Here is a 114475-nt window from a genome sequence, read left to right on the forward strand (position 1 = left end):
GTTGCTACTGGAAGACCCATACATGGCGATAACTCTGTAGCAAATTTTTTTATTGGCGCTCAGTTTGGACAGCTTCGGCGCATTCCAGCACAATCAGACGCAACCGAACCGTAAAGCGAAGCGGAAACTGGAGGCGACTGAGATTCCATGGAAGTGTTTGATAATAAGCGTGTCTACGACGACAGTGACGAAGAGCTGGATCTGATTGCTCCTAAAGCAAAGCGCGCTCAATGGCGCCACCGAAGGGTTGGACCTGCATGGATCAAATTCGGACGTCGAGTCAAATATCTCGGCAGTGATCTGAACGCATACGTCGAAGATAATCGCGTTTCTCCAGGCGACGTGGCCTAGGGAAGAAAAGCAAAACCCCGCACCGGGCGGAGCCTTGCTTGGATTTCTTGCGCACCTGAAGTCTAAGTACAAGCCGCCCCATAATTCAACCCATACCTGATGCCGTCCTCGGCATTTTCAGCCACGTATTGCGGGCTGTGGGGAGAGGCTTGCCTAATGAGAAACAAGAACGAGCACGACAGCACCATTCCAAAGGCTGACCACGCCGAAAGCGCGATGCCGTGTCCTGGTGGAACGTCATGAGTTGGAAAGTGGCAAACCTCTGCGCCGAGAGGAAGTTCGGCAGCCCCGTGCGTAAGCAGATCATCATGTTCCTGGCCGACAAGGCGAGCGACGATGGATCGGGCATCTGGTGTTCGAAAGGCACGGTCCAGCGCCACACCGAGTTGGGCGAGTCCACAGTCAAACGGACCATCACCGAATTCCTGCGCGAGGGCATTCTGGTCGAGACCGGACGGCGCCCCTGCAAGAACGGCTACACGGTGATCTATCGGATCGTTCTGGGTGTGGTGAACGGCCTGGAAACGATCTCCGAACCGGACGACGAGCCCGAGTTTTCGACGGGGTCCACAGCGGACGGGGTTCCGCATGGCCCCGGAACGGGGTCCGCCCTGGACGGGGTACCGGGTCCAGAGCGGACCCCAAACCATCCTAAAACCATCCAGAAACCACCTACGCGCGCGAGCGCGCGCGAGGCGGAGGACCAGGATTTCGAGAAAGCATGGAGCGCGTACCCAGAGGATCGGCGCCGGAACAAGGATACCTGCCGCCAGCACTTCGAGCGGGCCATCGAGGACGGCACGACTGCCGAGGAATTTATCAACGCGGTCCGAGCCTATGCGACCGAGACCGAAGGCTACACCCGCTCTAAGGTTTGTTTCTCGGACAACTGGTTCCGGGAGAGCCGTTGGCAGCGATTTGTCGAGGAGGCCCGCGAAGCGCAAATCGGCGCCGCCGAACTTGAGGGAAAGCACTTTCGACAACTCGCCGGGTGGGTCAGGGAGCGGCACGGCTTGTGCAAGCATATCTCCCGCGCCCAAGCCGGTGAACTGCTATCGCTTGGGCTGGTCTCCGAGCCAGAGCTTCGCCGTGCGGAGGTGGCATGGTGACCTCGAACATCAAGCAGTCTGAGCAAAGAGCAAGGCGACCCGGTTCTAGGTCTTCGACCGTCGAACCGGGGCCTTGCGAGGGGCGGCACGCCTCCCCTTCGAACCCCAACCGGACCGCGCGGGGCGCGGTCCCCTCGGAGAAGCAGGAAGCCGTGTTCTTCTACTGCTCCTCCAAGGAAAAGGCGCTGATCCGGCAGGCCGCTGCGGATCGCGGGCTGTCCATGTCCGCCATGCTTCGGCAACTCGCCACCGGCGCGGCTCCGAAGCGGCGCAAGCCTGCGCCCCGTGTCGATCCCGCGCTTGTTCTGGCTGTGTCCCGCTACGGCGGGAACCTCAACCAGATTGCGCGGTGGCTCAACACGGCGACCCGCACGGGCCGGGCCAGCGAGGTCGAGGCCCTGCGCGTGGCGGCGGCGCTGGTCGGCATCGAGCGGCGGCTGGCGGAGATCGTCGCCCAGCACCGGAGACCGACCGGATGCTGATCAAGTTCTTCCCCAACGGCAAGGGCGGCGGCGCGGGGCCGGTCGAGTATCTGACCGCCCGCACCGTGCTCGCCTATGACGACAACCGCGATCTGATCCGCGATGCCTCCTGCCAGCCCATGACCGTGACGCGCGAACCGCTGCCGGAGGTCGTGCGCGGCGACCCCCAGGGCATGATCGACCTGATCGACGCTTGCCCGCACCAATGGACCTACCGTGCCGGTGTCGTCAGCTTCGCCCGCGAGGACGCACCGACCGAGGACCAGCAGCAGGAGGTGATCGACCGTTTCGAGGAGATCGCCTTCGCCGGTCTCGATGCGGACCGCTACGCCTGTCTCTGGGTACGCCACACCCATGAGGATCGTGTCGAGCTGCATTTCTGCACGCCGCGCATGGAGTTGAACAGCGGGCGCAGCCTCAACATCGCCCCGCCCGGCTATGGGCGCGCCTTCGACAGCCTGCGCGACCTGATGAACAAGACCCACGGCTGGGCCGATCCCATGGACGTGGAGCGCGCGGCCGAGGTCAAGCCGGTCTCGGAAGCCCCGGACCGAGCCGCCGGGCGCGACGGGCTCCATGCCTGGATTGGTGATCAGATTTCCATGGGGCTGATTGAGGATCGCGCCGGGATGGTCGCTGCGCTGACCGATGCGGGCTTCGAGGTGCCCCGCGCGGGCAAGAATTACCTGACCGTCAAAGACCCCGAGACCGAAGAGCGGTTTCGCCTGAAAGGAGAGATTTTTCATGAAGACTGGAGAGCCGAAGCAACGGCTGAGCGAGAAACTGAACGCGGACATGGAGCGGATCAGGGCGGAGAATGCCGCCTCGATCGACGCACAGTTGCAGAGCTTCAGGACCGATTTGAAGACCATTGCCGAAAACGCGCTGGCTACAATCAAGACCGATACGGAAGGCTACCTGCTGCGCGTGAGGAAGCACCTCATACGGCAGAGCGCGAACGCAGCGCGGCCGGAATGGAAGGCGCTGATGTGGCCGACACTGGTGGCCTGCGGCCTGATGATCAGCGCCGGGTTTTCGACCTGGACGGTCATGACCTGGCTGACGCCCAACCTGAACACGATGGGGCTCAGGGTGATCGAGCGGCCGGAGGCGACGTTTCTGATCCCGCGGAGCGGCCGGGCGACGCTGACCCGCTGTTCGCTGGCGGGCGAACCCGTGGACTGCCTGATGATCCCGAAGGAGTGAGCGATGGAAGGTCTGACGCCGCTCGAACGCGAATTGCTGGGCTACGTCGAGCAGTTGACGGAAGCCTCGAAGGCATCCGCACAGGAATTGACCGCCTCCGGGCAGGACAGGCGGGCGGAACTGGATGGGTTGCGCGGCTCCATGATCGCGTTGCTCAGGTCGCAGCTCTCATTGGTCGAAGCCTTGAACGGCTGGATGCAGGATGGCCTCGGCACCACGCAGGCCCCCTCGAAGCTGAAGGACAGCCTGTCGCTCGCGCTGGAGGCGCAGAAGCGCCTCGGGACGCGGTGACCGACGAGATCGGGGAGAACGTGCATGGCCTGCGCCATTGATCCGCGAATTCCGCGCTCCACCGGACACGCAACACTGAACAAGCAACAAACGACACTGAACAGGGGACAGGCAACACCGGACACTGAACACGCGACACTGAACACGCGACACGCGACACGCGACACGCGACACGCGACACGCGACACGCGACCGTGGGCACTCATCACCGGACAGTCAACACGCAACAGGCGACGCCGGACACGCAACAGGCAACACCGAACAAGCAACACTGAACACCGAACAAGCGACGGGAGTAACCGTATGATTTATCGAGCTATCTTGTTTCTCACCTTGACCGCCGCTCCGGCAAAGGCGGATCAGATCGAGTTGAGCAATTCCATCCAGCCCGCAGAGACCGACCGCTACGGCTGCACAATCCGTCCGCGACCTGAGCACCTGACCTTTTCCTCCTTCCGCGATAGTTGGCGCTCCGTCGCGGCCGACAAGTTCTACAGCCTGCGCCGCTACCAACAGGTGCTGGACACCGGCAGCTGCGATTGCGCGGTGCTTCAGCCGGAATGGTCAATCATCGAGGACGAGTACCAGAGCCTCGGCTTCACGGACGGACCGTCCTCCACCTACGACGACTGGGCGGATGCAGCCTATTTTCCGGTGATTTCAGGACTTCGGGATGCCGTTCGGGATCTTTGTGAGGGGGCGGAATAATGGGTATCGTGAGTTTTCTCGTAGAAGCGGCGGACGAGGGCCTGGAAACCGTCGCGGAATCCCAGTTCGCGGCGATCACCTCGGGAATGGGGGCCGCGGTGATGCTGGCGGCCACGCTGGCAATCATCCTACTGTTCGTAAACATGGCCTATCAGTTCAAACCTATGGATATGAACGATCTTATCCCGCTCCTGATCAAGATCGGCCTGATCAACGCCTTCGCCTTCAACTGGGTGAACTTCAACGTGGTCAGCAGCTTCATCACTGACGGCCTCGACAACCTCGCCGGCACGATCCTCGGCTCGATCACCGGCGATACCGGCGCCGGAGCGGCCTATTTCGCGGGCCGGTTCGACCAGGTACTCGACGATCTGGCCGATCACGCCAACGCCATCGGGGACAGCCTGCCGTGGATGGCGGGGGCATTGCTGAGCGTCTTCTTCACCGCCTTGCTGGCGTTGGTCGGCGGAGTTGCAGGCGTTATCCTGGTGCTGGCCAAGGCGATGGTGGCCTTTCTCATCGGCCTTGCGCCGGTGATGATCGCCATGTCGTTGTTCCGCGCGACACAGGATTATTTCCAACGCTGGCTGGCGGCTATCATCAGCTGGTCGTTCTATCCTGTGGTGATCGCCGGAACGATGTCCGTCATCTTCGGGCTTTTCAGCGTGCTCCAGAGCCGGGTCGGCGGTGTCGAGAATCTCGGTCGCATTGGTGCGGCGTTGCCCTTCCTGGCTGTCGTCATGGTCTCCCTGGGCATGGTCCTTGCCATTCCCGTAATCGTGCGGACGTTGACCGGCGATATCAATTCGGGATGGGCAGCCTCGGCCGTGGGGGCAGGCATCCGCAAGATGACGCAGCCGCAGAGGCCACAGCAAAGGAACCAGTCCCCCACGAACACGACAAGCGACACGAGCCGAAGGTTGAATGCCGGGCCGGACGCAGCCCGTTCTCCATCCTCCGCAACAGATTCCCGCCCTTCGACCGGCACGGGGGCCAAGATGCAACGCATGATGGACCGTGCGGAGCGCCTCAGTGCGGACGAAAAGAAGAAATGATGATGGTTCGACGTCTGACAATCAAGTTGCGGCAAAGGGTTGTGTCCTTTGCCGCACGGCTGCTCTCACTGCGCTCCGGCGTCGTGTTGGCAGAAGAATACGATCCGGACGAGCTGATCGCCGGCATCACCGTGGTAAATTCGCACGACGCCGTTGATTTCGGGCCGCCTGTCGGGCGGGAAAGACTGAATTCCTAAGGGCAAGCCATGTGTTTGGGAGCTGCTTTTCTAAAGTATCAGGTTGGGCTTTTCGCAACTTAAGCTGAGCGTACAGACTCAGGGTTTTCAATCTCATCTTCTGTCGCATCGATGGCATGTTCTTTCCATGCCTGCAGCAGCCAATGCGGTAGTTGATCGTGTCTCTGCACCGCAACACGCGCATTTCCGAAAGGCATTACTGGCTTCAACACCGTTCGCACAAGAAGGCTTCCCGGATTCACTTGAATCGGAGCAATAAGGTCAGGTGCTAGAGTAATGTCTTCGCGGCTGCTAAGATACAGAGGGACGACATAGCTCATCTGGCCGAAGTACCAGTAGGGCAGATGTAAGTTACGATTTAGTGACCATTGAATAGCCCCGGAAACTGCACACATCTGCGCCACTCTTGGCGTTTCCGCGAAGAACGGCACCCGGTCAGAGTTGTCGTCGAGTATATGGTCGTGCATCATGACGATCTCCACGCCGCTCGGAATAGCGTTGGGCGCGGGAATCTCGGGCGGAACTGGTAGCCTGGGTGCTGACATATTTGCTTCAACAGCGACCAGATAGAATGGTTCTCGGTCAGGATTTCTGTTTCGTGCGAATGCCAAGTAGATTGGCGTCCCGTAACGTGTTTGAAGGTGGCCAGCCGTCACATAAAACTGGCCGTCGCCTTCAGTGTACTGTCTCTGCTCAATGCTCCAAGCAATCTGGACCGCAAGGTACTTTTTAAGAACATGATTATTCCGCCCCCAGTTTTCCGGCAAAGCCGTCTCTGCAAGTTTCTCAAGCAGTTCATTCGGGATAAAGGCGAAACGATGTAGCCTATCGACAACCCGGCTGGTCTGAGGTTCCCCCCATGCGGCTACAAGTTCATCGTGGTCAAAAGTCACTCCACACTCCCCAAGAGTTGTCAAAACGTAAGGCGACCAGTATCTAAGTGAAAGTTACCAGCCTCTAATTGCTTTGCAATGATCGATGCGGGTGTCCACTTCGGCCGAGCTACCGTCTTTGGCCTCGGCAATGTTAGCGGTGCCTTTGTCACGTGCACCGCTCCCTTACCTTGGACCGCCGGAAGATGGATTTTCCCGGCTGTTGCACTGTTCCAGTTCACTCTGTGCGCAGCGAATGGCCGCGATACCTTATGTGTTCTCACTTTTTCCCGACCGAAGTCCGCTTTTCATCTTCCCCCAAGTATCTACCGTGGACCCTCGGTCAACATCTTCGCGCTACGATAGCAAGGGCATTGAGCGTGTAGACCTCAAATATCGGAACGCTCAATGCCCTTGCGGATTCGGTGAGGCAGCCGCTCGTCCAAAAACGCGGCGAAAGCTGACTCAGAGCCCTTTTCGCAAAATTCTGCCGTTACTATGAGAGGCACCTCCCGTCGGGGGCCTGACGGACCTGCTGGCGGGGTTTGCGGGTGAGTTTGGCGCATTTTGCCAGTGAGCGCCTTTGGTCCCTGAGCTATGATGATAAGGCGGCACCCTGTTCGATGCGGCAATGTAGCGAAGGCCGGAATGGTGACGCCGGGGATTTTGGAGAGAACCAATCATGAGACAGCTTCCCCCCGACAAGTTCAAGGTCCAGCGGGTTTTTTGGCGGGGGCTTGAAACCATCGGGCTGCCGCCTGCGCAAGTGCTCCGCCTGGCCCGGTTGCCGGCGACCCTGCATCTTGACCCGAACAGCCAGGTCACGACGGCACAGTATTTCGCGCTTCTGCGCGCGGCGGAAGAGTTGTGCGGCGACCCCGCCTCCGGGTTCAAGACGGTGGCGCAGGGCGATCCGTCGCTGCTGCCGCCCTCGCTTCTGATCGCCAACTACGCCCGCAATTATCGCGACGGGTTGGCACGGACGGCGCGGTTCAAACCGCTCTTCGCGCCGGAGCGACTGCATGTCTCCGAGGATGGCGGCGACTGGAGCCTTTGGGCCGAATGGCACCATGCCCCGGATCAGGAACCGCCGCTGGTCGCCGATATCACCTTTGCCGCACTGCTCGAACTGGGCCGCCGGAACACGCGTGTGCGGATCGTGCCACGACGGGTCGAACTGTCCCGTCCGGATGACGGCGGCGGCGCACATGAGCATTATTACGGCTGCCCGGTCCCCTTTGGCGCCGCGCGGAACATCCTGGTGCTGAAAGCCGAAGATCTGGATCGCCCGTTCCGGGGTCACAATCCCGAAATGTTAGAAATACTCGGCCCCGCGCTCTCCGAGGCGTTGGCGGAGCTGACGGCGCAGGGGTCGGTCAGCGCCCAGGTCAAGGCGGTGATGAAGAAAATGCTGCCCAGCGGTCGGCCCGAGCTGCGCGAGGTGGCCAGGGAGCTTGGGGTCGGTGAGCGCACCCTGCAACGGCGCATCGCGGAAGAAGGCGGCAACCTGCGGCAACTGTTAACCGAGGCGCGGCGCGATCTCGGGCGACAATTGTTGCTGGAGCCCTCGATGGAGATCGGTGAAGTGGCCATTCTGCTGGGTTTTGAGGATTCAAACTCCTTCTACCGTGCCTTCCGGTCCTGGGAAGGGACGACCCCGGCCCGCTGGCGCGAATTGCAGGCGTGACGCGTCGTCTTCTGCGTGCCAGCGCCTGAATTTCCCGTGCTACTGTGCCGCCAGATAGGCGATGATGTCGCGGCGGTGCGCGTCGTTCGGCACCCGCACGGCCATCCTGGTGCCGCGCACCAGTGCCCCGGGATTGGCGAGATAGGCATCAAGTGCCTCCTCGGTCCAGGTGATGCCGGACTCTTGCAGGGCCGAAGAATAGGTAAACCCCTCGGCGCTACCTGCCACCCGGCCCATCAGCCCTTGCAATGTTGGCCCAGCACTGTTGCGCGGCTCATCCACAGCGTGGCAACTGGTGCATTGCCGCTGGAACAGGTTCTGGCCGCGTTCGGCGTCGCCCTCAACCTCTTGTGCCAGTGCCGGGGCGGTTAGGATCAGTAGGGCCACACTTGCCAAGCGCATCACAGCGTCTCCTCAAGTTCGGTTTTCGACAGCGGCAGGCTGCGGATGCGCTGCCCGGTCAGCGCCGCGACGGCGTTGACCACGGCGGGCGGGGTGCCGGGCACGCCGGGTTCACCGATGCCGCCAATGGGTGCACCGCTTTCGACGATGCCAACGTGAACGCGGGGCATCTGATAGCGCGCTAGGAAAGGGTAGCCATCGAAGTTGCGGGCCTGCGGCATGCCGTTTTCATAGGTCTGTTCTTCGACCAGTGCCGAGGACAGGCCCGTCGCCACCGAGGACTCGACTTGCGCCCTGATGATGGCCGGGTTGACGATCTTGCCCGGATCGACCGCGACCCAGATGTCGTGCACCTTGGCCTCGCCATATTCGATGGAGACTTCGGCAAGGGTCGCCAATTCACTGCCAAAGGCCGAGGCCATGGCCACACCTCGGGCGCGGCGGCTGCCGTCTTCGGCCGTATAAGGCCCCCGTTTCCAGCCACCAGAGAGTTCGCTCACGGTATCAAGCAGCGTCAGGTGGCGCGGGCTGTCCGACAGCAGGTGTTGGCGCAGGGTGAAGGGATCTTGCCCGCCGGCATCGGCAATCTCGTCAAGGAACCCCTCGTAGAAGAATCCGTTCATCGAATGGCCGACCGAGCGCCAGAAGCCCAAGGTGACCGGATAGGGATGCACCACCTGGGCGATGCGGCGGTTGGCGATGGCATAGGGTTTTTCGCGCAGCCCCTCCACCACCGAGGTCTTGGCAACGCCTTCGGGCTGGCCAACGCTGGGGCCGTCGCCCACGGTCTCGATCTCCAGCGCCACCGGCAGGCCCTTGTCGTCAAGCCCGGCGCGCATCCGCGCCACGAATTGCGGCCGCATGGAATCACGCAGGAATTCCTCCTCGCGGCTCCAGATCAGCTTGACCGGGCGCCCGGCGGCGCGGGCCAGGAAAGCGGCCTGCAGGAAAGGATGACCGGCGTTGTACAGGAAATGCCGTCCGAAGAACCCGCCCAGCAGCGGCGAATGGATATGGATCTGCTCCGGTGCGAGGCCCAGCACCTGGGCGGCGACATTGCGGAACACATCCGGCGCCTGGTTCGGCAGCCAGAGGTCCAGCGTGCCGTCCGCGTTCCAGCGTGCCAGGGTCGACGGCGGTTCAAGCTGCCCGTGAACCAGCAGGGGTGCGTCATAGGTGGCTTCCACCACCTGCGCCGCAGCGGCCAGGGCGCTGGCGGTATCGCCGTGGTTCTCGGCGTCAATGCCCGGCCCCGGCGCTGCGATCTGCGCTGCGCGCAGGGCGGTGGTTGAGAAATCGGCGGGCATGGTGTTCGGCGTGCCCGGTTCGGGCTCGGTCCAGGTGACTTGGAGCGCCTCGACGGCTTGGCGTGCGTGCCACCAGTAATCGGCGATCACCGCCACCGCCCCCTGCAGTCGCTGGATCGACTGAACGCCTGTCATTGCCGCCACTACGGCCTCATTGGCAATCCGACCGGGTTCTCCACCCAGACGCGGCGCATGCTGAATGGCGGCATGCGCCATGCCCTCGACCTGCACGTCAATCGTATAGGTGGCCTTGCCGGTGGATTTGTCGCGGATGTCGAGCCGTTTCAGCGGCTGGCGAATCCAGCGGAAATCGGCTTCGTCGCGCAGCGTGACATCGTCGGGCACAGGCAGGGCAGCGGCCTCACCGGCCAATTCACCATAGCTCAGGCTCCGGCCCGAAGCGGCGTGGATCACCTTGCCCGGCTCTGTGCTCAACTGACCAACCGGCACGTCCAGACGGGCGACCCCAGCCGCAAGCAACATCTGCCGGGCGGCAGCGCCCAAGCGGCGCATCGGCTCATAGCTTGCCTGCACGGAATGGCTGCCGCCGGTAATGCGGAAACCGCCAAGCTGATAATCTGGGCCCGGCGGAGCGTTCTCGACGATGAAATCGGCAGGATCAGAATCAAGCTCCTCGCCGACCAGCTGCGCCAGCGCGGTAAAAATTCCCTGGCCGCCCTCGATGAAGGGGCTTTGCAGGCGCACGCGCCCGTCGGCGCCAATCTCGATGAAGGCACCGACACGGGTGCCGGGCACGATCTCGGCGGTCTCTTGCGCGCGGGCCGACCGGCCGGGCAGGGCGACGGCCAGCACCAGGCTGCCGAGCGAGGCACCAAGGAAGCCCCGGCGCGACAGGTTGACGGTTGCGGGGCGGGCGGGGGTCTGGTCGATGACATTCATGACTCTGGCCTCCTCAGCTTTGCGCCGCATCGCGCACGGCGGCGGCGATGGCGTTGTAGGTGCCGCAGCGACACAGGTTGCTCATCGCGTCCGCAATGTCTGCATCGCTCGGCGCGGCATTGTCTTTCAGCAGCGCCGTCGCCGCCATCACCTGGCCGGACTGGCAATAGCCGCATTGCGGCACCTGATTGGTCACCCAGGCCTCGACTACGCGCCGCCCGACGGCGTCTTCCTCGATGGCTTCGATCGTGGTGATCGACTGCCCCTCGACTGCCTCCACCGGCAGGGAGCAGGACCGCGTCGGCACCCCGTCGACCAGCACCGTGCATGCGCCGCACATGCCGATGCCGCAGCCGTATTTGGTGCCGGTCATGCCCAGAATATCGCGGATCGCCCACAAAAGCGGCATGCCCTCGTCGGCCTCGATCTCATGTTCGGTGTCGTTGATGGTAATCCTCGTCATGACCTGCCTTCCGTATGGTGGGGTTCGCATCGCGCCTTTGCGCATAATATGAGGCCCGGCGCGGCGGTTGTAACTGGCGGATTATGCCAAACCGACTTGCACACCCCGCCAATTCCTGTCGCCGGACGGATACGTGCCGGTTCGCCCGCAGCCTAGGCAAGGGGCAGGCCGAAAACGCGACGTTGGATCGAGCGTGGTACGGCTATTGCGAACTTCTCATCTGATCGAATTGGGATCGCTTGATCTCGAAATCTGACATCGGCGATGGCGCGGCAAATGGCAGTGTTGTCCGCATCTTTCCAATTCGTAGACGTGGCAGCGAAGGTCTGCAATCGTCATGCAGGCAAAGGCCGTCGCGCCGGTTCTCCCGTCTTCAGGACAGCGTTCATTATGACGATCAGCTTGCGCATGATGGCTGTGATTGCGACCTTGGCAGGCTTGCCACGCTCACGCAATCGGCGTGCAAATGATTGCATTGCCGGATCGTATCGCAGCGTTGAAAGAGCAGCCATGTAGAGGCTCGCCCTGACTTCTCGTCTTCCGCCTGAAATGCGGCAGTGGCCCTTCATTGCCCCGGAATCCTGGGCGTGCGGCGCAAGACCAACGATGGCCGCTGCCTCGCCTTTTGTCAGTGAGCCGAGTTCCGGCACATAGGCAAGGCAGGCCGCAGCAGTCTTGGGGCCGACGCCAATCACCGATGTCAGAAGATCCGACTTCCGCCGAAACTCTGGTGTCGCAGCGACCAGCTTGGCGATCTGGGTATCCAGTTCATTCATTTCCTTGGTCATAGCCCGAACATGGCGCTTCAATGATCGCTCTACCGCTTTGATTTGCGGATGTTCCAGTCTGTTTTGTTCAGTACGGATCATCTGGGCAAGATCATCGCGCCGACGCCGCAAGCCGCGAAGCTCGACTGTTTCTTTGCTAGGTGGTTGCCATAAACGCAGGTCATCCGACTTTGCTGCAAAGAGTGCCAGCATCCTTGCGTCCACTGAATCTGTTTTGGCCGATAGACCTAGATACTTCGCAAAGTTCCGGGTTCGCGTGCCATGCGCGCGACGGACAGGCAAACCCTGTTCGACACAGCATTCAAGAACTATGCGCTCATACCCGCCGGACGCCTCACAGACGATGAAGGGCAACCGGTCCTTGCTTGCGGCCTTGAGCAACCGTTTGACCGCTGCCGCGCTGTTTGGGATCGTCATCTGCCGATCATCTGGCAAACTGTGAACCGTCAGGCTGGCTTTGGAAACTTCGAATGCAATGATGTTGGTGCGATCTACCTCGCTCGAAATACTGCTCATATCTTTGTCGTTATCCCTGATTATGCTCGGCCGCGAAAGCCCTTCTACCGTTCGGATGGCCGGACAGATGTGACGGGTGGCAAGATACTTTGCGACCGCAGATCGGGTCATTCCTCGGGGAGGCCCGCCCGCCACCAGCTCCCGGATGGCCATCCGAGAAACCGACCGCCTTCATTCTCTCAGAGAAGAAAATAGAGGCAATGTCTTACGCATAATCCTCGGGGGAGTGCCGCCAGGCACGGGGGCAGACAGCCCCTAGGATGGACATCAACCTCCGGATGTGCCGGGAGTCAGAAGTCGCGGGTCGTAATCCGCTGAAACCAAAACGAATTTCCGATCTTCCGAATCCTTGAGATAAACGGCCTCTCTATCTGCAATCGCCAGAACATCGTCTGTATGGCGCCTCAGAAAGCCGGTGGAGATCGGATCCTCCTCCGAAGACGGGTTGCAGCCGACCTTCAAGGTGATGGTCTGGCGGGCCAGCGTTTCAGCGGAAACCCCATCGTCCCGCGCCAGTTCACAAAGCCGCCCATAGAGGTCGTATGACAGGTTAAGGATCAAATCGGGCATCTTGCCATCCGTATGGTTTCAATGGGCTATTCCATTGTGGCCAGCAGATACCGCTCGTGCAAGCAGCAACTCCTTACATCCGCACTGATAGACAGAAGGGGCGCGGCCAGCCGCGCCACACCCATCCCTTGAAGGGGAAGGAGTTTCGGCTTCCTTCCCCCTGAAGCGAAATAGACAGGGCCGTGTCCTCGGCTGCGCCTGCGGGCCGCACCACCCCTGTCGATTTTGCTTCACCCCCATCCTCTCACGCTCGCCGCTCGGCAGGGGTAAGCGGGCGCTTACCCCCCTTCAATGATGAAGAAGGCGCGGGAACGGGGCGCTCCGTGGATCAGTGAAACGGAGTGAAGACCATGCCGAGACAGGAAAGATTGGAAGCGAAGGCAATCAAACGCATCCTCGATGCTAGGACGCGCGAGGTCGTCGGATGGCTCTACGAATGGAACACCGGAGAACAGGTGCCCCGCTGGAAGGGCGGGCGCAGGAAGAATATCATCTACGAGCAAGATCCCGATTCCTCGCGCTCGACCGATAACCTTTAGAAACAACACCGCCGCCCGATCCGGGATGCGTCGATGTTGTTCCCAATCCCTGGTGGTGTTTTCGCCCAACTCGTAGCGGGCGGAAAAGGCAGCTCAGGAACATCCCTGCCGCCTTTGGATCGCGGCCACGTCAACGGTTTCGGGCACATGGACGGCGGCAGGCTTCGCCTTGCCCCGAGCGATTTCCAGTGCCTTCGATCAAAATCGTGCGCGCCGCCGTCCTGACCAACGCCTTGTCTGCATCCTCGCGGCTGCATTCTGGCGGGCCATGTAAGTTGTAACGCCCTTGGCGAGACCCTCATGGTTTAGGTTCAGCTTGCCTGACAGAGCATCCCTGAGAAGTGCATTTCTGCCACAAAGGGCAATCATGGCGTACCCGGCTACCCTACCGGGGAAAAGACACCAAAGATTGGTGCCGCCCGGTGTTGTGCGCGCAACGAAATTGTCGCCAGCGGTGAAATCAAACATCACTGGAACCTTGCAGCCCGTCCAGTTTTTCGGCAGGGTCTTGCCCACAAAAGGTGTGAGGAACAGCAGGCTGTTTCCCACCCGGTGCCAGAAACGGAAACTCTCGACCAACCGCGGTCGATCCCTTTTAAGCCGCGATCCGTCTACCACCCAGATCATTCGATCATAGAATGCTTCCCGGGCGCGGCGCTCGTCCGGCTGCAAATGCGAATGCTGAAACTCGATGACCAGGCCATGGGGCGTCTTCACATCGGCGATATGTTTCTCCCCGTCAGGAGCAACGTGGATCACCTCCTGGCATTCCTGCGGGAACAGGCTTTTCCAGCCGCGGTGCCACTCGGTCTCATTTTCATGCCATGGATCGCAATGCTTCCGGCCTTTGTGGGCCCAATGCCAGACCCTCTGCTCGCCACATTTTGCGGTTACCGGTGCCCCGCATCCTGGGCATTCAGCGACGACACCTAGCTGTGGGATGTCGCGCTCACCATTCACCAGTGCAAATTCCATATCGTTTCCCTTCATGTCGTGGGGGCGCGCGCACGGGAATCCGGCGAGCGTTTTCGAAGTCGGAAAAGTTGGTGCGCAGCTCTGCCGGTAGGTGTCCGGTGCTGGTTCTTGGTTCTCTTCGGTGCGCGGGCTTTTTCGCCATTCACCGGTTATTGGGGCGGCTCAACGCGATGCCTGGCGCCACCTTTTTCTCGAAGCATGACCAGAGCATATCTCAAATATTCTTGGTGTCAAAGATGAGCCGCATTGGTTGCCCGAGCCCCACCCCGCGAACGGGCCTTCTCGCTGATCCGCCTTTGGACCTGACACATTTCGATGTCGCTCCGAGTTCGCAGCTACGCGGATTGAGCCTCGCAGGTCGTCTATCGTGCAGGCCGATAGCCAACGATGTCGGTTTGAATGATCACCAGCGCCGACTGGCTCAATGAATGGAACACCGGCGAGCAAGTGCCGCGCTGGAATGACGGGCGCAGCGAGAATGTCATCTAACAAGCGGGCCCAGTAGACGGGGGTGCGTAACCGGGGGGCTTCGGCGTTTCCCGCCGCCCTCCTAACGATCAGGCGCAGCCTTGAGGCCATCCTCAAACCGCTCCGCCGCTGCCACGGCCTCATTCATCAGCGAGTCGAAATTGTCTGGAGGGTTTCCACCGTCCAACATGCCTCTGAAGGTCGCATAGGCATCCGTCTTGCTTCCATAAGCCCTCAAGGTCTTCTCGTCGTTCACCCAGGCGAGCACGATGACCTTCGCGTCGCTATTGAATCGGTAAAAAAGTCGATACTGCTGGAAGAACTTCGCTCGAAACCAGTGCTTTCGGTCATCACCGAGCGTGTCGCCTTGCCGAAACGCCGAAGCACCCGGGTCAACCGGTATTGCTTCAGTCACCAGCTTGAAGATTGCCGCCAGTCGTTTCGTACAGTTCTTCTTGCGCCACGTTTTGGGGTCGCGCCGCTTGCGCTGTTCGACCTCCTCGGTCAGCCCTTCGAGTTGATCAAGAAAGATCGGGTGCGCGTAAATCGACCACCCGTTGACGACAAGCGCCGCCTCGGTGGGCTTGGTGCCGCCCGTCATTCGTCCTCGGGCGACAGCGGCGCGTCGAGATCAAGGTCAATGTCTCCGACAAGTGCCGCGAGGCGGTCACGCAAGGCACCTTCAAACGCCCGGATGTGTTCCGGGTGCGCCTTGATATCGGCTTCGACAAAATCGAGGAACGCACCGAGCGCGGCATCGCCTTCCTCAGCGCGCACGGGCTCGATATAGACGCGGCCGCTCGGCTCAATGCAATAACGAATCTGATCACCTTTGCCGAGTTTCAGTTGCTTGCGCACGCCGCTTGGAACCGTGGTCTGATAGCGATCGGTGAGCTTCGAAACATCCTGAGCGAGCGCGGTCATAGCAGCCTCCTAAGAGAATGGCATTTGGAACACATGATAGGTAATGCATTTGCATTGCCGTGTCAAGCGAAGTGGTAAGGTGTGCCTTGTTAAGGCGGGGCGCGGACGCGCCCATACCGGAACTGCAGCCTTGGCCCAATGCTGCATCGCAGCTGCCCCAGACCGACCGTTCGATACGTGGTGCATTAACGACGCCAGCTCAGAGGTACGTACCCCGGGACAAGTGAACCCCACTAGTCGCGCGCACAACGCAAAAAGAGAGCCCTTTCATTGCCTAGGTCCGTCCGGAACTTTTATCGTTCACTTGCCCCGCGAGACCGTCCGCACTCGCCACTCCGATATCACGTCACTTGCCGATCCGGACAGAACTACCCCTGCGATGGTAAGTATTTTTCGGCCCGCAAGGCGAGCGCAACATACTGCGGCAAGGATGCGTTCTCGAACACTCGGCACTCTATCAGTTTGTGCGATATCATGAAGTTCACCAGCGAGCTCCCAAAGGACGTTGACGGCTTCACGAAATAAACTAATACGTTCACCGTAATCTTCCACACGCGTCAAGTATTCTAAGGCATACTCACGCCGCACGCGGAAATGAAGCTGCTCAATACTCCTGCTCATCGGGTGATGGACCCCCATTTCTGGAGAATACCCAAGGGAAAAGCCTGCCTTCGTCGCGCGACTACTCCAGTCTCGCTCCTCACTTCGATTTATTCCCGAAAAGCCGCCAACCTTGTCGAAAACGTGCTTACGAACGGCTAGATTCCCTGTTCCGACGAAGCCATTACGAATGTTCAAATCATTTCGATGCGCAAATACCTTCTGATATGCGACTACGGAGGCATCAGAAAAATTGTCCGATATATAGCTATGCACTTGACCTGCGACAATGCTCACCGACTCATCTTGGAATGCATCGGAAACAGCTCTGGCCCATCCTGGCATGGGGCTACAGTCCTGATCGAGGAAGGCAATCACGTCAAAGTTAGCGACAGCAGCTCCAGCGTTCCGCGCTGGCCCTGGCCCCGGTTCGGGTTCATGAATAATCCTGACACGGTCAAATTCCCTAGCCACGGGCCCGAGCACATGCTCTTCTCCGTTGTCAACGACAATGATTTCTCCAGGATGCAATTCACAAGCAATCAATTTCCTCAAGAACTCTCGGAGTGCGGTCGGCGGCCCTAGGAATGGGGTAATCAACGAGAATTTAGCGTGCGGTGGAGCGGTCGTCGACGTCACCAGCCCCCTATCACAGGCCTTCGGTTTGTGTGTGATCCTGCTATCGGCTTGGTTCGTGTCTGGTCTGGAATCCATCTCGTAGCTAAGCAAAGTTATATGCGTCTACCACTTCGACCGCGTCGACAATACCTTTATTGATTGTCGACTTAACAATGGCTACAAATTCGCGATCACCTACTCGCTTGGCAAGGTCGCGGACAAGATCCGGGTCGCTCACAATACGAGTGCTGCCCGAAGTGCCAAATCCATGGCAACCTGCGAATAGGAAAAGAAACTTTCCCGAGTTTCGACGCATCTTGACCACCAATGAGTAGTCAACACTCAGCAACCCGTCCGCATCCTCTTTGGGCTCGTATGTCGCGTTTGCGGAACTGATGCTTTGTGTCTCTAATGAGATCGCGTAGGGAACTCGCTTTTCCACCTCGGGCCAAAAGTGCTTTGCAACATTGTTTGCTATTGGGCCTCCAAGTAGAATAATGGATTCTTGACTCAATGTCGAACTCTCAATCGTACTCTCAAGAAGATCGAAGCGCACTCCGATTCTAGCTGAGATATGCTCAATGTTTTGGAAAGCCCGAACTTCCGCCAGGCTGACTCGCGGAGTGCTCGAAACCTTTGGTCCCGATCTTGTCGTAAGGACCACTTTCGCACTTGGAGAGGATACATATGGGTGCCAGATTTTCCTAAAATGCCGGGTAGCCCAGTACGTTCGCCCCTTCTCGAAAAAGTAGCCGATCGCCAGCAGCAGAACGCTTGCGATGATCCCTGAAACTACCGAGCCGACGGTTAGGCCTTCCACCCCAATACCTCCCAGGTGATGGCAATAATAGTCGGGGCGTGAGTTATCTCTCCCTCTGCAATCATTTGCATAGCACGTTTGAGCGACACAGATACCGTCTCGAACCGGCCGTCCTCACAGCCTTCTTCGACGGCGTGAAACTTCACGACATGTGTAACGTGAGCTGAGGCTGAAAAATCCAGGTCCACCGATGCTATCAGTTCTGGCCTCGTTCCACGCACTCCGGCTTCTTCTAGCAGTTCGCGTGCGGCGTTCTCTATTTCACTCTCATTGCCTTCCTGCCTACCACCTGGGATTTCAAGAGTTTCGCGCTGGTGCAGTTGACGAAACTGGCGCACAAGAAGTAAATGACCGTCATCCGACACGCATACTGCAACTGCCGAATTCGGAAACCGCAGAATTCCTTCTTCTTCGATGTAATCGACGCCGTTGCTAAGCTTCAAACGCATCGTGCCTTTCGATTCATGCCGCGTGCTCAGCCCAGAGCGAGCGACGCTGGTGGCTGAGTAGTGTGTATCATGTTCCGCTTTAAGGGGAAGGTGCAAATGTTAGTGCGGTTGAAGGATCGTGCCGGATCGATCGGCTGCTCCAGCGGAAGCCGCAAGCAATGCACCGGTTGCGGGACCGCCTGGCGACTATTGGCAACTTGCCCGCCATAAGTGCGGCTGATCTACTCGTTACCTTCCAATGGCGGCAACAGGCGCCCCATACCTTTGCCGACGAGCGCTGCTACTTCGCTTGGACGGTAGGATGCGGCCAGCAGAAGGTTCTCGTCCTCAGTCAAACCGTTTTCGAAGCCGTCCCACTTCGCAGCCGCGACAGTTTCTTCGATCCGCTCAAGGCCATTGAGAAGCCGTTCGTCTGGCGCAGGCGCATCGTGCGCCGAAGGAAACCATTCCGCGTAGTTGGGACGCAATTTTCGAATGACATCCAGTGCCGCGCCGCCAAATCCTCCGGCCAAATAGAGCGGCTGCCTGCGCTCCAGAGCAAACATCACCTCTTCAAAGATACCCGGCATAACCCCTTGGAACCCGGCGCGTTTGCCTCCGATGACTATGCGCGCACTGGTGTTGGTCGTCATGTAGGTCCGCAAACCCGTTAGAGAGCGGGCGCGCTCTTCGGCTGGAAAATCATCGATCACGGGTTCATCAACCGGAACGTCGAGCCTATCCCCTTCAGGCGAGAGAAAGTGTATCTCGCCGAAAAGCCCAAGCAGGTCTTTTTGTTCGGCTAACTGCTCCGGCGTCATCCCCCGATGAACCGTCCAGGCTAGGCAGACTTTGAGCGGACGGTCGCGCCGCCCGTAGCGGTGCAACTCTTCGATCAGGAAATTCGTGATGCCGCCGGGTTGCAGATGCCCGCCATAACAAAGCGAGCCGCCCGCGATGATCACCGTGCGGGCCAACTCTCCGAGCGTCATCCGAAAATGCGTATCCAGTAGTCCGAGTCGGTCAAGATTGGGACTGTCGGATACGGACAAGCCAAGCTGTTTGCCATGCAACGCGTCCGCCGGGAGCAGGCCGGTCCTTTGTTTTTCTGCGGCCATTGCTACCCCCCCCTCGTGGCAAGCTGGCGCGGGGTCATGATATCGATCTCCCGTCCAAGGCGGGTTGTTCGCGCATAGTTCATCAACACATCCCGCTCTTCGGGACCCAGCGGCGGATCGGGATGCAGAATCCGGACAGTGTCGTCACTTTGGTCGTCGCCGCTTTGCGCCAGATAGGTATCTATCCAGCGAGACAAGGTTAGCGGTTCGGGCGCATGCGGTGCCCACCATGCAACATCGAGTTCAGGGCGCTCGTGAGCAAGATCTTTCTGGTGCATCCAGAGCGCGCGTTTCAGACATTCATCGACCAGGAGATTGAGGGCGCGATAGACGTCCTGCCGTTGCCAGCGCCCATCCGCTTTCCGAACGGCGATCCGGGGCACATGGTCCATCAGGAACGAGCCACGTTCTTCACCGATGCCGATGGCGTCCATCATGATCACCGGCATGCCATGCGTCTTGGCGATAACCACCTCGCGCTGACACCATTCCCGGCTGGAATACAGGTCCGTGCGCAGCGCGAGCATCGCACTTGTACCGGATTTGTCGCGCAGCTCCTGATCCCAATCGGTGCCCGGTTGCAGGTCATTGGCATCGAAAAACTCGTTCAGGCGCGTAGTGCTGATAACTTCCCTCACCAGATCAACCAGGGTATCGACATCTTCGCCTTCTCCCTGGCTGTGCCGCTTTGTGTGGCTGATGAACGCCGTCAATCGATCCATTTCATCGGGCGATACCAACTGCGCGAGCCCTTGTGTCAGGTCACGACAGACCATGCTCTCGACGCCTTCACCGTTTCTGTCGGGATTGCCCGCCGCAACGAATTGGAAGTTGCCCAGAATATTCTGAAGCTTTGTACCCTGCGTAGCGCCTGCATCCAATGCGTAGGGGAACACGCCGACGCGTTCGGGGGATGCCTGATGCAAGTCCTGGATCGCATTCACATATGCATGCCAGTGTGTGTTCTCGTCCTCGACGCATGCGGCCATTTCGGTGCCGAGCAAGGGGACGATAGCCACGAAGTGTGCCGGCCGGATACCGTTCGGCGCGGCCTGGCCTTCGGCATAGATGGGTCTGGGCACGGTGCCCGGACCTTCCCATCCCGTGCTTCTCAAGGAGACCTGCACGCCACCACCGATCACACCGGAGAAGGTCACCCCCTTCATGAAGTGATCGAAGATAGTCTCGGCGAACTTTCCGCCTTTTTGGTCGTCCGGGTGCCAGAGCACGAAGATTTCAAGGATGGGCGGTAGCATCTTACCCCTTTCGGTTGCAGGATGATCCAGGCTCGCACTTTGCACATATTTGGTGTAATCTGCAAGGCAAGACACCGTATATGGTCACGCTGAAAGGATAACGCCGATGAGCAACAAGACCAAAAATGTATTCATCAGCCACGTCCATAAGGACGATGATGGCCTGACCGACCTTAAAAATCTTCTCAAGAACAAGGGCATGGACGTGCGAGACAGTTCGATCAATTCGGATCGTCCGAACAATGCGACATCGCCAGACTATATCAAATCTCAAATACTTGCGCCCCGCATCGATTGGGCCAGCACAATGATCGTCTATATCTCTCCGGAAACCAAGAACAGTGAGTGGGTGAATTGGGAGATCGAGCGCGCTCACAAGCAGGACAAAACCATTGTTGGCGTGTGGGAGCGTGGAGCCGACGGATGTGAGGTTCCCGAAGCGCTCGACGAATACGGGCATGCGCTTGTTGGATGGAACGCAGATAAGATTATTGACGCTGTAAATGGGGATTATGAGCAATTTGAGGCGCCGGACGGCACAACGTGCGAGCCCCGGTCTATTCGCCGACATCCGTGCTAGTGGGGGCTAGATTGCCAAAAATGTATAGTTACGTTGTTGCCTATGACAGCGGATTTGCACCGAATCCGTTCAATGGGTTCTGCACATTGGCCACTTGTAAGCCAAAGATCAGGAAGCACGCTTCTATCGGAGATTGGATTATCGGCACCGGCAGCAATAGGAAGGGAATCCGTCGCGGTGGCTTCTTGGTTCACGCTATGTGTGTCGAAGAAGCGCTGACCTTCTCGGAGTACTGGCACGATCCACGATTCTCCAAGAAAAGGCCTAATCTCTTTGGAAGCTATCGCATGGCTTGTGGTGACAATATCTACTGCCCAAATGGTGAAAATTGGATTCAGCTAGATTCCTACCATAGCAACCGAGATGGAACCCAGCGTGCAGACCACACTAAGAAAGACACCTCAGTTGACCGCGTTCTTGTGTCGCAGACATTTAGTTACTTTGGTGCAGAAGGTCCCGAGCTTCCGGGCCAGTTGAAATCAGCTGGCCTCATTCACTCAGGTATTGGAGAACATAAAGTGACCGACGTCGCAACGATAGAGATGTTCGAGACCTGGTTTAATGAGTTGGGGGTCCGGGGATACCAAGGCAGGCCGTTCGACATGGTGGAAGCCGCGAGAAAGCGGGCAGCACAATGAGCGGATCACCAGCCAGCACACATGTCCTACTGTCCGAGTACGAGCAAGCCATTGCGCCCACGGACCGCTTTGAAGATTCGGAAGTCACGCCGATCCTGCTGGGTCTGTTTGGCGAAGTCGGCAGCGTGATGAGTACATCGAAGAAGCTTCACCGGGAGAAGGCCGCGTTCACGGGATTTCGGCGAGATGTCGAGGAAGAACTCGGCGATACGCTCTGGTATGTTGCCGCGCTGTGCAGGCGTCTGGATCTGAAGCTCTCGGATATGTTTGCGCAGGTGCTGGGCGGGAACAGCTACGCGGTCAGCATTGCGGCCAACGCAGATCCCACGCATCCGTTTGCCCAGGTGATGACCGCTAATGACATCGCACCGCTGGATGCTGTCCTATTGCGGTTGGGCGAACAGGCGGCCAATCTTCTGAGCCTCGACATCACGGCTGATACGGCCAAGGAACAGGTGCTGAGCTTTGTCCGGGTCTACATTGATGCCGTACATGCCGCCGATGTATCGTTTTCTGCCGTTTTGAGCAGCAACATGGCCAAAGCATGCGGTCGCTTCATTGCACCGAATGCCCATGATCTGCCAGATTTTGATGCCCACTTTCCTGCAGAAGAACAGCTGCCGCGTCACTTCGAGATCGAGATTTCGCAACGGGCCAATGGCCTAAGCTATCTGCGGTGGAACGGCGTCTTTATCGGCGATCCGCTATCGGACAAAATTGCCGATGAGGATGGGTATCGTTTTCATGATGTCTTCCATTTTGCTAACGCCGCCATCCTGCATTGGTCGCCGACGTTCAGAGCGCTGATCAAGCATAAGCGAAGAAGCATGAGAAGCGTCGCTGAGGCCCAGGACAGCGGACGGGCCATTGTCATCGATGAGGGGCTATCAGCCTATATCTTTTCCTATGCGAAATTTGTGAACTTCTTCGAAGACCAGAAGACGGTTTCCTTCGATTTGCTCAAAGCCGTGTGCAATTTTGTGCGTGGCTATGAAGTCGAGACCTGCCCCCTTTACCAATGGGAGCACGCGATCTTGCAGGGGTACGAGGTATTTCGTGAAGTGCGAAAGAATAATGGCGGCGTCATCGTCGGAAATCGCGATGAACGCACACTCCGCTACAAATCCGCCGGAAAGCAAGCATGACGAGTACACAAGAAATTTTCAGGACGCTGGAAGACATCCAATTCGAGAATACCTTTAACCCATATTTCGAGCGGTGCCCCGTCTACGATGCGCAGGACGCACCGGAATTGCGACGGCGCTACCTGGCAGAAATGCTGGACCGTGCTGCCGACGCAGAACTGGATGCGATCTGGGTCGGGCGCGACCTCGGATATCGCGGGGGACGACGAACCGGTCTGGCCCTGACGGATGACGTGCACTTTGCCGATCATTTGGAGCGTTGGGGCCTGGACGCGCAGCGTCCAACCTTCGGCAAGCCAATCGCCGAAAGGACAGCCGCTGCAATCTGGGACGTCTTGCTGCGCGTCAACGTGCCGGTCTTTCTCTGGAATGTCTTTCCCCTTCATCCCTTCATCGAGGGCGATCCATTCTCGAACCGCGCCCACAACGCGAAGGAGCGCAGGGTTGGAGTTGAACTTTTGATTAAGATGGTGAACTATCTGCAGCCGAAGAGGATCATCGCAATCGGCAATGATGCCTACAATGTGCTGTCCGGTGTCTTCACCGAGGACTTCATCTACAAGGCGCGGCACCCAAGCTATGGGGGGAAAAATGAGTTTCTGTCTGCCATGCAGTCACTCTATGCTACGCAAATGGCTGAGCGTGAACCGTGTTTATTTGGCCAAATGCCTGAAGCAGACAGCAGCTCACGTTAGCCTTTACCGCGGACGTTCGCATGCGCATTCGAGGCCCGATGTAGGTTCATGCGCGGCGAACTGCCGCTCACCTGAAGTTATGAGCGCTCGTTTTCAGTTGGAGAAGTGACAATCCATGGTGGCGAGGGAATGGCCGCTTTCGCAATGCAGGCCTGTGACCTTGCATGTGCGGCGAATTCACACTTCCCGCCCGTAGTTTACGTTTTCACAACAACGACTTCCTGTGCAATTGTACTCTTGGGGCTGCACTGGCCCAGTTGGGAGATGAGGTTGATGAAACCGAGAACGCACCCGGACAGCCACGAACTGCATGACTGGCCCATATATGGCCCCAGGGATCCGGAGATCGCCAATCTTGTTGACCGGCTCGCATATGGCCATGGACTTCGTGTTCGGGAGATCGAGATAGTCATTTTGCGGGCGTTGCGGGATCGTGTGAAGGCCGAGGAAGCGCGAAGTAGCTGACAAGCCCTCAACATAATGCCGCGTGGTGCAAAATGTGGTATGCTCTTTTTATTTGAAAAATTTTACTATTATTATCATCTTGTTAGGTGAAATATAGTGCCCCCTTCGTCTCCGCCAGAAACCCCAACTAAAACAAAGCGATATGCCAGATCTCGCAAGCCGGGGCGGCGTTCCTGTTTTGCTGCCACATCCCAGAACATCACAGGAACTCGCAGGGCTTTGGGCAAGAAATTGGCAAAACGGATTCTGCTCGATCACACCCTTGCGGGTTTCACGTGACTTTGCGTGCGGGACGGGTCAACCGCCTGCCCGTCAAAGCGGCTATCCCGCGCCGACAAGGCCCGATACAGCGCGTCGTGGTCTGGCAGGTCAAAGAACATCCGGCGCATCTCGCAAATTGGAACAGGTGATATTCGATCCACGTGGTTACTCGGGTCCTGTCCGTTGGAAAGCGGGCGTATATTCAAAAACTACCTCGCAGATATCTCCACCGACATGTCCGGTCCAAGCGCCCGCAAGAAGTCAGCGGCATTGAAGGTGGCTGCCGGCGGCGTTACGCCCGAAGCGCGGGTTTTGTCCGACAGGATACGATGGACCGCCTCGCATATGATCGGGGCCGAGATGGCGTAGATGTCTCGTCCCTGGGCGACGATCTTGCGGAGCGCGGCACCCTGCGTGATGACCACCTCAACAGCGAAACGTTGCGCCGAACGTCCGGACTTATCAACCGACTGAGGCGGAGGTGTCGAGGGATCACGGATATCTCGCAGGGCGGCTGTGTTGAGAAAGGTGCTCAATTCTGTGGTTCGGACGTGTCGGGAGATCAGTGGCACTTCCGAAAAAGGGAGTTCAACGAACGTCTGTTCGCCAAACGGAGCGGGCAATGTGAAAACTCTTTCGACGGGGGAGTGATGTACCAGCTGCAGTTGCCCGCCGCTGATCGTTAAGCGCTGCGCCGTGTTTCTCTTTCCCGTCAGGCGTGTGCCACCCGTTGGATGCCAACTGTCGAGCGCAACGCGAATTTCGATCGTGTCAGCGTGCTCCCACTCATTCATCGCTGCTGTCACGAGCAGATCGGACAAACCGCCAAAAAAGCCCATTGCCGGGATGACAGTTACGTCCGCATTCTGGGCCGCAGCGCTGTGCTGTTCGAATGTGGCCAGCACACTCGACTGCTCAGCCGTTACGTCGAGATAGTGTATCCCGGCTCGCAACGCGGCACGCACCACAGTGTCAGCAGTATCGATGAACGGCCCGGCACAGTTAATAACCGCTGCTGCGCCAGCGAGTGCTCTGTCCAACGCCTTGTCATCTTCGAGCGCCGCCACGCGGCATTCTACGCCGCGTTCGCTAAAACCTGATGCGGCCAATCGCTCGACACTTCTTCCGATGGCGATTGGTTGGAAGCCTCGCCGCAATAGCTCGGCTACAACGAATCCCCCAGTATGGCCACTGGCTCCCACAACCGCGACAGCATGGGGTGTGTTCGTGATGTCATTTAATAAGGTGTTCATGTTTAAGGTTCCGATACATACAGGTCTGTAGCGATTTAGAGCATACAGATCTGTAGCGTGTCAATCCCTTTGGTGCTATGCTGGCGGAATTGGAGGTATTTGAATGTCAAACGGCTCTAAGAACTCCCGGGCGTCCGGCCGCAACGAGGTGCGGGAACGGATTCTCGAGACAGCGTCAGAACTATTTTACCAGCGCGGCGTGCGCGCCGTCGGGGTTGATCTGATTGTGGAGCAATCCGGTGTAGCTAAAACTAGCCTCTATCGCCATTTTGGCACAAAGGATGACCTCGTTGCCGCCTTTTTGCAGCAGGAAGACCTGGACTTCTGGAGTACTTGGGACCGCGTTGCGAAACAGTATTCGAATGATGCCAAGGCGGAGCTTGATGCACATATTGAATGGATCGGCGAGCGGGTCGCGCGGGAAAATTACCGGGGCTGTCCGCAAATCAATACCGCGGCCGAGTTTCCAGAAGCGGATCATCCTGCCCGCAAGGTCATCGAGAGACACATGCATGAGATGCGCCGCCGCTTGAAAACCATCGCCGAGGGGATGGCAGTTGCCGCGCCAGATAAGCTCGCCGGTCAACTCGCGGTCCTGATCAACGGGGCCTTTGTCAGTATGCAGTTGTTAGAACCCGGAGAGGCTACCGGATTGCTCCGTGATGCAGCGCATGCACTGATCTGCGCCAGCCGCCGCCACGAAAACCAGACCTAGTGCTGCACCGATGTTCCCCGGTTGCTTGAGCCAAACAGGAAACGAATCGGCATTGTCAGGTTGCAGAAGTCAGGTTGATTTCACCCGGGATGCCGACGCTCAAGTGGTCAGTTCGGCGGCTGAACCGGCCCGTGAACTTCTCGCGCCCGCGGGTATGCCGGTGAGAGGGCTCGCTTCGGTGGTTCACCCCCTGGCGCTGGCGATGTTCGACCCGGGTGAGACCTCCGCCGTCGTCGCGCAGTAGGATCGGAGTTTGTCCGTAACGATCACTTGGGGCTGGTTTCAAGAGGTTCCGCAGGAAACGCAGCGCTGCAGCCTTGTTGCGTTTTGATTGGACCCGGATGTCGAGCACATCGGCCTCGACAGCCCGCCAAAGCCGCCCTTCCCTCACCGCCTGACCTGCCCGGTCAGCCAGTTACGAAAGCTCAAGACCGGGGCTTCCCGCCCTTCGGGAACGACAACGTAATACGCCCGGTCGGTGGAATGAGGTATGTCGAGTACGACTTTCAACTCGCCCCGCGCGATTTCTGCCTCGATCAGGTAGAGCGGCAACAGAGCATATCCCAATCCTCCCTTGACCGCCTCGATCGTCAGCGAAAATTGTTCAAACCAATGTCCTGCAGAGGCATCGGGCAAATCAAGACCCACGCCCCGGAACCAATCGGGCCAGAGATGGGGTCGCTCCGTCAGATGCACCTTCGGTGCCTCCGCCAGTTCCTCGGCATCGGCAAGCGGACGGTTGCGCAAGGCACCGCCTGCAACGGGAACCACAACCTCGCCGCACAGATAGGTGCATGTTGCGCCGGGCCAGATCGGCTGGCCGTAGTGAATCGCCAAAGCGCATTGCGCCTGCCCGAAATCGAAGACGTCACGCCGCGTGGAAACGTCGATCCGTACCTCGGGATGAGATGAAAGGAAATCCGGCAAGCGCGGCACAAGCCAACGCGCGGCGAAGGTCGGCAAGGCATTTATCGCCAGCACGCTTTCGCCTCTGGCCCCAGCCGAGGCATGACGCATCGTGGAATTCGCCATTTGCAGCAGCCGGGACACCTCGGGGAGGAACGCTTCGCCGGCCAGGGTAAGAACCACCCGCCCCCGCACCCGCTCGAACAGCTTTTTTCCGAGTTGCTCCTCGAGTTCGCGAACCTGCCGACTGACGGCGCTCTGCGTCAGCGAAAGCTCATTCCCGGCACGTGTGAAATTGCAATGACGCGCCGCGCTTTCGAATGTCTGAAGAACGCGCATATCCGGAAGATCGCGGCGTGGCTGGATCATCAAGCAGTCTCCGTTGGCTAGGTTCCGACTTCTCCCATCATACCTTTTCCGCATTGAGGTTCGCAATATCCATGCGAAATAGGAATAGGGTCAGTCGAAACGGTTATTGGCCAACAAGAACGTGCCCGCGTTAAGCTGAGGCCAATACCAAATCACCGAAGGCCCTGACATGAGCGACGCATCTGCCTGCACAGGCCGGATTGAACTCGCCTTTTCCCCGGCCTTGTCGGGGACTTTCTGCACGGAATGGCCTGTCCCCGGCGGGCTCTGCTCTGGCTCAGGGCCAAGCACCCCGAACATGTGCCGGGTGCCGCTCCGCGCCACCAATACAAACTCATAAGGAAAGGCTCCTCCATGCCGACAACACCGCTCAAGACCATGGTCTCAGAAACGATGAAAAACTGCGGCGCAGCCGCAAAGCTCGACGATGAAGGCGGTTTGGCCGTCATTTCGCCAGTCACGGGTGAAACCGTCGCACAGCTTCCCGAACACAGCGTTGCCGAGACCCACGCCGCCATCGCCAGGGCAAACGAGGCATTCCGCAAATGGCGCCTGATCCCTGCCCCCCGCCGCGGCGAACTGGTGCGCCTCTTCGCCGAAGAGCTGCGCAAATCGAAGGAAAACCTGGGCCGCATAGTCTCGATCGAGGCAGGCAAATCGCCCTCCGAAGGCCAAGGCGAAGTACAGGAAATGATCGACATCTGCGATTTCGCCGTTGGCCTCTCGCGACAGCTTTACGGCTTGACCATCGCCACCGAACGCCCGGGCCACCGCATGATGGAAACATGGCACCCGTTGGGCGTGGTGGGCATCATCACCGCGTTCAACTTCCCCTGCGCACCCTGGTGCTGGAACGCGGCGCTGGCGCTGGTCTGCGGCGACCCGGTGATCTGGAAGCCGTCGGAGAAAACCCCGCTGACCGCGCTGGCCTGCCAAGCCGTGTTCGAGCGTGCACTCGCCCGTTTTGGCGACGACGCGCCGGACGGGCTGTCTCAGGTTTTGGTTGGCGGCCCCTCTGTTGGGGAAGCGCTGGTCGAGAGTGAAAAGGTCGCGCTGATCTCGGCAACGGGTTCCACCCGGATGGGCCGCATCGTGGGGCCCAAGGTCGCGGCCCGCTTCGGCAAGTGCATTCTGGAACTTGGCGGAAACAACGCCGGCATCGTCTGCCCTTCCGCCGATATGGATATGGCTCTTCGCGCCATCGCCTTCGGCGCCATGGGCACCGCCGGACAACGCTGCACCACCATGCGCCGCCTTTTCGTGCACGAATCCGTCTATGATCAGATCGTGCCCGCGTTGAAGAAGGCCTATGCTTCCGTTTCCGTGGGCAATCCGCTGGAAACCCAGGCGCTGGTTGGCCCCCTGATCGACAAGACCGCCTATGACTCCATGGTCACGGCCCTCGCCGAGGCCGCGGATCTGGGCGGTGTCGTCCACGGTGGTGAGCGCGAACAAATTGGCCCCGACAGCGCGTATTACGTGCGGCCTGCGATCGTCGAGATGCCCGCACAGACGGGCCCGGTAACGCGCGAAACCTTTGCTCCCATCCTCTATGTGATGAAATATTCCGATCTCGACGACGCGCTCGAACAGCACAATGATGTCGGCGGCGGCCTGTCTTCGGCGATCTTCACAACCGACCTGCGTGAGATGGAAATCTTCCTCTCCGCCAAAGGCTCGGATTGCGGTATCACAAACGTCAATATAGGCACATCCGGCGCCGAGATCGGAGGCGCATTCGGAGGCGAAAAGGAAACCGGCGGCGGTCGTGAATCCGGCTCCGACGCCTGGCGCGCCTATATGCGACGCGCGACCAACACGATCAACTATTCGACAGAGCTACCCCTCGCGCAGGGCGTAACCTTCGATATCGACTGATGATGAAGGATCTATCCGGTACCTTCCGGCCCGCCGAGCGGATTGCGTCCCTCGGCGTGTCGGAAATCCTCCAGATCGGGGCCCGGGCGTCTGCACGTAAAGCCGCCGGTCACGATGTCATAACCCTCGGGGCGGGCGAGCCGGATTTCGACACGCCCGACCATGTCAAACAGGCCGCATGGGATGCCATGCAGGCCGGCGAGACGAAGTATACCGCGCTGACGGGCACGACCGCCCTGAAGGATGCCATTGCCCGCAAGTTCAGCCGCGAAAACGGTATCTCCTATGCGTCGGACGAGATCATCGCCTGCACCGGCGCAAAACAGGTCATCTACAACGCGATGATGGCCACCCTTGATCCGGGCGACGAGGTCATCATTCCCACGCCTTATTGGGTGACGTATTCCGACATCGTCGAGCTTTGTGGCGGCATCCCTGTCTTGGTTCGCTGCGAGGCAGATCAGGGCTTTCGCCTGACCGCCGACCAATTGCGACGCGCAATCACCGACAAGACCCGCTGGCTTATGTTGAATTCGCCGTCCAACCCCTCTGGCGCGGCCTACGCGGCCCCGGATTTGTGCCCGTTGATCGACGTCCTGCTCGAAAACCCGCAGGTGTGGCTAATGGTCGACGACATGTATGAGCACATTCTCTACGACGATTTCCGCCATGTGACCCCAGCTGCACTCTGTCCGAGCATCGCGCCCCGCACGCTCACGATCAACGGTGTTTCCAAGGCATTTGCCATGACCGGCTGGCGGCTCGGTTATGCTGGTGGGCCTGCGGACCTTATCTCGGCCATGGCCATCATCCAGAGCCAATCAACCTCCTGCCCGTCCTCCATCACTCAGGCCGCGGCGATCGCGGCGCTGGATGGGCCACAGGATTTCCTGGCAGACCGCCGAGACAGTTTTTGCCAGCGCCGCGACCTCGTGGTGAATCGATTGAACGACACGCCCGGACTGTCCTGCCGACGTCCCGAGGGAGCGTTCTACGCCTTTGCCGAATGCAACGACCTGCTTGGGGTGCAAACGCCAGAGGGCGGCGTGCTGACCACGGACAGGGCGCTGTGCAACTGGTTGCTGGAAACCGCTGACGTCGCTGTCATTCCCGGTAGCGCCTTCGGGTTGCCGGGTTATTTCCGGATTTCCTATGCTGCAAGCATCGAGACACTCGAAACGGCCCTGACCCGGATCGAGCAGGCCTGCCGCCAATTGTCAGGCATCTGACGTTCATTACGGCCCATGTGTCTCGGGAAATCACGCAGGTGATTCCCGGCAATCTTCCAAGGTGGCGCTGACCGATCCGACCCGAAAACAGGCTTGGCCCTCTCGTTCAGACGCACCTTGGCTTGGCGATGATGCGAAACAGAGACTTCCACGAAATACAGGGGACCACACAATCGCGCGGGCCTCGGCACCAACCCGCAAGACGCTTCATACCTCGCGCAAGAGCCTGGCAAGCCTGAACCGATCGGGTTCTGCGCCTCGTTCCAGTTCATCGGCCACGGCCGCACGATTGGCCGCGCTGCGGGTTTGTTCGAGCTTCGAAACCCCGGATATACGTTCGATATGCAAGCGGAACCCGATGATCCGCCGCATCATTCGATCCACATCGCTGCGCGGGATGCGCGACAATTCCCAACCGCCACCTATCCGCGTTTCGGACTGCGAGATGATATTCTCCATCAGGGCCAGCATCTCTGCCCCCTCGGGAACGGGCTCGATCCGCCCGCGCACATGCACCGATTGATAAATCCACGTCGGAACATCTTCATCCTCAACATACCAACGCGGCGAAACATAGGCCGAGGGGCCGCTAAACACGGCAAGCGCAGATCCAGGCTGCGTCAAGCTTGCCGCCTGTGAATTGACCCGGGCAATATGGCCGATAAGGCATGAGCATTCGGGGGATCCGTCTGCGAAATAGAGCGGCGTATGCGTGGCCTCGAAAAGATCACCGGCCCCCGGCGACACGATCAGCGCAAAGGGCGATTGCCAGATCATGCGGCGGGCGGCATCCTCCGAAGCGCGATAGGGCGCAGGGGCATAGGGGCGTTGCTTCTTGTCTTGCATCGTTATCGTTTTCCAGATGCTTCAGGTGGATGCGCGCAGTGCAATACGATGCCCATCGCCAAGATCGACCAGCCGATAAAGCGCATCGGCTTCCGTCGCGTCGAAAAACACATGCCCGGTATCCGGGGCGTCGGGCAGATCACTGGCCGCCAGATGAAGGCCCTGCTCACCGCGCTCGAGACGAGGCGACGCCGAAAGCAGTCGGCGGGTATATGGATGACTGGGCGCACCGAACAACGCTTCGGTTGTCGCCTCTTCCATGATCCTGCCATTGTTGAGGACATAAAGCCGCGCGCAAAGCTGTTCGACAATATGCAGATCGTGGCTGATGAAGAGACACGCAAAACCATACTCGCCCTGAAGTTTCTTGAACAATTCAAGAATTTGCGCCTGAATCGTGACATCCAGCGCCGAAACCGGCTCATCAGCGATGATCAGATCGGGCTTTGCGATCAGCGCCCGGGCGATGGCAACACGCTGGCGCTGGCCGCCCGACAAGGCATGCGGAAAGCGTTCGGCCATGTCGCGCTCCAGCCCCACGGATTCGAGCATCTCTCCCACGGCCTCGGTGCGCTCCGCCTCCGAAAGGCTTTTGTCATGGCGCAACCCCTCTCGCACAATCCGCCCGATCCGCATGCGCGGGTTGAGCGATGAAAACGGGTCTTGAAACACCACCCTGATCCGCCGGCGCAGGCGTTGTTCTGCCTGGGCAGAGCACTCGGCGAGATCAGTGCCCTCGTAAATCACCCGCCCGCCGGCCTTTGGTGTCAGGTTGCAGATGGCGCGGCCAATCGTGCTCTTGCCGCTGCCGGATTCACCCACGAGCCCAACGGCCTCGCCGCGCCCGATGGTGAGAGAAACTCCGCGCACCGCATGATGTGTTGTTCCACCGAACAACCCGAGGAAGCCTTTCTCGATAAAATCGACATGCAGGTTCTCGACTGCCAGCAACGGCTCGCCCGCCTGCCCGGCAATCGGATTGGGCGTGCCAAGCTGGGCAGCTGCGAGCAGTTTGCGCGTATAGTCATGCTGCGGCGCAGCCAGAACATCACGGGTTGGCCCGGTTTCGACAAGGTCGCCCTTTTCCATAACCGCCACACGTTCGGCATAGCGCGCCACCACTGCAAGGTCGTGCGAAATCAGCAAGACCGAAGTGCCGTTGGCCCGCGCGAGATCTTCCATGATGTCGAGCACTTCGCGTTGCACCACAGCATCAAGCGCGGTCGTCGGTTCATCGGCGATCAACAGGCGGGGTTTCAGCATCATCACCGAAGCGATCATGATCCTTTGCCGCATACCGCCCGAGAATTCATGCGGATAGCGGTTCAACAGTGCCTCGGGCCGGTCGAGCCGCACCTGGCGTAGCATATCGAGCGCCCGCTCGCGGATCTCGGTTTCCGACAGGTCGGTATGAAGACGCATGGCCTCGAACATCTGCTCGCCGATTTTCATCGTCGGGTTCAACGAAGAGAGCGGCTCCTGAAAAATCAGCCCGATCGAGCTGCCGCGCAAGAGCCGCAGTTCCTCGGCCGATGTCGGGGCGGTGATCTCATGGCCTGCAAAGCATATCCGGCCCTGGCTCGCCCGACCGCCTTCCGGCAGCAAGCCAAGGATTGCTCGTCCGATCATGCTCTTGCCGCTGCCGGATTCCCCGACCAATGCAAGAATCTCTCCCTGCCGGAGTTCGAGATCGACATCCCTCACCACCGCGTGACCGCCGAAAGAGATTTCCAGCCTTTCGATTGTCAGGATCGGATCGCCGACTGCCTTGAGGGATTGTTTCGCCGCTTCCATCTCAGAGAGTCTCCTTCGAACTGGCGGTTGCCGATTTCGGGTCCAATTCATCGCGCAGGGCATCCCCCAGCAAATTGACCCCGAGCAGCGCGATCGAGATACAGACCCCGGGCAAGAGGCCCAGCATCGGATAGCGCATCAGGTGCGCCTTGGCTTCCGACAGGATATTGCCCCAGCTCGGCTCTGGCGGCGGCACCCCGAGCCCGAGAAAGCTGAGCGCGCTTTCCGCCAGCAGAACCCAGCCGAACATCATGGTGGTGAGCACGATCAGTGGCGCCAGACAATTCGGCAGGATATGAACGATCAGAGTGTAAAGCCGGGAGTTCCCCATCGCGCGCGAGGCTTCAACGAATTCGCTTTGGCTGATCGACAAGACCGAACCGCGCACCACCCGCGTGACAGCCGGCAGATAGGCAAAGGAGAGCGCCAGGATCACGCCATAGCGGTTGGCGCCAATCACAGCCATGAGGCCAAGCGCGATCAGCAGGCCGGGGAAGGCCATCAACGCATCGAGCACCATCATGAGAAGGCGATCAAACCAGCCCCGGAAATACCCGGCGGCAGAGCCCAGCAGGGTGCCAAGAACGACCGGCAGAACCAGGGTTGCCAAGCCGATGGACACCGAGACCCAGGCACCGCGCATCAGCCGGGACAGGATATCGCGACCGAACATGTCGGTGCCAAACGGATGGGCGGCGCTGGCGCTCGAAAACCGGTTCATCAGATCGGATTTCAGCGGGTCGTGCGGCGTCCAGACCGATCCGAGAACTGCGGTCAGCAGAACCACCGCCAGCATGGCAAAGCCAATCGAGCCGTTGGCCTTTTTCAAAATACGGGAAAGAAGTTTCACGACAGGCGCACCTTGGGATCAAAGAAGGAATAAGCGATATCGACCAGCAGATTGGTCAGCACATAGACAGCAGCGATAAAAAGCAGCGCGCCCTGAAGAACCGGATAATCGCGGCCATAGATTGAATCGACGAGCAGCTTGCCAAGTCCGGGAAGGGTAAACACCGTTTCTGTCACGGCCGCTCCCGCCAACAACCCGGCCAGCGCGATCCCAACCATAGTCAGCGTCGGCGCAAAGGCGTTGGGAAAGACATGGCGCCAGAGCACCCGCCGCTCGGGCAAACCCTTGGCCCGGGCATGGGTTACGTAGTCCCGGCTGAGGATCTCCAGGCTTCCGGCACGCATCATGCGCGTCATGATTGCGATCTCCGAAAGCGCGAGCGACGTAACAGGCAGGATCAGGTAAGTCACGCCGAGCCCGAAATCCTGCGACATCGACACGAAACCGACGGTCGGGAGCCAGCCGAGGATCGCGCCGAACAGCACAAGCAGCATCAGCCCGACCCAAAAGCTCGGCATCGAAAGCTTGAGGATGGTCAACACGACAATCGCGTAATCCGTCGCCGTGTTGTGCCGGTGCGCGGCGATGAGCCCGGCGGGAATCGCCACCACAAGCGCAGACACCATCGCCAGCAAAACCACCGTCGCAGTTACGCTGAACCGGTCCAGCAAAAGCGCTCCCACATCCTGCCCGGTGAGGATCGACACCCCGAGATTGCCCGAGAACACCTCGCGCAGCCAGGCAAGGAACTGGATCGGAAGGGGCTGGTCGAGCCCGAGTTGACGGCGCATCATCTCGAGCGTCGACTCATCGTCGATATTTCCGCCCAGCATCATCAGCGCCGGATCGCCCGGAAGAGCCCGGATGAGCGTGAAAATGATGACGGCCACGATTGCGAAGGTCGGAATTGCCATCACAATCCGTCGCAGCACGAAGAAAAACATGGCCGCCTCCTTTTTGGTTTGCGTCAGCTATCGAGTTTCAGCATCCAGCCGCGAAGCAGCCCGGCGCCCCATCCCTTGAAGCCATCGACCTTGTCCGACATGCCGGTGAACAGCATGCGATGGCCAAGCCCGATCGCGGGAACTTCCTCGTTGAAGCGGCGCTGCAGGTCGTCGATGATCTCTTGCAGGCGATCCTTGTCATTGGTCTGCAGCGCCTCGTAGACCAGCGCAACGGCCTCCGGGTCTTGCCATGCCTTGCGCACGGCTTCGCCGGTGAACATCTCAAAGCTTAGCCCGGCATGAAGCCTTGGCGAAAAGCTGAAGGATTGCATCGTATAGCCATCGCCCGAACGATAGGCTTCAAGCTGCGTGCCCCATTCGACAACTTCGAGCTTGGCATTGAAGCCGGCATCCATCAGCATTGCCTGCGCCATGAGCGCGCGTTCGTAATAGGCACCACTGCGGCGGGTCGCGAGAATCGTGATCTCTTCGCCACCATAGCCTGCTTCAGCCATCAGTTCCTTGGCCTTGGCGACATCATACTCGTTATACTGCGCCTGCACCTCGGTGAAGTTCTTCGACATCGGCGGCACCGGCGAGGGCGAGGCCTTGCCGAACCCCTCGGTGATCGCTGCCATGATCTGTTCGGGGTCGATCGCATGCGCCATCGCCTTGCGGATGCGCACATCCTTCAAGAGCGGCGAAGCTGGGCTCAGAAGATAGGTATCCCACACAGCGGATTGCGTCGCGTCGATCTTGAAACCCGGCTCGTCCTTCAATTCGGCCGCCGCGGTCGCGTCGATCTGCACCAGATCCAGATCTCCCGCCTGCAGGGCCGTTTTGGCAACTGCGCCCTCGCCCACGATGGTGAAGCGAAGCGTGTCGACCGAGGCGTGCTTGCCACCGCCATAACCATTGGCCGGCTCATCGCGGCTCGCGTAATCCGCGAAGCGTTTCAACTCGACATAGCGCCCCGGCTCATGGTCACCCAGCATATAGGGTCCGGTGCCGATCGGCGTGTTCCAGCTTCCATCTGCATTGACGGAGTCGGGGTGCAAGACTCCCATCGAACCACAGTCAAACCGTGCCATCGTGGCAAGGAAGACAGCAAACGGCTTGTCCAGCGTGAGTTTGAACGTGTAGGGATCGACCGCTTCGGCCGAAACGACCTTCAGGCCATTCTTGCCGTTGAAGTAGTTTTTGCAGTGGCTTTCCGATTCTTCCCCTGCCAGCCGGTTCCACGACCAGAGCACATCCTCAGACGTCATCTCCTCGCCATTGTGAAACAGCACGCCCTTGCGCAGATGGAAGGTATAGGTCAGCCCATCGTCGGACAATTCGAAACTGTCCGCGAGCATCGGGATGATATCGAAATTGTCGGCATAGGTGACAAGGCCTTCAACGATATGCCCATGGATCACGTCGGTATTGCCATCGCGCGTGACACCGGGATTGGTGCCGCGAATATCGGCGTTGAGTGCCATGCGGATCGTGCTTTCGGCCACGGCGGGCGCCCCCGAGCCAAGGCCAAGCATGGCCGCGACGATGGCGGTGCCAAAGAGTCTCTTTCCTAACTTCATTGTCTTCTCCCTGTTCTGGTCGGTCGTCGTTATGATGGAAATGCCGCCTTAGTAGAGCGAATAGCGGCTTGTCGTTGAGGATGCGTATGGCAACTGGCGCACCCGCAATTCGCCGGCGCCCGCATCCATCAGAACCGTGGCGACAGTGGCCGAAAGATAGGCGCTGGCCTCGCCCTCGTTGCCTTTCGGAGTGCGGATGATGCCACGGGGCGAGCCAAATCTGTCATCCAGCGCCTCCGCCAGCGTGTCGAGCGTATGCGCCCTTCCGCCAGCTTCGATCAGATGGCGCAGACGACGGTCGCGGAACAGCGTGTCAGCACCGCGTGCGATGCCCAGATCGGTTTCGCGTGCCCGCGCGGCGGGGATGACGAAATGGTTGGCATGGGTCAGGCAGGAGCCTTCGGGGGCTTGCCAGTAGATCTGCGCCGGGGTGGTCTCGAAATTCAGGCAATCGCCGCTTTTGGCACAACTGATCGTCATGTTGTTCGAAACCGTGCGCGGCAAGCCGTGAAGCTCGGTCAGTGCCTGCGAATATCCTCCGGCTTCGAGCACCCGGCGCCGGATCACCGAAAGCGGCACGCCGAACGGCGCCTTGCCGTCCTGGGCGCAAATCAGATTGTTCCCGGTGATCGAAACCCCTTCGGAATTGAACCCCGCCCGCGCCAGCCCGCCGGCTTCCACGAACGTCAGGATCGAGGGGCCGGTTTCGGGATGAATCTTGAGCACGACGGTGCTATCGGCGCATTCGGGCAACCAATCCCAGTTCTGCACATGCAAAAGCCGCCGACTTTCGGTCATCTCCGGCAAGACAACAGCAGAGGTGCAGCCATCATCAACCTTCGAGATGTCCTTCGGACGCTGGGCATGCAGGTTGATGATTTCGCTGCGCCCGTTGAGCACCAGCACCTCTTCGACCAAGACACCCGCACCTTCGGCAATACCGGTCAGCTCATTCATCGCTTCAGGCACGGAAACCGAAAGCGTGTCCCGCAATTCGCGGGCATAATCGAGGACACCATCCCAGCTCATGCCGTGTTTCTCGAACAGCGCACGGTATACACCCAGCCCGTGACGTAGCTGCGTATCGGCTGCGCGACCATAGGCCAACCCGCGCGCGCGAGCAGAGCCTTCGAGTTCGATAAGTTTCGGTTGCGGAACCATCAACGCGCCCCCGGCGCCGGCAAGCGACCTTTCAGGACATCCGTGAAAAACCGCTCGACATAGGGGAAAACGCCGCGCGCGTCATGCGCCACACCGGGCACCGTATCATGCCAAACATCCACGCCGCGCGTCTCCATCGTTTCGCGAAGGCGGTGAAGCCGGTCGTTCCGGTTTTTGCCCGCGCTGTTGGCACCGGGAATGTATTTCGGGGAATCCTCGGGGAACGTAATCTCCCAGTCCTCGGTGTCCAGCGCGCCGACCGACATGTGAACCTTCACCTGTTTCAGCGCCTCGAAATCGATTCCACGGCCGAACACTTCGGAGAAGTTTCGAATACCGGGCCACCAGTCCATGGTCTCGTCAAGGAGCGTGACCGACCCGGGCGCGCCAATCGACACGGCCTTGAGCCTGTCGGGGTGGAGATAGAGGAAACGGTGGGTGAAATGCCCGCCCCCGGAAAACCCGAAGACCATGAACTTCTCGAAACTGCGCCCGATCAGGTCACCGGCTTCCCTGACCATCGCCAACAGGACTTCATCATACCGGATCTCGCCTTCAACCATGTATTTGTAACCGCCGGCCTCCATATCGCCGCGCACGCCAACGGGGAAAAGCGGCGCGAGGATCATGCAGTTGTTGAAACGGCCAAAGCCCGAAAACGCATCGCGGTAAAGCGATTGCAGGCGCATCGTGCCATGAACTGAAACCAGAAGGTCAAGCTCCTGATCCGGCTCATCCCAGGCGCTTTCCGGAATGTAAAGCGTGTAGCAAAACCGAGGATCGGCCTTGCAGGCGATGATCGTCGTTTCTCCGGTCAGGTACAATGAGCGCAAGCGCTCCTTGGGGCCATCCCCTACTCTCGGCAGCATGTTTCGCGGTCTCCAGATGTCTCGTTTCGAACGAGCCTAGGGCGGGATACTCGTGGCGTCAAAATATTTTTCCATATTGGCGCCAATTTTGAAGAAAATCTTGATCCCCGCTTGTCCGATGCGTATCCTCACACCAAACGAAACAGGTAAAAACCGCCATGGCAGCAACAAGATCCTTATCTTCCGAGACAAAACTGACGACTGACGAGATTTCCCAACAGATCGTGACCGATATCAACAAGGGCGTTCTGGGGCCCGGAGAATGGCTCAAACAGATCGATCTCGAGCGGCGCTACGCCTGTACCCGGGTCAAGGTCCGCGATGCTCTGACCAACCTGCACTCCAAGCGCCTTGTCGAACATATCCCGAATCGCGGCTATCGCGTTCCGATGCTCGATTCGGATCGTATCCGGCAGGTGGGCGAAGTGCGTGCGCTGCTGGAAACCCATGCCGCCATTGATGTGATCAACTGTGCGACGGACGCGGATATCTCCGAATTGCGCACCCTTGCCGAAGCGTTCCGCGACGCCGCCTATCATGGTTCTTCTTTCGCGCAGATCGAAGCCAACTATGCCTTTCACTCCAAGCTTTATGGCCTGTGCCAGAATGAAATCCTGCGCGAAATGATGCTCGACCTGCGTCAGCGCGGCCCGGCAGCGCCGGTCGGTCAGTGGCAAACAATGGCACAGCTGCAACGCGCGACACAGGACCATTTTGATCTGGTGGATGCCATCGAGAAACGCGATCTGAACCTGCTTCAGAGTCGCATCGCCAATCATATCAGGGGCAAATCCGCCCCGCCCGAGGAATAAGACCCACATGACAATGCATCCCGATCTCACCCGGATGATGGAAAGCAATCGCGCCACAGGGGGTCCGGCCTTGCAGGACATGGCCATAAAGGACGCCCGTGCCGCGATGCGCGACATGTTCCTTGCCAATGGCTACCCCATTCGCCACGAGGCGCATGTGACGCACCATACCCCGGCCGAAACTGGCGCCAAATTCGCGGCAAGCCTCTATCGCCCGCTGCATTCTGAAGGGGCGCTGCCTGCGCTTGTCTATTTTCATGGCGGCGGCTTTGTTCTGGGCGATGCTGCGACCTATGATATCCATTCTCGGGCGCTGGCACATCTGCTGGGCGTCACGGTTGTCTTCATCGAATATCGCCTTGCCCCGGAAAGCCCGTTCCCGGCGGCCGTCGAAGACGCCTGCGCGGCGATGGACTGGCTCGGTCGCGAGGCCCCGGCACTCGAGATCGACCCGGCCCGCATAGCTGTCATGGGAGAAAGCGCCGGCGGCAATCTTGCGGTGAACGCGGTAATCCATGCCAGGAAATCCGCTGCACTCGACATCCGCGGAGCTACGCTGATCTATCCGGTGACGGATGCCCGGCCATTCGCCGATGACAGCCGCGTGGCCGCCTATCCCTCGATCTCCGCCTACGCGACCGGAACCAATCTCGACCATGCCGAGATGCAGTGGTTCTTCGATACCTATCTGACCGATCCCGCCGACGCGGCCCGCCCGGAGAACGCTCTCTTCGAGCACCCCGAACTGGCGCTGATGCCGACCACGCGAATCTTTACCGCCGAATGCGATCCGCTGCGCGATATGGGGATGAGCTTTGCCCCACGCCTGATCGAAGCAGGGGTGTCCGCGCGGGCGGAATGCCTGCCCGGAATGCTGCACAGCTTCATGTGCCATGGCGGCATTTCCGGCCAGGCCCTGCGGCATTTCTTTCGAATCGTCGAGGCCATCTCCGAGGATTTCGACAGCTAAGAGCCGTTCCGGTTCTGGCCGAAAGCACAGCCAGGGCATTGTCAGGTTGCTGCCCTCGCCACGGCAGAATAGTTCGCCGTCATGCTGAACATCGACGATTTATCCCGGATCAACGGGGTCCGATGTCCTCGGAGCGTGACCGGGTGAACCGTTTTGGGCACCAGGTTCACCGCCAAGATCCGCCGGGACAGTGGAGGGCTCGTGCTTCTAGGGAAGAGCGGCGACGGCTGGGCCGCCGCCGGGTTGGGTTCAATAGCCGACGGTGAACCGCTGGCGGGTATGCTTGGGGTTTTCGATCTCGTCCACCATAGCGATGGCATAATCCTCGAAGGAAATGCGCGACCCGTTCTCGTTGCTCAAGAGTTCATCCTTGCCGAGGCGAAACGTACCCGTCCGCTCGCCGGGCTCGAACATCGCGGAGGGCGAGAGGAAGGTCCAGTCGAGCCCGTCGAGGTCGCGCAGATAGTCCAGCGTCGCCGCGCCATGGGTGGCCTCTTCCTTGTAGGCCTCGGGGAAATCGGGTTGGTCGAGCAGGCGCTGGCCCGGGGCGACCTCGAGGCTGGCGGCGCCGCCGACCACGAGGTAGCGGCTGACCCCCGCCTCGCGCAGGGCATCGGTGATGATCGAAAAATCGGTGCCGGTGAACCGGGTCGAGCTGACGACCGCGTCATGGCCCCGGAGCAGCCCGGCCAGCGCCGCACCGTCCTGCGCATCGCCCTTGAGTGCCGTCACACCGGGTAGCTGTGCGATCTTTTCGGGCGAACGGGCGATCGCGGTCACCTCGTGGCCACGATCCGAGAGTTCCTTGAGAATGCGCGACCCGGCATTGCCGGAGGCGCCGATGAGTGCGACTTTTGCCATTGTTCCGTCCTTACGTTCAAATTTGCGATCAAGTCTATGTTCTAGACCTTCGCTATCATTTATCGTATCAGGAGTGCGCCGCAAGACGTCATCGTCCGGTGATCAGGTCAGCCCGGCGTGACCGCCCTGCCCCAAGACCAAGGAGTGCCCCAATTGAACCAGGACAACCTCATTCCGATTCCTTTCGTGTTCGAACAACCCTGTCCGATCCGGGATGTTCTCGACAGGATCGGTGACCAATGGAGCCTGCTCATCCTTCAGGTGCTCGAGCACGGGACCATGCGCTTCAGCGCGATCAACCGCGCGATCGGCGACATCTCCAAGCAGATGCTTTCCAAGACCCTGCGCCGCCTCGAGGAAGATGGCTTCATCCGGCGCACGCTCTATCCCGAGGTTCCCCCGCGCGTCGAATACGAGCTGACGGATCTCGGTCGTTCCTTCCTGGTGCCGATGAAAGGACTCGTCGCCTGGGCCGACGACCACCACCGCGCGATCTGCGAGGCGCGCGCGGACTATGCCGCCCGGGCCGCATCGTGAGCCTCCGGCGGTCCCGTCAGCCTGCTTCGCTGACCCGGTACTCCGCCCGGTCCAGCCAGTCGGGGCAGAGCTCCACCCCCCATCCCGGCGCGTCCGTCACCGTTACATGGCCCTCGGACACCTCGTAGGGATCATTGCGGAAAAGTCCTTCCTGCCACGGGTAATAATCCGGCCCCTCGATCGAGAATTCGAGGTACTTCCCGGCATTCGGCAAGGCGCGCATAAGGTGCATCGTGAACAGCGTGACAAGCGTCAGGTTGGCGGCATGCGGCGTCACCGGCATCTTCGCGGCCTCCGCCATCCGCGCCACCCGCAATGTCCGCGCAATACCACCAAGATAAAGCACATCGGGCTGCAGAACATCGACGATTCGCCCGTCGATCATCCCTTGCCAATTCGCCATCATGCAATCCTGTTCCCCGCCACAGACGTCGATCGACAATGCGTCGGTCACCTGCTTCGTCTGCGCGAATTCCCAGTAGGGACAAGGCTCTTCGTAATGCGAAATGCCGCTATCCTCTAGCATCTTGCCCACCTCGATGGCCTTCGCGGGCGAATAGCAGGAATTGGCATCCACCAGCAACGCCGCGTCATCCCCCATCGCCTTGCGGATCGTCGGCACGATCTCCTCGGTCCGGCCCTCCCATTCATCCTTGTCCCGGCCGACCTCGGCCCCGATGCGGAACTTGAAAGCGTCGAATCCGTGCGCGTCGCGCAACCGTTGAAACCGCTCCGCCTCGTCCGCCGGCGTAACATCACGTTTCATCGACGAGGCATAGGCCCGCACCCGGCCAGGCGTTCCCCCGATAAGCGCGCAGACCGGTTTGCCCTCGCGCTTGCCCCGCATGTCCCAGATCGCCGTGTCGACCCCGCCCATCGCGCGCCGCAGGTAGGAACCGGGAAACTTGTGCTCGCGGTCGCGCACCATGTCGAGCATCGCGTCGATGTCGCCGCAATCCATCCCCAACGCATGGGGCGCCACCTGCCTGTGCAGCACCTGCGCAGTGATATCCGCGCAATAAGGGGCGACCTGCCCCCACCCCTGCGCGCCATCCTCGGCGGTGGCCCGCACGAAACAGACGAAGCTGTCGGTGAAAGATTCGAGTTTTTTCAGTTTCATCGGGACCAGACCGGGGGGCTCGCAATTGGGTATCATGTTGCAGGCTGGATAAAAATTGGCATATCCGGTATATCCATTTCGGCAAGCTTGTCAGACCAATTGGCGCGGAGAACCCATGAAGCATGCCGCCGGGGCGCTGTTATCGTCCATAAAGATAGACCGCAATTCGCGCAAAACGGTCAGCGTGCAGCTCTACATGGCGCTTCGCGACATCCTGCTTTCCGGTGGCCTGCCCCCGGGCGAACGGCTCCCCGCGACCCGCACGCTGGCGAAAGAAACGGGTGTGTCGCGCACCACCGTGATCGACGCCATCGACCGGCTGGTCTCCGAAGGCATGCTCGTCTCCCGCGTGGGCGCCGGCACCTTCGTCAGCGAAACACTGGAAAACCAGCGCCCCGTCGCCACCCAGCCCGACGCGCCCCATAGCAGCCCCAACCCGCGTCTCTCCTACGCGATCAGCCATGCCGAAAAGGATTACGCCACCCGCACCTGGCTACCACATGAACCCCGCGCCTTCGTCACCGCGCTGCCGGCGCTCGACGCCTTTCCCGTCGCCCACTGGTCGCGCCTCTCCGCGCGCCACCTGCGCGGCGCGCGCAGCGACGTGATGGGCTACGGCCAACCCAAGGGGCTCGAGGCGCTGCGCCGCGCCATCGCCACCCATCTGAGCGCGCTCAAGGGCATCCGCTGCCACCACGAGCAGATCTTCATCACCTGCGGCGCGCAGCACGCCTTCTCGCTGATCGGGCGACTGCTGCTCAACCCGGGCGACCGGGTCTGGATGGAAAATCCCGGCGCCTCCGGCGCCCGCAACGCGCTTCTGTCGGAAGGTGCCGAACTCGTCCCGGTCGACGTCGACGAACAGGGGCTGGCCGTCTCGGACGGGCTCGCCAAGGCTCCGCATTTCCGCCTCGCCTTCGTGACCCCCTCGCACCAGCAGCCCCTCGGCCACGTCATGTCGCTCAGCCGCCGGTTCGAGCTCCTTCAGGCCGCCGAAGAGGCGCAGGCCCTCATCATCGAAGACGATTACGACGGCGAATTCTATTACGGCAGCGCCGCCCAGCCCGCCCTGCGTGGCACCGACAATGCCGGCCGGGTGCTCTATGTCGGCACCTTCTCCAAATCGCTCTTCCCGTCGCTCCGGCTGGGCTTCGTGCTGGTGCCGGAACGCATGACCGACATATTCGACCGCATGTTCCAGTTCTGGGCCAGCGGCCCGCCCACCGCCACGCAGGCGATCGTCGCCGACTTCATGGACGAGGGCCATTTCGCCACCCATATCCGCCTGATGCGCCGGCTCTACAAGGCCCGGTACGACGCGCTGGTCGAGGCCTCCCGGTTGCTGCCCGACTGCGTTGCGCTGCAGGAAACCGCAAGCGGCTTCCACACCCCCGCCTTCATATCCGGCAATGTCGACGAACAGGCCCTCGTCTCGCAGGCCGCGGAAAAGGGCGTCACGCTCGCGCCGCTGTCGCGATACTGCCTTGACCCGATCGGCAAATCCGGGCTTGTCTTGGGCTTCGGCAGCGTTGCCCCGGAAGAAATTCACCGGGGCATCGAGGCGATCCGCGACCTGCCTGCATGGCGCGGGAAATTGGTCTGATCATTTTGTCAAATTGGATATGAAGTAAGGGCCAATCGTCACCTAGCGTTTATCACTGATAACCCGCGCAAGGCGGCGCACGCCATATCCTTGCGCGTCCGGAGGAACCAGATGGTCGCCAAGACCCCGAACGCACAGCATCATCAATGCTACTGGCTCGACGATGTCGGCCCGGCCCCGGAATTTTCCGGCGCGCTGCCCAAATCCGCCGATGTCGTGGTCGTGGGCTCGGGCTATACCGGGCTGAACGCGGCCATCGAAACGGCGCGCGGCGGGCGCTCCACGCTGGTGCTCGACGCCGAAGACCCGGGCTACGGATGCAGCACCCGCAATGGCGGCCAGATCAGCACCAGCATCAAGCCGACTGTCGAGAAACTCGCGGCGAAATTCGGCCAGCAGAAGGCCCGCGCCATCCGCGGCGAGGGGGCTTCGGCCCTCGCATGGATCGGCGATTTCATCCGCGCCGAGGGACTCGACTGCGATTTCCGCAATGTCGGTCGCTTCCACGCCGCACACACGCCCGACAGCTACGAAACCCTCGCCCGCGATGCCGAGAAGCTGCGCGCCGACGAAAACATTGAAAGCTTCGCCGTCCCCCGTTCCGAGCAGAAGAAGGAACTGGGCACCGACACCTATCACGGCGGCGTCGTCTATCCGCAACACTGCTCGCTGCACCCGGCCAAATACCATCGCGGCCTGCTTCGGCTGGCTTCGAAGGCGGGCGCGCAAATCCTCGGGCACTGCACCGTCACCGCCATCGAGAGAACGGCCAAGGGCTTCCGCGTCACGACGGCGAAGGGCCACGTGGATGCGCGCGACGTCGTGGTCGCCACCAACGGCTACACCACCGGCCTGACGCCGTGGCTGCAACGCCGCGTCATCCCCATCGGAAGCTACATCATCGCCACCGAGGAATTGCCCGAAACACTGGTCGACGAGCTCTTCCCCACCGACCGGATCGCCAGCGACACCTTCAAGGTTCTCTACTACTACCGCGCCTCGCCCGACCGGAAACGCATCCTGTTCGGCGGCCGCGTCTCGGCGGCCGAGACCGACCCAGAGATAAGCGGCCCCCGCCTCCGTGAAAGCATGTGCCGCATCTTCCCCCAGTTGGCAGACCGCCAGATCACCCATTCCTGGGCCGGCACCGTCGCCTACACTTTCGACGAACTGGCCCATACCGGCTGCCATGACGGCGTCCATTACGCGATGGGCTACTGCGGCTCCGGCGTGTCGATGGCGAGCTATCTCGGCATGCGCACCGGGCAGAAGGTTCTCGGCCAGGCCCAGGGCGCCACCGCCTTCGACGACCTGCCTTTCCCGACACGCCCCCTCTACACCGGCAAGCCATGGTTCCTGCCCGCGGTGGTCGCCTGGTACCGGTGGATGGACACCCGGCAATACCGGAGGGCCGCCCACGGTTAGCAAGAAATTTTCGCGGGTGCGCGCCGAGCCCGCAAAAGACAAGAACAACCGGCAAAGGCCGCACCGCACGCGGCATATCCAACTCTGACAGGAGGACCACGACATGAAACGTATACTCGCCGCGCCCCTTGCGGTCGCCCTGCTGGCATCGACCAGCGCGCACGCCCAGGACAAGGAAATTACCGTCGCATCCTGGGGCGGCTCCTATCAGGAGGCGCAGAGCAAGGCGCTTTTCGAGCCCGCCTCCGAGGCGATGGGCATCACCGTGAAGCAGGAAACCTATGGCGGCATGGCCGACGTGCGCCTTCAGGTCTCCACCGGTCAGGTCACCTACGACATCGTCGCCAGCGGCTCCGGCTCCGCCGCCCGCGCCGGGGCCGAAGGGCTGCTTGAAAAGCTCGATTACGACGTGATCGACGTCTCGGATTTCTACGAGTCGCTCTATTCCGACTATTGCATCGGCGGCGACGTGTTCTCGGTCGTGGCGGCATGGAACACCAACACCTATGGCGAGGACGGCCCGCAGAACTGGGCGGATTTCTTCGATACCGAGAAATTCCCCGGAAGCCGCGCCTACCGCAACACGGTCTCCGGCGCGCTTGAACCCGCGCTCATGGCCGATGGCGTCGCGCCCGAAGATGTCTACGACGTGCTCGATTCCGAGGAAGGCATCGAACGCGCCCTCGACAAGATCCGCGAACTGCGCCCCAACATCGCCGTCTACTGGTCGTCGGGTGCCCAGCACGCCCAGTTGATGAAGGATGGCGAAGTCGACATGACCACCGGCTGGAACGGCCGGTTCGACAACGCCGCCAAGGATGGCGGCAAGGTCTCCTACACCTTCAACCAGGCGCTGCTCGATTACGACTGTTTCGCAATCCCCAAAGGCGCGCCGAACAAGGATCTCGCGATGGCGTTCCTCGCCGAGATATCCAAGGCGGAATACCAGGACGATCTGCCGAAATACATCACCTATGGCCCGACCAACAAGAGCGCCTACGACACCGGCGAGATCTCCGCGGAGGTCGCGGCCGGCCTCCCGTCTTCCCCAGAGAACGCCGCCAAACAGCTGCCGATCTCGCTCGAGTGGTACACCAAATGGGAACAGACCGCCGCCGAGATGTATCAGGACATGCTGACCGAGTAAGCTGTCCCTGAGACCTGAAACGGGCGGGTGCCGTAAAAGGCGCCCGTCCCAGCACGACAAGCCACATCCCGAGGGGGAACCGACTTGACAACCAGAGCCACGGAAGCACTGCCGATTTCGGTGCGCAACGTCACCAAGACCTACGGGCCGGTCAACGCGCTCGACGATGTGTCGCTCGAGGTGAAAAGTGGCGAGTTCCTCACGCTTCTGGGGCCGTCCGGGTCGGGCAAGACGACGCTGCTGATGGTTTTGGCGGGCTTCACGCGGCCCGATTGCGGCAGCCTGAAATTCGGCGATGACGAGGTGATCCGCAAACCGCCGCACCTGCGCGAGGTGGGCATGACGTTCCAAAGCTACGCGCTGTTTCCGCACATGACCGTTGCGGGCAATGTCGGTTACCCGCTCCGCCTGCGCAAACGGCCCAAATCCGAGATCGCCGAGCGCGTCGAACGCGCGCTCGAGACCGTGCAGCTCGGCGGCTATGGCGAGCGGCGCATCGACCAGCTTTCGGGCGGCCAGAAACAGCGCGTCGCCGTTGCCCGCGCCATCGTTTTCGAACCGCGCATCCTGCTGATGGACGAACCGCTTTCGGCCCTCGACAAGAAGCTGCGCGACCAGATGCAGATTGAACTGCGCCACCTGCACGAACAGCTGGGAATGACCACGGTCTACGTCACCCACGACCAACGCGAGGCGCTGACCATGTCCGACCGCATCGCCGTGGTGAACCACGGCCGGATCATGCAGCTCTCCACCCCGCGCGATCTCTACGAACGCCCTGCCAACCGCTTCGTGGCCGATTTCATCGGCGAGTCCACCTTCCTGCCGGTCCGCCGCACCGACTCCGATGTGTTCTACGGCGACACCCCCCTGCACTACAGCGGCGATCTCCCCGAAACGCCCGACCTCCTCCTGATGATCCGCCCCGAACGTGTCGTCCTCTCTGCGAACGGCCCCGTCGAAGGCGCCAACAACTTCACCGCCACCGCCAGCAACGTGGTCTATCAGGGCGACAGCTTCCTGCTCCATGCCTGGCTTCAGGACGGCCAGCAGGTCGTCATGCGCGGCGCGGTGCGCGGCAACAGCGCCACCGCACTCCCGGTCGTGGGCGATCAGGTCACCCTGACCATGTCCCCCGAAGACACGGTCCTGATCGACGGGCGCGAGGCATAGGCATGTCCATGACAACCGCCACCCTGCGCCCCAACGAAACCGGCCTGCGCACCGACGGGCGGCTCGAACGGCTCCGGCTCTTCGGCCTCAGCTCGCCCGCGATGCTGCTCATCCTCGTGATCCTTGTCATCCCGGTGGGATGGCTCTTCTACGTCTCCTTCATCGGCGCGAACGGAGAATTCTCGCTGGAAAACTACGAGCGGATGATCAAACGCCGCTCCTACATCCGCATCTTCATCACCACCTTCCAGGTCAGCGTGCTGACCACCGGCCTGTGCATCCTCATCGGCTACCCGCTCGCCTATTTCATGGCGCAGTTGCCCAACCGGCTGGCCAACCTCTGCCTCATCACCGTCCTCCTGCCATTCTGGACATCGCTTCTCGTGCGCACCTACGCCTGGCTGGTGCTGCTCCAGAAACAGGGGCTGGTGAACCAATGGGCCATGTCGCTGGGCCTCTGGGACGAACCGCTCAAGATCGTGCACAACATGACCGGCACCCTGATCGGCATGGTGCATATCATGCTGCCCTTCCTGATCCTTCCGGTCTACGGCGCCATGAAGGCCATCGACCGTGACTACCTCATGGCCGCCTCCAACCTCGGTGCGACACCCCGCAAGGCGTTCTGGACCGTGTTCTTCCCGCTGACCACGCCGGGCCTCTTCGCGGGCGCGCTCATGGTCTTCATCCTCTGCCTCGGCTTCTTCGTCACCCCGGCAGTGCTGGGCGGCGGCAAGGTCATCATGGTGTCGATGAAGATCGTCTCGAACATCGAGCTTTTCGTGAACTGGGGCGCGGCCAGCGCAATGGGTGTGGTCCTGCTGATCATGACCCTCGTGATCCTGTGGATCGCCTCCCGGTTCCTGAGGCTCGACCAGATCACGTCAGGAGGGCGCTGATGGCAAACTGGCTCAAATCCCCGGCCTCCGAAACCCAGGTCACCCACGGCCAGCGCCTCTGGCTCTACGTCTTCGCGGTGATCACCATGATCCTGCTGGTGACACCGACGCTGATCGTGATCCCGATGTCCTTCTCCGACAGCCAGTATCTCGAATTCCCGCCCGACAAGTGGTCAACCCGCTGGTACGACAATTTCTTCGGCTCCGACGAATGGATGCAGGCGGCACGCACCTCGATCCAGACGGCGATCCTGACCATGCTTGTCGCCACCCCGGTGGGCGTGGCCTCGGCCTATGGGCTGCACACCTCGAACGTGCCCTTCGTGCGCATGGCCTTCGTGATGATGATCACGCCGATGATGGTGCCGCTCGTGCTGGTCGCCATCGGCGCATTCTACGCCTATGTGCAGCTCAACATCCTCTACACCGTCACCGGCCTCGTGCTGGCCCACACCGTGCTCGCCTTGCCGCTGGTGATCATCGTCACCGGCTCGGCGCTCAAGGGCTACGACATGAGCCAGGAACAGGCTGCGCGCAGCCTCGGCGCCCCGCGCTGGAAGGCGTTCTTCACCGTCACCCTGCCGCAGATCCGCTTTGCGGTGGTGACAAGCGCGCTTCTGGCCTTCCTGACCTCCTTCGACGAGGTGGTCGTCGCCATGTTCATCTCCGGCGGCGACAACCCGACGCTCACCCGCAACATGTTCAACGCGCTGCGCGATCAGATCGACCCGACCATCGCCGCGATCTCGACCCTGATGATCTTCGTCACCACCGTGATGATGATCCTGGCCCAGATCTTCGGCCAGCAGAACAAGCCCTGAGCGCGCGGTACAGCCCCTTGCCATGCCTGATGACCGGAGGACCGGATGATCGACCTCAAGACCTTTGAAAACCTCGCCGACACCCCGCTTGCCGATTTCGCCGCCAAGCCCACCACCTTGACCGAAGGGCAAGTGGAAGCCTCCAACCTGCTCTGGACCTCGGCCGACGGGCGCACCAGGATCGGTGTGTGGGAATGCACGCCCGGTCATTTCACCGCTGATCGGACGGCGGCGGGCGAGTATTGTCACATCATTTCGGGCCGGGCCACGGTCAGCGGATCGGCCGGTCAGGGCGCTCGTGATGTCGGTCCGGGCGACCTGCTCATCCTGCCGCAGGGCTGGACCGGGGAATGGATCATTCACGAACGCATGCGCAAGCTCTTCGTGATCAGCGCCTCGCCCGACATCTGAGGCCGGGGCCTGTCATGTCCGAGTTTGACTTCATCATCGTCGGCGCCGGATCGGCCGGCTGCGTTCTGGCCAACCGCCTGAGCGAGAACGGAAAATACAGCATCCTTCTGCTCGAGGCGGGCGGCAGCGATCTGAACCTCTGGATCTGGATGCCGATCGGCTACGGCAAGACCTTCTATCGCAAAAGCGTCAACTGGATGTACCAGACCGAGCCCGACCCCGGTATCGGCGGCCGCGTCTCCTACTGGCCGCGCGGCAAGGTGATGGGCGGATCGAGCTCGATCAACGCCATGGTCTACGTGCGCGGCCAGCCCGAGGATTTCGACGAATGGCGCGACATGGGCAACCCCGGCTGGGGCTGGGATGACGTGCTGCCCTATTTCCGTAAATGCGAAACCAACGACCGCGGCGCCGACACGTGGCGCGGCGGCGACGGCCCGCTCCATGTCTGCACGGTGGACCGCGACCTGCACCCGCTCTGCGCCGATTTCATTCAGGCCGGGCAGGAATTGCAGTTCCCCCGCAACCCCGATTTCAACGGCGCCACGCAGGAAGGCGTCGGCACCTACCAGAACACCGCCCGCGACGGCATGCGCATGTCCACCGCCCGCGCCTATATCCGCCCGGCGCGGAAACGCCCCAACCTCCGGGTCGAAACCCACGCCCACGCCACGCGTCTTCTTTTCGACGGCCAGCGCGCCACCGGCGTCACCTACAGCCAGCGCGGCAGGCTCAAGGAAGCCCGCGCCCGGCGCGAGGTCATCCTCTCCGCGGGCGCGATCAACTCGCCCCAGATCCTGCAACTCTCCGGCATCGGCCCCGGCGACGCTTTGCGCGCCCACGGCATCGAGGTGGTCAAGGACATCCCCGGTGTCGGACAGCACCTGCAGGACCATCTCGGCATCGACTATCTCTTCCGCGCCCGCGTCCCCACGCTCAACCAGCAGCTTCGCCCATGGTATGGCAAGCTCTGGCATGGCCTGCGCTACGTGCTCGCCCGGCGTGGCCCGCTCTCGCTCGGCGTCAACCAGGCCGGCGGCTTCGTCCGCACACGGCCGGGGCTGGAACGACCCAACATGCAGCTTTTCTTCTCGCCCGTCAGCTACACCAAGGCACCGCCTGGAAAACGCCCCCTGATGAACCCCGACGCGTTTCCGGGCTTCCTCCTTGGCGCCCAGCCCACGCGCCCCACGAGCCGCGGCCAAATCGCCCTGCGCTCACCCGACCCGTTCGACGCGCCGCGGATTCATCCGCGCTACCTTTCCACCGAGACCGACATGCAGGACATGCTCGAAGGCTCGAAACTCATGCGCCGCTTCGCCGAAACCCCGGCCTTGGCGCGGTTGATCGAGGCAGAAATCGCACCGGGCCCCGAGGTCCAGACCGACGAGGCGTTCATCGCCGACATCCGCCGCCGCGCCGGTACGGTCTTTCACCCGGTCGGCACCTGCCGGATGGGGCCGGAGTCGCGCAAAGACGTCGTCGACGCCCGGCTCCGGGTGCACGGTGTCGACGGTCTACGCGTCGTCGATGCGTCGGTTTTCCCGACCCTCACCTCGGGCAACACCAACGCGCCGGTCATCATGCTGGGGGAAAAGGCCGCCGACCTGATCCTTGGGGATCACGCCGGCGCGACCGGATAAACGCCTGTTTCCATGCGCAAGTCGCGAAAGCGGCCCGGACCTGGCCGGAAGGCTTTGGGGGATGATCAGCACCCGCAACCCGATCGCGTCGGTGCTGCATCCCGGGTTTCGCCATCTCGGTTTTCGGCGTGGGCACGGCAGTTTTCCATAGCCTAATCAACGTGTTGCACAAGATTCACAAGGTAGAACCGCAACGCTCTCGTTGATCTGAGCTACCGGCGTGCCCTTATCTGTCGATCCGATCCGCGTCACAGGCCCCTCCCGTCAGCGCAGCGCGCCGCTCTTAACAAGGTCGCTCAACGCATTGAGAATCTGCGCCAAATGCCCCCTGAGACGCTCCGCCATGGCCGAATCCCACCGCCACGGCGCGGTCTCTTCCATGTAGGTCGACTGCGCCAATTCCATCTGAATCGCGTGAATCCCCGTCTCGGGGGCACCATAATGGCGCGTCGTCCAGCCCCCCCGGAACCGCCCGTTGGTCACGCTCGTATATCCCTCGGCCGCAGCACAGATCTTTTCCACGGTTTTTTCCACAACAGGCGCACAGCTTGTGGATAAATTCGTGCCAATGTTGAAATCCGGCAAGCGACCGTCGAAGAGCCTGGGGATAACTGACCGGATCGAGTGGCAATCGTAAAGGATCGCAACCCCATGTTTCTCCTTCACCCGCGCCAGTTCTGTGGATAACCCGGCGTGATAGGGGGCGTGAAAGACCGCGCGCCGCCGCTCGATCTCCTCCGCATCGGGTTCCGCGCCCGGGCGATGGATCGGCAGCCCGTCAAAATCGCTCAGCGGGCACAGTCCAGTCGTGTTCTGCCCGGGATAGAGGCTTTCACCGTCCGGCGGGCGGTTCACGTCGATGACATAGCGATGCTCGACTTGACGCACCAACGTAACATCGTCTCGCAAACCACTGTAAAGGCGATCAATATGCCAATCCGTATCGGCCAACGCCAAACCCGTTTCGTTCAACCCTGCGCGAATGTCGTCCGGCAGCTCCGTTCCCGTATGCGGCAGGCCCAGCACGATCGGCCCATCGCCGCGCGTCACCTCGATCATGACCGCCCCCCATCCAGAAACGCGCCCGCGCGCACCATCTCCGCGACCGTCTCGATCTCGCCCGCCATGAAGCGATCCGCGCCCAGCGGCGGCACCTTCTCTCGCAGCGTGGCAATCACCCGTTGCAACGGCACCGACGTCTCCAACGGCGCGCGTGCCTCGATCCCCTGCGCCGCGCAAAGCGCCTCGACCGCGTGGATCACACCGAGGTTCTCGACCATCCGGCCCAGCCGATAGGCGCCATGCGCCGCCATGCTCACATGATCCTCTTGGTTGGCCGAAGTCGGCGTCGAATCCGTCACGCAGGGATTGGCCAGGTGCTTGTTCTCGCTCATCAATGCCGCCGTCGTCACCTCGGCGATCATGAAGCCCGAGTTCAGCCCCGGATCGGGCGTGAGGAACGGCGGCAGGTCGTAACTCAACGTCGGATCGACCATCAACGCCACCCGCCGCTGCGCGATCGCCCCCATCTCCGACAGGGCCAGCGCGATCATGTCCGCGGCCATGCCCACCGGCTCGGCGTGGAAATTCCCGCCCGACACGATCCGCCCCTCTCCGGCCAGCACCAGCGGGTTGTCGGTCACCGCGTTGGCCTCGATCTCAAGCACCCGCGCCGCCATTTCAAGCACATCCCACGCCGCGCCCACCACCTGCGGCTGACAGCGGATGCAATAGGGGTCCTGCACCCGTGTATCGTTCTCGCGATGGCTCTCGCGGATCTCGCTCCCCTCCAGAAGCGCGCGCATCCGCGCGGCCACCTCGATCTGCCCGGGCTGACCGCGCAGCGTGTGAATCTCCGCCAGCAAAGGCGCGGTCGACCCCATGATCGCATCGGTCGACAGCGACGCGATCACGATGGAATTTTCCGCCATCCGCCGCGCCCCGAAAAGGCCCGTCAGCGCGCAGGCAGTGGAAAACTGCGTCCCGTTGATCAGCGCCAGCCCCTCCTTGGGGCCCAGCACGATAGGCACCAGCCCCGCCTTTTCAAGCGCCGCACCACCCGGCATCCGCGCACCCTCGAAAAACGCCTCGCCCTCGCCGATCATCACCGCCGCCATATGCGCCAGCGGCGCAAGGTCGCCCGAGGCCCCCACCGATCCCTGGTGCGGCACCACCGGAATGACACCCTGGGCGAGCATCCCCTCGATCAACTCGATCACCGCCCAGCGCACCCCCGAGGCCCCCCGCCCCAGCGACATCAGTTTCAACACCATCATCAGCCGCACCCGCGCCGCATCGAGCGGCTCGCCCACGCCACAGCAATGCGACAGGATCAGGTTGCGTTGCAGCGTCTCGGTATCCTCGGGCGCGATCTTGCGGCTGGCCAGTTTACCAAAACCGGTGTTCACGCCGTAAACCGGCGCCTCGGCGCGTGCCGCCTCGGCCACCATCGCCGCCGCCGCCTCGACGCCCGGGCGCGCGCCCGCATCAAGTGTCACGGGCAATTCCCCGCGCCAGACCTCTTCGATCTGCGCCAATGTCACGGAACCGGGTGTCAGGATCATCGTTTTCCTCCGAAGATACGGGCATGAAGCGGGTTGAACCCGATGCGATAGGCAAGCTCGGCTGGCGTCTCCACATCCCAGATCGCCAGATCGGCGCGCAATCCGGGCGCAATCCGCCCCCGATCAGAAAGGCCGAGCGCCCGCGCCGCATGCGCCGTCACCCCTAAAAGCGCCTCTTCCGGGGTGAGGCGAAACAGCGTGCAGCCCATGTTGAGCGTGAGCAAAAGCGACGCGAGCGGCGACGAACCCGGGTTGCAATCCGTGGCCAGCGCCATCGGCACGCCATGGGCACGGAACGCCTCTATCGGGGGCGCCTGAGTTTCACGGATGGTATAGAACGCCCCGGGCAACAGCACCGCCACCGTGCCCGATTCCGCCAGCGCCGCGGCATCATCCTCGGTCGCATATTCCACGTGATCCGCCGACAACGCCCCGTAACGCGCGGCAAGCTGTGCCCCGCCCATGTTGGACAACTGCTCGGCATGGAGTTTCACCGGCAAATCCAGTTCATGCGCCACATCAAAGACACGCGCGATCTGTTTGGTATCAAAGGCTATTCCCTCGCAGAACCCATCCACCGCATCGACCAGCCCCTCGGCCTTGGCCGCGCGCAGTGCCGGAATGCAAACCTCGTCGATATATGCATCGGCCTCACCCCCCGCGGGCACCGCATGCGCGCCCAGGAACGAGGTGCAAACCTCAACCGCGCGCCGCGCCGCCAGCGCCCGCGCCGTGCGCAGCATCCGCAACTCGGTCTCGTGATCCAGCCCATAGCCTGACTTCACCTCGACCGTCGTCACCCCTTCGGAAATCAACGCATCAAGCCGCGTTAGCGCGCCCTCGATCAGCGCCGCGTCACTCGCCTCCCGCGTCGCCGCCACGGTCGAGACGATCCCACCGCCCTCGCGCGCGATCTGCTCATAACTCGCCCCTTCAAGGCGCAGCTCGAACTCCCGCGCCCGGTGGCCGCCGAACACGATATGGGTGTGACAGTCGATCAGGCCCGGCGTCACCAGCCGCCCGCCGGCGCTCACCCGCTCCCATCCGTCATATTCGGGCGGCACGCTCCCCGCGCCGACCCAGGCGATCCGCTCACCCTCGATCACCACCGATCCGCCCTCGATCAGGCCATATCCGCCCGCCATCGTGGCAATCCGCGCATCGCTCAGCACCCAGCCTGACATATCTGTTGATTCCCATTCTTGTCTCGCTTAATGACGTTATGTATAGACATAATACTCCCGTCAAGAGGCCCGACAATGACCCGACTCACTGCACGCCGCGCACTCCTGCCCACGGGATGGGCCGAAAACGTGGCCGTGACGCTGGCCACCGATGGCCGTATCGAGGCGGTGGAAACCGGCGTTCCGGGCGGTGCGGGCCTCTTGCTGCCCGCCCCCGGCAACCTGCACAGCCACGCGTTTCAGCGCGCCATGGCGGGCCTCACCGAAGCGCGCGGCCCCGACGGGCGCGACAGTTTCTGGACATGGCGCAGGCTGATGTTTCGCTTTCTCGACCGCCTCACCCCCGACCATGTCGAGGCGATCGCGGCGCAGGTCCAGATGGAAATGCTCGAAGCGGGGTATGCGTCACTGGCCGAGTTTCACTATCTCCATCACCGCCCCGATGGCACCGCCTATGACAACCCCGCCGAGATGTCGGACCGCATCGCCGCCGCCGCGCAGGAGACCGGCATCGGCCTCACCCTCCTGCCCGTACTCTACCAAACGGGCGGCTGCGACGGGCGCCCGCTTGGCGATGGCCAGCGCCGTTTCGGCACCGCGACCGATGATTTCGCCACGCTGATGGCGCGCGCCGCGACGGCCCTCGCCCCCCTGCCCGACGCCAATCTCGGCATGGCCCCCCATTCGCTGCGCGCCGTGCCGCGCGACGCGCTGGCCCTCGTGCCGCAAATGACCGACGGCCCGCTGCATATGCACTTGGCCGAACAACAGGCCGAGGTGGACGAGGTGCAATCGGCCTATGGCGCGCGGCCCGTGGAATGGGCGCTCGACAACATGGCGCTCGGGCCACGCTGGTGCCTCATCCACCTCACCCAGATGACCGGGGATGAAACCGCCCGCCTTGCCCCCACCGGCGCCGTGGCCGGGCTCTGCCCGATCACCGAGGCCAACCTCGGCGACGGTATCTTCAACGCCACCGGATGGCGAGCACAGGGCGGCGCGTTCGGCATGGGCAGCGATTCCAACGTGCTGATTTCCCTCACGGAAGAGCTGCGCCAGTTGGAATACTCCCAACGCCTGCGCGACCGCGCCCGCGCCGTTCTGGCCGAGGACAACCGCTCCACCGGCCGCGTGCTTTTCGAAGAGGCCACCCGGGGCGCGGCCCGCGCCCTTGGCCGCGACGCGGGCGAAATCGCCCCCGGCAAATGGGCCGACCTCGTGCGGCTCGACGACAGCACCCCCGACATGGCCGGACGCCCCGGCGACACGATGCTCGATGCGTGGATCTTCGCGCGCGCAAGCGGCGTGCGCGATCTCTGGTCCGCCGGCCGCCACGTGGTTCGCGACGGGCGCCACATCGCCCGCGAAACCATCGCCGCCCGCTACGCCGACACCATGCATCAGTTGAGGGACGCGCTATGAGCCGCGCCGCGCCCACCGGCTGGCAGGCCGTCCATGACGAGGCTCTGCGCCGCATCCAGACCCGCGAATGGCCCCCCGGCGCGCTGATCCCGGGCGAAGAGGATCTGGCCGCCGAACTGGGCTGCGCCCGCGCCACGGTGAACCGCGCGTTGCGCGAACTGGCCGAGGCGGGCCTCTTGGAGCGCCGTCGCAAGGCCGGCACCCGCGTCACCGAAGTGCCCAGCCGCCGCGCACAGATGTCCATTTCCCGCATCGCCGAAGAGATCGAAACCCGCGGCGCGCGCCCCGGATACGCACTCATCGCCGCCGATGACACGCCGATGCCCCCGGCGCGCCGCCACGCGCTCGGGATCGGCCCCGACACGCCCACCCGCCATGTCGAAGCACTCCACCTCGCCGACGGGGCGCCCTACGTGCATGAAAACCGCTGGATCAGCCTTGCGGCCATGCCCGCCGCCGCCAGTGCCGATTTCACGACGATGAGCGCCAATGAATGGCTGTTGCGCCACGCCCCCTTCTCGCATGGCACGCTCGACTATTCCGCCGCCGCCGCGGGCGAGGCCGCATCGCATCTCGGCTGCGACGCGCAAACCCCGGTGATGGTGCTCGACCGCGCCACCTTCGGCCCCGAGACGCCCATCACATGGGTCCGGCTCACCTATGCGCCGGGCTTTCACCTGCATATGAAAATCTGACCCAACCCCGACACAGGAGACCCCAAGGATGCACCCGCTTTTGACCCAACAGCAGATCGACGACTATCAACGCGGCGGCGTGACCGTCATCCGCGGGCTTTTCGCCGATCACGTCGACACGCTCCGCGCCGGAGTCGAGGCGAACATGGCCGCCCCCGGCCCCTATGCCTCTGAGAATGAAAAACAGGGCGAAAGCGGCCGTTTCTTCGACGATTACTGCAACTGGCAACGCATCCCCGAATTCGAACAGGTGATCCGCCACAGCCCCGCCGCCGAAGTCGCCGCCGAACTGATGGGCTCGAACAGCGTGCAGCTTTTCCACGATCACGTGCTGGTCAAGGAACCGGGCACCTCGCTGTCGACCCCGTGGCACACCGACGGCCCCTATTACTTCGTCGAAGGCCAGCAAACCGTCAGCTTCTGGGCCCCGCTCGACCCGGTGAAAGAGGCCACGCTCAGGATGGTCCCCGGCTCGCATCAATGGGAAAAGCCGGTGCTGCCGATGCGCTGGGTCAAGGAAGAGGCCTATTTCCCCAATATCGAGGATTACATGCCCGTCCCCGACCCCGAGGCCGAAGGCATGGAAATCGCCGAATGGGAAATGGAGCCGGGCGATGCGGTGGCCTTCAACTATGGCATCCTGCACGGCGCGCGCGGCAATACGTCACCGACCCGCCGCCGGGCCTTCTCGCTCAGGCTCGTGGGCGACGATGCACGCTATGTCGAACGCCCGGGGCGCACCTCGCCGCCCTTCCCCGATCACGGCATGCAACCGGGGCAGAAACTGCGCGAAGACTGGTTCCCGATGATATTCCCGCGATGACCCGAGAGCGGGCAGGCTGCTTCGAAAATCCCTGCCCGCTCACACCTTCCGCTTGAGCAGTTGAACCGCGTAATAGGACGACACCACCTCGTCCTTCTGGTTCAGGATCTCGTAGAAAAACGTGGTCCGCCCCCGGTCGGGCCGCGATTTCGAGGCTTCCGATTTCATCACCGTCATCTTCACCCGCAACCTGTCGCCCGGCCGCACCGGCAGGTGCCAGCGCAGCTCGTCCAGCCCCGAAGACCCCATCGAGGCATCACGCCACACCCCCGAATTCAGCACGAGGTCAAACGCCACGATCAATGTCTGAAACCCGCTGGCGATGATCCCGCCATAGATCGACTCCGCCGCCGCCTCCCTGTCGATGTGAAAGGGCTGCGGGTCGTATTGCCGGGCAAACGCGATGATCTCCTCTTCGCTCAAGCTCTGGCTGCCCGTCTCATGGGTGAACCCCACCGGCAAGTCATCGAAATACATCGCGCACCCTCCTCTTCCTCACCCCGAGCTTTGCCCAAGCCCCGGCCCGGCTCAAGCCCCGGCCAATAAGCCGTTGCGTCACTTCCACCCCATGGGTAAGTAAACCCGACGCTTGGAAAAAAGGGGCAGGGTCATGCCGGTGATCACCAATATCGACGACCTCAAGGCGCTCTATCGCCGCCGCACCCCGAAAATGTTCTACGACTATTGCGAAAGCGGAAGCTGGACCGAACAGACCTTCCGCGAGAACTCGTCGGATTTCGACGACATCTACCTGCGCCAGCGCGTTGCCGTCGATATGTCGAACCGCTCCACCGCCACGCAGATGATCGGTCAGGACGTGGCGATGCCCGTGGCCCTCGCCCCGGTCGGCCTCACCGGCATGCAGCACGCCGACGGCGAGATCAAGGCCGCCCGCGCCGCCGAGGCCTTCGGCGTGCCCTTCACCCTCTCCACCATGTCGATCAACTCGATCGAGGACGTGGCCGCCGCCACCACCAAACCCTTCTGGTTTCAGCTTTACACCATGAAGGACCAGGGCTTCGTTTCCTCCCTCATCCAGCGGGCAAAGGATGCCAACTGCTCGGCGCTCGTCATCACGCTCGATCTGCAGGTGCTCGGCCAGCGTCACAAGGACATCAAGAACGGCCTTTCGGCCCCGCCCAAGCCGACGCTCGCCAACATGATCAACCTCGCCACGAAATGGCGCTGGGGCATGGGCATGATGAAGGCCAGCCGCCGCGAATTCGGCAATATCGTGGGCCATGTCGAAGGCGTGTCCGACGCCGCCGATCTCGGCGCATGGACGGCCGAGCAGTTCGACCCCACGCTCGACTGGAACAAGGTCGCGAAGATCAAGGAGGAATGGGGCGGCAAGGTCATCCTCAAGGGCATCATCGACCCCGAAGACGCGAAAATGGCGCTTGAGGTCGGCGCCGATGCGATCGTGGTGTCGAACCACGGCGGGCGCCAACTCGACGGCGCGCTTTCCTCGATCCGCGCGCTTCCGGGCATCATGGATGCGGTGGGCGACGCCACCGAGGTGCATCTCGACAGCGGCATCCGCTCCGGGCAGGACGTGCTAAAGGCCGTCGCGATGGGCGCCAAGGGCACCTATATCGGCCGCGCCTTCGTCTATGGCCTCGGCGCGATGGGGCAAGAGGGGGTGACCCGCGCGCTCGACGTCATCCACCGCGAGATGGATGTCTCCATGGCGCTCTGCGGGCGTCGCCGGATCGACGAGGTCGACCGCGACATCCTCTTGGTGCCCGAAGGCTTCGAAGGCCGCTGGCAATAAGCGATGCAGGTTTTCTTCAAGGAGAACCTCGCCTTCCTCGCCGTGCCCAAAACCGGCACCACCGCCTATGAAATGGCGCTGAGACGCCACGCCGACATCATGTTTTCGGGCCACGGAAAACACGCCAACGCGGCGTTTTTCCACCGCAAGATCGCGCCCTTCCTCGACGATGCCTATGGCCTCACCCCCGAGCGCATGGCGGTCATCCGCGACCCGCTCGATCAGGCACGTTCGTGGTATCGCTACCGCCAGCGCGACGAGATCGGGAACTCGAAACGCTCGACCCGTGGCGTGAGCTTCGATGACTTCATCCGCGCCACCATCCGCGACGATCCGCCCGCCTTCGCCAATGTCGGCTCGCAGGGCGCGTTCCTCACGCTCAAGACCAGCCGCGAAATGCCGCTCCACCACCTCTTCGCCTACGAGGCGCAGGACGTCTTGCGCGGGTTTCTCGAAGAGCGGTTCGGCAGGACGATCAAGCTCAAGTCCTACAACGTCTCGCCGCAGCTCGACGCCGATCTCTCACCCGAAACCGAAGCCGCCTTCCGCACCGCCCGCGCGCTCGATTACGAATTGCACAGCCGGGTGATGGACGCAGGCGGCCACCTGCGCCAGTTGCTCGACACCTGAACCGCCCTACCCCCGCGCGAACGCGGCCCTGATCCGCGCCCAGTAAAGCTCGACCAGCACACAGCCCGTCACCAGCACGATCGCCACCACCTGCAGGCCCGTGGGCCACGAGCCAAGGATCACGATCGCCAGCGCCGCCGCGATGATCGGCTTGAGGAAAAAGAGATAGGACGCCCGCGTGATATCCGGCGCCGCCGTCAGCCCGCCAAACCACAGCGCCTGGGTGATCGTCGTGTTCCACAGCGCCAGCACGATCAGCGACCACGCCGCCAGCGCCGGTTTCTCGACGATGCTCGCCGGGTTGACCCAGACACCCCAGGCCGCCCCCACCAGGAGCCACAGACCGATACCGCCAATCATCATCGTCAACGCGATGATCTTCAGTCCCCCATGCCGCACCATCACCGGCTTGACCAGCACCGCGTAGAACGACCCGAGCGCCGCACAGCCCATCGCCAGCAACACCCCGGGCAGCGTCCCCGCCTCCCCCGCCAGCGCCATCAGCGCCCCGTCGGTCAACAGCACCGCGATGCCCAGCACCGCCAGCCCCCCGGTCACCACCTTCACCGCCCCCGGATGCACCCCGTTCACCACCCAGTTGGCCAGCCCCACGAATATCGGGATCGTCGTCGTCACCGTCGCCACCTGGATGACCGTCGCGTAATCCAGCGCCCAGTGGAAGAAGAGGTATGTCACCGTCACCCCCATCAGCGACAACCCCACAAGGCGCACCCCCTCCTCGCGCAGGGGCGTGATGAGATCGCGGCTGTTGCGGTCCATCAGCGCCCAGAGGATCAGCCCGAACCCGCCCAGAAGATAGCGCCACACGCTCGTCTCCGGCCCCGCCACGCCGCCGAGCTTGGCAAAGAACTCCGAACTCGCATGCCCCGCCACCCCGATCAGGACCGCGGGATAGGCCCATTTCTCGGGTATGTTCATGCCTCGATCTCCGCCCCGAACGCCGCCAGCGCCCGGGTCAGGCGCGCGGGCGCCTCCTGCGGCAAAAGATGCCCCGCCTCCTCCCAATCCTCGCGCCGCGCATCGGGCAGCTGCGCATAAAGCCGGTCAACCACCTCGCGGTCGAGAAACACCCGGTCCTGCAATCCCGTGATCACCAGCACCGGCAGGGCAAGCGCGCCATAATCGATCCCCCAATCCGTCGCCGCCGCGTTGCGCATCAGGTTCATGTGCCCATGCGCGGGCGGCAGCGGCGCGTAATCGCCGCGCAGGAAATTGCCCCGCGCCCTCTTGGCAAACTCACCGCTCACCAGCAGCGGGAACAGCGCATCGAGGAACAGCCCCACGCCGCCATGCGCCACGATCTGCGCCATCGCGTGGTTGACCCAGTCGATCCGCGGCCCGATCTCGCGCAGCGTGTTGAGCAGGACAAGCCCCTTGGCCTCCGCCCCATTCAGCACCGCCCGCGCCGCGTAAAGCCCCCCGATCGACAGGCCGACAAGGACCGGCGCCTCGGGCTTCACCTCGGCCAATACCCGCTCGAGGTCCGACACGATCACCGCGTCGGTCAGCTCAAGGTCGGGCGAAAACGCCGACTCCGCCTGCCCCCGGAAATTCCAGCTCAACGTGCCGAACCCGGCCGCCCGCAGCCCCGGCGCAACCTCGGCCTCCCACGCGTCGGTCGACCCGGTCAGCGCATTGACGAACACGAATGTCGGCGCCCCCGCCCGGGTCGGCGCATGATGGATATGATAAAGCGTATCGGCCTCGCCAATGGTCAGATGCATGTCTCTCTCCCTCGCGTTATGCAAAGGCTAGGCCGCAACCGGATGCCACGCAAGCGACCTCACGCGGCGGGCCATCCGGTCGGCGGTTGAGCGGCCGTCGGGGGCTGGGTTGGGGCATTCGGATGCTGCGGGTGCGGTTGGCTGGGGTCCGAACCATTTTTGCCGTTCCCCTCGATCTCGGTTTTGCTTCTGGTGATGCGCACGAAGGGCGGGCGGCGGTCCTTCGCCGCGCTTGCTTAGGTTGCTAGGACCGACGCACGCATCAACCGCATCATTGCAATGGTCAGGGCCAAGGCCGAGCACCCCTTCAGTGTCATCAAGCGTCAGTTCGGTGACGTGAAGGCCCACTACCGCAACCTCGCCACGAACCGGGCCCAGCTCATCACGCTGTTCGCGCTCGGTAACCTGTTTCTGGTCCCAAGATGGCTAATGGATTGAGGATGAATCTACCCGAAACTCGCCCCCCCAAACAACGGGGCTGAAGCAGTAAAACCGAACCCTAGAAGCCCGACGCGCACGCATCGACGCGATTACCTTGCCATCCCGGCGCAGCGGCGGGCGTTGACGGACACTCCCATACATGTAGAACTGAAAACAACTAAGAGCATCAGGAGGAAACATGGCCATGGGAGGCAATTCGGGCCAAAGGTCAGAGGATCATAATTGCATTCCAGCTTCCATTTCAGAACTGAGCCAGTCGTGGCAACAGGTTTGGAATTTGTATTTACGATGGTTCTCGTGGCACACAGGTCTTCACTTTTTCGCCTTTTATTTTATTTTCTCTGTGGATGTTATTCGGGAGAACTATATGGTTTTTGCGAGTGCGATGATGTCTATTTTTGCCTTCACAGGTTTTTGTGCTTCGGTTTCCATGGTTGTTTATGATGGCTACGTTCGTAGTTTGTTAAAGTTGATGCTGGCCGGGAATGCGCAAGCTGGACCGCAGTTGGTGCTCGATCCGACGAAATCACTCCGCGCTCGCTTGCGTCGTAGGGCCAATTTAATATGTTACTGGTTTCAACGGCAGCGGGATCCACATTTAAAAAGCCTGTGGCGTCGACGTAGGTATCGTTCTTCTCTACTTAGATTCTATATATTCGATGGTTGTAGATATCCTCTTTTCGGGCCGACAATCAGCCACGCCGGAAAAATTGGGGCGATGGCAATGTCATTTTGGATCTTGTTTATATGGCTTGTAATTTTAGTTGCCGCTTTTTGTGGTGGATTCGTGGTGGATTAGTGGTGGATTAGTGGTGGATTAGTGGTGGATTCGACTCCTAGATGTCCTTAAATTGTTATTGGGCCAAGATACGCTGAGGCGCCGGTGCTCGGTTCATCCGGGGTCGTAGCCCGAACTTCGCAAACCCCTCGCCCGCACACACCCACCACTCAAACCAACCCGCCCTACAGCCACGTCAACCGACCGGCGCATCCGCCAAGCCCCCATCGCGCCAACGGGCAGCGGTCGACATTGCGGGGCTCCATCGTCATCCGGTGGCACCTCTCCGGGTCGGTGGCGGGCGGTGGGGTGGCGCCTGTCCCCGGCCTCGCACCGGTCCGCGCCCCCGCATGGCCCCTTGCCGGGGGCGCGGACGCTCGAATGACGGGGCAGCGCGCGGTGCGTTTACGTTTTCCCGGCCCGTGAATGCCGCGTTGCGGCGGTGTACGGATAACAGCCGGGCAACAGCCGGGAATCACCCCCCGGATTTGCGGCCCCGGCGGGCGTTAACCCCGGTGTACGGTGGTCAGGGGCCGCGCAGCAGGCCGGGGCGATCCCCGGCCCACGCATGGCACCGATCCTACTTTTGCAGGTCGGTCCAGATGCGGGTGTAAAGCGCCTGGGTCTCGGGCGCGCAGGTCGGGATGAACACGCCCTTGTCCTTGAGTTCCTCGGGAATGAGGATCTCGCGCGCGGTTTTCATCTCGTCGGGCATGAACTCGTCCGAACCGAGTATCCCATTGGCATAGCGGGCAAATTCGGAGATCAGCGCGGCGTTTTCCGGCTCCATGATGAAGTTCTGGAAGGTTTTGGCCTCTTCCATGTTCTGCGCGTCCTTGAGCACCGCGACCGAATCCATCCAGACGACATAACCCTCTTTCGGATAGCCATACTGGATGTTCTCGTTGGCCAGCCGCATCCGGAAGGTCGACCCGTTCCAGTTCACCCCGGCCCACATGTCCTCCTTGGCGAATTTCTCGATATTGCCGTAATCCATCCCCAGCCAATGCTGCTTCGCCTCCACCAGCGTATCACGCACCTTGCGCAAAAGCTCACGGTCGTCATCGCAGGGCATGCCACCATGATACATGATGGCAAGGCCCATCACGTCGCCCATTTCCGGCACGACGTTGATCTTGCCTTTCAACTCATCCGGCGGATCGAGGAAAATGGCCGACGTGTCGATATCGCCATCGTAATACTTGGTGTTCACGACAACCCCGGTGGTGCCCCATTGCCATGGCACGGTATAGTGACGGCCCGGGTCCCAATCGACGTCGATCCACACCGGATCGAGGTTCTTCGCATTCTCCATCTGGTCGGGGCGGGTTTCGGCCAGAAGCCCCTCGCCGATCCAGATCGGCACGTAGGAGGCCGAAGGCACGACGATGTCAAAGCCATGACCGCCCGCCTTCACCTTGGCCAGCGCGGTGTCGTTGCTGTCGTAATCCGTGATCGTGACCTTGATGCCGGTTTCGGCCTCGAATTTCTCGATCAGCTTGGGGTTGGTGTAGTTGCCCCAGTTATAGATGTTGAGTTCCTGCGCGAAAGCGCCCGAGGCCGCGAGGGCCAGGGCGGACGCGGTGATTGCAAGTGTCTTCATGGGTCTTCACTCCTTGTTGGGTTCGGTTTCAATTCATCCCCGCTCTGGCGGCGGGTTGGACCTGTCAGCGGCGGCGGCTGGTCAGGCGGAAGAAAAGCGCGACGAGGATCACGCCGGCCATCAGGATCACGGTTGAAATGGCGTTGACCTCGGGGGTCACGACGCGCCGCAACTGGCCCAGCATATAGGTGGGAATGGTCTCCTGTCCCGCGGATTTCACGAATTCGGTGATCACCACGTCATCGAGCGAGATCACGAAGGCCAGCATCAGCCCGGCCACGATCCCCGGCCACATCAGCGGCAGCGTCACCCGGCGAAAGGTCAGCCAGCGCGAGGCATAGAGATCCTGCGCCGCGGTTTCGAGTGTATTGTCCATGGTCTCAAGCCGCGCGCGGATCGGAAGATAGGCGAACGGCACGCAAAACGCGGTATGCGCGGCGATGAGATAGATCATCGAGGTATGCCCGGTCCACACCTTGATCGCGGCAAAGACGATGAGAAGCGCCACGGCGGTCACGATCTCGGGGATCATCAGCGGCTGGTTGATCAACGCATAGATCATCGTCTTGCCCGGAAAGCGCCTTGTGCGGGTGGTGGCAAGGGCCGCCATGGTGGCCGCGACGGTGGCGATGGTGGCCGCGCAGAAGGCAAGATAGAGCGAGCGGATCGCGGCATCCTGAACCGCTTCGTTCGCGGCCGCCTGATAATACCAGCGCAGCGAGAACCCTTCCCATATCGCCAGCGAGGTGCCGGCGTTGAAGGAATAGGTGACAAGGATCAGGATCGGCGCGTAAAGCGCGAAAAAGGTGAAGATCGCGATCACCGCAAAGCCCGGCAGGCTGCGCACCGAATACCCCCGGGGTTCGCGGCGTGGCGCGGTCAGCGCGGGGGCGGCGGTCTCGGTCGGGGTGGGGGTCGTTGTCTCAGCCATCGGCCTTCTCCCGCGAGGTGATGCGGACATAGAAGATGAGCGCCACCATCACCGCCGCCATCAGCATCAGCGACAGCGCCGCCCCGAGCGGCCAGTTTCGGCCCGCCCCGAATTGCAGTTCAATGAGGTTGCCAAACATCAGGTTCTTGCCCCCGCCCAGCACGCGCGGCGTGACATAGGCACCAAGACAGGGCACGAAGACGAGGATCGACCCGGCGATGATGCCGGGCTTGATCAGCGGCAGGATCACCCGGCGAAAGGCGGTCCAGCGGCTGGCATAAAGGTCATGCGCGGCCTCGACGAGCCGGAAATCGAGCTTGTCCACGGCGGCATAGACCGGCAACACCATCAGCGGCAGGTAAACATAGGTCATGCCAAAGCCGATGGCGAAATCGGTGAACATCATCTGCAGTGGCTCGTCGATGATCCCGATCTTCAACAGCACGAGGTTGATCACCCCTTCGCTGCGGATCAGTTCCTGGATCGCGATGGTGCGCACCAGAAGATTGGTCCAGAACGGCACGGTGACCAGAAACAGCCAGAATTCGCGCCGCCCCGGCGGCTGGGTGGCGACGAACCATGCGGTCGGCACCCCGATGATCAGCGTCAGGATCGTGGTGATCAGCGAAAGCGAAAATGACCGCCAGAAGATCGACAGATGCGCGTCGGCCCAGATCAGCGTGTCATCGAAAATGTCGCGCTGCACGATGGTGTTCATCCAGCCTTCGAGCGAGAATTCCCATTTGACATTGCCGTAATCGCCCGGCGTCAGAAAGGAATAGATCACCATCACCAGAAGCGGCCCGGCGGCGGCACAGACGATGATCGCGATCGCCGGAAGCGACAGCAGCCAGCGGCGTCGCGTGTCGGCAGTCTCAGCCTCGCGTTCAAGGGCACCGGGCGGGAACGGGGTCTCGGCTTGTGCGCTCATGGGCTCAGTCCTTCAGAACCGTGACCGCGCCGGGCGCGATGCGGATCGCCGCCGCGCCGCCGGTCTGTGGCGGGGCCTCGCCGCCCTGTGGCGCGTTGGCAAGGCGGATCTTCATCGCCTCGCCGGTGGCAAGGCGCAGATGCACCACCGTCGCTTCGCCGGAATAGACCACGTTCTCGACGGTGGCACCGGTCTCGCCTTCCGCGGCCTCGCCGGAGCGCACGCTGGCGTGTTCGGGGCGGACCAGAACACTGACCGCGCCATCGCGCACGCCCTCGGGCACCCGCACGTCAAACCGGCCACCGGCGGCCAGTTCCACCGTGCCCCCCGACAGCGTGGCATCAAGGAAATTCGATTCACCGATGAAATTGGCGACGAATCGTTCGGCCGGGCGTTCATAGATGTCGCGGGGGCGGCCGACCTGAAGGATCTTGCCCGCGCTCATCACCGCGACCCGGTCGGACATGGTAAGCGCCTCTTCCTGGTCGTGGGTGACGAAGATGAAGGTGATGCCGGTCTCGTGCTGAAGCCGCTTCAACTCGATCTGCATGTCCTTGCGCAGCTTGAGATCAAGCGCCGAAAGCGGCTCGTCGAGCAGCAGAACCTCGGGATGCGGGGCCAGCGCCCGGGCCAGCGCCACGCGCTGTTGCTGCCCGCCCGAGATTTCGCTGGTGCGGCGGTTCTTCAACTCTTCCATCCGCACAAGGCGCAGCATCTCGTCCACCGTGCGCTGCACTTCGGCCTTGGGTTTGCCCAGCATTTCAAGGCCAAAGGCGATGTTCTGCGCCACCGACATATGCGGAAACAGGGCATAGTTCTGGAACACCGTGTTGATCGGGCGCTGGTTCGGCGGCAGGCGGGAAATGTCGCGTGTGCCCAGCCGGATCGCCCCCATGGTGGGCGGCTCGAACCCGGCGATCAGGCGCAAAAGCGTGGTCTTGCCACAGCCTGAGGGGCCCAGAAGGGTGAAAAACTCGTTCTTGCGGATACCCACCGACACATCGTCGAGCGCGCGCACCTCGGTTTCGCCGCGAAATATCTTGGAGACGCGATCGACATCCACGGCAATTGCGGTCGTGTCGGCGATGGCGGCCTCGGCTGGCTCAGCATGAGCGGTCTGGCTGGTCATTCATGTCGTCCCTGTTGGCCGGTGGCTGCATCCGGCATCGTCTTTTTGATCAGGATAGGGGCAGGCATCCGATTTCGGCAAGAAAGACTTGCGATACTGTCCATCCGCGTCCTCTTCCCCGTGCTCGTCCTGCCGTTTCCCATCTCGTCTGGCTCAATTCGTATTGACAAAAATATTTTAGTCAATAAAAAATTTTATACCAACAGATCAAACGGGGCACGCCGTGGGCGACATTGCACAAGATGAAGGCGCCAAAGCCACGCCCCCCGGCCTGCGCGGGCGAAAAAAGGCTCAGCGGCGTGAAACCATACTTGCCCGCTCAAGCGAGCTGTTCGCGCAAAAGGGGATCGACGCCACCACCATGGCCGAGATCGCCGACGCGGTCGGGGTCTCGACGCCCACGATCTTCAACTATTTCGGCAACAAGGACGGCATCCTGATCGCGCTCATTACCGAGGGCGCGCAAAAGGCCCGCGCCGAGGGTCTGGCCCCGGTCATGCAGAAGGACAGCGATTTCGGCACGATGTTGGCGGATCTGTTCACGCTGTTCGCGACCCGCACGCTTGCCATCGCGAACAAGCGCATCTGGCGCTATGCCGAGGCGGCCACGATACGCCACCCCGGAACCGAGCTGGCCCGCAATTACGTGACCGTGGACGAGGAACTGGTGCGCGTGATCGTGCGCTTTCTCGATGGTTACGACATCCGCCTGCGCAGCGGTGCCTCACCGGACCCGCAGTTCCTTGGCCAACTGTTCTATGACGTCTGGAACCCGTCATTCTTCAACCTGATCAAGAGCGACGAGATAACGCTCGACCAGCATCGCGACGACCTGCTCCAGCGGTTCGTGCCACTGGCCGGGATGCTGTTCGACGATGCATTCCTGACCAATCCCACCCTCAAACCCGGAAAGCCCTGACCATGACCAAAGCCGATATCGTGATCGAAAATGCCCGCGTTCTGACCATGAACCCCGAAGCGCCGCGCGCCGGGGCCGTGGCCATCGCGGGCGCGCGCATCCTTGCGGTCGGGGGGCATGACGAGATGACGGCGTTGAAAGGGCCGGACACTCGCGTGATCGACGCGGGCGGCGCGACGGTGATGCCGGGCATGGTCGAGGCGCATCTGCATCTGTTCGCCGGGGCCTTCGGGATGCGGCTTTTGCAACTCGACGGCGTGCATGGCCTGCCTGCGCTGCGCGACCGGGTGCGCGCCTATGCCGATGACAACCCGGACGAGGCGCTGCTGATCTGCAAGGCGACGGATTACAATCTTTTCGGCAACGGGGTGCAGACCACGCGGCAGATGCTCGACGAGGTGCTGGCGGATCGCCCGGTGCTCTACATTGCCGGGGATCATCACACCGCTTGGGCCAACACCATCGCGCTCGACAAGGCGGGCCTCCTGCATGGGCGCGAGATGCCAACCGGCAACGAAGTGGTGATGGCCGACGATGGCACCGCGGCGGGCGAGTTGCGCGAACATGCCGCCTATGACCCGGTGATGGCGCTGCGCTCATCGGGCGGGCGCGAGGGGCTGGGCCTCGCCGGGATCGAGCCCGAGCACGTCACGCCCGAACAGCGCGAAGAGGATATCGCGGTGCTCAAAGAGGGGCTGGCCTATTGCGCCTCCTTCGGTTTCACCAAGCTGCACAACATGGACGGCAACCGCTATCAGCTCGATCTCCTGCGCGAGATCGAGGCGCGGGGCGAGTTGATCTGCCGGGTCGAGGTGCCGTTTCACCTGACCCCGGACAAACCCGTGGACTCGCTCGAAGAGGCCAGCGCGCTGGCCGATGATTTCGACGGCGACAAGCTGAGTGCGCGGCGGGTCAAGATGTTCATGGACGGGGTGGTGGACAGTTCCACCGCCGTCATGGTCGAGGATTACGCCGACCGCCCCGGCTGGCGCGGCGAGCCGCTGCATGATGCCGAGCGTTTCGCGGCCGCCTGTATCGAGGCCGACAAGCGCGGGCTTCAGATCAGCGTTCACGCCATCGGCGACGGGGCGGTGCGCCGTGTGCTCGACGGCTACGAGGCGGCACAAAAGGCCAATGGCAAGCGCGACAGCCGCCACCGGATCGAACATATCGAGGTGCTGCACCCCGACGACCTGCCGCGCTTTGCCGAGTTGGGCGTGGTCGCCTCGATGCAGCCACCGCACCCCCCCGCCGCGATGGATTTCCCGCTCGAACCCTGGATCTCGCGCGTGGGCGAGGCGCGCTGGCCCTGGGCCTTCCCGGTGCAATACCTGCGCGATGCGGGCGTGCCCATCGCCTTCGCCTCGGACTGGCCGGTATCGGATGTGAACCCGATGCGCGGCGTCAAGGCGGCGATCACACGCAAACCATGGAAAGACGGTCATCCAGGCCATGCCTCGACCCTGATGGAGGCGCTGCATGACTATAGCACGGGCGGCGCCTATGCCGGGTTCGACGAGGGACGGTTCGGGATGCTGAAAGACGGGATGCTGGCCGATATCGTGATCATGGACCGCGATCTCGAATCCGCCCCGGTGGACACCCTCGACGAGGCGCGCGCGGCGCTGACTCTTTGTGGCGGCGCCGTGACCTGGGAGGGGTAAGCGGAGCGCCCATGCGGCGGGACTGCCGGAAAAGACCGACAGCCCCACCGCAAAGCATCACCGCAACGGCGCCAGCGTTTGCCAGTCCGAAGCGCGTTCCATCTGCGCGGCCAACCTGAGCACAAGCGCGTCTTCGGCAAAGCGCCCCACCAATTGCACCCCGATCGGCAATCCTTCGGGGGTCTGGTGCACCGGCAAGACCATCGCCGGCTGGCCCGAGGCGTTGAACGCCGCGGTGAACGGGCTGATCTCGAACAGCTTTTCAAGAAACCCGTCAAGATCGTCGTGATCCATCCGCAGCACCCCGTGAACCGGCGCCGGGCCGTTGCTGGCCGGGGTCAATAGAATGTCGAACCGCTCGAAATATCCGGCCAACTGGCGGACATGCCGGTTGATCTCCGCCGCGCGAGACAGATGCTCGCCCAGCGAGGTACGCTGCGAGAACCAGATCGCTTCACGGGTCATCGGCTCGAACCCGTGCAGATTGGCGTCGCTCCCCATCGGCATCCCCGCGAAGAGCCCCGCAAGCGACCCCATCAGCAGTCGGATCATCGCCTTGGTCAGCGCCTCGCTGTCGAAATCGGGGCGTTGCTCCTGCACGTCATGGCCAAGATCGGCCAGAAGCCGCGCCGTGCGCTCGACCGCGGCGCGGCTTTCGGGATGCACGGCACCGCCGTCGAACCGGGTGGTGACAAACCCGATCCGCAACCCCTCGGGCGGGCGCTCGATCAATGTCTCGAACGGCGTCTCCGGGCGCGGTGTGAAATAGGGGCACCCGGCATCCGGCCCGGCGGTGATATCGAGAATCGCGGCTGTGTCGCGCACCGTGCGCGTGACCGCGTTCTCGTGGCTCAGCCCGTTGTTGGGATCGCCGCGATGCGGGCCGAACGCATTCAATCCGCGCGTCGGCTTCAGCCCCACCAACCCGTTGAAAGCCGCCGGAATCCGGATCGACCCGGCGCTGTCGGTGGCATGGGCCGCGGGCAGCATCCCCGACGCCACCGCCGCCCCCGCCCCACCGCTCGACCCGCCGGCCCCGTGATCGGGGTTCCACGGGTTGCGGGTGATGCCGTAGGCCGCGCTTTCCGTCGCCACCGACAGGCCGAATTCCGGCGAGGCCGTGCGCCCCAGCAGACCGAACCCCGCCGCCCGCAACCGGGCAACCGTGGTTGAATCGAAATCGAACACCGTGCCCTTGAACCGCTCCGACCCGTTCGAAAGCGGCATGCCGCGAACCGGCGCGTGCAGATCCTTGATCAGGTAGGGCATCCCGGCAAACCGCTCCGTGGCACTGTCATCCAGCGCGTCCAGCGCCTCCTCGAACCGGGTCAGGATGACCGCGTTGAGGCCGGGATTCAGGGCCTCGATCTCGCGGATGGCGGTTTGCAGGATCTCGCGCCGCGACACCGCGCCAGAGGCTGCCAGATCGGCCAGCCCGACAAGATCACGGGCGCGCCATTCATTCGTGGAAAGCATGTCAGGAGTCCTTTCTTGGCGATCCGCCAGCAACGATGTTGAGAATACGCGCGTCTTCGTCGCTCACCGAGACGAAGGCATGGGCCATGACCGCGTCATAATGCACGCTGTCCCCGGCTTCGAGCCGGATCGGCGCGTAGAGATCCGTATGCAGCTCCACCGCGCCCGACACGACATGAACGAGTTCCTCGCCCGCGTGGCGGATCGGCGCCTCGAACGCGCCCGGGTCGCGCGCCACCACCGTGACAAGCGTGGCGTCGATCAGCGCATCCTTGAGCCGCGTGGTGATCGGCTCATAGACATAAGGCCCGGCATCCAGCGGCACCGCCTCGCTGCCGCGCATCACGGCCATGCGCCCGCTAAGGGCGGGTTTGGGCACCGGGGCGGACGCATGTTCGAACAACGAAACGATATCAGTCCCAAGCCCCTGGGCAAGCTTCAGCATCACGTCATAGGTCGGCGACAGGTGCGAATTCTCGATCTTTGAAATCGTCGAAACCGCCAGCCCGCAGGAATCGGATACCTGTTGCAGGGTGAGACCCTGCGCACGGCGCAGACGTTGCACACGCATCCCGAATGCGGCGCGGCGAAGCATTGCCGGATCTTCGGCCTCTGGTTCACTCATTGATTTTCCTATAAGAAAGTTTCTTGACAATTTTCCTATCGTAAAACCATGCTAAGCGCAAGGAGGCCCCATGGTCTGGATCGTTCTGCTTGTCGTGGCGTTGGCCGCCATCCTGTCTGGGGTGGCGATCAGCTATGTCGCGGGGGCGGCGGCGGTCATGGCCTTCGTGCTGACCGATCATGCCGCCTATCTCGGCATCCTGCCGCAACGGATCTTCAGCCAGATCGACGTGTTCACCTTTCTCGCCATGCCGCTCTTCATCCTCGCCGGTGACGCGATGACGCGCGGCGGGGTCACGCGGGTGCTGATCGACCTCGCAATGCTGATCGTCGGGCGGTTCAAGGGCGGGCTGGGCTATGTCAACATCTCGTCCAGCGTTTTCCTCGCGGGCATATCGGGCTCGGCGGTGGCGGACGCGGCGGCCACGACCAACACGCTGGTTCCCGCAATGAAGGAACAGGGATACCGGGCCGATTTCGCCGCCGCGCTGACCGCGGCCAGTTGCGTGATCGGCCCGATCATCCCGCCCAGCATCGTGATGATCTTCTACGGCGCGCTGATGAACGTCTCGGTCGCGGCGCTCTTCGCGGGTGGCATCGTGCCGGGCCTGCTGATGGCGGTGTTCCTGTTTGCCTACAATTTCTGGATCGCCCGGCGCGACGACCATCCCGGCGGCGTGGCCCCGGTCGGCGCGGCGCTTGCGACGATCCTGCGCGCGCTGCCCGCACTGGCGATTCCCGTGACGATCGTGGCGGGCATCGTGTTCGGCGTCGTCACACCGACCGAAGCGGCGGGCATCGCTGTGGCGATTACCGTCGTGCTGGTCTTCGCCTATGCGCTGGTCGATCGCGGCGGTATCGGCGCGGCGCTCAGAACGACTGCAACGCTGACCTCGGCGTCCGTCGAACGAACCGTGATGCTGACCGGGTCGATCTTCATGATCCTCTTCGCGGCGGCGGTGTTCGGCTATCTCATGGGCATCCTGCGCGTGCCCGAACAGATTGCCGCGATGGTGCAGAATGCCGGGTTGACCAGCGCCGCCTACCTGCTGCTGGCCAGCGCGGTGATGTTCCTTGCGGGCATGGTCATGGACGTCACCATGGCGCTGGTTCTGCTGGTTCCGGTGCTGATCCCGGCGGCAATCGCGGGCGGGGCCGACCCGGTCCATGTCGGCGTTGTGTCCTGTCTCAACCTGACGCTGGGCCTCATCTCGCCACCCTTCGGCGGCTGCCTGATGGTGATCTCGGCAGCCAGCGGCGTGAACTACCTGCGGCTCAGCCTCGCCATCCTGCCCTTTCTCGCGGTGCAGGTGGTGCTGCTGATCCTGCTGATCCTCTTGCCTGAACTGACCCTGGCGCTGCCTCGCGCGCTGGGACTTGTCCAATAGAACGACCAACAAGGGAGAAAACAATGAAACGCATGATAGTCACACTGGCCGCCACGCTCATGGCGGCGCCACTCTGGGCCGACGAGATCAAGATCGCCGTCGGCTGCCCGCCGGTTCCGGCCTGCTCCGATTGGGTCTATGCCGAAGACCTCGCCGCCAGCCTGCGCGACGCCGGGCTTGAGGCCACGGTCTTTACCGGCGGCTCGCTGGGCAAGGACCCCGAGATCGTCGACCAGTTGAGCCAGGGCCTGCTGCAAGTCGGCCTGACGAATTTCGTCATGATCAACGAGGTGGACGACACGATCCTCGGCTTCCTCGCGCCCTACATGTTCGACGACATGGAACATTTCTTTCGCGCCACCCAGGACACGCAAAGCGAGTTGATGGACGGCATCCGCGCGTCGATGCAGGCGCAGGGCATCCGCATCGCGGGCCTGCCCGGGCTTGGCGGCACGATGGGGGTATTCAACGCGAAAACCCCGATCACCTCGGTCGAGGACATGGCAGACCTGCGGCTACGCGCCATCGACGCCACGCAGATCGAGCTCTTCAAGCAATGGGGTGTGCAGGGCGTCGTGGTGGACATGCCGGAGTTTTCGGGCGCCGTGCAGCAGGGCATCGTCGACGGCTATTTCAACCCGCCCGTCGTCGCGCTGATCTTTCGCCATACCGAGTTTCTCAAGCACTACACCGACCTCGGCGCGGGCACCCCGTTCCGCTCGGCCCTGATGTCGGCCGACTGGTATGACGGTCTCGACGACGACACCCGCGCAACGGTGGACGCGGCGGTCGACGCGGCCAACGCCAACAACCGCGCCTGGACCGCCAAGGCCGCCGAGGGCGAGATCGAGGGGCTGAGAAAGGCCGGCGTGACCGTCTCAGAACTGGACGACGGCGCGCTCGACGACTTCAAGGCCCGCAGCCAGGCCGCCTGGGACGTGCTGATGCCCGAAGGCGAGATCGACGCCTTCCGCGCCCTCGCCGCCGAGACCCGCGAATGACAGCCCACGTCATCAGGGCAAGCGCGCTCGTCGATCGCGCTTGCCTTTTCCTTGCAAAACTGGCGCTCGGGGCGATGGTGGTCGCGGTCCTGTTCCAGATCTGGGCGCGCTACGGGCTCGACCATCCGTTCAGCTGGACCGAGGAACTGGCCCGCTACCTGATGATCTGGGCCGGGCTGCTGGGTGCGACCTGCGCCTTCAAGAGGCGGCTCGACCCGGTGGTCGTTACCGTGCCCGACGACGCGCCCGCGCTGCGCCGCCGCCTGTCGCTTGTCTTCCTGTTCGTCACCGTGGTGATCTTTCTCGCCCCGGTGCTCTATTACGTATTCTTCGGCCCCGGCATGAATATCGAGCGCGGGTTTCTCTGGCGCAGCAGCAACCGCATCTCGCCGGGTCTCAACCTCAACATGGCCGTGGTCGGCAGCGTCATTCCCGTCACCTGCGTCGTGATCTTCCTGCACCTCGCCGCCCGCATTGCCGAAACCGGACGTCGCACATGACCGCACCCCGCATCTTCACCGCCGCCGAGATCACCACCCGCATCGGCGTCGCGGACCTCCTGCAACCGTTGCGCCGCGCGATGATCGCGGTCTCCCAAGGCCACGCGCTGCACCCGCCGCGCCTCGCCGTGCCGGTCAATCCCAACGGGCGGATGGGCGTCATGTATGGTGCGCTTTCCGACCCGCCGGTGCACGGCGCCAAGATCCTGAGCCTTTATCCCGGCGCCCCCGCGATGGGCCTGTCCAGCCACCAGGGCTATGTCCTGCTCTTTGACAGCACCGATGGCCGACCGCTGGCGATATTCGATGCCGACGGGCTGACCGCGATGCGCACCGCCACGGTCACCATGCTGGCGACACAGGCGCTGGCCCGCCCCGACCCGGGCGTGATGACGATCTGCGGCGCGGGCGAGCAGGCCGAATGGCACCTGCGCGCCTGTCTCGCCTGTTTCCCGAACGCGCATCTGCGGCTCTGGGCCCGCGACCCCGCCAAGGCCCGCGCGCTGCGTGCCGAATTCGCCGCCGATGCCGACCGGATCGAACTGGTCGAGGATCTGGCCGCCGCCCTCTCCGGCGCCGATGTGATCCACACGGTCACCTCGGCCCGCACACCCTTCCTGCCCGGTGCCCTGCTCGAGCCGGGCCAGCACGTCAACCTCGTCGGCGCCAGCCTCGCCGACAGCCGCGAAGTCGACGACGCCGCGGTTGCCCGGCTGCGCATGTTCACCGATTCCCGCGAAAGCGCCAGCCGCGAAGCCGGCGAGATCCTCGGCGCGCAAGAGGCCGGCGTCGTGGATCAGGATTACCCCGTGACCGAGCTTGGCGCCATCCTCGCAGGCGACGCGGGCGGGCGGCGATCACGGGACGAGATCACCGCCTACAAGTCCCACGGCCTCATTGTCCAGGACCTCGCCACCGCCGCCGCGATCCTCGCGATGTGAGGGCTGACGTTGCGAGGTGAGGGCAAGTCCAACCAAAGGGCATGCGGCCCCGGCGGAATGCAGTCAACGGCGAGAGCATCGTCCAATCAGCAGTGATGCGGAGAGAGCATCAATTGCCAAGGACCGCCACAAGGCTAGTCGACACTCCCAGCCCGGCCCGGACCTTCATGCAAAGCCCCCGAAATCGGGCTGGCGGTCACGCTGGAGACCGTATCAGCGCCTGCCATATCCTCTGTCTGTCATCAGGTGTGTGTCGAGCGGGCCCGGGTGGCGCTATTCGTTCGGTATCACGTCTTTGTCGAGTCGGCGGCGAAACAGTTTCTCATAGGCCTTGGGTCGGAATGTGTAGCTGAATTGTGACCAGAGGGTGCGATCAATCTCATCCGTCACCACGCCAAGGGGGCTGTCACATGGTCCCGGGACATAATGAGTGCCGAATGCCCAATCCCACAGGCCGAAGATGGTTGCGAAGTTGCGACCATAGGCCTCCTCGTTCGCGGAATGGTGCCAGCGGTGCATCGCGGGCGATACGAAAAGGATGTTCCACTTGCCATAGGTCCAAGGCAGATCGGCGTGGATGAAAAACCCGTAGTAATGACGCACGAGCGAGTTGGCGACGACAGCATAAGGCGGCAGGCCAAGGATCAGAAGCGCGCTGGAATCGATGGCAAAGGTGGTCAGACGGTTAATCGGATGGAATCGCTCCAACGACAACCATGTCATCTCGGTATCGGAATGGTGCACCGCGTGGGAAGGCCACAAGAACGAATTGTGTTCGAACCGATGACGCCAGTAGCCGACAAAATCCCCGACCACGAGAGCTATGAGAAACACCCCCCAAACCGGAAAGCCGTTCCAGTCTGAGGGCGAATAGAGGACCAGCCCGGTAGAGTGCCAGAAGTTGGACAGGAACGTCGAGGCAAGCACGATGACAGGCAGTGTAAAGACAAGATTGAACAGCATGATCTGGATGTTCAATCCAGTCTCGGGCAGGGCGCGGTGGATGTCTTCGAACAACGTTTTGCGCTTTACCAGATAGCCCAGGCATAGGAAGAATACCGCCGGGGCCAGCATTCCCGAGCCGGCGGTCAAGACCGCATCCCAAGATTGCAAAAGGAAAACCGTCAGCCAATCCATGTTTGCCACCTATCGTTTTCAAACGCCTCTCAAGATGCTTGGCATCGAAATGCGACTTAACTTTGATGAGGCGCGGGAACAATTGCGGCGAAGACATACGGTATTGGCCCGCGCTGGCCTCGGGGGCGGAACGTTGTCGTGCAGATCGAAAACCCGAATTCGGTGCATGGGCAGGCCGGTGTCCAAAGCGGCGCCGCTCATGTTGGCGCTTGCGGCGAACTTGCGGAATCCACCCCTATCTGCAGGACCTACGCGAACGGCCCAGAGCATGCGTAATTGGGCTGCCCCTATTCAGAGGTCGAGCTCCCGTTAAAATCACAGTCAGACTACGAACAAGGGAGATGAATAATGGAATATTTTGCCGGTTTGGATGTGTCGCTGCGCTCATGCGCCAGCTGTGTCGTTGATGCCAAAGGCAAGGTGATGCTCGAGAGGGAAATACCCTGTGAAGTCGGCGATATCGCCGATTACTTGAACAGTTTCGACCATCCGATCGAGCGCATTGGTTTTGAGGCTGGCACGCTGAGCCAGCATCTCTTTTATGGTTTGACCAGGGAGGGTTTTGATGTTGTCTGCATGGAAGCCAGCCAAGTGAACGCTGCACTTTCAGCGATGCGTAACAAGACCGACAAGAACGACGCGCGTGGGATTGCCCATGTTCTGCGCACCGGCTGGTTCAGCCCGGTCCGCATGAAGAGCCGGGATGGCACCGAGTTCCGCCCGGCAGAGATGGGGGGGGCATGGCATGATCTGATACGCCACCCACCAAAACCGAACGGGGTCGTCCCTCACCGGACGAGGTCTGTGGAAGAAACCGAAGATGGCTGCTGCGCAACCTGAAGCGCGTCTCAGAGCAAGGCTCTCCACTGCCAATCCGACGCATGCGTGCAGCGATGCCAGATGGCATCAACCAGACTGCGAAGAGAAGCGTGACCCGGATGAGCGACAATGGCCCAGAAGCAAGACGGAAAACGAGCTTGACCCAAACGCCCGATTAGAGGAGCGGCCATCGGTGTACCTTGATCTTGAGCGTGATGCGGACAGGCAGATCCTGACCGAGCCGGATCTTTATCTGGACGAACAGGTCGGCAAACTTGTCATCCTAGACGAGGTGCAGCAGATGCCGGGCCTGTTCAAAAGCCTGCGCGGCCAGATTGACCGCCGCAGGCGCAATGGGTTTCGAACAGGCCAGTTCCTGGAACAATCAGGCGAGCATGAACTGGCGTCTGGACTTCCTGCGCACCTATCTGGAACGGGACATCCCTGCCCTTGGACGGCGCATTCCGGCAACGACCCTGCGGCGGTTCTGGTCCATGCTTGCACATGTGCAAGGCGGCCTGTTGAATGCTGCCGCCCTTGCCGAAGGGCTCGGTGTTTCGGGCCAAACCGTCGGCCGCTATCTCGATCTGCTCGTCGATCTCATGCTGGTACGGCGCTTGCAGCCTTGGCACGAGAATGTCGGCAAACGTCTCGTCAAGTCGCCTAAGGTTTATGTCAGGGACAGAGGGGTTGTTCATGCCCTTATGGGCATCGATGCCACCGAAGGGCTCCTTGGGCACCCAATGGTCGGGGGCAGTTGGGAGGGTTTCTGCATTGAGGCCCTTCTTGCAGCAGCCCCAACCGGCACCGAGCCCTTCTTTTCCCGCACCTCCGCCGGTGCCGAACTCGACCTGGCGCTACGCCTGCCCGGAGATGACATCTGGGCGATCGAGATCAAACGCACCACCGCGCCAAAGGTGTCGGGAGGATTTACACTGGCGCAGCAGACATCAAGGCCAACCGAAAGCTATTGATCTACGCTGGAGAGCATGACGTCCCGGTAACGGAGGACAGTCGTACAATGCCCCTCAAACAAGGGATCGGGCTGCTGAGAGCACTCTAGCGCAGCGCTGGTTCTTCCCGCGGAGCATTTGCATGAGCGTTAGGGACGCAGACAGAGCCAAAGGTAGCTTTGGGGCGCGTTCTTCCTGTTTGCAGGATCACGTGATCAGATGACAGGTGCGCAGGGCCATGTCCAGATGGTGACCCGCATGATGGTGCATGGCCAGTCGCCCCAAGCCGCCAGCGACGCGCCCCGTTGGCGCTTTGTCTCCGGTCGGCGGGTCGCCTTGGGACATGCATCGCATTGCCACACAGGCCTGTACCCTAACTTTTGTTATCACCTGACAGAAAGTACTGACTATTTCTAATCATAGGTTCTGCGTTACCTGCTTTTTATCAGAACAAAACAGACGGGGAGGGTCTGTCATGTCCATTTCTATGAAATCCTGGGTATTCGCTGCGATCGCCGCCACGTTGATCGCCGTGCAGCCTGTATTCGCCGAACCATCCGGCACGTTCCGCCACGGCGAACAGGCCAAGCTGATCACGATGGATCCGCACCAGCATACCGGCGGCGGCGCATCCTATCTCCGGCCAGTCTATGAAACGCTGTTCGACCGCGACCCCGAAGGCGCGATCGTCCCGGTCCTTGCCGAAAGCTATGAGGCCGGTGGAACCGAGATGACGATCCAACTTAAACAGGGGGTCAAGTTTTCCGACGGCAGCGACTTCAATGCTGAAGTGGCGGCCGCCAATATCAACCGCGTGATCGAACTTGGCGTGAACGCGTCGATGAAACTGGCCGACAAGGCCGAGGTAATCGGCGATCACGCGATCAGGATCACGCTGAAAACCCCTGATCCGTCCATCGTGGACGCGCTGACCGGGCCAGCGGGAATGATGGTCAGCATGGCCGGGATGCAGGACAGCGCCCTTGACCGCAATCCCGTCGGCACCGGACCGTACGTCTATTCCGCGCAAGAATCCCGCGAAGGCGAAGTCCGTGTCTACCTGCCCAGCGACACATTTCGCAATCCAGAAGAACAGGGTCTGGAAAGGGTCGAGATCCTCGAGATCCCAGACAACACGGCACGTCTGAACGCGCTCAAGACAGGGCAGATCGACCTTGCCATCTTTCTGTCCAGCCCGCAGGCTGCCATCGTGGACAAGTCACCTGGCATCCAGCTACTCAGGCTGCCGGGCGGCACAACCTACCATCTGTCGATCCTCGACCGCGAAGGCACGCAGGTTCCCGCCTTTGCCGATCCAAGGGTCCGCATGGCGATGAACTACGCCATCAACCGCGAGGCTTTCTCCAAGGCGGTCGAGTTCGGCCTCTCCGTCCCCGCATCGCAGCCCTACACAGACGGGCTGTGGCTGCATGATCCCGCGCTTGCAGGGCGCTACAGCTATGACCTGGAAAAGGCCAAGTCCCTGATGACAGAAGCGGGATATCAGGACGGTTTCGAATTCACGATCCCCTCCATCCCGATCTTCGCTTCCCGCCTCGAGGCTGTCGCCGGCTTTTTCAAAGAGATCAATATCACCATGAACATCCAGACCGTGGAACCCGGCACCCTGGCCCGACGCAGCCGCACAACGGACTTTCCAGCCACGAACCTGGTCTGGAACAACGGCATCGACCCCAAGTTCATGACAACCTATTACGTCGCCGAAGACGCCGTATTCAACCCGTTCAAGATCACCCCGGATCCCGAGCTGATGGCGTTGAGCGACAAGGGTCTCAGCATGTCGGACGAAGCGGATCGCGCGCCGGTCTACTTTGAAATGTTCGAAAAGCTGGCAGAGGAAAGTTATCTCATCTTCATCACCACGACACCGATCCTCTTTGGTGCCTCCGACGCAGTGGTGAACAACGAGACGGTCCAGTATCGTCCGGGGACCGACACGCCATATTTCCGCGGCCTGCGCGTCGACAACTGATCGAGAGAAGGGCCTGACAAATGCTGAGGTTGATCGGGCAGCGATTGCTGGCGATGGTCCCGCTGCTTCTGATCGTCTCTGTCATGACATTCTCGTTCACGGCATTGCTGCCCAGCGACCCCGTGGACCTGATCATCGGGGACCGCGGATCGGAAGAGCAGTACGAAATGGTGCGGGAACGGTTGGGCCTGAACCAGCCGTTCCTGACGCGCTACGCCGACTGGCTCTTGCGTGCAATGACAGGTGATCTTGGCACGTCGTTCTTCAACTCTGTGCAGGTCAAGGATGCGGTGCTACAGCGGATGCCCGCAACCCTGTCGCTGACATTTGGCTCGGTCCTGATTTCCATCACGGTCGGCCTGGCCGCCGGGGTCGCAGCGGGGCTTCGGCCTGGCTCTTGGGTGGACAGAACGGCGACTTTCGGCGCGACCATCGGGCAGGCCATCCCGAACTTCTGGTTCGGGATCATCCTGGCCTCCGTCTTTGCTGTATCGCTGCGGTGGTTTCCCGCGACGGGATACGTGCCGCTTACCGACTCTCCCATGGAGTGGCTGCGCTCAATCACCCTGCCTGCCCTGGCACTTGGCCTGTCGACCAGTGCGGCCATCGCCCGGCAGGTCCGCTCCGCCATGGTCGGTGTCCTTCAGCAGGATTACATCCGCGCGGCGCGCGCACAGGGTCTCTCCTCGCGCCGGGTCGTCCTGAAACATGCGCTCAAGAACGCGTTGGTACCGGTCGTGACCGTGCTGTCGTTTCAGATCACGGTCCTGCTGGGCGGCGCGCTGATCGTCGAACAGGTCTTTGCCATCAACGGGATCGGGTCGCTGGCCATCACCGCGGTCCGTCAACAGGACATCCCGATGATCCAGGGCATCGTCCTGATCCTGGTGCTGGTGGTCATGCTGGTTCAGCTTGCCACCGACATTCTCTATGGCCTCATCAATCCGAAAGCACGCCCCACGTGACCGCCAACGCTGACCCTTCCGCCACGCCGCCACGCGGCCGACTGGGCCCAAACTGGCGCAAACCTTCGTTTCTGGTCATCGTCGTGCCATCGGCACTCATGCTTTTGACGCTGCTGTTCTGTGCTCTTTTCGCAGAATGGGTCACCCCCTACGATCCGCTGCAACAAGACCTCATAAACGCGCTTCAAGGCCCATCGGTCGAGCATTGGCTGGGCACCGACGATCTGGGCCGCGACGTTCTGTCCCGCCTGATCTTCGGCAGCCGGATCGCGGTGATCGCCCCTGCCGAGGCGACCGGCCTCGCGGTGCTGATCGGCGTACCAATCGGTCTGTTCATCGGATTTCGCGGCGGATGGTGGGACTGGGTGGTCATGCGCGTGGTCGAAGCGGTCGTGTCGATCCCCGGCATCATGGTCGCCATCGTCATCATCGCGATCCTCGGCACCGGGCTGCACCGCGCGATGTTCGCCCTGGGCATTCTCTATTCAACGGCCTTCCTCCGCCTGGCCCGGTCGGTCGTCCTGACCGAACGCGAAGAAGTCTACGTGAAATCCGCCCGCGTCATCGGCGCGGGACCAACCCGTATCCTGCTGCGGCACATCTTTCTCAACATCGCGCCCCCGCTGATCGTCCAGGTCACGCTGACCGTCGGCGCGGTGCTTCTGGCAGAGGCGGGTCTCAGCTTTATCGGGATCGGCGTGCAACCACCGCAGGCCAGTTGGGGCACCATGCTGAACTCTGCCGCGTCCTTCATGGAACTCAGCCCCTTCCTTGCCGTCCCGCCAGGGATCGCCATCGTGGCAACCGTTCTGGCGGTGAATCTGCTGGGGGACGTTCTGCGCGATTCCATCGGGCGCGGGGTCCGGGTGCCGTCCACCGGCGCACCGGCGCAGAGAATGTTGGCGGTGCCGCGCAAGGCCACGACACCGATGGCACCGCACCCCGATGATGCGCTGCGGGTCGAGGGCCTCGAAATCATGGTTTCGCCCAAGGGCGAAGCAGAGGTGCCAGTCGTGACCGACATGTCCTTTCGCATCGCGAAAGGAGAGACACTGGGCCTCGTCGGTGAATCCGGCAGCGGCAAGACCGTGACCGGGCTTGGCCTGATGGGCCTGATTGGCACGGGTGTCCGCATCACCAACGGCCGTGTGATGTTGGAAAACACGAACCTGCTGGGCCTTGACCGACGGGATCTGGAAAAGGCACGCGGCAATGATGTGGCCATGGTGTTCCAGGACCCCACCACCAGCCTGAACCCCACCTATACCGTCGGCAACCAGATCGCCGAAGTGCTGCGCATCAAGCAAGGGCTGTCACACCGCGCCGCCCGCGACCGCACGATCGAGCTGATCGACCGGGTCGGTATCCCGCGCCCCGCCCAACAGGCCGACGCCTACCCGCATGAGCTTTCGGGCGGCATGGCGCAGAGGATCGCCATAGCGCGCGCGCTGTCTTGCACCCCCAAACTGTTAATCGCGGATGAACCGACCACAGCGCTTGACGTGACGGTCCAGCAGGAAATCCTGGACCTCTTCCGTGACCTTCAGGATGAATTCGGGATGGCGATGCTCTTCGTCACCCATGACCTCGCCGTCGCGGCGGACATCTGTGACCGCATCGCGGTGATGTACTGTGGCGAGATCGTGGAAACCGCGCCGGTCGATGCGCTCTTTGCCGATCCCCGGCACCCCTACACTGCGGGGCTTTTGTCGGCGATGCCGCATGGCCAGTCGGGCAAGCCCCCTCTGCCCGTCATTCGCGGGTCTGTCCCCGCGCCGGGTCACTGGCCGACTGGCTGTCGCTTTGCCGCGCGCTGCCCCTATGCCATCGACGCCTGTGCGAAGCCGGTCCAGATGACGGGAACCGACCGTCTGGAGCGCTGCACAAGGGCCGATGAACTGTCATTGGAGCCTGCGAAATGAGCGCGCCACTGTTGCAGATCGACGACCTGAGCGTCACCTACTGGGACCGGTCGCTGCTTGGCTTGCGGGCCAACGGTTTCGAGGCGGTGAAGAGGGCTACTCTGACCGTCGATGCGGGCCAGACCCTCGGCCTTGTCGGGGAATCAGGGTCTGGCAAATCCTCCATCGCCAATGCGCTGCTGGGCCTTGTACCGCCTTCCGGCGGCACGATAAATTTCGACGGCCAGGACCTTGCCACCCTGCGCAAGGGGTTTCCCCCCGAGATCCGGCAAAAGATACAAGCGGTGTTCCAGGACCCCTATTCCTCGCTCAACCCGTCGATGACGGTCGAGGAAATCGTAACCGAACCGCTGAAAGTACACACGCGTATGACGCGGGTGGAACGCCACGAAAAGGCGGTCGAGCTGCTGAAACTGGTCAAGCTGCCCGAAACCCACCTGCACCGCTACCCCAACGAATTCTCCGGCGGCCAGCGGCAACGCATCGCCATCGCCACGGCACTTGCACTGCAACCCAGCCTGATCGTGCTGGACGAACCGGTCAGCGCACTGGATGTCTCGACCCAGAACCAGATCATCAACCTCCTTTATGAACGGCGCGACGCGCTTGGTATTTCCTACCTGCTGATCGCCCATGACCTTGCGCTGGTGCATCACATCTCTGACCGGATCGCGGTCATGTACCTGGGCCACATCGTCGAGGAAGGCCCGGCAGACCGCGTATATCATCAGCCCGCGCACCCCTACACGCAGGCCTTGCTCGAAGCGGTGCCGCTGCTTGATCCCGCGCGCCAACGCGCACGGCGGGCAGAAAGGCGGGGTCGGGTCACCACCGACATGCCCCGCCTGTCGGAAAAGGGATGCCCGTTCAGCGGTCGCTGTCCGCACGTCATGGACCGTTGCACAGCCCGGATGCCTCCGGCATTCACGGTTCCGGATGGCGGCACCGCGCGCTGTTTCTTGCTGGATGACGAGCCCAACGAACAAGGCCGGAGCAAAGACTGATGAAATTCCCCTGGCGCGCAAATAGGACAGAGGCCGCCGTCCTTTCCGACAGGATCGAGATCGAGGATGACAGGGGGGGAACGCTGCCCCTGCTCTGCCGCTGGCCAAAGGATCAGCCATTGCGCGGCGCCATAATCTTCTGCCACGGCCTCGGCGGCAGCGCCGACAGCTATGACCTGTGGTCCCGGACCTGGGCGGCAGGCGGCTACCTGGTGATCCATCCCACCTTCCCCGATTCCATCTACCAGGTGGCACGGGAAAACCCGGATATGGGGCTGGATCCCACCGCCGATCTGCGCCTGTGGATGCGCGACCCGGACGCCCGCGCCCAAATGCACAAGATTTTGCACAACCCGGACTATTGGCGCGCCCGAATAGACATCGCGCACCATGTGCTGAACGGACTGGACCCGATCCTGCACAGTATCGACCATGCCGAGGCGGAGCCGCCGCTTGCCATCGCCGGTCATTCCTTTGGGGCCTATACCACGCAACTCCTCGCCGGTGCCGAAATCGACTTGCCCGAGGGGCCCGCCTCCTTTCGCGAACCCCGATTCCGCGCCGCACTTGTCCTCAGCGGCCAGGGCCGCAATCAGCAGGGTCTGCGCGAAGGATCTTGGCGGGGCATGTCGGGGCCGGTGTTGACCGTGACTGGCAAACGGGATGGCGGGGCCATGGGGCAGGACTGGCACTGGAAATGCGAACCCTTCAACCTGGCACCGGCGGGAAACAAATATCTCGCCGTGATCGGCGACGCGGACCACTACCTTGGCGGTTTACGCCAGGATGACACCGTCGTCATGGAACAGTTCAATGCGCTGGCACTGATCACCACCGCCTTTCTCGACAGCCATCTGGCGGGTGCGCAACCAGCGCGGAACTGGCTCAACCTGGTCAAGGACAAAGTGGGCAATTGCGAGGTCATCTTTCGCCGCAAATAGTACTCCAATTACGGGCAGGAATTTGCGTCAAAGGGTATTTATCTACTCTTGCCGATAGAAAGCAGCGGACGGCAATCCTGCAAAGTTCAGCCTTCGGCCATCGCCGAACAGTATTTTGATTGTCCTTATTGAAGGTGATCCCTGACCGGGAATCCGAATGGCCCCGTTGGATACAGCAACTCTTGACGGCATCGCGTTTCTTTGTCGCCAGGTCGAGCAAAGCCCGAACGGCTGCTACATCAGTGATGGCAGGAACAGCGCAATCGCCGGGAATAACACGATCATCAGCACCAACATCAGGTAGGCAAGCCAGAACGGCAGTACCCCCCGGAATATATCATACATCGGCACGTCCTTCGCCACCGCCGAAATGGCAAAGACATTGACCCCGATGGGCGGTGTCACCACGCCAAGCTCGACCATGATGACGACCAGAACACCGAACCAGACCGGATCGAAACCCGCGCTCATCGCGACCGGATAAAAAATCGGGATCGTCAGGATCAGCGCAGGCAGCGCGTTCATGAACATCCCGATGAACACGTAGAACACCAGGATCGCCGCGATGATCTGGTATCGGCCCAGATCGTAGGACAGCACGAAATCCGCAAGCTTCTGGGTCAGGCCGCTGATTGCAATGAACCGGCTGAACACCATGGCGAAAAGGAAGATGACAATGATCGCCGCAGTCAGCCTGAGGGTCTGCGCAATCGTGTTCACCACTGCGGAAAACGTCAGTCGTCCCGTGATCACCCCGATCAACAACGCGCCCGTGACGCCCAGACCCGCCGCCTCGTTCGGGGTGACGAAACCGCCGTAGATGCCACCCAGCACAAGCGCCATCAGCAGAATCACCGGCCAGACCGACCGCGTCGCTGCCCCGCGCTCTTCCCAGGTACTGCGTTCTCCACGGGGGGCAAGTGCGGGGTTCAACACCGCGCGCAGCGTGATCAGCGTGATCAGGATCACCGTGAACAGCAGCCCCGGCAGTATCCCCGCAACAAACAGCTTGCCGATGGATACCTCGGTCAGCATCCCGTAGACGATGAACGCAATCGACGGCGGGATCATCACGCCGATCGTTGCGGCGCAGGCGATGGATGCCGTCGCCAGCTTCATGTCATAGCCGTATTCGCGCATCTGCGGCAGGGCAATGGACCCCATCGAATAAACCCCTGACAGCGTGTCCCCGACAATCGACGACAGCCCCGCACAAGCCACCGTACTGGCAGACGCCAGCCCGCCTGGCAGGTGACCGATCCAGCGATACGCGGCATGGTAAAGGTCTCTGGCAAAACCTGCCGCGACGACGATCAGCCCCATCCAGACGAACAGGGGCACGACGCTCCAGGTCTCATCGCTGATGACGCTGATCGTCGTGGTCTGAAGGCTGGTCAGGCTCGCCTTGGGAGAAATCAGCAACGCCAGCCCGACCAGCGATGCCGCTGCCATACCGACCGCCACATGCACACCGAGAAAGATCAGTCCGAAGCACAGCAGGATGCCCAACACGCCCTGCCCTGTCCTACCCAGATCAAAGGGAAATAGGTCAGGCCGGAATATCCAGCCCAGCGGCGCGGCAGCCAACCCGATCCACACAACCAGCAAAAGAACCGTCCCTACCTGCGCGAGCCTGAGAGACTCGGCTACCGCAAGGATCGCACTGGCACAAAGGGCAAGCGCGAACAAAAGCATTGCCACCGCCGCCGCACCCACAAAGGCCCATTCCGGCAGGCCCAGAACACCCGTCACGATGCTGTTGCGCCACAGATACGCCGCCTGCGTCAACACCTGCCACGCGGTCAGCAGCACGATCCCGAATGCCAGCATCTGCCCACCCGCCACCGTCGGCGCACGCATCCATTCGGGCACCAGCCGCAACAGCACGTCCACCTTGATGTGACTGCCCTCGATCTCGACCGTGCCGAGCGCCGCAAGGGTAATCAGGATCGTCAGCAGCCCCGTCAGCTCAAGACTGCCCGGCACCACGACAGACAGCAGGTTGCGCATCACGACATCGACCATGATCAGCGCGGCCGCGACAGCCAGCGCAATGCCACCCGCCACCATCGCGATCCTGTTGGGCCAGATCAGCCCAGCCCGCAGACCATGGGCGATCTTGTCCAGCCCGGCAAAGTGTTCCGCCCCAGGAGCCGTTTCGGTCGTATTGTCCACGTTTCAAATCCTGAATATGGAGTGCCGCCGGCGGCCTGGGCCTACCGGCGGCGTTGCCTGCATGAGTACCGATCAGTTCCGCGAATACAAAACCATCAGCCTTTCCGCCTCGTCCAGCAGTTCCTGCCCGTTCAGGCCGGCGGCATTCGCCTTCTCAACCCAAGCCGCCCACTGTGGCCGCATGGTTTCCGTCAGCGCGGCTTGATCCTCCGCACTGAGGGTAAAAATGTTCTCGGGCGAGACATTCGCCGTCGCCGTTGCCGCACTGTCGGTGGTGTTATAAAAGAAATAGACTGGGTTCAGGTCAGAGATATGGGCCTGCTCCTGCGGCGTCAGCTCAGCCCAGGTATCCTTGTTCATCACGGTCGAATAGGTTCCCGGATTGAGGTTCAGCAAGAGGTGGTAATCCGTGACCTCGTTCAGCTTGAAATTGTTGACCCAACCCCAGGCGGAAAGAACTCCGTCGATCGTCCCGCGTTGCATCCCCAGATAGGCGTCAGAGCCTACCATCACCGACGTGCTGGCGCCCAGTTCTTCCAGCACCTTCACACCGGCGGGGTCTTGCGCCCCGAAAACCTTGCCCTTCATGTCGCCAAGGTTCCGGATCGGCTCCGCAGTATGCAGGTGCGATCCCATCGCGACAAATGTGGCAATCTCGACCACATTGTCCTCTTCGGTGAAAAGTTCACCCAACTCCGGGTACTGATCCCGCATCCGCCAATAAACCGTCGTCGCGATTGTTTGGTTCGGTGACAGTCCCGGTAGGCTGAACAGTTCCATCTGAGGAAACTTGCCTTGCAGGACCGGATGCCAGACAAAACCGATATCCAGCAGACCCGCGCCGGTCGACTGCAACCAATCCTTGAATTGGGTAACGGAGTTCGGTGGAAAAAACGCGAACTCGGCACGGTCGTTCATGATCTCGTCCAGGTGCGCGGCGAACCGGCGGTCCATGTCGTTCCACGATGTGCCGTCCGGCGATGCGAATTGCATCTTCAATTCGATGTCTTGCGCCTGAACGGCCACCGGTGCCTGTAGCGCGGCAATGGCCGCACATGCGCCAACGAATATATTCCTGAGTCTCATTATCGCTCCTCCCTATTGCGATACGGTTGCCGGCACTGCGTCCATCATGGATCGGATGGCCCGCGCCGGCGCCGCATATCGTTCTGCCTTACTGTTTAAGACTGCAGAAGGATTACCAATATTTATTTCTTTTAATGTTTTCGTTAATCATTTCTTACGTCGCTGCCGTGATCCTCTGCCATTCGTTCAGTGAGCGCTCCAGTTCCTGAAGGAAGTAACTGTAAAGCGTCTTCGACGGTTTGTTCAGTGGCAACCGCGACGGATGGACAAAGTCGAGCTCGAGGTGAAGTTGCGGCTCCACAATGGGGTTCACGGTCAACAGCTCGTTGCCCAACTCATGCAGACCAATCCAATATGGCAGGATCGTGGACCAGTCGGTCTGGCTGAGAAATTCCAGCCCGGCCGCCAGGCTGGCGATGGAAATCGTGCGGTCCACATCAATGTCGCCGTGGCGGATCGAATCCAGGATCTTTGGCCGCAGGCTGTTGGTGGCCGACGGCAGCGTCAGCTTGAGCGGTCCCACCTCATCAAGGCGCAGCGGTTTCATCCGGTGAAAGCCCCGCCGCGCACCCGAGATCAGCGCAACGGGATAGCGCCCCATTGGCGTGTCCGTCAAACCCAGCCGAGTTTCGGCCAATTGCCCGACATAAAAATCCAACGCCCCGCTCGACGTGCCGTCAATCAGGTCGTCCGCCGTCCCGCTTCCGATGGAAATGTCCACCTTGGGGAATTCCCGCGTAAACCGGGCCAGGGCTTGCGGCAGAATGCACTTTGCCAGCCCCGGCGCGAACCCCGCAGAAATCGAACCGGTAACAGCGGCGTCGAAATCCTCCAGATCGATTCTGGCATCCGACACTGCGCGCAGGATATCAAGACAGCTTTCGTAGAACCGTTTGCCTGCAGGGGTCGGCACGACACCGCGCCGAGTACGTTCCAGCAGGGTCGTGCCCAGCCGCTTTTCCAGCGCGCTCATCTGCTGGCTCACGCCGGACGCCGTGCAATGCAACCGCTGCGCCGCCGCACTAAGCGACCCTTCCTCGCACGCGGCGACATAGTATCTTACCTGTCTCAGATCCATCCTCTGGGCCTGCCTTTACCAAATCCGATAACTGCTATTAGAATACTTAACTTTTCCGAACATCATGACCATCGCTAAACCCCGATGCAAGTGTTCGCCACAAGAAGAAAGGCCTCAAAATGACGCCTGATGAAAGGTACGAACTGGTCCGAGCCATGGGCGCGCGGGACACCTGGTGGGCACGTACGCCAGAGCAAGCTATCATGCCCGATCAACAGATCATCGACGCGCATATCCACTTCTGGCATCCGGCAGAGGTGCCCGACCCTGCCACCCTGGACCGCAAGTTGCACACCAGTAGGTTCATGAACAACGAATTTGCCCGGATCACCGGGGGCCATCAGGTTGCGGGGCTTGTCTATATCGAATGTGGGTCGGGCATCAGCGGCAAGGGCGATCCCCGGTTCGCGCCCGTGGGGGAAACCTGGTTTGCCGCCGAACTGGCCCGCGAAATGCGCAGCCGCCGCCAGCCACCCATTCTGGCCATCGCCCCTTTCGCCGACCTGCGCGCCCCCCACCTTCAGGAACTGCTCGACGCGCACGAACAGGCGGGGGGCGGACTCGTCCGCGCAATCCGCCAAAGCGGCGCCTGGATGAAAAAACCCGAAGGCCGCCTGCTGGCGGGCGCGGCGGCCCCCACGCTGTACCACGACCCCGCCTTTCAACAGGGGCTGGCAACCCTTGGCGAACGTGGCCTGCCCTTCGAGGCGTTCCAGTTCCACGACCAATTGCCCAATCTGGTCACGCTGGCACGGCAGACACCCGGCACGACGATCATCGTCAACCATCTTGGCGCGCCCATAGGTTATGGGCGCGGCGACAAGGATGACAGTAGGGTACTGGCAAACTGGACCCATAATGTGACCCAGCTTGCCGACCTGCCGAATGTCGTGATGAAACTGGGGGGGCTGGCGTCGCCGGTCACCGAATACGACGCCGCCCGATCCGAACGCCCTCCCGGTTCCGACACCTTTGTAGCACAGCGCGGGGCCTATTTCACAGCCGCCATCGACGCATTCGGCCCGGATCGCTGCATGTTCGAAAGCAACTTTCCGGTGGACAGCGTCTCGATCTCCTACGGTGTCCTGTGGAACGCCTACAAGAAGATCGCCAGCCGCTATTCTCAGACAGAGGCTGAGACGCTGCTGGCCGGAACCGCGCGCCGGATCTACGCGCTGGGCAACTGACCCGGCATCCTGCAATAGGGGAAACCCAGATTTTCCGGAACGTGAAAGCGCACGTTTGTCACCCCTCGTTGGTTCGCGCGGTCCATGTCCTCGCCGCGCGCAACATCGCTTCGCGCAGGTCGGCGATTTCTGGCATCTGCCGCAACTCCGCCGTGGTCGCGAAACCGATACGGATCGACGAAAGCTCCAGGTTCGCCACATCCAGCACCTTGAAGTCGCGCGCGTGGGAATGTTCGTTCAGGGCCACCCGAGGCACGCAGGTCAGCATCCCCAGCGCCAGCGCCAGGTTGATCAACCCGTTAGGGTCTGCCGACACTTCAACCGCAGCTGTCAAACCCGCAGCACCGGTACTGCGCATCGCTGATTCCAACACGATCCGGTTGTTCGATTCCCGCGACGGCATCGCCCAGGGCCAGCCGACCAGATCCCGCGCCCTGGGGGTCTCCAGCCCGGCAACCGGATGATCCACCGGACAGATCAATATCAGGTCCGTATCCAGCAAGGGATCATATGTCAGCAGACGCGCGATCCGCGGTGGCACCTGGTCCCAGTCCAACCGCCCGACATAACAATCCAGTTCGCCTTCGCTCAGCGCCTCGACCATGTCGCCCACCAACCCCGTCTTGAGCTGGAACCGCGTTTTTGAACGACCCACCTCCAACAGGCGCAGCGCCTCGGGGATGATGTTGTACATCAATGCCGAATTGGTCCCGATCCGCAGCGAAAGCGTCTGCCCGGCATCCAGTTCGCGCACAAGCTGATCCAGCGTGGCAAGCCCGGACCGCGACCGCCGCAGCGCCAGCAGGCCGGTTTCCGTCAATACCACCCCCCGCACAGAGCGATCCACCAGCGGCACCCCCATGGCGAACTCCAGATCTTTCAGCATCTGCGACACCGCCGGCTGCGTCAGATTCAGCGCAGACGCAGCGGACCGCAGTGATCCATGCTCATCAATCAACTGCAACAGCCGCAGATGCCGCAAACGCAGTCTTTCGTAGTGAAGCGGGGAGTGTGCCATCAGCAAAACTTATCATATTCCAAGAAAGATCAGAGTATCTCTTTCATTGGTAAGTGAATAGCCTCTCCTGACATTCGCGGCAATGTGAACTCTGGGAGGGGCCATGAAACGCGCAAACGCCATATCAGGCATCTTTCTGTGCGTGTTTTCTATCGTGATGCTGGGCATGGTCATACCGACTCAGATCAATGCTGGTCCATCCGGCATGATGTCTCCCCGGCTGGTGCCGAACATGATGATGATCGGCATCCTTTTGCTGTCCCTGCCCCTGGTGATCCGTGGCCTGCGCAAGACGCCCGAATACGATGCGCAGGATACCGCATCGCCCATCTCGCGCGCCGAAATGCTGGCGCTTTTGCGGATATCCGGCGTTTTTGCAGCCTCTATCGCGCTCTATGAATTATTTGGGGCGCTGGTGGGCGCATCCTCGCTCGTCATCCTGGCCCTACTCGTGCTGGGTGAACGACGGCCATTGGTGATCGTTGCACTTACCGTCGTGCTTCTGACCGGACTTTGGGCCTTGTTCTACAAGGTTCTCGGCACGGCAATCCTGTGAGGGCGCGATGGAACACCTGATCCTTGGCGTCGGGGATGTGTTCGGCGGCACCACGCTGCTCTGGGTGGCCGTCGGTGTCAGCCTGGGCTACGTGCTGGGTGCCATTCCGGGTCTGGGCAAGGCAATCGGCGTGGCAGTCTCGATTCCTCTGACCTTTTATCTCGAACCCGTCAGCGCGCTGGGTATGCTGATCGGCATCGCCAAGGGCAGCGCCGCGGGCAGTGCCGTTTCCGCCATTCTGCTCAACACGCCGGGCGAACCCTCTTCCGCCCCCACCGCCTTCGACGGTTATCCACTGGCCCGGCAGGGCAAAGGGCAAAAGGCGCTGAAAATGGCTCTCTTCGCCTCTGTCACCGGTGATTTCGTCTCTACCATCATCCTGATCCTACTGGCCGCACCCCTTGCCAGATACGCCCTTCTGATCGGCCCAGTCGAACTCTGCGCGATCCTTGTTTTCTCGCTCGTTTTCATCGGCGGCCTGTCGGGCAATTCACTGACCAAGGGGTTGATCGCCGCCTGTTTCGGCATTTTCTTTGCCACTGTCGGGCTCGAAACGGAAACCTTCGTGGCGCGCCTCACCTTCGGCTATCTTGAACTCGAAGACGGTATTTCCCTCGTGCCCATGGCCATAGGGATGCTGGCGGTTGCCGAGATGGTCGTTCAGGCTGGCAATCTCAACACGCTGGACCGTGAAACAGCAAACCTGCGCGACAGCAGTGATCCAAGGGACCGGACCGTGACACAGGACGAATTGCGCCGATGCGCCCCGGTCATCGCGCGCGGCACCGTCATCGGCACTGCGGTCGGAATCCTGCCGGGCCTTGGTGCCAGCGTCGGATCGTTCCTGTCCTACGGTGAAACGCGCCGCGTCTCTGCCACACCCGCGAAATATGGCACCGGCATGATCGAAGGCGTCGCCGCCGCTGAAAGCGCGGACAATGCAGTTGTCCCCTCCAGCCTGATCCCACTCTTTGCCCTCGGAATCCCGGGCAGCGTGATCGCCGCAATCCTGATCGCCGCCTTCATCCTGCACGGGTTGACCCCCGGCCCGTTGATGTTCCAGCAACAGCCGCGCATGGTGGCGGGCCTTTACGTGTCGATGCTCTGCGCCAGCGCCATCCTGCTGGTGATAGGCCTTCTGGGGCAACGTCTGTTCTCGCAGATCGTGCATGTCCCGCTGCGGCTGGTGATCCCCGGCGTCCTGCTGTTCTGCTGCGTCGGTTCCTTCATGGAAACCGGCAGCGTCTTTTCGATCTACATCATGCTCGGCTTTGCCCTGCTGGGGTTTCTCGCCCGCAAGCTCGACTTCTCCTTTGTCACGTTCCTGATCGGCTTTGTCATCGGGCCCAAGCTGGAACTCAGCTTTCGGCAATCGCTGCAACTGCTGAACCATGACGCCTCTAACCTGCTGGCCCATCCGATCGCCCTGCTCTTTCTGTTCGCCGCCCTCGTGTTTGTCGTCCTGTCCGGACGCGCAACCGCCCGGCGCAGCGGTCAGACACCGCCAACGACCCAAGAAAACTGCAATCCAAAGGGAGGAAACCAACCATGAAATGTCTCGAAAGACGCTCAATCCTTGGCCTTGCCGCCAGTGTCGCGCTCGCCGCGGCGGGACTGCTGCCCGGCATCGCCACGGCGCAGGATTATCCGACGAAACCTGTCACGATGTTGGTGGGCTACGGCGCGGGGGGGCAGACCGACCTTGTCGCGCGCGGTGCGGCACGGGTGCTGGGAACCCAGCTCGGCCAGCCGGTCAACGTGGTCAACAAACCCGGTGCAGGCGGTGCCGTCGCCGCGCGAGAACTGACACAGGCCGCGCCGGACGGATACACCATCCTTTTCCACTCGAATGCCGTTGTGAACGCCGCGCCCTTCATCATGGACCAGGTGAACTTCACCCCCGACGATTTCGAATATGGCGGCATGATCACCGCCTACCAGACCGGCCTGGTCGCCCACATCGACGCACCCTTCGACACGCTCACGGGCTTTATCGACTGGGCCAAGGAGAACCCGAATTTCGCCTATGCCGCCCTCAGCTCTGAAGCGCGGATGTACATGGACACCCTGGCGGATGCCAACGGTCTGGAACCGAACGCCGTTCCAGTACAAAGCGGCGGCGAAATGCTCAACGCATTGCTGGGCAAACAGGTCGTCGTCGCCTTCTCCGGTGGCATCCATTACCGCCACCCCGATGAGCTAAAGACGATCTCGGCCACGACGACCTTCCGCCACCCCTCCGCGCCTGATGTCCTGTCCATCGAAGAGGACGGGTATCCCATCGGCATGGACACACGTACCACGCTGTTCCTGCCCAAGGGCACGCCCCGCGACGTGCTGGAACGCATATCGGACGCACTGTCTGTCGCTGCGGATGATCCCGATTTCAAAAAGGTGACCGACGGCGCGAACATTCCCATCATGTACATGAACCTCGACGAAGCGAGCGAGGAAATGAGGTCCACCTACGAAAAGAACAAGGGCATCCTGACCGACGGTTCCTGATCCCAGGGCAAACAACAAGACCACCGTGGGCCAATGACGGCCCACGGCGCCAACAACAATTTCTCAAACAACAGCAGAGGCCCCATGTTTCAACCACTCAAAGGATTGAAGGTCATCGACCTGAGCCAGGTCCTCGCCGGACCCTATGCGACCTACCAGCTCGCGCTCATGGGCGCCGAAGTCATCAAGATTGAAAAACCGGGCGAAGGTGACTGGACCCGCGTGCTGGGCCCGATCCCGGACATGAGCGCGCGACACATGGGCCTGGGGTACATGACCCAGAACTCAGACAAGAAATCGGTCGCCATCAACCTCAAGACGCCCGAAGGCATCGACCTTATGCGCGGCCTGATCGCCGGGGCTGACATATTTGTCGAAAACTTCAAACCCGGCGTCGCGGAAAGGCTGGGCCTGGGGTTCGACGCGGTGCGCGAAACGCAGGACAGGATCGTCTATTGCTCGATCTCCGCCTATGGCCAGACCGGCCCGCTGCGCGAACGCCCCGCCTACGATCACATCATCCAGGGCATGTGCGGCATCATGAAAACCACTGGGGCCAAGGGCAGCGGCCCGACCAAGGTGGGCGCGCCCTATATCGACTACGCCACGGGCATGAACGCGGCCCTTGGCATCCTCGCCGGTCTGCGCGAGGTAGAGCGCTTGCAAAAGGCCGTGCATATCGACGTGGCGATGCTCGACACGGCGCTGATGATGATGGCCTCCCTTGCAACACAACACCTCTCCGCCGGCTGGCATCCAGGGCAGAACGGCAACGAAGCCTGGAGCGCAAGCCCCTCCTCCGGCGCGTTCGAGACATCGGACGGGATGCTGATGCTCGCCGCGAACAACGACACTCAGTTTCACCTGCTCTGTTCCGCCCTCGACCGCGTGGACCTGTCCTCTGATCCGCTCTACGGGACCGCCGTCGCGCGCGCGGAAAATAGCGGTCACCTGCGCCGCGAGTTGGAAGACATTTTCCTGACAAGATCGGCAGCGGATTGGGAACTGATCTTGGCAGAATGGAAAGTCCCATCCGCGCGCGTTAGAGGCCTGGACGAGGTGCTGGCTGAGGATCACGTCAGATCTCGCGGTATTTTCAGCAGCATGAACATCAAGGGCGATAGGGATCGCGAGGTTTTCGTACCGGGCCTCAGTTTCCTTGCCAACGGCAAAGCTCAATCTCCAGTCAAGCCACCCTGTGAGCTTGGTGCCGATACAAAACAAATGCTGACAGAACTGAATCTCGACCCCGAGGAATTCAGTGAGCTCATTAAGCGCGGCATCATTGGTGTCTGATGCCTTTTGGTGCCAATGTGCCGGATACAATCCATCCGCTGGTCTCAGCTCTTTTCACGCTTTGGACCGAAACATAGCTCCCGCGGCCCAGTGCTTCTTCGAACTTACGACTATTCCTCCAGGTATGTCCTGCCTCAGGATAGTCGCGCCACACAGATTGAGACAGAACCCTCGGGCGCGACGAAGGCGTTACGCGCGAGGGAATGCCCTGTGCGAACGACAAGGTGCTTGTTCTTTGGTTCTGGCCTGTGTTCGGCAGTCAGCGGTGCTCCGCCGTGGCGGCGGCATCGTCCAAAGACGCGAGAAAACCGATGAGAAGACGAACTTGTTTATCGGTTAGCCGGGGTTGCCCGGGCAGGATCGGTGAAATCGCCTGCACCTCGGCGGTTTCCATCAGGAGCTCCCCCGCTTTCGGCATAGGCACGGGCGAAACGATAGGGATTGAGATGCTGCTTGATGACATCGGTCAGCGTCCCGGCCTGGACGATCTGATCACCTGAACCAGCTCGGCGCGCGCTTGTTCCTGGTTCGTGGCGCATCGCTGCGATATGCCGATCCGCGGCCCCTACCGCAAGGGCTCACAGGTCCAGTTCCATGCCAGTCGACAACGCGATCGAGTCGATCATCATCCCGATCATGCGATTTGCCCGGACACTACACAGCGACATCGACGCCGTGCGCAATGCCATCGAACTGCCGTGGAACAACGGTCAGGCAGAAGGGCAGGTCAACCGCCTCAAGACCCTCATGCGCGCGATGTACGGGCGAGCCGGTCAGAGCCCGAATGCTGCCGCTCGGCCACACAGATTGAGGCGGAACCTATTATCTGACGACGGACAAAAACAAGCTCTTTGCGGTCACTCGAGAGAGGCAAGTCCCTGGCCGTCATCGACTTCTGAGTAAACCCAAACCATCCTGTCCAGTATCCACAATTTGGACAACATCGCGACTGCGAGGCCGGTCGTTGTCAGGGCCACGTTCAACACGACCAAGCCTATGAGCAACATGACAACGCCCGCAGCGGTCGAGATGGTCAAATTGCGGATAACTGGGCCGTGATGTGCGAGCACACAATCCTTGCCGCGCGACAACCAGACATGCTCGCCCAAGACACCCTGCGACATCCAGTTGTCGGTGGACGCTGGAGAAGAAAACAGGCGAGGGTTCAGCCATGTCCATATCAGCACAGCACCCACAGGAACCAACGCCCACCAATCGATCCAAACCCGGCTCCAGACAGCGATGGCAAACAAGGGTAAGATCGAAACGCGAGACCAACCGCTCATAGGGTTCGCATGGCGCGCCCAGACCTCATCATTCATGGCCATTAGCCGCTGGGCCGACTGACTCAAGGCATTCAGCACTTCACACCCTCCGTCCTGCCAGCGTAACGCCAAAGCAGGTCAGTACCCGCTATTTTACCAAAAGGGTCGCAAATATACCAATGCAATTCATCCGGCGCATTGGAGGCAACGCCGGAGGTATGATTGGGCCGTCGCAACAGTACCCATGGCTGCTCCGTCTCGCACTGCCGCCATTCATGCCGTTTGGTGACCCGTCAGGTCAGACCAATATCGGCAGGTGGCAGCTTCGAGTCTATTCCGTTGAAGAGCTCTACTTGCTTGTTGGATTAAGGGCTGTTTCGATTTCTTTGGGCGGTCAGGAGAGTGACCGCAATGATGTTGCCTAGGCAGGTGACGCAGGGCGCGCTGTTCTACGAATTCTCTCGGGAAGATCAGGAGGCGAAGGGCCACCGGCTTCGCTCAATTGACCAGTTCATTGACCAGAGCGGCATCTGGCGGATTACTGTCCACCTGTCGATCCCGGACTGCTGACCGGGGTGCTGCTAGTGAGCTATTGCTTTGGCATCCGCTCCGCGCGGCGACTCTGCGAAGAGGATCATCTGAACCTGTCCTAACGGTGGTTTCGCCGTTTCGATCTGACCGACGGGGTACCGGATCATTCGACGTTTTTCGAGAACCGCCATGGTCGGTTCCGCGTGAGAGAGCTGCTGCGCGATCTCTTCGAGACAACGGTGGTATGATGCATCGCGGAGGGATTGTGGTGTTTCTACGACGAACTTGATCCATAATGCTTCCTCCCATTCCTAAGAACGGATCGCGCCATCAAACTGCGGGAACAATCACTTGGCAAAGCCTCAACGGTAATCTGTCTGGAAGCTTCAGGAAGACTCTACCAACGCAGTGAGCTTTTTGCCGAGGGGCAAATCCGGATCAGCAAGGTCGAAAACTATACTAAGGTGGTTGCGGCCTGTTTCGCTCCGTAGTTCCGTTTCCTGCCCCTCCCGCGCAAGAAGCGCATTCAAAGCGGCTGCCTGGCTTTGGAACGGTGCCGTTTCCTCTTCTCCGCGCGTGATGACCCGCAGCGGGCCGGGCCTGTGCCGGGAGGTTAGAGGCGACCACGCCTCCGCTTCGTCGGCTCGCATCTTCGCCTCGTCCTTCAGGAAAGAGCTCGGAATGCCCGAGAGGTCATAGATACCGCTAACCAGAAGCATGCCGCGAAGCGGCGGGAGGTCGGGTGCGCCGCTGTCACCGGGTGCCTCGGCGGCGAGAAGCGAGGCGAGGTGTGCCCCGGCGGAGTGGCCGCTCGCGGTGAAACGGGCCGGATCGGCGCCGATATCCGGGGTGAGGCCGACAAGGTGCCACGCGGCAGCGCGCACCTGCGCAACGATCTCGGCCAGCCGCGTGCCTGGCATCAGGTCATAGCTGACTAGAGCTGCAATCCCGCCCGCCGCAATAACAGGTGCCGCGACAAGCGTATGTGCCTCTTTGCTGCCCGCCCGCCAATAACCGCCATGGATGAACATGTGGAGCGGCGCCCCCGGCACGGGATCAGACGGAAAGACGAGGTCAAAGCTCTGCCGCGGGGTTGGCCCATAGCTCACATCTCGCTTTATACGAGCCCGGTCAGCCAATGCGCGGCTGCGCGCCTCCGTCTCGGCCATGATGGCATCGAAATCGGGAATGAAGTCCCGATTGCGGTAAAGATCGCGCTCCACCATCGTTCCTCCTTCTCTGCCGTTAGAATTCGACGGCGAAGTATTTGGGCTCCATGAACTCGAGGATTCCGGTGATACCGCCCTCGCGTCCAAGGCCGCTCTGCTTGGCGCCGCCGAACGGGGCTGCCGGGTCGGACATCAGCCCGCGGTTGATACCTACCATCCCGGTCTCGATTCCTCGGCCGACGCGCATCGCACGCATGATGTCCCGCGAATAGACATAGGCTGCAAGCCCGTATTCAGTGTCGTTGGCCAGCCGGATTGCTTCCTCCTCGGTCTCAAACCTGTAGACGGCCGCGACGGGGCCGAAAATCTCCTCATGCGCGAGGGCGGTGTCGGTCGGCACGTTCGCCAGCACTGTCGGCGGATAGTAGTAGCCGCTCCCTGGCAACGGCGCACCCCCGGTCGTCGCCCGCGCCCCGCATGACATCGCCTCGGCAACCAGCCTATCAATCTTCTCCACTGCCTGCGTCGTGATCATCGGACCGCACTGGGTCTCCGGGTCATAGCCCACCCCCAGTTTCAGCGCGGCCATCCGAGATGTCAGCCTTTCAACGAAGACGTCATGGATGCCGGACTGCACATAGAACCGGTTGGCCGCGGTGCAGGCCTCGCCGCCGTTGCGCATCTTGGCAACCATCGCGCCATCGAGCGCCGCATCCAGATCCGCGTCATCGAACACCACGAAGGGGGCATTGCCGCCCAGTTCCATTGAGCAGTTGACGACCGATTTCGCGGCCTCGGCCAGCAGAATGCGTCCCACCCCGGTCGAGCCTGTGAAGGACAATTTGCGCACCCGCGGATCGCTCAGCATCGCCGCGGTCACCGCCCCCGGGTTCGAGGTCGTCAACACGTTCACCACGCCAGGTGGCACCCCGGCCTCCTCGCCAAGCCGGGCCATTGCATAGGCAGTCAGCGGAGTTTCCGAGGCGGGCTTGAGGATCACCGTGCAACCCGCGGCGAGTGCTGGGCCGATTTTGCGCGTGGCCATCGCCGCTGGAAAATTCCACGGAGTGATGAGCACCGCGATACCGATCGGTTCGTGATCGACGAGGATGTTGTGGGCACCAGAGGGCGTGTGGCGAAACTCACCGCCGATACGGGTTGCCTCCTCGGCATACCAGCGGAAGAACTCGGCGGCATAGGCCACCTCGCCGCGCGCATCGGTGAGCGCCTTGCCATTCTCAAGCGAAATCAGGAGGGCGAGTTCCTCGGCATGCTCGGTCATGAGAGTAAACCAGCGGCGCAGAATCTCTGACCGCTGACGAGGTGGCGTGCGTCGCCACTTGGCAGCAGCGGCCTCGGCGGCGTCGACGGCACGCATCGCGTCGTCGATCCCCGCGTCGGGGACCTCGGCGAGCGTGTTTCCGGTCGAGGGATCAAGGACCGGGATGCCTATCCCGGCCTCCCACTTGCCGCCAATGTAGAGACCTCCGGCATGGAGGCAGGGATCAGCGTAGCCGGTAACCAGGGTGTTGAATGTCATACGGGTGTCTCCCTCAATATGCTTCGAGAACGGTGAGTTCGCCGTGAAAAGCCGCGCCGACCAACCGCCGCATGTCCTCTGGCGGCAACGGGCGCGGGTTGTTCTGGATCAGCCTTGCGATACCGCTGGATTGTTCTGCCACCCAGTCGATCCGCTCCTCCGGCAACCCGAGGTCGCGCAGGGTCCGGGGAATGCCGATCCGCCCGAAGAGCGCAGAGATCGCTGGGATGACGGCCGCCCCGCGTTCGTGGCCCGTCATCGCGGCGATCCGGTCGAGCTCGGGCTCAATCCGGGGCGCATTCCACGCCATGACGTAAGGCATCAGGCAGGCTACCCCCGCCCCGTGTGCAGTGTGGGTCAATGCGCCCACGGGATACTGGATCGCGTGCGCCGCCGCCGTCCCCGCGACGCCAAAGGCAAGGCCCGCCATCGTCGCGCCGAGCATGACCTTCGCACGCGCCTCGGCGTTGCTTCCGTCGGTACAGGCAGTTTCCAACCCTTCCCAAAGGTGTCCGATGGCAGTCAGCGCGAAATGGTCGGAGGTCGCATTCTTCCCGACAAAGACCCTCTCCTGCGACAGGCCCGGGACCGGATCGCGACGAATCGCGGTAAAGGCCTCGATCGCGTGGGTCAGCGCATCCGCCCCGGCGATGGCGGTCAGCGAGGGCGGGCAGGTCAGCGTGAGATCCGGGTCGCAAATCGAAACGGTGGGAATGATGTAGGGCGACGAAATTCCCACCTTGAGCTGCCGCTCGGAATCCGAAAGGACCGCGACTGGCGTCACCTCGGAGCCCGTGCCCGCAGTGGTCGGCACCGCGATCAGCGGTATCACCGGACCGGGCACCATGAACTCGCCGTAGTAGTCCTGCGGCGTCCCGCCGTAGGACAGAAGCACCGCTACGCACTTCGCCATGTCGAGACAGGACCCGCCGCCCACGCCGATCACGAGATCTGGTGCGAAGTCGCGGGCCGCCGCGGCGCTGGCAATAGCGGTTTCGACGGGTACATCCGGAAGGGTCGAGCCATCGACCCGGACTGACAACCCTGCAGCTTCGAGCTGCGCGACCATGCGCCGGAAGTCCGCATCCCCCGCCAATCGTTCATCCGTGACGACCAGTGCTCGCCGCCCAAGTTTCGCGGCAACCTTCCCGAGCGCCTCGCGCTGGCCCGCGCCGAAGATCAACTCTCTCGGGGCCCTGATCGTACCGAAGATGGTCATTTCGTCTCCTTTTCTCTGTTCTCAGCCCGCTGCAAGAGCGCAGATCTCGTCATGCAGCGGTTTGGGCAGTTCAATGCCTGTGGCAAGCCCTTTGGCCCGGCGTGCCCGCATACCGTCGCCCGGCACAGCCACCGGCCGATTCACGTCGGCGGATCGCGAGGTGCGCAGCCGGTCAAGGTAGGTAGCCAGCCCGGCAGTCGTGCCCGCCCCCGCCGCCGGATCGATCAGAATGACAACGTCGCCCTTATTGGACACCTCGGTCGCATCAAGCGTGCCATGCACCTCGGGCGCGAACGCCGATCCGGCCATCGCGGCGACCAGTAGCTCGACGCTGAGGCCGAGCCCATAACCCTTGGCATCACCGAAGGGCGCGATGGCGCCTGTTTTCGCTGCCTCCGGATCGGTGGTGCGACGGCCCTGCGCGTCAACCGCCCAATCCCCCGGAATCGAAGTGCCTGTCAGGGCATGATGATGAATCTTGCCCATCGACACGCGGCTCGTCGCGAGGTCAAGGATGAAAGGTTCAGCTCCCGTCGGGATGCCGATGGCGATCGGATTGGTGCCCAGAATTGCCTCGGTGCCACCGTAGGCATGAACCAGCGCCTCGCTGGTTGTCATTACGATCGCAATCAATCCACGCGCGGTCGCGGCCTCGGCATAATAGGCAAGCATTCCGATGTGATTGGCGTTGTGAATCGCGGCCAAGGCAATACCCCGCTCCTGCACCACCCTCGTTAATTGCTCCAACACATGCATCATGACGACGGGCCCCAGCCCGCATTGGCCGTCCACTGAAAGAACCCCTGATCGTGTCCAATGACCGCTGCCCGAGGCGGCGGGATGGGCCAGCCCTGCTTGCAGCCGCGCGACGAGTCGCGGCAATCGTTGGAGCCCATGCGAGGGCAATCCACGTAGTTCTGCCTCGATCAGAAGATCGACCTGGGTTCGGGCGCTGGCAGGGGTAACATCCTGCGAAAGCAGTGCTTTTTCTGCACTTTCCCGAAGACATTCGACCGAAACCAGCAAGAAAGAACCCTCCTAAAATCAAATCCTATATGATATTGCATTTGACATTTGATATCCTATCAATGTTAAGATCACGCTTGTCAAGATTGCTGATCAAGGGGAGGAATCGCATGGCTGTAGTGACGGACCGCGACCGGAATGGAGGGTTCGTGCGGCCTTTGAGCATTGCCGAAAGCGTTCATGAACGTATCTATGAACGAATCATGTCGCTCGAGATTCCTCCGGGGGCCCGCATCCCGATCGACGGCCTTGCCAGAGAGCTCAACGTCTCGCAGACCCCTGTCCGCGAAGCCCTCACCAGGCTGGAACGCGAGGGTTTGGTGCAGAAGGCGCACCTGATTGGCTATTCCGCATCACCACAACTCACCCGCAAGGAATTTGACGACCTTTACAAGTTCCGCCTGCTTCTGGAGCCCGAAAGCGCGAGGCAGGCCTGCCTGAATCTCACGCCCGAGACGCTCGCCCGTATCGAGGGCGCAGCCTCCGACATGGAAAAGGGTGAACCGCCTGTGGACCGCAACAGCCGCTATTCCCGTTTCGCCCGGGCGGATGCGCATTTTCACGACGAGATCATGAAGGTGGCCGACAACGCAACTGTCCGGCAGGCGATGAATGACCAGCACATCCATCTTCATATTTTTCGCCTGATGTTCCACAGCCGCGTCACTCAAGAGGCGCTGGAAGAACACGAGCATCTGCTCGCTGCTTTCCGCGCAGGAGATGCTGACGCGGCTTACGAGGCAATGCACGATCACATCAGCCGGTCACGCGACCGGCTTGTGGCGGCTTTCGAATGAATTTTTCGTTGACCGATAGAACGGGCTCCGACACGGCGCCCAAGCCGTCGGTGCTCCACGCCGAGGTCCTGTCGAAGGCCTACGGTCCGATCACGGTGCTGAGCGATGTTACACTCGACATCCGGGCGGGCGAAGTCCACGCGATCATCGGAGAGAACGGCGCGGGCAAGTCCACGCTGATGAAGCTCTTGTCGGGGCACACGCCGCCGACAGACGGCGCAATATCCATGTCCGGGAAGACGATCACTTTCGCCAACGCCGTGCAGGCCGAGGATGCCGGGATCGTTCTTGTCCACCAGGAAATCCTGCTCGCCCCGGATCTCACCGTCGCGCAGAACCTGTTCCTCGGGCGCGAATTGTCGCGCGGCTTCAGAGTGGATGACAAGCTGATGAACCGCCGCGCTGCCGAGGTATTGGCCCGGGTCGGCTCCAGCGCGCGTCCGACCACCCGGGTGGGGGACATGCCGCTGGCACAACGGCAGTTGGTACAAATCGCCCGCGCGCTGCTGGACGACCGCAAGGTTGTGATTCTGGATGAACCAACCGCGATGCTGGCCAATGATGAGGTCGACGCCCTGCTGGGCATTGCGCGAAACCTGCGCGACGACGGCGTCGCGGTGCTCTACATCTCGCACCGGCTGGAAGAGGTCGAGGCGCTGGCGGACCGCGTCACAGTGCTCCGCGACGGCAAGATGATCGGCACTTGGCCAGCACAGGAACTGGATCAGCGCCAGATGGCCGAACTGATGGTGGGCCGAGAATTGTCGATGCTCTACCCGCCGAAACGCGGGGCAGCGGCGACCGATCCGGTGCTCATCGTCGAAGACCTGTCGGTTGATCACGGCAAGATCGCTGCCTCCTTCATCGTCCGGCCCGGCGAGGTGCTGGGCATCGGCGGGATGATTGGAGCTGGTCGCACCGAACTGATCGAGGGGCTGTTGGGGCTGCGTCCCGCCCAGGCGCGCGCAATCAGGGTAAACGGGACGATCATCACCAAACCCGATGTCGGCACCATGATGGCTGCGGGGCTCGTCTACCTGACCGAGGACCGCAAGGGAAAGGGCCTGCTGCTCAACGAAGGACTCGGCCCCAACCTGACACTCCAAGCGCTCGGCATGGTCAATCCGGGTCTTCGCCTCGACCGCCGGCAAGAGACCCGCGCGGTAAAATCCGCGGTAGAGGAATACGACATCCGGGTCCGCACCCTATCGATCGAAGCTGGGCAGTTGTCGGGCGGCAACCAGCAAAAGCTGCTGCTCGCCAAGGTGATGCTGGCCGACCCCTCGGTCGTCATTATCGACGAGCCGACACGCGGCATCGACATCGGCAACAAGAGCCAAATCTACCATTTCATCGACGATCTCGTCCGGGCCGGAAAGGCCTGCGCCGTAATATCGTCCGAGTTACCCGAACTCATCGGCCTGTCCGACCGCGTCCTCGTGATGCGCGCCGGGCGGTTTGTCGCCGAGCTTACAGGCGACGACATTACGGAACAAAACGTCGTCTACGCAGCCGCAAGCAGCGGCGACGGCACCGAGGGGAGGAAACGCGCATGAGCAGCGCCGAAATCGCAACCGTTCAGGAAAGCGAGGGCTTCAAGATCCGCTGGAGCGACCTCGCCCCGTTCATTGCGCTGGCAGTGATCGTCCTGCTGGGCGCGCTGATCAATTCCAACTTCATGTCATCGAACAACATGATGAACGTCATCACGCGGAGCGCCTTTATCGCGATCATCGGTGTCGGGGCAACATTCGTTATTGCGACCGGCGGGCTCGACCTGTCTATCGGGTCCATGCTGGCCTTCGTCGTGGGTATCATGATCATGGCGATGAATGCCATGGCCCCATCGCTTGGTCCCTGGGCGATCCCGGCTGGTGCGCTGGTCGCCCTGGTGGTGGGCTCGCTCTGCGGGTTGATGAACGGCCTGATCACCACGGTGGGGCGAATAGAACCCTTCATCGTCACGCTCGGCACAATGGGCATTTTCCGCGCCTTGATCACCTTCATGACGGACGGAGGATCGCTCTCCATCGACCGAAGCCTGCGCGCGGCCTACCGACCGGTCTACTTTGGAGACTTCCTCGGCGTACCCTACCCGGTGATCATCACCGTGATTGTCGCCTTGCTTGGGGCCTTCATCCTCTACCGGACGAAATATGGCCGCCACGTCACCGCCGTCGGCTCCAACTCTGACGTGGCCCGTTTCTCGGGCGTCCATGTCGGGCGTGTTCGGACCATGGCCTTTGTTATCCAGGGCTTCTGCGTCGCCGTCGCCGCCATCTGCTATGTGCCGCGCCTCGGCGCCGCGACGCCGACCACCGGCCAGCTCTGGGAGCTTCAGGTCATCACAGCGGCCGTCATCGGCGGCACGCTGCTGCGCGGCGGCAAGGCCCATATCTGGGGCACAGTCGCCGGCGCGCTCATTCTCGAAGTCATCGCCAACGTCATGGTCCTGTCGGACATGGTGTCGGAGTACCTCGTGGCCGCGGTCCAGGGGGCGATCATAATCATCGCCATGCTGGCTCACCGCTTCACAAATGCCCGCTAGAAACGCGCGGGTCCCAATCACCCAAAGGAGGAGTGGATCATGAAAACCAGGAAAAAAGGCACGGCGCTTTTGTCGGCCGCCATCATCGTGGGGACGTTGACCGGCGCGACCGCACAGGCCCAAGACAAGGAGTTCACCATCGCGGTGTCCATTCCGGCCGCCACCCACGGCTGGACCGGCGGCGTGGTCTTCCACGCGCAGGAGGCCGAGAAACAGATCGAAGCGGCCTATCCGAACATTGACGTCATCGTCTCGACCGCGTCGTCAGCAACGGCGCAGGTTTCCTCTCTCGAAGATCTCTCGGCCACGAATACCCTCGACGCGCTGGTGATCCTGCCCTTCACTTCGGAAGAGCTGACTGGCCCGGTGGAGCAGGTTGCGTCCAACGGTACCTTTATCACCGTGGTGGACCGGGGCCTGTCTGATCCTTCGATTCAGGATCTCTACGTCGCGGGCGACAACATTGCCGTCGGTGCGAACACGGCCGAGTGGCTGGTCGAGAAGCTGGGCGGCGAGGGCGAAATCGTCGTGCTGCGCGGTATCCCGACGGTGATCGACGACGAGCGCATCCAGGGCTTCAGGGATGTCATCGACCAGTCCGGCATCGAGATCCTCGATATCCAGTACGCCAACTGGAATCAGGACGAGGCTTTTACACTGATGCAGGACTACCTTGCAAAGTATCCGAATATCGACGCAGTCTGGGCCAATGACGACGACATGCTGCTCGGTGTGATCGAGGCCGTCGACCAAGCGGGCCGCACGGACATCAAGTACGCTCTCGGCGGTAACGGCATGAAGCAGGTGATTGAAATGGTGATGGCAGGCGACGAACGCACGCCGATCTCCACTCCGTACCCGCCGTCAATGATCGCCTCAGCGATCTACATGACTGCGGCACAGTTCGCTGGCCAGGCCCCGATGCGCGGCTCGTTCAAGCTGGACGCGCCATTGATCACCCCCGAGAACGCAGAGCAGTTCTACTTTCCGGGCTCCCCGTTCTGAACGAATTACCCCTGCCCGGCCGCCCCTGCGTGGCGGTCGGGTGTTCCACCCTTGACCCCAGGAGACTCAGATGAGCGGTAAGAAAATCCTCATGCTCACCGGTGAATTCACCGAGGAATACGAAATCTATGTCTATCAGCAAGGCATGGAAGCCGTCGGCCACACCGTCCACGTGGTCTGCCCCGACAAGAGCGAAGGCGATTTGATCAAGACCTCCCTGCACGATTTCGAAGGCGACCAGACCTATACGGAAAAACCCGGTCACTTCGCCGAGATCAACAAGACGTTTTCGGAAGCCGAGGACGAGCTTGACAGCTACGACGCGGTCTATGCCGCAGGCGGGCGAGGTCCGGAATACATTCGCACTGATCCTCGCATTCAGACCATGGTGCAGCATTTCCACGATGCCGGAAAACCGATCTTCACCATCTGCCACGGAGTGCAGATCCTGATGGCGGTGCCCGGTGTACTCAAGGGCAGAAAAGTCGCCGGCCTCGGTGCCTGTGCGCCGGAAGTGGCTGCTGTCGGAGGCACCTATATCGACGTCGAGCCGAAGGAGGCCTATGTCGATGGCACGATGGTCTCCGCGAAAGGTTGGACCGGCCTGGCCGCCTTCATGCGGGAGTGCCTGAAGGTTCTCGGCACGGAAATCCGTCACGCCTGATCGGCATTAACTCTGAAATCAGGCGAACCGCCGCCTCAAGGCGGCGTTCGCCATTCCAAGCGTCTCTCTGTTGGCAGCAAGAATCGGCTGTCGCTCGGGATGAGTGCACGTAATCTCTCATTAAACTGCCAACATTGACCACCACCCCCAAGTTTTGCCCACTCCCCAGGGATTTTCACGTTGGAGTTCGCGCGGCTCTTCGCCGACCTCAACCTCGTGTAGCCACCGCACTGTCAGTCGTCCACTTCGCCCAGATTGGTCATCGCACCGTATACCATGTTCCGCAGAGCCGCGCGCATGGCCGTGCCGTTGGACGGCGACTGGACCATGAAGATGAAGAACAGGTTCTCGCTCGGGTCGCCCATCATGTAGGTTCCAGCGGCGCCGCCCCAGTAGAAGTCACCCACACTGCCCATCTCGGCAGCACCGCCGGCAACACGGCGCACCGCTACGCCAAGGCCGAAACCATAGTTCTGACCCGGCAGATAGTATTTGCCCTTTTCGATGCCGACGAGCTGATCGGACAACATGTACTTCACCGTGAAGGGAGACAGCAGGCGCGTGCCTTCCAGAGTGCCCTCGTTCAGCAGCATCTGCATGAACTTCGCATAATCCGCCGCAGTCGATACAAGCCCGCCACCGCCAGTCTCGAAACGGCGCTGTTCGGCGGGGTCGAACACAGCGATGTGCCCGATCATCCGATCATCATCGTTGGGTTCCGCGATCAGGGACTGGTCTTCTGTCCGATCCACGCTAAAGCCGGTGTGCGTCATCCCAAGTGGCTCGAACACCCTTGCGCGCATCGCATCCCCCAGTGTGCGTTCGTCAACAACCTCTATCACGGCACCCAGAACATCGGTAGCACGACTGTATTCCCAGGTCGTGCCGGGCTGATACTCCAGCGGCAGGCCACCCAGCACCTGCGCTACTTCGCGGTTGGTCTTTTCCCCGTTGCCGGGGTTCTCTGCTTTCAGGGCCGCGCGTGCCGGTCCGGTGCCGAAAAAACCGTAGGTCAGACCCGCCGTATGGCGCATCAGGTCAACGACCTTGATCTGCCTCTTCGCAGGTTCCGTCTGAATTGCCCCGTCGTCGGCAGTGCCGGTTGCGACCGTCATCTCTTTGAATTCGGGCAGATACCGTGAAACGGGCGCATTCAGATCCAGCTTGCCTTCTTCGACCAGCATCAGCGCCACGACGGATGTGATCGGTTTTGTCATTGAATAGATGCGAAAGATGGTGTCGTCGGTCATGATATCGCCGTCGATCTTGCGCTTGCCCAGGGCGGACACATGCGCGACCTTGCCATTTCGCGCTACGAGTAGAACTGCACCAGGAAAATCCCCGGAGTCGATACGGTCCTGCAGCATCTTGTCGATCTGGTTAAGCTTGTCCGCAGACAAGCCGACCTCGTCCGGCTGAACGACGGGCAGATCTGCGGCAATTGCGGATGTCGCGATAGCGACCGCCGCCCCGAAGACGATTGACCTCATGGAAATTGACATTCTGTTCCTCCTCCTTGTCTTGCCGTCCTGCCCTTGCGGCGGTGACGGCATTTTCATCCCGTTAATCTTTGACCGTCCTGTTCAACCGACCCGGTTTGCCTTGGTGCCATGCCAAGACGATAGGAACTGCAGCCAGGACAAATCCGGCGAGTGAGACCTCGGTCCGGTCTAGTCCAAGCAACCCGCCAAAAGGCGCCGCGATCATCAGTCCTGAAATTGCGAGTGTGCCACGCATGAAAAGTGACAAAGCGCCGTCGCCCATCGACCCGACAAAGGCTAGGTAACCCTGCATGCCTGCTGCCAGGAACCAGACCCCGACAAAGGCGCAGACCACGGCGACAAGCACATCTGGCACAGGTGCCTGTCCGATAAGCGCCGGGTTCAGGACGAAGAAGAACGGGATCACGTAGATCACCACGCCAAGCCTTGTCGCCTGCCATGCCGAAGACATCGGGTTTGCACCGGCTAGTGTGGCCGCGGAAAATGCCCCCAATGCCACGGGTGGCGTGATGAAACTGACCATGCCCCAATAAAGTATGAACAGGTGAACCGCCAGTTCATTGAGCCCGGCCTGTACCAGCGCGGGGGCCAGAACGACGGCAAGGAAAATGTAACAGGCGGTGACCGTCATCCCCATGCCAAAGATGAACGCCGTCAGAGCGCCCATGATCAGCAACATGCCGGTCGAATTGCCCGCAACGTGCACCAGTTCGTTCGCCAGTGGCCCTGTCAGGCCGGTGGCCTGAAAGGCACCCACGATCATGCCGATGCCAAGCAGAATTGAAACAATCTCGGACAACGTCCGACCAACCGAGATTATCATGTCGGCGAACCCGGCGCGCGTGAACCTGTCCCGTTTGCTGAACTGGTTAAAAACCAGCAACAGTGCGACAGCGTAGAATGGCGCAGTTGTTTCCCAGCGGTAGGCAGTCATCAATACTATCAAAAGCGCGAAAACGATGATGTAGAGCCAGCCCTCGCGCAGGGTTGCGCGCACACCGGGCAGATCGGCACGGCGGAGCCCGGTCAGACCGCGCCGCGCCGAATAGGCGTCGATCTGAACGAACAGGCCAAAGTAGTACAGCGCCGAAGGGATCGCCGCCGCCAGCATGATCTGCGAATAGGGCAGGCTGAGCCAGGACGCCATGACAAAGGCGGTGGCCCCCATGATCGGTGGCATCAACACCCCCCCGGTCGAGGCGCAGGCCTCCGTAGCGGCGGCAAAGCGCGCGGAAAAGCCCGACCGCTTCATCGTCGGGATTGATACTGCACCTGTTGTCAGCACGTTCGAGATGACCGACCCCGACATCGAACCCATAAACCCGGAGGCAAAGATCGACACCTTGCCCGCACCACCGCGATACTGCCCGACAAGCGCCATGGCCAGGTCGTTGAAAAAACGGCCGCCGCCTGTGTATTGCAGAACTGAACCGAACAGGATGAACCCGATCACCAGCGTACCGAACGCCTGCATCGGGATGCCGAAGGAGGCTTCGGACGAGAGCATGAAGAAGGGAATGACATCGGTAAACGGCTGGGTGAAACCGCTCAGTGGTTCGGGGACACGCCCGGCGAATGTCGGGTAGATGGAAAACACCAGTACAACCGCGAAAAGAACGACCCCCCCTGCCCTTCGGGTGCCTTCGAGGATCAACAGATAGAACAGGATCGACCACCACTTGGCCGTTTCCGGCGCGGCATATTCCCACCCGTTGTCGAGACTTTCGCCCCTCGTCAACGCAAAGTAGGCTCCGACGGCCAGGGTCAGGCCGGACAGCACCCAGTCGTACCAGGGGATATCGGTCGACCGGCGCCCGGTGATCCGGAAGCCGAGAAAGGTAACCGACAAGAAGATACCGGCGAGGATATAAAGGTACATGCCCTCCAGCATCGCGTAGCCGCCGATACGCAGGTTGAAGAGCTGGTTGATCGAAAGAGCGATGGCGGCAACCGTAGCAAGCGCGATGTACCATCTGCCCAACCGGGAAAACGACAGCCTTTCGTTTGCGAGGTCCTCTTCCAGGGCTCTTGTCGAACGGTTCTGCGCGGGCCCGTCGCTCATTTGCGCCTACCTGTCATCTGAGATTTTCGACATGCGACGGGCGGAATTCCTTCCGCCCGCACCTGGATCAGAACGCGACCTGAAAGCCCCCGGCCTTCAACGCCTCGCGCCGCCGCTCGGCCCAGGCCTCTTCCCAGTTGTCTGGTGCCTCGGCCTTGAGCGCATCCCATGCCGCCGCCAGAGCATCCTGTCGCGCGATCAGGTTGTCGTTATGCTCCTGCGCGGCATCCGACCAGGCGCCGCTTTCCTTATAGTAACGCACGGCGCCCTCATGATACGGGATCACCCAGTCAAACTGCTGAAACTCCATCGCCCAACCTTCGATGCCCGGTGTCTTGCCCGAGTATGCCGGCAACAGCTCGAACATGGCCTTTGTCATGTTGTAAGCCAGATTCGCATCCGTGGTGTCCAACCCGATCAGGATCGGATAGGGAAAGGCCGCCATGTCGCGCCCGCCCGTGCCGTCGATGTTCGCACCGACCGTGCCCTTGGACTTGATGTAATAAGGGGCGACGGCGGTCAGCCGGTTGAACGCTTCCTCGTCGGACGGATCGAAGGGCGGCCAGAACAGTCCGCGCGGGCTGGATGCCACCTCATACGTCACGCCGGAGTTCGTCGATGAAAACGCAACGTCGACCGTACCGTCGACCATCCCCTTCCACGCCGCACCGAAGCCACCGAATTCAACCTTTTCCACGTCGTCCCATGTCAGACCGCCATAGGCCAGCCAGGACGAGGTATTCGTATTCAGCGCCGGCGCACCCTTGATGAACGCCACACGAAGCCCCTTGACGTCCGCGTAGGTAAAACCCTCGCAATCGGGTTTGCCCGCATCGTCGCAGGCATCGCGCGCGACGCCGATGGACATGGCAACGCCGCCCCCGGAGTTGGTGCCCAACACCCTGATCTTCTGTGGTCCCCAGTTGTCGTTCCCGAATGCCAGAACGCCCTCTTGCGCCAGATAGACACCGATGCCGTTAAGCGAAAAGTCCACCTTGCCCTGGCGCAGCGGCTCCATGCGGGCCACATCGTTTCCCGCAGGCAGTATCCTGAGATTGACCTCCGCTTCATCCTGAAGCGCGGCGCCGATGGCGACCGC

The 114475-nt window shown here is 61.6% G+C and carries 108 protein-coding genes and 5 pseudogenes (2 of these 113 cut by a window edge); 61 read left to right on the plus strand and 52 right to left on the minus strand.

Annotated elements, in window-relative coordinates; translation table 11 throughout:
* The 8 genes from FLO80_RS10885 to FLO80_RS10920 all read left to right on the plus strand — a co-directional run.
* Positions 1-40, plus strand: partial view of a hypothetical protein gene (locus FLO80_RS10885; protein ID WP_146611069.1) — the final stretch only. 710 nt of this gene lie to the left of the window's left edge; the window shows 40 of its 750 coding nt (coding positions 711-750); the start codon falls outside the window, past its left edge; its stop codon occupies positions 38-40.
* A 107-nt stretch (positions 41-147) separates the two neighbouring features.
* The gene (locus tag FLO80_RS10890) at positions 148-351 is read left to right on the plus strand and encodes a MerR family transcriptional regulator (RefSeq protein WP_111368477.1); all 204 of its coding nucleotides are present in this window, start codon (positions 148-150) and stop codon (positions 349-351) included.
* Between the two features lie 239 nt (positions 352-590).
* Positions 591-1460 (plus strand): hypothetical protein, encoded by an 870-nt coding sequence (locus tag FLO80_RS10895; protein ID WP_111368475.1) that lies wholly within the window; start codon positions 591-593, stop codon positions 1458-1460.
* 152 nt (positions 1461-1612) lie between these two features.
* On the plus strand, positions 1613-1942 hold the full coding sequence (locus FLO80_RS10900; protein ID WP_111368472.1) for a plasmid mobilization protein: 330 nt from the start codon (positions 1613-1615) through the stop codon (positions 1940-1942).
* Entirely contained in the window at positions 1936-3480 is a 1545-nt protein-coding gene (locus FLO80_RS10905; protein WP_111368470.1) for a relaxase family protein, read from the plus strand. Before FLO80_RS10900 ends, FLO80_RS10905 begins: the two co-directional genes overlap by 7 nt.
* A 262-nt stretch (positions 3481-3742) precedes the next feature.
* Positions 3743-4147 carry a hypothetical protein gene (locus FLO80_RS10910; RefSeq protein WP_111368468.1) on the plus strand — a complete coding sequence of 135 codons (405 nt, stop codon included), beginning with the start codon at positions 3743-3745 and terminating at the stop codon, positions 4145-4147.
* Positions 4147-5202 carry a TrbL/VirB6 family protein gene (locus FLO80_RS10915; protein WP_111368465.1) on the plus strand — a complete coding sequence of 352 codons (1056 nt, stop codon included), beginning with the start codon at positions 4147-4149 and terminating at the stop codon, positions 5200-5202. Before FLO80_RS10910 ends, FLO80_RS10915 begins: the two co-directional genes overlap by 1 nt.
* Positions 5203-5204: 2 nt before the next feature.
* Complete coding sequence (locus FLO80_RS10920; protein WP_146611068.1) at positions 5205-5399, plus strand: hypothetical protein; 195 nt, start codon at positions 5205-5207, stop codon at positions 5397-5399.
* A 59-nt stretch (positions 5400-5458) separates the two neighbouring features.
* On the opposite strand, the gene FLO80_RS10925 is transcribed toward FLO80_RS10920, so the two are convergent.
* Positions 5459-6292, minus strand: a complete 834-nt coding sequence (locus FLO80_RS10925) for a DUF3825 domain-containing protein (protein WP_188078270.1) — start codon at positions 6290-6292, stop codon at positions 5459-5461.
* A gap of 661 nt (positions 6293-6953) precedes the next feature.
* Between FLO80_RS10925 and FLO80_RS10930 the strand changes: the two genes are divergently transcribed.
* On the plus strand, positions 6954-7958 hold the full coding sequence (locus FLO80_RS10930; protein WP_111368458.1) for an AraC family transcriptional regulator: 1005 nt from the start codon (positions 6954-6956) through the stop codon (positions 7956-7958).
* Positions 7959-7997: 39 nt separating this feature from the next.
* On the opposite strand, the gene FLO80_RS10935 is transcribed toward FLO80_RS10930, so the two are convergent.
* From FLO80_RS10935 to FLO80_RS10955, 5 genes are all read right to left on the minus strand, one after another.
* On the minus strand, positions 7998-8360 hold the full coding sequence (locus tag FLO80_RS10935; RefSeq protein WP_111368455.1) for a c-type cytochrome: 363 nt from the start codon (positions 8358-8360) through the stop codon (positions 7998-8000).
* A complete protein-coding gene (locus FLO80_RS10940; RefSeq protein WP_111368452.1) occupies positions 8360-10567 on the minus strand; it encodes a xanthine dehydrogenase family protein molybdopterin-binding subunit in 2208 nt (735 codons plus the stop codon). Before FLO80_RS10940 ends, FLO80_RS10935 begins: the two co-directional genes overlap by 1 nt.
* Before the next feature lie 13 nt (positions 10568-10580).
* Positions 10581-11030 carry a (2Fe-2S)-binding protein gene (locus FLO80_RS10945; protein WP_111368450.1) on the minus strand — a complete coding sequence of 150 codons (450 nt, stop codon included), beginning with the start codon at positions 11028-11030 and terminating at the stop codon, positions 10581-10583.
* A 335-nt stretch (positions 11031-11365) separates the two neighbouring features.
* Positions 11366-12334 (minus strand): IS110 family RNA-guided transposase, encoded by a 969-nt coding sequence (locus FLO80_RS10950; RefSeq protein WP_188078271.1) that lies wholly within the window; start codon positions 12332-12334, stop codon positions 11366-11368.
* Positions 12335-12601: 267 nt separating this feature from the next.
* Positions 12602-12904 carry a hypothetical protein gene (locus FLO80_RS10955; RefSeq protein ID WP_111368444.1) on the minus strand — a complete coding sequence of 101 codons (303 nt, stop codon included), beginning with the start codon at positions 12902-12904 and terminating at the stop codon, positions 12602-12604.
* A gap of 350 nt (positions 12905-13254) precedes the next feature.
* Here FLO80_RS10955 and FLO80_RS10960 point away from each other — a divergent pair, with 350 nt between their 5' ends.
* Positions 13255-13443 carry a hypothetical protein gene (locus FLO80_RS10960; protein WP_146611067.1) on the plus strand — a complete coding sequence of 63 codons (189 nt, stop codon included), beginning with the start codon at positions 13255-13257 and terminating at the stop codon, positions 13441-13443.
* Between the two features lie 198 nt (positions 13444-13641).
* Here the strand turns inward: FLO80_RS10960 and FLO80_RS10965 are convergent, their stop codons facing one another.
* The 8 genes from FLO80_RS10965 to FLO80_RS11000 form a co-directional block, all read right to left on the minus strand.
* Positions 13642-14418 carry a competence protein CoiA gene (locus tag FLO80_RS10965; protein WP_188078272.1) on the minus strand — a complete coding sequence of 259 codons (777 nt, stop codon included), beginning with the start codon at positions 14416-14418 and terminating at the stop codon, positions 13642-13644.
* A 550-nt stretch (positions 14419-14968) separates the two neighbouring features.
* Positions 14969-15487, minus strand: a complete 519-nt coding sequence (locus tag FLO80_RS10970) for a type II toxin-antitoxin system YhaV family toxin (RefSeq protein ID WP_111368439.1) — start codon at positions 15485-15487, stop codon at positions 14969-14971.
* Positions 15484-15810 carry a type II toxin-antitoxin system PrlF family antitoxin gene (locus tag FLO80_RS10975; protein WP_111368436.1) on the minus strand — a complete coding sequence of 109 codons (327 nt, stop codon included), beginning with the start codon at positions 15808-15810 and terminating at the stop codon, positions 15484-15486. The genes FLO80_RS10970 and FLO80_RS10975 overlap by 4 nt, the downstream gene beginning before the upstream one ends.
* Positions 15811-16110: 300 nt before the next feature.
* Positions 16111-17124 carry a glycosyltransferase family 2 protein gene (locus FLO80_RS10980; protein ID WP_111368433.1) on the minus strand — a complete coding sequence of 338 codons (1014 nt, stop codon included), beginning with the start codon at positions 17122-17124 and terminating at the stop codon, positions 16111-16113.
* A 7-nt stretch (positions 17125-17131) separates the two neighbouring features.
* Positions 17132-17848: a hypothetical protein gene (locus tag FLO80_RS23025; protein ID WP_149187075.1), complete on the minus strand. Its 717-nt coding sequence runs from the start codon at positions 17846-17848 to the stop codon at positions 17132-17134.
* On the minus strand, positions 17836-18297 hold the full coding sequence (locus FLO80_RS10990; RefSeq protein WP_111368428.1) for an NUDIX hydrolase: 462 nt from the start codon (positions 18295-18297) through the stop codon (positions 17836-17838). Before FLO80_RS10990 ends, FLO80_RS23025 begins: the two co-directional genes overlap by 13 nt.
* A 221-nt stretch (positions 18298-18518) precedes the next feature.
* The gene (locus tag FLO80_RS10995; protein ID WP_111368426.1) at positions 18519-19394 is read right to left on the minus strand and encodes a hypothetical protein; all 876 of its coding nucleotides are present in this window, start codon (positions 19392-19394) and stop codon (positions 18519-18521) included.
* Between the two features lie 2 nt (positions 19395-19396).
* Positions 19397-20650: a toll/interleukin-1 receptor domain-containing protein gene (locus FLO80_RS11000; RefSeq protein ID WP_111368423.1), complete on the minus strand. Its 1254-nt coding sequence runs from the start codon at positions 20648-20650 to the stop codon at positions 19397-19399.
* Between the two features lie 106 nt (positions 20651-20756).
* Here FLO80_RS11000 and FLO80_RS11005 point away from each other — a divergent pair, with 106 nt between their 5' ends.
* The 4 genes from FLO80_RS11005 to FLO80_RS11020 are packed head-to-tail and all read left to right on the plus strand — an operon-like array spanning position 20757 to position 23708.
* On the plus strand, positions 20757-21230 hold the full coding sequence (locus FLO80_RS11005; protein WP_111368420.1) for a TIR domain-containing protein: 474 nt from the start codon (positions 20757-20759) through the stop codon (positions 21228-21230).
* A 20-nt stretch (positions 21231-21250) separates the two neighbouring features.
* On the plus strand, positions 21251-21868 hold the full coding sequence (locus FLO80_RS11010; protein WP_188078274.1) for an Nmad2 family putative nucleotide modification protein: 618 nt from the start codon (positions 21251-21253) through the stop codon (positions 21866-21868).
* Complete coding sequence (locus FLO80_RS11015; protein ID WP_111368418.1) at positions 21865-23013, plus strand: nucleoside triphosphate pyrophosphohydrolase family protein; 1149 nt, start codon at positions 21865-21867, stop codon at positions 23011-23013. The genes FLO80_RS11010 and FLO80_RS11015 overlap by 4 nt, the downstream gene beginning before the upstream one ends.
* Complete coding sequence (locus FLO80_RS11020; RefSeq protein ID WP_111368415.1) at positions 23010-23708, plus strand: uracil-DNA glycosylase; 699 nt, start codon at positions 23010-23012, stop codon at positions 23706-23708. Before FLO80_RS11015 ends, FLO80_RS11020 begins: the two co-directional genes overlap by 4 nt.
* 935 nt (positions 23709-24643) lie before the next feature.
* On the opposite strand, the gene FLO80_RS11030 is transcribed toward FLO80_RS11020, so the two are convergent.
* Positions 24644-25687 (minus strand): saccharopine dehydrogenase family protein, encoded by a 1044-nt coding sequence (locus tag FLO80_RS11030; protein WP_111368413.1) that lies wholly within the window; start codon positions 25685-25687, stop codon positions 24644-24646.
* Between the two features lie 103 nt (positions 25688-25790).
* On the opposite strand from FLO80_RS11030, the gene FLO80_RS11035 reads away from it, so the two are divergent.
* Positions 25791-26402, plus strand: a complete 612-nt coding sequence (locus tag FLO80_RS11035; RefSeq protein ID WP_111368410.1) for a TetR/AcrR family transcriptional regulator — start codon at positions 25791-25793, stop codon at positions 26400-26402.
* Positions 26403-26523: 121 nt separating this feature from the next.
* Here the strand turns inward: FLO80_RS11035 and FLO80_RS24415 are convergent.
* Positions 26524-26778 (minus strand): annotated as a pseudogene (locus FLO80_RS24415) (DDE-type integrase/transposase/recombinase); the annotation flags it as partial.
* Between the two features lie 11 nt (positions 26779-26789).
* Positions 26790-27677 (minus strand): LysR family transcriptional regulator, encoded by an 888-nt coding sequence (locus tag FLO80_RS11040; RefSeq protein WP_111368405.1) that lies wholly within the window; start codon positions 27675-27677, stop codon positions 26790-26792.
* 354 nt (positions 27678-28031) lie between these two features.
* Here FLO80_RS11040 and amaB point away from each other — a divergent pair, with 354 nt between their 5' ends.
* Both amaB and FLO80_RS11050 read left to right on the plus strand, forming a co-directional pair.
* The gene (gene amaB, locus FLO80_RS11045; protein ID WP_111368402.1) at positions 28032-29555 is read left to right on the plus strand and encodes an L-piperidine-6-carboxylate dehydrogenase; all 1524 of its coding nucleotides are present in this window, start codon (positions 28032-28034) and stop codon (positions 29553-29555) included.
* A gap of 2 nt (positions 29556-29557) precedes the next feature.
* Positions 29558-30784, plus strand: a complete 1227-nt coding sequence (locus FLO80_RS11050) for a pyridoxal phosphate-dependent aminotransferase (protein ID WP_111368567.1) — start codon at positions 29558-29560, stop codon at positions 30782-30784.
* A gap of 207 nt (positions 30785-30991) precedes the next feature.
* Here FLO80_RS11050 and FLO80_RS11055 read toward each other — a convergent pair whose 3' ends face one another.
* Genes FLO80_RS11055 through FLO80_RS11085 form a run of 7 tightly spaced genes read right to left on the minus strand, consistent with a single transcriptional unit; the run spans position 30992 to position 38828 of the window.
* On the minus strand, positions 30992-31630 hold the full coding sequence (locus tag FLO80_RS11055; protein ID WP_111368399.1) for an FMN-binding negative transcriptional regulator: 639 nt from the start codon (positions 31628-31630) through the stop codon (positions 30992-30994).
* Between the two features lie 21 nt (positions 31631-31651).
* A complete protein-coding gene (locus FLO80_RS11060) occupies positions 31652-33424 on the minus strand; it encodes an ABC transporter ATP-binding protein (protein ID WP_111368396.1) in 1773 nt (590 codons plus the stop codon).
* Between the two features lies 1 nt (position 33425).
* The gene (locus tag FLO80_RS11065; RefSeq protein ID WP_111368393.1) at positions 33426-34274 is read right to left on the minus strand and encodes an ABC transporter permease; all 849 of its coding nucleotides are present in this window, start codon (positions 34272-34274) and stop codon (positions 33426-33428) included.
* A complete protein-coding gene (locus tag FLO80_RS11070) occupies positions 34271-35218 on the minus strand; it encodes an ABC transporter permease (RefSeq protein ID WP_111368390.1) in 948 nt (315 codons plus the stop codon). The genes FLO80_RS11065 and FLO80_RS11070 overlap by 4 nt, the downstream gene beginning before the upstream one ends.
* Before the next feature lie 23 nt (positions 35219-35241).
* Entirely contained in the window at positions 35242-36798 is a 1557-nt protein-coding gene (locus FLO80_RS11075) for an ABC transporter substrate-binding protein (RefSeq protein WP_111368388.1), read from the minus strand.
* Between the two features lie 48 nt (positions 36799-36846).
* The gene (locus FLO80_RS11080) at positions 36847-37959 is read right to left on the minus strand and encodes a C45 family autoproteolytic acyltransferase/hydrolase (RefSeq protein ID WP_111368386.1); all 1113 of its coding nucleotides are present in this window, start codon (positions 37957-37959) and stop codon (positions 36847-36849) included.
* Positions 37959-38828: an alpha/beta hydrolase family protein gene (locus FLO80_RS11085; protein ID WP_111368384.1), complete on the minus strand. Its 870-nt coding sequence runs from the start codon at positions 38826-38828 to the stop codon at positions 37959-37961. Before FLO80_RS11085 ends, FLO80_RS11080 begins: the two co-directional genes overlap by 1 nt.
* 158 nt (positions 38829-38986) lie before the next feature.
* Between FLO80_RS11085 and FLO80_RS11090 the strand changes: the two genes are divergently transcribed.
* Both FLO80_RS11090 and FLO80_RS11095 read left to right on the plus strand, forming a co-directional pair.
* Positions 38987-39640 (plus strand): GntR family transcriptional regulator, encoded by a 654-nt coding sequence (locus FLO80_RS11090; RefSeq protein ID WP_111368382.1) that lies wholly within the window; start codon positions 38987-38989, stop codon positions 39638-39640.
* 7 nt (positions 39641-39647) lie between these two features.
* Positions 39648-40610, plus strand: a complete 963-nt coding sequence (locus FLO80_RS11095) for an alpha/beta hydrolase (protein WP_111368380.1) — start codon at positions 39648-39650, stop codon at positions 40608-40610.
* 249 nt (positions 40611-40859) lie between these two features.
* Here the strand turns inward: FLO80_RS11095 and FLO80_RS11100 are convergent, their stop codons facing one another.
* The gene (locus FLO80_RS11100) at positions 40860-41471 is read right to left on the minus strand and encodes an NAD(P)-dependent oxidoreductase (RefSeq protein ID WP_111368377.1); all 612 of its coding nucleotides are present in this window, start codon (positions 41469-41471) and stop codon (positions 40860-40862) included.
* Between the two features lie 153 nt (positions 41472-41624).
* Here FLO80_RS11100 and FLO80_RS11105 point away from each other — a divergent pair, with 153 nt between their 5' ends.
* A complete protein-coding gene (locus FLO80_RS11105; protein ID WP_188078275.1) occupies positions 41625-42008 on the plus strand; it encodes a winged helix-turn-helix transcriptional regulator in 384 nt (127 codons plus the stop codon).
* Positions 42009-42024: 16 nt separating this feature from the next.
* Here the strand turns inward: FLO80_RS11105 and FLO80_RS11110 are convergent, their stop codons facing one another.
* A complete protein-coding gene (locus FLO80_RS11110) occupies positions 42025-43128 on the minus strand; it encodes a mandelate racemase/muconate lactonizing enzyme family protein (protein WP_111368374.1) in 1104 nt (367 codons plus the stop codon).
* Between the two features lie 115 nt (positions 43129-43243).
* Between FLO80_RS11110 and pdxR the strand changes: the two genes are divergently transcribed.
* The 8 genes from pdxR (at position 43244) to FLO80_RS11150 (ending at position 52250) form a co-directional block, all read left to right on the plus strand.
* Positions 43244-44731 carry a MocR-like pyridoxine biosynthesis transcription factor PdxR gene (pdxR, locus tag FLO80_RS11115; protein ID WP_111368372.1) on the plus strand — a complete coding sequence of 496 codons (1488 nt, stop codon included), beginning with the start codon at positions 43244-43246 and terminating at the stop codon, positions 44729-44731.
* 111 nt (positions 44732-44842) lie between these two features.
* Positions 44843-46156 carry an NAD(P)/FAD-dependent oxidoreductase gene (locus FLO80_RS11120; protein WP_111368369.1) on the plus strand — a complete coding sequence of 438 codons (1314 nt, stop codon included), beginning with the start codon at positions 44843-44845 and terminating at the stop codon, positions 46154-46156.
* Positions 46157-46259: 103 nt separating this feature from the next.
* A complete protein-coding gene (locus tag FLO80_RS11125; protein ID WP_111368366.1) occupies positions 46260-47303 on the plus strand; it encodes an ABC transporter substrate-binding protein in 1044 nt (347 codons plus the stop codon).
* An 84-nt stretch (positions 47304-47387) separates the two neighbouring features.
* Positions 47388-48476, plus strand: coding sequence for an ABC transporter ATP-binding protein (locus FLO80_RS11130; RefSeq protein WP_111368363.1), 1089 nt, complete (start codon positions 47388-47390; stop codon positions 48474-48476).
* Positions 48477-48478: 2 nt separating this feature from the next.
* Positions 48479-49375, plus strand: a complete 897-nt coding sequence (locus FLO80_RS11135; protein WP_439328719.1) for an ABC transporter permease — start codon at positions 48479-48481, stop codon at positions 49373-49375.
* Complete coding sequence (locus FLO80_RS11140; protein WP_111368360.1) at positions 49375-50196, plus strand: ABC transporter permease; 822 nt, start codon at positions 49375-49377, stop codon at positions 50194-50196. The genes FLO80_RS11135 and FLO80_RS11140 overlap by 1 nt, the downstream gene beginning before the upstream one ends.
* Positions 50197-50241: 45 nt before the next feature.
* The gene (locus tag FLO80_RS11145) at positions 50242-50607 is read left to right on the plus strand and encodes a cupin domain-containing protein (RefSeq protein ID WP_111368357.1); all 366 of its coding nucleotides are present in this window, start codon (positions 50242-50244) and stop codon (positions 50605-50607) included.
* Between the two features lie 14 nt (positions 50608-50621).
* Positions 50622-52250: a GMC family oxidoreductase gene (locus FLO80_RS11150; protein ID WP_111368355.1), complete on the plus strand. Its 1629-nt coding sequence runs from the start codon at positions 50622-50624 to the stop codon at positions 52248-52250.
* Positions 52251-52514: 264 nt separating this feature from the next.
* Here the strand turns inward: FLO80_RS11150 and hutG are convergent, their stop codons facing one another.
* From hutG to hutI, 3 genes are read right to left on the minus strand one after another with little or no spacing between them, the layout of a single operon-like run.
* Complete coding sequence (gene hutG, locus FLO80_RS11155; protein ID WP_111368352.1) at positions 52515-53309, minus strand: N-formylglutamate deformylase; 795 nt, start codon at positions 53307-53309, stop codon at positions 52515-52517.
* Positions 53306-54814 (minus strand): histidine ammonia-lyase, encoded by a 1509-nt coding sequence (gene hutH / locus FLO80_RS11160; protein WP_111368349.1) that lies wholly within the window; start codon positions 54812-54814, stop codon positions 53306-53308. Before hutH ends, hutG begins: the two co-directional genes overlap by 4 nt.
* Positions 54811-55998, minus strand: coding sequence for an imidazolonepropionase (gene hutI / locus FLO80_RS11165; RefSeq protein WP_111368347.1), 1188 nt, complete (start codon positions 55996-55998; stop codon positions 54811-54813). Before hutI ends, hutH begins: the two co-directional genes overlap by 4 nt.
* Before the next feature lie 75 nt (positions 55999-56073).
* Between hutI and FLO80_RS11170 the strand changes: the two genes are divergently transcribed.
* Genes FLO80_RS11170 through FLO80_RS11180 form a run of 3 tightly spaced genes read left to right on the plus strand, consistent with a single transcriptional unit; the run spans position 56074 to position 58938 of the window.
* Positions 56074-57420: a formimidoylglutamate deiminase gene (locus FLO80_RS11170; protein ID WP_111368344.1), complete on the plus strand. Its 1347-nt coding sequence runs from the start codon at positions 56074-56076 to the stop codon at positions 57418-57420.
* Entirely contained in the window at positions 57417-58115 is a 699-nt protein-coding gene (gene hutC, locus FLO80_RS11175) for a histidine utilization transcriptional repressor HutC (protein WP_111368342.1), read from the plus strand. The genes FLO80_RS11170 and hutC overlap by 4 nt, the downstream gene beginning before the upstream one ends.
* Before the next feature lie 28 nt (positions 58116-58143).
* Complete coding sequence (locus FLO80_RS11180; protein ID WP_111368339.1) at positions 58144-58938, plus strand: phytanoyl-CoA dioxygenase family protein; 795 nt, start codon at positions 58144-58146, stop codon at positions 58936-58938.
* 39 nt (positions 58939-58977) lie between these two features.
* Here the strand turns inward: FLO80_RS11180 and FLO80_RS11185 are convergent, their stop codons facing one another.
* Positions 58978-59415, minus strand: a complete 438-nt coding sequence (locus FLO80_RS11185) for a MaoC family dehydratase (RefSeq protein ID WP_111368337.1) — start codon at positions 59413-59415, stop codon at positions 58978-58980.
* 133 nt (positions 59416-59548) lie between these two features.
* Between FLO80_RS11185 and FLO80_RS11190 the strand changes: the two genes are divergently transcribed.
* Together FLO80_RS11190 and FLO80_RS11195 are read left to right on the plus strand one after the other, a co-directional pair.
* The gene (locus FLO80_RS11190) at positions 59549-60712 is read left to right on the plus strand and encodes an alpha-hydroxy acid oxidase (protein WP_111368334.1); all 1164 of its coding nucleotides are present in this window, start codon (positions 59549-59551) and stop codon (positions 60710-60712) included.
* 3 nt (positions 60713-60715) lie between these two features.
* Positions 60716-61342, plus strand: coding sequence for a hypothetical protein (locus FLO80_RS11195; RefSeq protein ID WP_111368331.1), 627 nt, complete (start codon positions 60716-60718; stop codon positions 61340-61342).
* Positions 61343-61348: 6 nt separating this feature from the next.
* On the opposite strand, the gene FLO80_RS11200 is transcribed toward FLO80_RS11195, so the two are convergent.
* Complete coding sequence (locus tag FLO80_RS11200; RefSeq protein ID WP_111368328.1) at positions 61349-62281, minus strand: DMT family transporter; 933 nt, start codon at positions 62279-62281, stop codon at positions 61349-61351.
* The gene (locus FLO80_RS11205; protein WP_111368325.1) at positions 62278-63087 is read right to left on the minus strand and encodes an alpha/beta fold hydrolase; all 810 of its coding nucleotides are present in this window, start codon (positions 63085-63087) and stop codon (positions 62278-62280) included. Before FLO80_RS11205 ends, FLO80_RS11200 begins: the two co-directional genes overlap by 4 nt.
* Positions 63088-63345: 258 nt before the next feature.
* Here FLO80_RS11205 and FLO80_RS11210 point away from each other — a divergent pair.
* Both FLO80_RS11210 and FLO80_RS11215 read left to right on the plus strand, forming a co-directional pair.
* Positions 63346-63525: pseudogene (locus tag FLO80_RS11210) on the plus strand (IS5 family transposase); the annotation flags it as partial.
* A 181-nt stretch (positions 63526-63706) separates the two neighbouring features.
* On the plus strand, positions 63707-64327 hold the full coding sequence (locus FLO80_RS11215; RefSeq protein WP_146611064.1) for a hypothetical protein: 621 nt from the start codon (positions 63707-63709) through the stop codon (positions 64325-64327).
* A 559-nt stretch (positions 64328-64886) separates the two neighbouring features.
* On the opposite strand, the gene FLO80_RS11220 is transcribed toward FLO80_RS11215, so the two are convergent.
* The 4 genes from FLO80_RS11220 to FLO80_RS11235 form a co-directional block, all read right to left on the minus strand.
* Positions 64887-65909: an ABC transporter substrate-binding protein gene (locus FLO80_RS11220; RefSeq protein ID WP_111368322.1), complete on the minus strand. Its 1023-nt coding sequence runs from the start codon at positions 65907-65909 to the stop codon at positions 64887-64889.
* Positions 65910-65973: 64 nt separating this feature from the next.
* A complete protein-coding gene (locus FLO80_RS11225; RefSeq protein WP_111368319.1) occupies positions 65974-66840 on the minus strand; it encodes an ABC transporter permease in 867 nt (288 codons plus the stop codon).
* Positions 66833-67771 (minus strand): ABC transporter permease, encoded by a 939-nt coding sequence (locus tag FLO80_RS11230; RefSeq protein WP_111368317.1) that lies wholly within the window; start codon positions 67769-67771, stop codon positions 66833-66835. The genes FLO80_RS11225 and FLO80_RS11230 overlap by 8 nt, the downstream gene beginning before the upstream one ends.
* A gap of 4 nt (positions 67772-67775) precedes the next feature.
* Complete coding sequence (locus FLO80_RS11235) at positions 67776-68900, minus strand: ABC transporter ATP-binding protein (RefSeq protein ID WP_111368314.1); 1125 nt, start codon at positions 68898-68900, stop codon at positions 67776-67778.
* A gap of 223 nt (positions 68901-69123) precedes the next feature.
* Here FLO80_RS11235 and FLO80_RS11240 point away from each other — a divergent pair, with 223 nt between their 5' ends.
* Complete coding sequence (locus tag FLO80_RS11240; RefSeq protein WP_188078277.1) at positions 69124-69819, plus strand: TetR/AcrR family transcriptional regulator; 696 nt, start codon at positions 69124-69126, stop codon at positions 69817-69819.
* A 2-nt stretch (positions 69820-69821) separates the two neighbouring features.
* Positions 69822-71483, plus strand: coding sequence for an amidohydrolase (locus FLO80_RS11245; RefSeq protein WP_111368310.1), 1662 nt, complete (start codon positions 69822-69824; stop codon positions 71481-71483).
* Positions 71484-71540: 57 nt separating this feature from the next.
* Here FLO80_RS11245 and FLO80_RS11250 read toward each other — a convergent pair whose 3' ends face one another.
* Together FLO80_RS11250 and FLO80_RS11255 are read right to left on the minus strand one after the other, a co-directional pair.
* Complete coding sequence (locus tag FLO80_RS11250) at positions 71541-72959, minus strand: amidase (RefSeq protein ID WP_111368307.1); 1419 nt, start codon at positions 72957-72959, stop codon at positions 71541-71543.
* 1 nt (position 72960) lies between these two features.
* Positions 72961-73584, minus strand: coding sequence for a helix-turn-helix domain-containing protein (locus FLO80_RS11255; protein ID WP_111368304.1), 624 nt, complete (start codon positions 73582-73584; stop codon positions 72961-72963).
* A gap of 70 nt (positions 73585-73654) precedes the next feature.
* Here FLO80_RS11255 and FLO80_RS11260 point away from each other — a divergent pair, with 70 nt between their 5' ends.
* The 4 genes from FLO80_RS11260 to FLO80_RS11275 are packed head-to-tail and all read left to right on the plus strand — an operon-like array spanning position 73655 to position 77413.
* The gene (locus FLO80_RS11260) at positions 73655-74971 is read left to right on the plus strand and encodes a TRAP transporter large permease (protein ID WP_111368302.1); all 1317 of its coding nucleotides are present in this window, start codon (positions 73655-73657) and stop codon (positions 74969-74971) included.
* Between the two features lie 23 nt (positions 74972-74994).
* Entirely contained in the window at positions 74995-75972 is a 978-nt protein-coding gene (locus FLO80_RS11265; RefSeq protein WP_111368299.1) for a TRAP transporter substrate-binding protein, read from the plus strand.
* On the plus strand, positions 75969-76472 hold the full coding sequence (locus FLO80_RS11270) for a TRAP transporter small permease (protein WP_111368296.1): 504 nt from the start codon (positions 75969-75971) through the stop codon (positions 76470-76472). Before FLO80_RS11265 ends, FLO80_RS11270 begins: the two co-directional genes overlap by 4 nt.
* Positions 76469-77413 carry an ornithine cyclodeaminase family protein gene (locus FLO80_RS11275; protein WP_111368293.1) on the plus strand — a complete coding sequence of 315 codons (945 nt, stop codon included), beginning with the start codon at positions 76469-76471 and terminating at the stop codon, positions 77411-77413. The genes FLO80_RS11270 and FLO80_RS11275 overlap by 4 nt, the downstream gene beginning before the upstream one ends.
* A 273-nt stretch (positions 77414-77686) precedes the next feature.
* Here FLO80_RS11275 and FLO80_RS11280 read toward each other — a convergent pair whose 3' ends face one another.
* Positions 77687-78550, minus strand: a complete 864-nt coding sequence (locus FLO80_RS11280) for a sterol desaturase family protein (RefSeq protein ID WP_111368291.1) — start codon at positions 78548-78550, stop codon at positions 77687-77689.
* Positions 78551-78898: 348 nt separating this feature from the next.
* On the opposite strand from FLO80_RS11280, the gene FLO80_RS11285 reads away from it, so the two are divergent.
* The 8 genes and pseudogenes from FLO80_RS11285 (at position 78899) to FLO80_RS11320 (ending at position 87147) form a co-directional block, all read left to right on the plus strand.
* Positions 78899-79390 (plus strand): IS110 family transposase, encoded by a 492-nt coding sequence (locus FLO80_RS11285; RefSeq protein WP_246156658.1) that lies wholly within the window; start codon positions 78899-78901, stop codon positions 79388-79390.
* Positions 79371-79709 (plus strand): annotated as a pseudogene (locus FLO80_RS24420) (hypothetical protein); the annotation flags it as partial. The gene FLO80_RS11285 and the pseudogene FLO80_RS24420, both read left to right, overlap by 20 nt.
* Positions 79710-79722: 13 nt before the next feature.
* Positions 79723-80343 carry a DUF4143 domain-containing protein gene (locus FLO80_RS23200; RefSeq protein ID WP_246156659.1) on the plus strand — a complete coding sequence of 207 codons (621 nt, stop codon included), beginning with the start codon at positions 79723-79725 and terminating at the stop codon, positions 80341-80343.
* Positions 80344-80797: 454 nt separating this feature from the next.
* Positions 80798-82315 carry an ABC transporter substrate-binding protein gene (locus tag FLO80_RS11300; protein ID WP_111368285.1) on the plus strand — a complete coding sequence of 506 codons (1518 nt, stop codon included), beginning with the start codon at positions 80798-80800 and terminating at the stop codon, positions 82313-82315.
* A gap of 20 nt (positions 82316-82335) precedes the next feature.
* Positions 82336-83280, plus strand: a complete 945-nt coding sequence (locus FLO80_RS11305; protein ID WP_111368283.1) for an ABC transporter permease — start codon at positions 82336-82338, stop codon at positions 83278-83280.
* Positions 83277-85202: a dipeptide/oligopeptide/nickel ABC transporter permease/ATP-binding protein gene (locus FLO80_RS11310; RefSeq protein ID WP_111368281.1), complete on the plus strand. Its 1926-nt coding sequence runs from the start codon at positions 83277-83279 to the stop codon at positions 85200-85202. Before FLO80_RS11305 ends, FLO80_RS11310 begins: the two co-directional genes overlap by 4 nt.
* Positions 85199-86206, plus strand: coding sequence for an oligopeptide/dipeptide ABC transporter ATP-binding protein (locus FLO80_RS11315; protein ID WP_111368279.1), 1008 nt, complete (start codon positions 85199-85201; stop codon positions 86204-86206). The genes FLO80_RS11310 and FLO80_RS11315 overlap by 4 nt, the downstream gene beginning before the upstream one ends.
* Positions 86206-87147 (plus strand): alpha/beta hydrolase family protein, encoded by a 942-nt coding sequence (locus FLO80_RS11320; protein WP_111368277.1) that lies wholly within the window; start codon positions 86206-86208, stop codon positions 87145-87147. The genes FLO80_RS11315 and FLO80_RS11320 overlap by 1 nt, the downstream gene beginning before the upstream one ends.
* A 234-nt stretch (positions 87148-87381) precedes the next feature.
* On the opposite strand, the gene FLO80_RS11325 is transcribed toward FLO80_RS11320, so the two are convergent.
* From FLO80_RS11325 to FLO80_RS11335, 3 genes are all read right to left on the minus strand, one after another.
* Complete coding sequence (locus FLO80_RS11325; RefSeq protein ID WP_111368274.1) at positions 87382-89322, minus strand: TRAP transporter large permease; 1941 nt, start codon at positions 89320-89322, stop codon at positions 87382-87384.
* Positions 89323-89394: 72 nt separating this feature from the next.
* A complete protein-coding gene (locus tag FLO80_RS11330; RefSeq protein WP_111368272.1) occupies positions 89395-90408 on the minus strand; it encodes a TRAP transporter substrate-binding protein in 1014 nt (337 codons plus the stop codon).
* Positions 90409-90562: 154 nt separating this feature from the next.
* The gene (locus FLO80_RS11335; RefSeq protein WP_111368270.1) at positions 90563-91486 is read right to left on the minus strand and encodes a LysR family transcriptional regulator; all 924 of its coding nucleotides are present in this window, start codon (positions 91484-91486) and stop codon (positions 90563-90565) included.
* A gap of 119 nt (positions 91487-91605) precedes the next feature.
* Here FLO80_RS11335 and FLO80_RS11340 point away from each other — a divergent pair, with 119 nt between their 5' ends.
* Entirely contained in the window at positions 91606-92673 is a 1068-nt protein-coding gene (locus FLO80_RS11340; protein ID WP_111368268.1) for an amidohydrolase family protein, read from the plus strand.
* A 58-nt stretch (positions 92674-92731) separates the two neighbouring features.
* On the opposite strand, the gene FLO80_RS11345 is transcribed toward FLO80_RS11340, so the two are convergent.
* Complete coding sequence (locus tag FLO80_RS11345; protein WP_111368265.1) at positions 92732-93691, minus strand: LysR family transcriptional regulator; 960 nt, start codon at positions 93689-93691, stop codon at positions 92732-92734.
* Between the two features lie 103 nt (positions 93692-93794).
* Here FLO80_RS11345 and FLO80_RS11350 point away from each other — a divergent pair, with 103 nt between their 5' ends.
* The 4 genes from FLO80_RS11350 to FLO80_RS11365 all read left to right on the plus strand — a co-directional run bounded on the left by FLO80_RS11350 (position 93795) and on the right by FLO80_RS11365 (position 98048).
* The gene (locus FLO80_RS11350; RefSeq protein ID WP_111368263.1) at positions 93795-94247 is read left to right on the plus strand and encodes a tripartite tricarboxylate transporter TctB family protein; all 453 of its coding nucleotides are present in this window, start codon (positions 93795-93797) and stop codon (positions 94245-94247) included.
* 7 nt (positions 94248-94254) lie between these two features.
* Positions 94255-95799 carry a tripartite tricarboxylate transporter permease gene (locus FLO80_RS11355; RefSeq protein ID WP_111368260.1) on the plus strand — a complete coding sequence of 515 codons (1545 nt, stop codon included), beginning with the start codon at positions 94255-94257 and terminating at the stop codon, positions 95797-95799.
* Complete coding sequence (locus FLO80_RS11360) at positions 95796-96752, plus strand: tripartite tricarboxylate transporter substrate binding protein (RefSeq protein WP_111368258.1); 957 nt, start codon at positions 95796-95798, stop codon at positions 96750-96752. The genes FLO80_RS11355 and FLO80_RS11360 overlap by 4 nt, the downstream gene beginning before the upstream one ends.
* A gap of 105 nt (positions 96753-96857) precedes the next feature.
* The gene (locus FLO80_RS11365; RefSeq protein WP_246156660.1) at positions 96858-98048 is read left to right on the plus strand and encodes a CaiB/BaiF CoA transferase family protein; all 1191 of its coding nucleotides are present in this window, start codon (positions 96858-96860) and stop codon (positions 98046-98048) included.
* A gap of 259 nt (positions 98049-98307) precedes the next feature.
* On the opposite strand, the gene FLO80_RS23375 is transcribed toward FLO80_RS11365, so the two are convergent.
* Complete coding sequence (locus FLO80_RS23375) at positions 98308-98442, minus strand: hypothetical protein (RefSeq protein ID WP_281286998.1); 135 nt, start codon at positions 98440-98442, stop codon at positions 98308-98310.
* A gap of 206 nt (positions 98443-98648) precedes the next feature.
* Between FLO80_RS23375 and FLO80_RS24425 the strand changes: the two are divergent.
* Positions 98649-98822, plus strand: a pseudogene (locus tag FLO80_RS24425) (transposase); the annotation flags it as partial.
* 83 nt (positions 98823-98905) lie between these two features.
* Here the strand turns inward: FLO80_RS24425 and FLO80_RS11375 are convergent.
* A complete protein-coding gene (locus FLO80_RS11375) occupies positions 98906-99376 on the minus strand; it encodes a DUF6653 family protein (RefSeq protein WP_111368563.1) in 471 nt (156 codons plus the stop codon).
* A gap of 348 nt (positions 99377-99724) precedes the next feature.
* On the opposite strand from FLO80_RS11375, the pseudogene FLO80_RS23205 reads away from it, so the two are divergent.
* A pseudogene (locus FLO80_RS23205) lies at positions 99725-100089 on the plus strand (transposase); the annotation flags it as partial.
* Between the two features lie 141 nt (positions 100090-100230).
* Here the strand turns inward: FLO80_RS23205 and FLO80_RS11385 are convergent.
* The 4 genes from FLO80_RS11385 to FLO80_RS11400 are packed head-to-tail and all read right to left on the minus strand — an operon-like array spanning position 100231 to position 104798.
* Positions 100231-101070 (minus strand): alpha/beta hydrolase, encoded by an 840-nt coding sequence (locus FLO80_RS11385; protein WP_111368255.1) that lies wholly within the window; start codon positions 101068-101070, stop codon positions 100231-100233.
* A 19-nt stretch (positions 101071-101089) separates the two neighbouring features.
* Positions 101090-102553 carry an NAD-dependent succinate-semialdehyde dehydrogenase gene (locus FLO80_RS11390; protein WP_111368253.1) on the minus strand — a complete coding sequence of 488 codons (1464 nt, stop codon included), beginning with the start codon at positions 102551-102553 and terminating at the stop codon, positions 101090-101092.
* Between the two features lie 13 nt (positions 102554-102566).
* Positions 102567-103772 (minus strand): iron-containing alcohol dehydrogenase, encoded by a 1206-nt coding sequence (locus FLO80_RS11395; protein WP_111368250.1) that lies wholly within the window; start codon positions 103770-103772, stop codon positions 102567-102569.
* Positions 103773-103793: 21 nt separating this feature from the next.
* Positions 103794-104798 carry an Ldh family oxidoreductase gene (locus FLO80_RS11400; protein WP_111368248.1) on the minus strand — a complete coding sequence of 335 codons (1005 nt, stop codon included), beginning with the start codon at positions 104796-104798 and terminating at the stop codon, positions 103794-103796.
* Between the two features lie 110 nt (positions 104799-104908).
* Between FLO80_RS11400 and FLO80_RS11405 the strand changes: the two genes are divergently transcribed.
* The 5 genes from FLO80_RS11405 to FLO80_RS11425 all read left to right on the plus strand — a co-directional run bounded on the left by FLO80_RS11405 (position 104909) and on the right by FLO80_RS11425 (position 109812).
* A complete protein-coding gene (locus FLO80_RS11405; protein WP_111368246.1) occupies positions 104909-105595 on the plus strand; it encodes a GntR family transcriptional regulator in 687 nt (228 codons plus the stop codon).
* The gene (locus tag FLO80_RS11410) at positions 105592-107151 is read left to right on the plus strand and encodes a sugar ABC transporter ATP-binding protein (RefSeq protein WP_111368243.1); all 1560 of its coding nucleotides are present in this window, start codon (positions 105592-105594) and stop codon (positions 107149-107151) included. Before FLO80_RS11405 ends, FLO80_RS11410 begins: the two co-directional genes overlap by 4 nt.
* Positions 107148-108143, plus strand: coding sequence for an ABC transporter permease (locus FLO80_RS11415; protein ID WP_111368241.1), 996 nt, complete (start codon positions 107148-107150; stop codon positions 108141-108143). The genes FLO80_RS11410 and FLO80_RS11415 overlap by 4 nt, the downstream gene beginning before the upstream one ends.
* 39 nt (positions 108144-108182) lie before the next feature.
* Positions 108183-109148: a substrate-binding domain-containing protein gene (locus FLO80_RS11420; RefSeq protein WP_111368238.1), complete on the plus strand. Its 966-nt coding sequence runs from the start codon at positions 108183-108185 to the stop codon at positions 109146-109148.
* Positions 109149-109218: 70 nt separating this feature from the next.
* The gene (locus FLO80_RS11425; protein ID WP_111368236.1) at positions 109219-109812 is read left to right on the plus strand and encodes a DJ-1/PfpI family protein; all 594 of its coding nucleotides are present in this window, start codon (positions 109219-109221) and stop codon (positions 109810-109812) included.
* A 233-nt stretch (positions 109813-110045) separates the two neighbouring features.
* On the opposite strand, the gene FLO80_RS11430 is transcribed toward FLO80_RS11425, so the two are convergent.
* The 3 genes from FLO80_RS11430 to FLO80_RS11440 form a co-directional block, all read right to left on the minus strand.
* Entirely contained in the window at positions 110046-111314 is a 1269-nt protein-coding gene (locus tag FLO80_RS11430; protein WP_111368234.1) for a serine hydrolase domain-containing protein, read from the minus strand.
* A 61-nt stretch (positions 111315-111375) separates the two neighbouring features.
* The gene (locus FLO80_RS11435; protein WP_111368232.1) at positions 111376-113376 is read right to left on the minus strand and encodes a TRAP transporter permease; all 2001 of its coding nucleotides are present in this window, start codon (positions 113374-113376) and stop codon (positions 111376-111378) included.
* A 67-nt stretch (positions 113377-113443) separates the two neighbouring features.
* A protein-coding gene (locus FLO80_RS11440; protein WP_111368229.1) for a TAXI family TRAP transporter solute-binding subunit crosses the window boundary here: on the minus strand, positions 113444-114475 show its 3' portion. Its footprint extends 126 nt past the window's final position; only the last 1032 of its 1158 coding nucleotides appear in the window; its start codon lies beyond the right edge, outside the window — the gene reads right to left on this strand; the stop codon is at positions 113444-113446.

The organism is Aquicoccus porphyridii (assembly GCF_008369105.1).
Taxonomy (GTDB): domain Bacteria; phylum Pseudomonadota; class Alphaproteobacteria; order Rhodobacterales; family Rhodobacteraceae; genus Aquicoccus; species Aquicoccus porphyridii.

Bases quoted from the DNA above. Each gene is read 5' to 3' on its own strand.
- FLO80_RS10890 (WP_111368477.1), top strand. From the start codon at position 148: ATGGAAGTGTTTGATAATAAGCGTGTCTACGACGACAGTGACGAAGAG.
- FLO80_RS10895 (WP_111368475.1), top strand. From the start codon at position 591: ATGAGTTGGAAAGTGGCAAACCTCTGCGCCGAGAGGAAGTTCGGCAGC.
- FLO80_RS10905 (WP_111368470.1), top strand. From the start codon at position 1,936: ATGCTGATCAAGTTCTTCCCCAACGGCAAGGGCGGCGGCGCGGGGCCG.
- FLO80_RS10910 (WP_111368468.1), top strand. From the start codon at position 3,743: ATGATTTATCGAGCTATCTTGTTTCTCACCTTGACCGCCGCTCCGGCA.
- FLO80_RS10915 (WP_111368465.1), top strand. From the start codon at position 4,147: ATGGGTATCGTGAGTTTTCTCGTAGAAGCGGCGGACGAGGGCCTGGAA.
- FLO80_RS10920 (WP_146611068.1), top strand. From the start codon at position 5,205: ATGGTTCGACGTCTGACAATCAAGTTGCGGCAAAGGGTTGTGTCCTTT.
- FLO80_RS10930 (WP_111368458.1), top strand. From the start codon at position 6,954: ATGAGACAGCTTCCCCCCGACAAGTTCAAGGTCCAGCGGGTTTTTTGG.
- FLO80_RS10935 (WP_111368455.1), bottom strand. From the start codon at position 8,360: ATGCGCTTGGCAAGTGTGGCCCTACTGATCCTAACCGCCCCGGCACTG.
- FLO80_RS10940 (WP_111368452.1), bottom strand. From the start codon at position 10,567: ATGAATGTCATCGACCAGACCCCCGCCCGCCCCGCAACCGTCAACCTG.
- FLO80_RS10945 (WP_111368450.1), bottom strand. From the start codon at position 11,030: ATGACGAGGATTACCATCAACGACACCGAACATGAGATCGAGGCCGAC.
- FLO80_RS10950 (WP_188078271.1), bottom strand. From the start codon at position 12,334: ATGAGCAGTATTTCGAGCGAGGTAGATCGCACCAACATCATTGCATTC.
- FLO80_RS10955 (WP_111368444.1), bottom strand. From the start codon at position 12,904: ATGCCCGATTTGATCCTTAACCTGTCATACGACCTCTATGGGCGGCTT.
- FLO80_RS10960 (WP_146611067.1), top strand. From the start codon at position 13,255: ATGCCGAGACAGGAAAGATTGGAAGCGAAGGCAATCAAACGCATCCTC.
- FLO80_RS10965 (WP_188078272.1), bottom strand. From the start codon at position 14,418: ATGGAATTTGCACTGGTGAATGGTGAGCGCGACATCCCACAGCTAGGT.
- FLO80_RS10970 (WP_111368439.1), bottom strand. From the start codon at position 15,487: ATGACGGGCGGCACCAAGCCCACCGAGGCGGCGCTTGTCGTCAACGGG.
- FLO80_RS10975 (WP_111368436.1), bottom strand. From the start codon at position 15,810: ATGACCGCGCTCGCTCAGGATGTTTCGAAGCTCACCGATCGCTATCAG.
- FLO80_RS10980 (WP_111368433.1), bottom strand. From the start codon at position 17,124: ATGGATTCCAGACCAGACACGAACCAAGCCGATAGCAGGATCACACAC.
- FLO80_RS10990 (WP_111368428.1), bottom strand. From the start codon at position 18,297: ATGCGTTTGAAGCTTAGCAACGGCGTCGATTACATCGAAGAAGAAGGA.
- FLO80_RS10995 (WP_111368426.1), bottom strand. From the start codon at position 19,394: ATGGCCGCAGAAAAACAAAGGACCGGCCTGCTCCCGGCGGACGCGTTG.
- FLO80_RS11000 (WP_111368423.1), bottom strand. From the start codon at position 20,650: ATGCTACCGCCCATCCTTGAAATCTTCGTGCTCTGGCACCCGGACGAC.
- FLO80_RS11005 (WP_111368420.1), top strand. From the start codon at position 20,757: ATGAGCAACAAGACCAAAAATGTATTCATCAGCCACGTCCATAAGGAC.
- FLO80_RS11010 (WP_188078274.1), top strand. From the start codon at position 21,251: ATGTATAGTTACGTTGTTGCCTATGACAGCGGATTTGCACCGAATCCG.
- FLO80_RS11015 (WP_111368418.1), top strand. From the start codon at position 21,865: ATGAGCGGATCACCAGCCAGCACACATGTCCTACTGTCCGAGTACGAG.
- FLO80_RS11020 (WP_111368415.1), top strand. From the start codon at position 23,010: ATGACGAGTACACAAGAAATTTTCAGGACGCTGGAAGACATCCAATTC.
- FLO80_RS11030 (WP_111368413.1), bottom strand. From the start codon at position 25,687: ATGAACACCTTATTAAATGACATCACGAACACACCCCATGCTGTCGCG.
- FLO80_RS11035 (WP_111368410.1), top strand. From the start codon at position 25,791: ATGTCAAACGGCTCTAAGAACTCCCGGGCGTCCGGCCGCAACGAGGTG.
- FLO80_RS11040 (WP_111368405.1), bottom strand. From the start codon at position 27,677: ATGATCCAGCCACGCCGCGATCTTCCGGATATGCGCGTTCTTCAGACA.
- amaB (WP_111368402.1), top strand. From the start codon at position 28,032: ATGCCGACAACACCGCTCAAGACCATGGTCTCAGAAACGATGAAAAAC.
- FLO80_RS11050 (WP_111368567.1), top strand. From the start codon at position 29,558: ATGAAGGATCTATCCGGTACCTTCCGGCCCGCCGAGCGGATTGCGTCC.
- FLO80_RS11055 (WP_111368399.1), bottom strand. From the start codon at position 31,630: ATGCAAGACAAGAAGCAACGCCCCTATGCCCCTGCGCCCTATCGCGCT.
- FLO80_RS11060 (WP_111368396.1), bottom strand. From the start codon at position 33,424: ATGGAAGCGGCGAAACAATCCCTCAAGGCAGTCGGCGATCCGATCCTG.
- FLO80_RS11070 (WP_111368390.1), bottom strand. From the start codon at position 35,218: ATGTTTTTCTTCGTGCTGCGACGGATTGTGATGGCAATTCCGACCTTC.
- FLO80_RS11075 (WP_111368388.1), bottom strand. From the start codon at position 36,798: ATGAAGTTAGGAAAGAGACTCTTTGGCACCGCCATCGTCGCGGCCATG.
- FLO80_RS11080 (WP_111368386.1), bottom strand. From the start codon at position 37,959: ATGGTTCCGCAACCGAAACTTATCGAACTCGAAGGCTCTGCTCGCGCG.
- FLO80_RS11085 (WP_111368384.1), bottom strand. From the start codon at position 38,828: ATGCTGCCGAGAGTAGGGGATGGCCCCAAGGAGCGCTTGCGCTCATTG.
- FLO80_RS11090 (WP_111368382.1), top strand. From the start codon at position 38,987: ATGGCAGCAACAAGATCCTTATCTTCCGAGACAAAACTGACGACTGAC.
- FLO80_RS11095 (WP_111368380.1), top strand. From the start codon at position 39,648: ATGACAATGCATCCCGATCTCACCCGGATGATGGAAAGCAATCGCGCC.
- FLO80_RS11100 (WP_111368377.1), bottom strand. From the start codon at position 41,471: ATGGCAAAAGTCGCACTCATCGGCGCCTCCGGCAATGCCGGGTCGCGC.
- FLO80_RS11110 (WP_111368374.1), bottom strand. From the start codon at position 43,128: ATGAAACTGAAAAAACTCGAATCTTTCACCGACAGCTTCGTCTGTTTC.
- pdxR (WP_111368372.1), top strand. From the start codon at position 43,244: ATGAAGCATGCCGCCGGGGCGCTGTTATCGTCCATAAAGATAGACCGC.
- FLO80_RS11120 (WP_111368369.1), top strand. From the start codon at position 44,843: ATGGTCGCCAAGACCCCGAACGCACAGCATCATCAATGCTACTGGCTC.
- FLO80_RS11125 (WP_111368366.1), top strand. From the start codon at position 46,260: ATGAAACGTATACTCGCCGCGCCCCTTGCGGTCGCCCTGCTGGCATCG.
- FLO80_RS11135 (WP_439328719.1), top strand. From the start codon at position 48,479: ATGTCCATGACAACCGCCACCCTGCGCCCCAACGAAACCGGCCTGCGC.
- FLO80_RS11140 (WP_111368360.1), top strand. From the start codon at position 49,375: ATGGCAAACTGGCTCAAATCCCCGGCCTCCGAAACCCAGGTCACCCAC.
- FLO80_RS11145 (WP_111368357.1), top strand. From the start codon at position 50,242: ATGATCGACCTCAAGACCTTTGAAAACCTCGCCGACACCCCGCTTGCC.
- FLO80_RS11150 (WP_111368355.1), top strand. From the start codon at position 50,622: ATGTCCGAGTTTGACTTCATCATCGTCGGCGCCGGATCGGCCGGCTGC.
- hutG (WP_111368352.1), bottom strand. From the start codon at position 53,309: ATGATCGAGGTGACGCGCGGCGATGGGCCGATCGTGCTGGGCCTGCCG.
- hutH (WP_111368349.1), bottom strand. From the start codon at position 54,814: ATGATCCTGACACCCGGTTCCGTGACATTGGCGCAGATCGAAGAGGTC.
- hutI (WP_111368347.1), bottom strand. From the start codon at position 55,998: ATGTCAGGCTGGGTGCTGAGCGATGCGCGGATTGCCACGATGGCGGGC.
- FLO80_RS11170 (WP_111368344.1), top strand. From the start codon at position 56,074: ATGACCCGACTCACTGCACGCCGCGCACTCCTGCCCACGGGATGGGCC.
- hutC (WP_111368342.1), top strand. From the start codon at position 57,417: ATGAGCCGCGCCGCGCCCACCGGCTGGCAGGCCGTCCATGACGAGGCT.
- FLO80_RS11180 (WP_111368339.1), top strand. From the start codon at position 58,144: ATGCACCCGCTTTTGACCCAACAGCAGATCGACGACTATCAACGCGGC.
- FLO80_RS11185 (WP_111368337.1), bottom strand. From the start codon at position 59,415: ATGTATTTCGATGACTTGCCGGTGGGGTTCACCCATGAGACGGGCAGC.
- FLO80_RS11190 (WP_111368334.1), top strand. From the start codon at position 59,549: ATGCCGGTGATCACCAATATCGACGACCTCAAGGCGCTCTATCGCCGC.
- FLO80_RS11195 (WP_111368331.1), top strand. From the start codon at position 60,716: ATGCAGGTTTTCTTCAAGGAGAACCTCGCCTTCCTCGCCGTGCCCAAA.
- FLO80_RS11200 (WP_111368328.1), bottom strand. From the start codon at position 62,281: ATGAACATACCCGAGAAATGGGCCTATCCCGCGGTCCTGATCGGGGTG.
- FLO80_RS11205 (WP_111368325.1), bottom strand. From the start codon at position 63,087: ATGCATCTGACCATTGGCGAGGCCGATACGCTTTATCATATCCATCAT.
- FLO80_RS11215 (WP_146611064.1), top strand. From the start codon at position 63,707: ATGGCCATGGGAGGCAATTCGGGCCAAAGGTCAGAGGATCATAATTGC.
- FLO80_RS11220 (WP_111368322.1), bottom strand. From the start codon at position 65,909: ATGAAGACACTTGCAATCACCGCGTCCGCCCTGGCCCTCGCGGCCTCG.
- FLO80_RS11225 (WP_111368319.1), bottom strand. From the start codon at position 66,840: ATGGCTGAGACAACGACCCCCACCCCGACCGAGACCGCCGCCCCCGCG.
- FLO80_RS11230 (WP_111368317.1), bottom strand. From the start codon at position 67,771: ATGAGCGCACAAGCCGAGACCCCGTTCCCGCCCGGTGCCCTTGAACGC.
- FLO80_RS11235 (WP_111368314.1), bottom strand. From the start codon at position 68,900: ATGACCAGCCAGACCGCTCATGCTGAGCCAGCCGAGGCCGCCATCGCC.
- FLO80_RS11245 (WP_111368310.1), top strand. From the start codon at position 69,822: ATGACCAAAGCCGATATCGTGATCGAAAATGCCCGCGTTCTGACCATG.
- FLO80_RS11250 (WP_111368307.1), bottom strand. From the start codon at position 72,959: ATGCTTTCCACGAATGAATGGCGCGCCCGTGATCTTGTCGGGCTGGCC.
- FLO80_RS11255 (WP_111368304.1), bottom strand. From the start codon at position 73,584: ATGAGTGAACCAGAGGCCGAAGATCCGGCAATGCTTCGCCGCGCCGCA.
- FLO80_RS11260 (WP_111368302.1), top strand. From the start codon at position 73,655: ATGGTCTGGATCGTTCTGCTTGTCGTGGCGTTGGCCGCCATCCTGTCT.
- FLO80_RS11265 (WP_111368299.1), top strand. From the start codon at position 74,995: ATGAAACGCATGATAGTCACACTGGCCGCCACGCTCATGGCGGCGCCA.
- FLO80_RS11270 (WP_111368296.1), top strand. From the start codon at position 75,969: ATGACAGCCCACGTCATCAGGGCAAGCGCGCTCGTCGATCGCGCTTGC.
- FLO80_RS11275 (WP_111368293.1), top strand. From the start codon at position 76,469: ATGACCGCACCCCGCATCTTCACCGCCGCCGAGATCACCACCCGCATC.
- FLO80_RS11280 (WP_111368291.1), bottom strand. From the start codon at position 78,550: ATGGATTGGCTGACGGTTTTCCTTTTGCAATCTTGGGATGCGGTCTTG.
- FLO80_RS11285 (WP_246156658.1), top strand. From the start codon at position 78,899: ATGGAATATTTTGCCGGTTTGGATGTGTCGCTGCGCTCATGCGCCAGC.
- FLO80_RS23200 (WP_246156659.1), top strand. From the start codon at position 79,723: ATGGGTTTCGAACAGGCCAGTTCCTGGAACAATCAGGCGAGCATGAAC.
- FLO80_RS11300 (WP_111368285.1), top strand. From the start codon at position 80,798: ATGTCCATTTCTATGAAATCCTGGGTATTCGCTGCGATCGCCGCCACG.
- FLO80_RS11305 (WP_111368283.1), top strand. From the start codon at position 82,336: ATGCTGAGGTTGATCGGGCAGCGATTGCTGGCGATGGTCCCGCTGCTT.
- FLO80_RS11315 (WP_111368279.1), top strand. From the start codon at position 85,199: ATGAGCGCGCCACTGTTGCAGATCGACGACCTGAGCGTCACCTACTGG.
- FLO80_RS11320 (WP_111368277.1), top strand. From the start codon at position 86,206: ATGAAATTCCCCTGGCGCGCAAATAGGACAGAGGCCGCCGTCCTTTCC.
- FLO80_RS11330 (WP_111368272.1), bottom strand. From the start codon at position 90,408: ATGAGACTCAGGAATATATTCGTTGGCGCATGTGCGGCCATTGCCGCG.
- FLO80_RS11335 (WP_111368270.1), bottom strand. From the start codon at position 91,486: ATGGATCTGAGACAGGTAAGATACTATGTCGCCGCGTGCGAGGAAGGG.
- FLO80_RS11340 (WP_111368268.1), top strand. From the start codon at position 91,606: ATGACGCCTGATGAAAGGTACGAACTGGTCCGAGCCATGGGCGCGCGG.
- FLO80_RS11345 (WP_111368265.1), bottom strand. From the start codon at position 93,691: ATGGCACACTCCCCGCTTCACTACGAAAGACTGCGTTTGCGGCATCTG.
- FLO80_RS11350 (WP_111368263.1), top strand. From the start codon at position 93,795: ATGAAACGCGCAAACGCCATATCAGGCATCTTTCTGTGCGTGTTTTCT.
- FLO80_RS11355 (WP_111368260.1), top strand. From the start codon at position 94,255: ATGGAACACCTGATCCTTGGCGTCGGGGATGTGTTCGGCGGCACCACG.
- FLO80_RS11360 (WP_111368258.1), top strand. From the start codon at position 95,796: ATGAAATGTCTCGAAAGACGCTCAATCCTTGGCCTTGCCGCCAGTGTC.
- FLO80_RS23375 (WP_281286998.1), bottom strand. From the start codon at position 98,442: ATGGAAACCGCCGAGGTGCAGGCGATTTCACCGATCCTGCCCGGGCAA.
- FLO80_RS11375 (WP_111368563.1), bottom strand. From the start codon at position 99,376: ATGGCCATGAATGATGAGGTCTGGGCGCGCCATGCGAACCCTATGAGC.
- FLO80_RS11385 (WP_111368255.1), bottom strand. From the start codon at position 101,070: ATGGTGGAGCGCGATCTTTACCGCAATCGGGACTTCATTCCCGATTTC.
- FLO80_RS11390 (WP_111368253.1), bottom strand. From the start codon at position 102,553: ATGACATTCAACACCCTGGTTACCGGCTACGCTGATCCCTGCCTCCAT.
- FLO80_RS11395 (WP_111368250.1), bottom strand. From the start codon at position 103,772: ATGACCATCTTCGGTACGATCAGGGCCCCGAGAGAGTTGATCTTCGGC.
- FLO80_RS11405 (WP_111368246.1), top strand. From the start codon at position 104,909: ATGGCTGTAGTGACGGACCGCGACCGGAATGGAGGGTTCGTGCGGCCT.
- FLO80_RS11410 (WP_111368243.1), top strand. From the start codon at position 105,592: ATGAATTTTTCGTTGACCGATAGAACGGGCTCCGACACGGCGCCCAAG.
- FLO80_RS11415 (WP_111368241.1), top strand. From the start codon at position 107,148: ATGAGCAGCGCCGAAATCGCAACCGTTCAGGAAAGCGAGGGCTTCAAG.
- FLO80_RS11420 (WP_111368238.1), top strand. From the start codon at position 108,183: ATGAAAACCAGGAAAAAAGGCACGGCGCTTTTGTCGGCCGCCATCATC.
- FLO80_RS11425 (WP_111368236.1), top strand. From the start codon at position 109,219: ATGAGCGGTAAGAAAATCCTCATGCTCACCGGTGAATTCACCGAGGAA.
- FLO80_RS11430 (WP_111368234.1), bottom strand. From the start codon at position 111,314: ATGTCAATTTCCATGAGGTCAATCGTCTTCGGGGCGGCGGTCGCTATC.
- FLO80_RS11435 (WP_111368232.1), bottom strand. From the start codon at position 113,376: ATGAGCGACGGGCCCGCGCAGAACCGTTCGACAAGAGCCCTGGAAGAG.